The sequence below is a fragment of the Occultella glacieicola genome (assembly GCF_004353825.1).
GTDB classification, from domain to species: domain Bacteria; phylum Actinomycetota; class Actinomycetes; order Actinomycetales; family Beutenbergiaceae; genus Occultella; species Occultella glacieicola.
Genome location: NZ_SMNA01000005.1, coordinates 167,883 through 283,225, shown reverse-complemented (window position 1 = coordinate 283,225; position 115,343 = coordinate 167,883). Strand labels below are relative to the sequence as shown.

The 115,343-nt window shown below is 70.2% G+C and carries 104 protein-coding genes, 1 tRNA gene, 2 pseudogenes and 1 riboswitch (2 of these 108 cut by a window edge); of the genes and pseudogenes, 64 read left to right on the top strand and 43 right to left on the bottom strand.

The features are described 5' to 3' along the window. Positions 1-35, top strand: the final stretch of a protein-coding gene (locus EXU48_RS11675; protein ID WP_133107825.1) for an MscL family protein. The gene continues 340 nt to the left of window position 1, outside the view; only the last 35 of its 375 coding nucleotides appear in the window; the start codon falls outside the window, past its left edge; it ends in the stop codon at positions 33-35. A 101-nt stretch (positions 36-136) separates the two neighbouring features. On the opposite strand, the gene EXU48_RS11670 is transcribed toward EXU48_RS11675, so the two are convergent. Further along, a complete protein-coding gene (locus EXU48_RS11670; RefSeq protein WP_133107824.1) occupies positions 137-823 on the bottom strand; it encodes an SAF domain-containing protein in 687 nt (228 codons plus the stop codon). 178 nt (positions 824-1,001) lie between these two features. On the opposite strand from EXU48_RS11670, the gene EXU48_RS25415 reads away from it, so the two are divergent. Further along, positions 1,002-1,196: a hypothetical protein gene (locus EXU48_RS25415; protein ID WP_328591646.1), complete on the top strand. Its 195-nt coding sequence runs from the start codon at positions 1,002-1,004 to the stop codon at positions 1,194-1,196. 62 nt (positions 1,197-1,258) lie between these two features. On the opposite strand, the pseudogene EXU48_RS25410 reads toward EXU48_RS25415, so the two are convergent. Further along, positions 1,259-1,414 (bottom strand): annotated as a pseudogene (locus tag EXU48_RS25410) (FmdB family zinc ribbon protein); the annotation flags it as partial. An 83-nt stretch (positions 1,415-1,497) separates the two neighbouring features. Between EXU48_RS25410 and EXU48_RS11660 the strand changes: the two are divergent. Further along, the gene (locus EXU48_RS11660) at positions 1,498-4,170 is read left to right on the top strand and encodes a penicillin acylase family protein (RefSeq protein ID WP_235856978.1); all 2,673 of its coding nucleotides are present in this window, start codon (positions 1,498-1,500) and stop codon (positions 4,168-4,170) included. A gap of 16 nt (positions 4,171-4,186) precedes the next feature. Here the strand turns inward: EXU48_RS11660 and EXU48_RS11655 are convergent, their stop codons facing one another. Beyond that, a complete protein-coding gene (locus EXU48_RS11655; RefSeq protein ID WP_133107822.1) occupies positions 4,187-4,807 on the bottom strand; it encodes a 5-formyltetrahydrofolate cyclo-ligase in 621 nt (206 codons plus the stop codon). A gap of 182 nt (positions 4,808-4,989) precedes the next feature. Between EXU48_RS11655 and EXU48_RS11650 the strand changes: the two genes are divergently transcribed. The 4 genes from EXU48_RS11650 (at position 4,990) to EXU48_RS11635 (ending at position 8,058) form a co-directional block, all read left to right on the top strand. Continuing rightward, positions 4,990-6,204 (top strand): molybdopterin molybdotransferase MoeA, encoded by a 1,215-nt coding sequence (locus EXU48_RS11650; protein WP_133107821.1) that lies wholly within the window; start codon positions 4,990-4,992, stop codon positions 6,202-6,204. After that, positions 6,204-6,767 carry a GNAT family N-acetyltransferase gene (locus EXU48_RS11645; RefSeq protein ID WP_133107820.1) on the top strand — a complete coding sequence of 188 codons (564 nt, stop codon included), beginning with the start codon at positions 6,204-6,206 and terminating at the stop codon, positions 6,765-6,767. The genes EXU48_RS11650 and EXU48_RS11645 overlap by 1 nt, the downstream gene beginning before the upstream one ends. A gap of 63 nt (positions 6,768-6,830) precedes the next feature. Further along, the gene (locus tag EXU48_RS11640; RefSeq protein ID WP_133107819.1) at positions 6,831-7,919 is read left to right on the top strand and encodes a hypothetical protein; all 1,089 of its coding nucleotides are present in this window, start codon (positions 6,831-6,833) and stop codon (positions 7,917-7,919) included. 63 nt (positions 7,920-7,982) lie between these two features. Then, positions 7,983-8,058: transfer RNA gene (locus EXU48_RS11635), tRNA-Ala, on the top strand. A 161-nt stretch (positions 8,059-8,219) separates the two neighbouring features. Here EXU48_RS11635 and EXU48_RS11630 read toward each other — a convergent pair. The 3 genes from EXU48_RS11630 to EXU48_RS11620 form a co-directional block, all read right to left on the bottom strand. After that, positions 8,220-8,660: an RES domain-containing protein gene (locus EXU48_RS11630; protein WP_207947706.1), complete on the bottom strand. Its 441-nt coding sequence runs from the start codon at positions 8,658-8,660 to the stop codon at positions 8,220-8,222. A gap of 200 nt (positions 8,661-8,860) precedes the next feature. Beyond that, the gene (locus tag EXU48_RS11625; RefSeq protein WP_133107818.1) at positions 8,861-9,436 is read right to left on the bottom strand and encodes a hypothetical protein; all 576 of its coding nucleotides are present in this window, start codon (positions 9,434-9,436) and stop codon (positions 8,861-8,863) included. Positions 9,437-9,515: 79 nt separating this feature from the next. Continuing rightward, the gene (locus EXU48_RS11620; RefSeq protein WP_133107817.1) at positions 9,516-10,175 is read right to left on the bottom strand and encodes a M15 family metallopeptidase; all 660 of its coding nucleotides are present in this window, start codon (positions 10,173-10,175) and stop codon (positions 9,516-9,518) included. 87 nt (positions 10,176-10,262) lie between these two features. On the opposite strand from EXU48_RS11620, the gene EXU48_RS11615 reads away from it, so the two are divergent. Next, entirely contained in the window at positions 10,263-10,958 is a 696-nt protein-coding gene (locus tag EXU48_RS11615) for a response regulator transcription factor (protein ID WP_133107816.1), read from the top strand. Then, positions 10,951-12,045 carry a sensor histidine kinase gene (locus tag EXU48_RS11610; RefSeq protein WP_207947705.1) on the top strand — a complete coding sequence of 365 codons (1,095 nt, stop codon included), beginning with the start codon at positions 10,951-10,953 and terminating at the stop codon, positions 12,043-12,045. Before EXU48_RS11615 ends, EXU48_RS11610 begins: the two co-directional genes overlap by 8 nt. A gap of 9 nt (positions 12,046-12,054) precedes the next feature. On the opposite strand, the gene EXU48_RS11605 is transcribed toward EXU48_RS11610, so the two are convergent. The 6 genes from EXU48_RS11605 to EXU48_RS11580 all read right to left on the bottom strand — a co-directional run bounded on the left by EXU48_RS11605 (position 12,055) and on the right by EXU48_RS11580 (position 16,115). Next, a complete protein-coding gene (locus EXU48_RS11605) occupies positions 12,055-12,414 on the bottom strand; it encodes a DoxX family protein (RefSeq protein ID WP_133107815.1) in 360 nt (119 codons plus the stop codon). 136 nt (positions 12,415-12,550) lie between these two features. Continuing rightward, entirely contained in the window at positions 12,551-12,982 is a 432-nt protein-coding gene (locus EXU48_RS11600) for an arsenate reductase ArsC (RefSeq protein ID WP_133107814.1), read from the bottom strand. Between the two features lie 18 nt (positions 12,983-13,000). Next, the gene (locus EXU48_RS11595; protein ID WP_407938730.1) at positions 13,001-14,023 is read right to left on the bottom strand and encodes a metalloregulator ArsR/SmtB family transcription factor; all 1,023 of its coding nucleotides are present in this window, start codon (positions 14,021-14,023) and stop codon (positions 13,001-13,003) included. After that, positions 14,020-15,132 carry an ACR3 family arsenite efflux transporter gene (arsB, locus tag EXU48_RS11590; RefSeq protein WP_133108037.1) on the bottom strand — a complete coding sequence of 371 codons (1,113 nt, stop codon included), beginning with the start codon at positions 15,130-15,132 and terminating at the stop codon, positions 14,020-14,022. Before arsB ends, EXU48_RS11595 begins: the two co-directional genes overlap by 4 nt. Before the next feature lie 8 nt (positions 15,133-15,140). Further along, entirely contained in the window at positions 15,141-15,470 is a 330-nt protein-coding gene (trxA, locus tag EXU48_RS11585; protein WP_133107813.1) for a thioredoxin, read from the bottom strand. A 219-nt stretch (positions 15,471-15,689) separates the two neighbouring features. After that, positions 15,690-16,115, bottom strand: coding sequence for a MerR family transcriptional regulator (locus tag EXU48_RS11580; protein ID WP_133107812.1), 426 nt, complete (start codon positions 16,113-16,115; stop codon positions 15,690-15,692). 247 nt (positions 16,116-16,362) lie between these two features. Here EXU48_RS11580 and EXU48_RS11575 point away from each other — a divergent pair, with 247 nt between their 5' ends. After that, entirely contained in the window at positions 16,363-17,859 is a 1,497-nt protein-coding gene (locus EXU48_RS11575) for a SulP family inorganic anion transporter (RefSeq protein WP_133107811.1), read from the top strand. A gap of 31 nt (positions 17,860-17,890) precedes the next feature. Here EXU48_RS11575 and EXU48_RS11570 read toward each other — a convergent pair whose 3' ends face one another. Beyond that, entirely contained in the window at positions 17,891-18,259 is a 369-nt protein-coding gene (locus tag EXU48_RS11570) for an ArsR/SmtB family transcription factor (protein WP_235856977.1), read from the bottom strand. Positions 18,260-18,343: 84 nt separating this feature from the next. Between EXU48_RS11570 and EXU48_RS11565 the strand changes: the two genes are divergently transcribed. From EXU48_RS11565 to ribH, 6 genes are all read left to right on the top strand, one after another. Next, entirely contained in the window at positions 18,344-19,747 is a 1,404-nt protein-coding gene (locus EXU48_RS11565) for an FAD-dependent oxidoreductase (RefSeq protein WP_133107809.1), read from the top strand. Between the two features lie 271 nt (positions 19,748-20,018). After that, positions 20,019-20,510 (top strand): DoxX family membrane protein, encoded by a 492-nt coding sequence (locus EXU48_RS11560; protein WP_133107808.1) that lies wholly within the window; start codon positions 20,019-20,021, stop codon positions 20,508-20,510. 160 nt (positions 20,511-20,670) lie between these two features. Further along, positions 20,671-20,801: riboswitch (FMN riboswitch) on the top strand. 118 nt (positions 20,802-20,919) lie between these two features. Beyond that, positions 20,920-21,990: a bifunctional diaminohydroxyphosphoribosylaminopyrimidine deaminase/5-amino-6-(5-phosphoribosylamino)uracil reductase RibD gene (gene ribD / locus EXU48_RS11555; RefSeq protein WP_133107807.1), complete on the top strand. Its 1,071-nt coding sequence runs from the start codon at positions 20,920-20,922 to the stop codon at positions 21,988-21,990. Positions 21,991-22,009: 19 nt separating this feature from the next. Further along, entirely contained in the window at positions 22,010-22,627 is a 618-nt protein-coding gene (locus tag EXU48_RS11550; protein ID WP_133107806.1) for a riboflavin synthase, read from the top strand. Further along, positions 22,624-23,880, top strand: coding sequence for a 3,4-dihydroxy-2-butanone-4-phosphate synthase (ribB, locus tag EXU48_RS11545; protein WP_133107805.1), 1,257 nt, complete (start codon positions 22,624-22,626; stop codon positions 23,878-23,880). Before EXU48_RS11550 ends, ribB begins: the two co-directional genes overlap by 4 nt. Next, positions 23,877-24,398 carry a 6,7-dimethyl-8-ribityllumazine synthase gene (ribH, locus tag EXU48_RS11540; RefSeq protein ID WP_133107804.1) on the top strand — a complete coding sequence of 174 codons (522 nt, stop codon included), beginning with the start codon at positions 23,877-23,879 and terminating at the stop codon, positions 24,396-24,398. Before ribB ends, ribH begins: the two co-directional genes overlap by 4 nt. A gap of 13 nt (positions 24,399-24,411) precedes the next feature. On the opposite strand, the gene EXU48_RS11535 is transcribed toward ribH, so the two are convergent. The 4 genes from EXU48_RS11535 to lhgO all read right to left on the bottom strand — a co-directional run bounded on the left by EXU48_RS11535 (position 24,412) and on the right by lhgO (position 27,430). Beyond that, positions 24,412-25,239 (bottom strand): phosphotransferase family protein, encoded by an 828-nt coding sequence (locus tag EXU48_RS11535; RefSeq protein WP_133107803.1) that lies wholly within the window; start codon positions 25,237-25,239, stop codon positions 24,412-24,414. 58 nt (positions 25,240-25,297) lie between these two features. Next, positions 25,298-25,675: a VOC family protein gene (locus EXU48_RS11530; protein ID WP_133107802.1), complete on the bottom strand. Its 378-nt coding sequence runs from the start codon at positions 25,673-25,675 to the stop codon at positions 25,298-25,300. 77 nt (positions 25,676-25,752) lie between these two features. Continuing rightward, the gene (locus EXU48_RS11525) at positions 25,753-26,193 is read right to left on the bottom strand and encodes a VOC family protein (protein WP_235856976.1); all 441 of its coding nucleotides are present in this window, start codon (positions 26,191-26,193) and stop codon (positions 25,753-25,755) included. Positions 26,194-26,197: 4 nt separating this feature from the next. Further along, on the bottom strand, positions 26,198-27,430 hold the full coding sequence (gene lhgO, locus EXU48_RS11520; protein ID WP_207947703.1) for an L-2-hydroxyglutarate oxidase: 1,233 nt from the start codon (positions 27,428-27,430) through the stop codon (positions 26,198-26,200). A gap of 243 nt (positions 27,431-27,673) precedes the next feature. Here lhgO and EXU48_RS11515 point away from each other — a divergent pair, with 243 nt between their 5' ends. The 11 genes from EXU48_RS11515 to EXU48_RS11465 all read left to right on the top strand — a co-directional run bounded on the left by EXU48_RS11515 (position 27,674) and on the right by EXU48_RS11465 (position 39,847). Then, entirely contained in the window at positions 27,674-27,913 is a 240-nt protein-coding gene (locus EXU48_RS11515; RefSeq protein WP_133107801.1) for a hypothetical protein, read from the top strand. A gap of 106 nt (positions 27,914-28,019) precedes the next feature. Then, complete coding sequence (locus EXU48_RS11510) at positions 28,020-30,038, top strand: AAA family ATPase (protein ID WP_133107800.1); 2,019 nt, start codon at positions 28,020-28,022, stop codon at positions 30,036-30,038. Continuing rightward, the gene (locus tag EXU48_RS11505) at positions 30,035-30,889 is read left to right on the top strand and encodes an HNH endonuclease family protein (protein WP_133107799.1); all 855 of its coding nucleotides are present in this window, start codon (positions 30,035-30,037) and stop codon (positions 30,887-30,889) included. The genes EXU48_RS11510 and EXU48_RS11505 overlap by 4 nt, the downstream gene beginning before the upstream one ends. A gap of 22 nt (positions 30,890-30,911) precedes the next feature. After that, on the top strand, positions 30,912-32,990 hold the full coding sequence (locus EXU48_RS11500) for a patatin-like phospholipase domain-containing protein (RefSeq protein WP_133107798.1): 2,079 nt from the start codon (positions 30,912-30,914) through the stop codon (positions 32,988-32,990). Between the two features lie 183 nt (positions 32,991-33,173). Further along, positions 33,174-34,160 (top strand): sugar-binding transcriptional regulator, encoded by a 987-nt coding sequence (locus tag EXU48_RS11495; protein ID WP_133107797.1) that lies wholly within the window; start codon positions 33,174-33,176, stop codon positions 34,158-34,160. 16 nt (positions 34,161-34,176) lie between these two features. Continuing rightward, the gene (locus EXU48_RS11490; RefSeq protein WP_133107796.1) at positions 34,177-35,037 is read left to right on the top strand and encodes a class II fructose-bisphosphate aldolase; all 861 of its coding nucleotides are present in this window, start codon (positions 34,177-34,179) and stop codon (positions 35,035-35,037) included. After that, positions 35,034-35,807, top strand: coding sequence for an HAD-IA family hydrolase (locus EXU48_RS11485; protein WP_235856975.1), 774 nt, complete (start codon positions 35,034-35,036; stop codon positions 35,805-35,807). Before EXU48_RS11490 ends, EXU48_RS11485 begins: the two co-directional genes overlap by 4 nt. Before the next feature lie 35 nt (positions 35,808-35,842). Continuing rightward, positions 35,843-36,502 carry a dihydroxyacetone kinase subunit DhaL gene (gene dhaL, locus EXU48_RS11480; RefSeq protein WP_133107795.1) on the top strand — a complete coding sequence of 220 codons (660 nt, stop codon included), beginning with the start codon at positions 35,843-35,845 and terminating at the stop codon, positions 36,500-36,502. After that, the gene (locus tag EXU48_RS11475) at positions 36,499-37,494 is read left to right on the top strand and encodes a dihydroxyacetone kinase subunit DhaK (RefSeq protein ID WP_133107794.1); all 996 of its coding nucleotides are present in this window, start codon (positions 36,499-36,501) and stop codon (positions 37,492-37,494) included. The genes dhaL and EXU48_RS11475 overlap by 4 nt, the downstream gene beginning before the upstream one ends. Before the next feature lie 303 nt (positions 37,495-37,797). Continuing rightward, positions 37,798-38,541 (top strand): class I SAM-dependent methyltransferase, encoded by a 744-nt coding sequence (locus EXU48_RS11470; protein ID WP_133107793.1) that lies wholly within the window; start codon positions 37,798-37,800, stop codon positions 38,539-38,541. Positions 38,542-38,644: 103 nt separating this feature from the next. After that, positions 38,645-39,847 carry a nucleotidyltransferase domain-containing protein gene (locus EXU48_RS11465; protein ID WP_133107792.1) on the top strand — a complete coding sequence of 401 codons (1,203 nt, stop codon included), beginning with the start codon at positions 38,645-38,647 and terminating at the stop codon, positions 39,845-39,847. Here the strand turns inward: EXU48_RS11465 and EXU48_RS11460 are convergent. From EXU48_RS11460 to EXU48_RS11435, 6 genes are all read right to left on the bottom strand, one after another. Further along, positions 39,811-40,776: a phosphoenolpyruvate carboxykinase (ATP) gene (locus EXU48_RS11460; RefSeq protein ID WP_133107791.1), complete on the bottom strand. Its 966-nt coding sequence runs from the start codon at positions 40,774-40,776 to the stop codon at positions 39,811-39,813. The two genes, EXU48_RS11465 and EXU48_RS11460, sit on opposite strands and share 37 nt — an antisense overlap. After that, complete coding sequence (locus EXU48_RS11455) at positions 40,773-41,225, bottom strand: lasso peptide biosynthesis B2 protein (RefSeq protein WP_165962776.1); 453 nt, start codon at positions 41,223-41,225, stop codon at positions 40,773-40,775. The genes EXU48_RS11460 and EXU48_RS11455 overlap by 4 nt, the downstream gene beginning before the upstream one ends. Next, positions 41,222-42,247, bottom strand: coding sequence for an asparagine synthase-related protein (locus EXU48_RS11450; RefSeq protein WP_165962775.1), 1,026 nt, complete (start codon positions 42,245-42,247; stop codon positions 41,222-41,224). The genes EXU48_RS11455 and EXU48_RS11450 overlap by 4 nt, the downstream gene beginning before the upstream one ends. Before the next feature lie 245 nt (positions 42,248-42,492). Continuing rightward, the gene (locus tag EXU48_RS11445) at positions 42,493-42,618 is read right to left on the bottom strand and encodes a lasso RiPP family leader peptide-containing protein (RefSeq protein ID WP_133107788.1); all 126 of its coding nucleotides are present in this window, start codon (positions 42,616-42,618) and stop codon (positions 42,493-42,495) included. 68 nt (positions 42,619-42,686) lie between these two features. Further along, a complete protein-coding gene (locus tag EXU48_RS11440; protein ID WP_133107787.1) occupies positions 42,687-42,950 on the bottom strand; it encodes a PqqD family protein in 264 nt (87 codons plus the stop codon). 282 nt (positions 42,951-43,232) lie between these two features. After that, entirely contained in the window at positions 43,233-44,060 is an 828-nt protein-coding gene (locus EXU48_RS11435; RefSeq protein WP_133107786.1) for a glycosyltransferase, read from the bottom strand. A gap of 351 nt (positions 44,061-44,411) precedes the next feature. Here EXU48_RS11435 and EXU48_RS11430 point away from each other — a divergent pair, with 351 nt between their 5' ends. The 11 genes from EXU48_RS11430 to EXU48_RS11380 all read left to right on the top strand — a co-directional run bounded on the left by EXU48_RS11430 (position 44,412) and on the right by EXU48_RS11380 (position 58,439). Beyond that, positions 44,412-45,644: a glycosyltransferase family 4 protein gene (locus EXU48_RS11430; RefSeq protein ID WP_235856974.1), complete on the top strand. Its 1,233-nt coding sequence runs from the start codon at positions 44,412-44,414 to the stop codon at positions 45,642-45,644. A gap of 50 nt (positions 45,645-45,694) precedes the next feature. Next, positions 45,695-46,819, top strand: a complete 1,125-nt coding sequence (locus tag EXU48_RS11425) for a class I SAM-dependent methyltransferase (RefSeq protein ID WP_207947702.1) — start codon at positions 45,695-45,697, stop codon at positions 46,817-46,819. Beyond that, positions 46,816-47,742, top strand: a complete 927-nt coding sequence (locus tag EXU48_RS11420; protein ID WP_133107784.1) for a glycosyltransferase family 2 protein — start codon at positions 46,816-46,818, stop codon at positions 47,740-47,742. Before EXU48_RS11425 ends, EXU48_RS11420 begins: the two co-directional genes overlap by 4 nt. Beyond that, positions 47,739-50,717, top strand: coding sequence for a fibronectin type III domain-containing protein (locus EXU48_RS11415; RefSeq protein ID WP_133107783.1), 2,979 nt, complete (start codon positions 47,739-47,741; stop codon positions 50,715-50,717). Before EXU48_RS11420 ends, EXU48_RS11415 begins: the two co-directional genes overlap by 4 nt. 146 nt (positions 50,718-50,863) lie before the next feature. Then, positions 50,864-51,700, top strand: a complete 837-nt coding sequence (locus EXU48_RS11410) for a YveK family protein (protein WP_133107782.1) — start codon at positions 50,864-50,866, stop codon at positions 51,698-51,700. 12 nt (positions 51,701-51,712) lie between these two features. Next, positions 51,713-53,350 carry an O-antigen ligase family protein gene (locus EXU48_RS11405; protein WP_133107781.1) on the top strand — a complete coding sequence of 546 codons (1,638 nt, stop codon included), beginning with the start codon at positions 51,713-51,715 and terminating at the stop codon, positions 53,348-53,350. Positions 53,351-53,489: 139 nt separating this feature from the next. Then, positions 53,490-54,674 (top strand): class I SAM-dependent methyltransferase, encoded by a 1,185-nt coding sequence (locus EXU48_RS11400; RefSeq protein WP_133107780.1) that lies wholly within the window; start codon positions 53,490-53,492, stop codon positions 54,672-54,674. A 13-nt stretch (positions 54,675-54,687) separates the two neighbouring features. Beyond that, positions 54,688-55,947 carry a class I SAM-dependent methyltransferase gene (locus tag EXU48_RS11395; protein ID WP_133107779.1) on the top strand — a complete coding sequence of 420 codons (1,260 nt, stop codon included), beginning with the start codon at positions 54,688-54,690 and terminating at the stop codon, positions 55,945-55,947. A gap of 10 nt (positions 55,948-55,957) precedes the next feature. Further along, on the top strand, positions 55,958-56,752 hold the full coding sequence (locus EXU48_RS11390) for a glucose-1-phosphate cytidylyltransferase (RefSeq protein ID WP_133107778.1): 795 nt from the start codon (positions 55,958-55,960) through the stop codon (positions 56,750-56,752). Further along, complete coding sequence (locus EXU48_RS11385) at positions 56,749-57,420, top strand: PIG-L deacetylase family protein (RefSeq protein ID WP_133107777.1); 672 nt, start codon at positions 56,749-56,751, stop codon at positions 57,418-57,420. Before EXU48_RS11390 ends, EXU48_RS11385 begins: the two co-directional genes overlap by 4 nt. Further along, positions 57,417-58,439 (top strand): NAD-dependent epimerase/dehydratase family protein, encoded by a 1,023-nt coding sequence (locus tag EXU48_RS11380; RefSeq protein ID WP_133107776.1) that lies wholly within the window; start codon positions 57,417-57,419, stop codon positions 58,437-58,439. Before EXU48_RS11385 ends, EXU48_RS11380 begins: the two co-directional genes overlap by 4 nt. A gap of 57 nt (positions 58,440-58,496) precedes the next feature. Here EXU48_RS11380 and EXU48_RS11375 read toward each other — a convergent pair whose 3' ends face one another. Next, entirely contained in the window at positions 58,497-60,362 is a 1,866-nt protein-coding gene (locus EXU48_RS11375; RefSeq protein WP_133107775.1) for an ABC transporter ATP-binding protein, read from the bottom strand. A gap of 81 nt (positions 60,363-60,443) precedes the next feature. After that, on the bottom strand, positions 60,444-61,307 hold the full coding sequence (fdhD, locus tag EXU48_RS11370; protein ID WP_133107774.1) for a formate dehydrogenase accessory sulfurtransferase FdhD: 864 nt from the start codon (positions 61,305-61,307) through the stop codon (positions 60,444-60,446). A gap of 109 nt (positions 61,308-61,416) precedes the next feature. Between fdhD and EXU48_RS11365 the strand changes: the two genes are divergently transcribed. From EXU48_RS11365 to EXU48_RS11340, 6 genes are all read left to right on the top strand, one after another. Further along, on the top strand, positions 61,417-63,909 hold the full coding sequence (locus EXU48_RS11365) for an FdhF/YdeP family oxidoreductase (protein WP_133107773.1): 2,493 nt from the start codon (positions 61,417-61,419) through the stop codon (positions 63,907-63,909). A gap of 543 nt (positions 63,910-64,452) precedes the next feature. Further along, entirely contained in the window at positions 64,453-65,907 is a 1,455-nt protein-coding gene (locus EXU48_RS24760; protein ID WP_207947701.1) for a hypothetical protein, read from the top strand. 534 nt (positions 65,908-66,441) lie between these two features. Then, positions 66,442-67,977, top strand: a complete 1,536-nt coding sequence (locus tag EXU48_RS11355) for an oligosaccharide flippase family protein (RefSeq protein WP_133107772.1) — start codon at positions 66,442-66,444, stop codon at positions 67,975-67,977. A 92-nt stretch (positions 67,978-68,069) separates the two neighbouring features. Next, positions 68,070-68,930: a right-handed parallel beta-helix repeat-containing protein gene (locus EXU48_RS11350; RefSeq protein ID WP_165962772.1), complete on the top strand. Its 861-nt coding sequence runs from the start codon at positions 68,070-68,072 to the stop codon at positions 68,928-68,930. Between the two features lie 27 nt (positions 68,931-68,957). Next, positions 68,958-69,689 carry a cysteate racemase gene (gene cuyB / locus EXU48_RS11345; protein WP_133107770.1) on the top strand — a complete coding sequence of 244 codons (732 nt, stop codon included), beginning with the start codon at positions 68,958-68,960 and terminating at the stop codon, positions 69,687-69,689. Continuing rightward, positions 69,679-71,544 carry an asparagine synthase-related protein gene (locus EXU48_RS11340; protein ID WP_165962771.1) on the top strand — a complete coding sequence of 622 codons (1,866 nt, stop codon included), beginning with the start codon at positions 69,679-69,681 and terminating at the stop codon, positions 71,542-71,544. Before cuyB ends, EXU48_RS11340 begins: the two co-directional genes overlap by 11 nt. Here EXU48_RS11340 and EXU48_RS11335 read toward each other — a convergent pair. From EXU48_RS11335 to EXU48_RS11315, 5 genes are all read right to left on the bottom strand, one after another. Beyond that, a complete protein-coding gene (locus EXU48_RS11335; protein WP_165962770.1) occupies positions 71,541-72,536 on the bottom strand; it encodes a glycosyltransferase family 2 protein in 996 nt (331 codons plus the stop codon). The genes EXU48_RS11340 and EXU48_RS11335 overlap by 4 nt on opposite strands. Then, complete coding sequence (locus tag EXU48_RS11330; RefSeq protein ID WP_207947700.1) at positions 72,530-73,375, bottom strand: glycosyltransferase family 2 protein; 846 nt, start codon at positions 73,373-73,375, stop codon at positions 72,530-72,532. Before EXU48_RS11330 ends, EXU48_RS11335 begins: the two co-directional genes overlap by 7 nt. A 1-nt stretch (position 73,376) precedes the next feature. Next, positions 73,377-74,612, bottom strand: a complete 1,236-nt coding sequence (locus EXU48_RS11325) for a Coenzyme F420 hydrogenase/dehydrogenase, beta subunit C-terminal domain (protein WP_207947699.1) — start codon at positions 74,610-74,612, stop codon at positions 73,377-73,379. Next, entirely contained in the window at positions 74,609-75,892 is a 1,284-nt protein-coding gene (locus EXU48_RS24755; protein WP_207947698.1) for a polysaccharide pyruvyl transferase family protein, read from the bottom strand. The genes EXU48_RS11325 and EXU48_RS24755 overlap by 4 nt, the downstream gene beginning before the upstream one ends. A gap of 69 nt (positions 75,893-75,961) precedes the next feature. Then, positions 75,962-76,969, bottom strand: coding sequence for a YeiH family protein (locus EXU48_RS11315; RefSeq protein ID WP_235856973.1), 1,008 nt, complete (start codon positions 76,967-76,969; stop codon positions 75,962-75,964). Between the two features lie 140 nt (positions 76,970-77,109). Between EXU48_RS11315 and EXU48_RS11310 the strand changes: the two genes are divergently transcribed. The 3 genes from EXU48_RS11310 to EXU48_RS11300 are packed head-to-tail and all read left to right on the top strand — an operon-like array spanning position 77,110 to position 79,937. Beyond that, positions 77,110-78,012 (top strand): LysR substrate-binding domain-containing protein, encoded by a 903-nt coding sequence (locus tag EXU48_RS11310; RefSeq protein WP_133107764.1) that lies wholly within the window; start codon positions 77,110-77,112, stop codon positions 78,010-78,012. Between the two features lie 54 nt (positions 78,013-78,066). Continuing rightward, positions 78,067-78,651 (top strand): ArsR/SmtB family transcription factor, encoded by a 585-nt coding sequence (locus EXU48_RS11305; protein WP_133107763.1) that lies wholly within the window; start codon positions 78,067-78,069, stop codon positions 78,649-78,651. Beyond that, positions 78,648-79,937, top strand: coding sequence for an MFS transporter (locus tag EXU48_RS11300; protein ID WP_133107762.1), 1,290 nt, complete (start codon positions 78,648-78,650; stop codon positions 79,935-79,937). Before EXU48_RS11305 ends, EXU48_RS11300 begins: the two co-directional genes overlap by 4 nt. 181 nt (positions 79,938-80,118) lie before the next feature. On the opposite strand, the gene EXU48_RS11295 is transcribed toward EXU48_RS11300, so the two are convergent. Beyond that, a complete protein-coding gene (locus EXU48_RS11295; RefSeq protein WP_207947697.1) occupies positions 80,119-80,790 on the bottom strand; it encodes a response regulator in 672 nt (223 codons plus the stop codon). Further along, complete coding sequence (locus EXU48_RS11290; RefSeq protein WP_133107761.1) at positions 80,787-82,697, bottom strand: sensor histidine kinase; 1,911 nt, start codon at positions 82,695-82,697, stop codon at positions 80,787-80,789. The genes EXU48_RS11295 and EXU48_RS11290 overlap by 4 nt, the downstream gene beginning before the upstream one ends. Positions 82,698-82,865: 168 nt before the next feature. On the opposite strand from EXU48_RS11290, the gene EXU48_RS11285 reads away from it, so the two are divergent. Then, complete coding sequence (locus EXU48_RS11285; protein ID WP_133107760.1) at positions 82,866-83,627, top strand: hypothetical protein; 762 nt, start codon at positions 82,866-82,868, stop codon at positions 83,625-83,627. Between the two features lie 143 nt (positions 83,628-83,770). Beyond that, positions 83,771-84,973 carry an MFS transporter gene (locus EXU48_RS11280; protein ID WP_328591642.1) on the top strand — a complete coding sequence of 401 codons (1,203 nt, stop codon included), beginning with the start codon at positions 83,771-83,773 and terminating at the stop codon, positions 84,971-84,973. A gap of 233 nt (positions 84,974-85,206) precedes the next feature. On the opposite strand, the gene EXU48_RS11275 is transcribed toward EXU48_RS11280, so the two are convergent. The 5 genes from EXU48_RS11275 to EXU48_RS24485 form a co-directional block, all read right to left on the bottom strand. Beyond that, positions 85,207-86,874, bottom strand: coding sequence for an ABC-F family ATP-binding cassette domain-containing protein (locus EXU48_RS11275; RefSeq protein WP_133107758.1), 1,668 nt, complete (start codon positions 86,872-86,874; stop codon positions 85,207-85,209). A gap of 181 nt (positions 86,875-87,055) precedes the next feature. Next, entirely contained in the window at positions 87,056-88,090 is a 1,035-nt protein-coding gene (locus tag EXU48_RS11270; RefSeq protein ID WP_133107757.1) for a glutathione S-transferase family protein, read from the bottom strand. Positions 88,091-88,161: 71 nt separating this feature from the next. Continuing rightward, entirely contained in the window at positions 88,162-88,740 is a 579-nt protein-coding gene (locus tag EXU48_RS11265) for a hypothetical protein (protein ID WP_133107756.1), read from the bottom strand. 76 nt (positions 88,741-88,816) lie between these two features. Then, complete coding sequence (locus EXU48_RS11260; protein WP_133107755.1) at positions 88,817-89,881, bottom strand: LacI family DNA-binding transcriptional regulator; 1,065 nt, start codon at positions 89,879-89,881, stop codon at positions 88,817-88,819. A gap of 59 nt (positions 89,882-89,940) precedes the next feature. Then, on the bottom strand, positions 89,941-93,417 hold the full coding sequence (locus tag EXU48_RS24485) for a hypothetical protein (RefSeq protein ID WP_165962769.1): 3,477 nt from the start codon (positions 93,415-93,417) through the stop codon (positions 89,941-89,943). A 155-nt stretch (positions 93,418-93,572) separates the two neighbouring features. Between EXU48_RS24485 and EXU48_RS11250 the strand changes: the two genes are divergently transcribed. After that, complete coding sequence (locus EXU48_RS11250) at positions 93,573-94,973, top strand: family 20 glycosylhydrolase (RefSeq protein WP_133107754.1); 1,401 nt, start codon at positions 93,573-93,575, stop codon at positions 94,971-94,973. Positions 94,974-95,045: 72 nt separating this feature from the next. Here the strand turns inward: EXU48_RS11250 and EXU48_RS11245 are convergent, their stop codons facing one another. Then, positions 95,046-96,155: an epoxide hydrolase family protein gene (locus tag EXU48_RS11245; RefSeq protein ID WP_133107753.1), complete on the bottom strand. Its 1,110-nt coding sequence runs from the start codon at positions 96,153-96,155 to the stop codon at positions 95,046-95,048. A gap of 95 nt (positions 96,156-96,250) precedes the next feature. Between EXU48_RS11245 and EXU48_RS11240 the strand changes: the two genes are divergently transcribed. Beyond that, complete coding sequence (locus tag EXU48_RS11240; protein WP_133107752.1) at positions 96,251-96,928, top strand: TetR/AcrR family transcriptional regulator; 678 nt, start codon at positions 96,251-96,253, stop codon at positions 96,926-96,928. Between the two features lie 134 nt (positions 96,929-97,062). Then, positions 97,063-97,926, top strand: a complete 864-nt coding sequence (locus EXU48_RS11235) for an aldo/keto reductase (protein WP_133107751.1) — start codon at positions 97,063-97,065, stop codon at positions 97,924-97,926. 117 nt (positions 97,927-98,043) lie between these two features. Here EXU48_RS11235 and EXU48_RS11230 read toward each other — a convergent pair whose 3' ends face one another. Further along, positions 98,044-100,857, bottom strand: coding sequence for a family 78 glycoside hydrolase catalytic domain (locus tag EXU48_RS11230; protein ID WP_133107750.1), 2,814 nt, complete (start codon positions 100,855-100,857; stop codon positions 98,044-98,046). 332 nt (positions 100,858-101,189) lie between these two features. Here EXU48_RS11230 and EXU48_RS11225 point away from each other — a divergent pair, with 332 nt between their 5' ends. The 4 genes from EXU48_RS11225 (at position 101,190) to EXU48_RS11210 (ending at position 105,144) form a co-directional block, all read left to right on the top strand. Beyond that, positions 101,190-102,509: an ABC transporter substrate-binding protein gene (locus EXU48_RS11225; protein WP_133107749.1), complete on the top strand. Its 1,320-nt coding sequence runs from the start codon at positions 101,190-101,192 to the stop codon at positions 102,507-102,509. A gap of 89 nt (positions 102,510-102,598) precedes the next feature. Further along, complete coding sequence (locus tag EXU48_RS11220) at positions 102,599-103,519, top strand: carbohydrate ABC transporter permease (RefSeq protein WP_133107748.1); 921 nt, start codon at positions 102,599-102,601, stop codon at positions 103,517-103,519. Beyond that, a complete protein-coding gene (locus tag EXU48_RS11215) occupies positions 103,516-104,349 on the top strand; it encodes a carbohydrate ABC transporter permease (protein WP_133107747.1) in 834 nt (277 codons plus the stop codon). Before EXU48_RS11220 ends, EXU48_RS11215 begins: the two co-directional genes overlap by 4 nt. 9 nt (positions 104,350-104,358) lie before the next feature. After that, on the top strand, positions 104,359-105,144 hold the full coding sequence (locus EXU48_RS11210; RefSeq protein ID WP_133107746.1) for a nucleotidyltransferase domain-containing protein: 786 nt from the start codon (positions 104,359-104,361) through the stop codon (positions 105,142-105,144). A gap of 22 nt (positions 105,145-105,166) precedes the next feature. Here the strand turns inward: EXU48_RS11210 and EXU48_RS11205 are convergent, their stop codons facing one another. Then, positions 105,167-107,059 (bottom strand): dolichyl-phosphate-mannose--protein mannosyltransferase, encoded by a 1,893-nt coding sequence (locus tag EXU48_RS11205; RefSeq protein ID WP_133107745.1) that lies wholly within the window; start codon positions 107,057-107,059, stop codon positions 105,167-105,169. A gap of 33 nt (positions 107,060-107,092) precedes the next feature. Here EXU48_RS11205 and rsmI point away from each other — a divergent pair, with 33 nt between their 5' ends. From rsmI to EXU48_RS11190, 3 genes are read left to right on the top strand one after another with little or no spacing between them, the layout of a single operon-like run. Beyond that, positions 107,093-107,962, top strand: coding sequence for a 16S rRNA (cytidine(1402)-2'-O)-methyltransferase (gene rsmI / locus EXU48_RS11200; protein ID WP_207947696.1), 870 nt, complete (start codon positions 107,093-107,095; stop codon positions 107,960-107,962). 60 nt (positions 107,963-108,022) lie between these two features. Next, positions 108,023-108,484 carry a hypothetical protein gene (locus EXU48_RS11195; protein WP_133107744.1) on the top strand — a complete coding sequence of 154 codons (462 nt, stop codon included), beginning with the start codon at positions 108,023-108,025 and terminating at the stop codon, positions 108,482-108,484. Between the two features lie 32 nt (positions 108,485-108,516). Then, the gene (locus EXU48_RS11190; protein ID WP_133107743.1) at positions 108,517-108,924 is read left to right on the top strand and encodes a GNAT family N-acetyltransferase; all 408 of its coding nucleotides are present in this window, start codon (positions 108,517-108,519) and stop codon (positions 108,922-108,924) included. A 76-nt stretch (positions 108,925-109,000) separates the two neighbouring features. Here EXU48_RS11190 and EXU48_RS11185 read toward each other — a convergent pair whose 3' ends face one another. Continuing rightward, positions 109,001-109,582, bottom strand: a complete 582-nt coding sequence (locus EXU48_RS11185; RefSeq protein ID WP_133107742.1) for an isochorismatase family protein — start codon at positions 109,580-109,582, stop codon at positions 109,001-109,003. A 59-nt stretch (positions 109,583-109,641) separates the two neighbouring features. On the opposite strand from EXU48_RS11185, the gene EXU48_RS11180 reads away from it, so the two are divergent. The 4 genes from EXU48_RS11180 (at position 109,642) to EXU48_RS11165 (ending at position 112,531) form a co-directional block, all read left to right on the top strand. Further along, the gene (locus EXU48_RS11180) at positions 109,642-110,832 is read left to right on the top strand and encodes an aminotransferase class I/II-fold pyridoxal phosphate-dependent enzyme (protein WP_133107741.1); all 1,191 of its coding nucleotides are present in this window, start codon (positions 109,642-109,644) and stop codon (positions 110,830-110,832) included. A 216-nt stretch (positions 110,833-111,048) separates the two neighbouring features. Then, the gene (locus EXU48_RS11175; protein WP_133107740.1) at positions 111,049-111,819 is read left to right on the top strand and encodes an SDR family NAD(P)-dependent oxidoreductase; all 771 of its coding nucleotides are present in this window, start codon (positions 111,049-111,051) and stop codon (positions 111,817-111,819) included. 74 nt (positions 111,820-111,893) lie between these two features. Then, positions 111,894-112,139 (top strand): type II toxin-antitoxin system VapB family antitoxin, encoded by a 246-nt coding sequence (locus EXU48_RS11170; RefSeq protein WP_133107739.1) that lies wholly within the window; start codon positions 111,894-111,896, stop codon positions 112,137-112,139. Beyond that, positions 112,136-112,531, top strand: coding sequence for a type II toxin-antitoxin system VapC family toxin (locus EXU48_RS11165; protein WP_235856972.1), 396 nt, complete (start codon positions 112,136-112,138; stop codon positions 112,529-112,531). The genes EXU48_RS11170 and EXU48_RS11165 overlap by 4 nt, the downstream gene beginning before the upstream one ends. A 139-nt stretch (positions 112,532-112,670) precedes the next feature. Here EXU48_RS11165 and EXU48_RS11160 read toward each other — a convergent pair whose 3' ends face one another. Together EXU48_RS11160 and EXU48_RS11155 are read right to left on the bottom strand one after the other, a co-directional pair. Then, positions 112,671-113,276, bottom strand: coding sequence for a hypothetical protein (locus EXU48_RS11160; protein WP_133107738.1), 606 nt, complete (start codon positions 113,274-113,276; stop codon positions 112,671-112,673). Continuing rightward, on the bottom strand, positions 113,273-113,911 hold the full coding sequence (locus EXU48_RS11155) for a hypothetical protein (protein WP_133107737.1): 639 nt from the start codon (positions 113,909-113,911) through the stop codon (positions 113,273-113,275). Before EXU48_RS11155 ends, EXU48_RS11160 begins: the two co-directional genes overlap by 4 nt. A gap of 408 nt (positions 113,912-114,319) precedes the next feature. Between EXU48_RS11155 and EXU48_RS25405 the strand changes: the two are divergent. After that, positions 114,320-115,343, top strand: a pseudogene (locus EXU48_RS25405) (sensor histidine kinase) (its annotated part continues 767 nt past the right edge of the window); the annotation flags it as partial.

Here is a 115,343-nt window from a genome sequence, read left to right as displayed (position 1 = left end):
TCCGCGACTCGCTGCGCTCGGGCACCCAGGGCTGATCCCGACCGGCCGATGGGGGCGAGCCCGCACCCGTCGCGCGGGGTGCGGGCGCGTCGGCCCCACCCTGCGGTCCGGCGGCCCACGGGCGGGCGCAGCGCACTCAGCCCTCGTCGATGAGGACGGCTCGAAACGGCGCCACCGCGCTGGCACCGCTCACCCGGGCGGCGTCGGAGGCGGCGACGGCGGCGATCACCACCCCCGTCGGGCCGCCGGCCGGGTCGGTGGCCCCGAACAGCGACGGATCGGCCGCCGGTTCGTCGACCCGGCTCAGGATCAGGGCACCGGCCGTGATCAGTTCGGACTCGAGCACCTGCCCACCGGAGTCCACCGGGGCCAGGTACAGGTCCAGCCGGTCGCCGACGCGCACCAACTGGGCCAGGGCGGGGTCGGCGAGCCGGATCGGCAGCACCACGGTCCCGGCCGGAGCCGACCCGGTCAGGCCCGGCCCGACCAGCAGGGTCGGCACCACCGGCGTGCCGGGGCCGACTCCGATCGCGAGCGGCGATCCCACCGCCTCCTCGAATGACACCGTCGACGGTGGCGGGTCCCGGACCTGCCGGACCTCCACGTCCGTCTCGGTCAGGACCGACCCGGCCGGCAGGGTGCCGGTGACCACGAGCACCGGAGTGGTCGCGGCCGCCGGTGGGCGCAGGTCGGCGAGCACCAGGACCAGGGCCCAGCCCAGGCAGGCGGCGGCGAGCACGAACCGGTAGCGCCACAGGACGGCCCGCCAGCGGCGCGCGCGTGAGCCGGGGCGCTCGGGGTGGGATCTCCGGTCGGCTCTCATCGCGCCGACGGTAGTCAGGTCACGTGCGGGGTGTGCCCGGGCCACGTCGGGCCTGTGCACGAGGCGACGCCCGACCGGCCCTGTGGACCGTTGACCGATTGGCCGAGCACGGCGCTGGGCCTCGAGGGTCCCGCGCCGGCAGCTCGGGTACGGCTACTTCGCGGCAGGTGCCGGGGACTTGCTGCCGCTGCTGGAGGAGTCCTTCGAGGAGGAGCCGCTCGACGAGGTGCCGTTCGACGACCCGCCCGAGGACGACCCGCTCGAGGACGACCCGCTCGAGGAGTCCGACGACGCGGGCTTCGAGGACGAGCCGGACTCGGACTTGCCGGCGCCCGTGGTGGAGGAGGAGGACCCGCGCGAGTCCGTGCGGTAGAAGCCCGAACCCTTGAAGACCACGCCGACCGGGGAGAACACCTTACGCAGCCGTGGCTCGTGACAGTTGGGGCACTCGGTGAGCGCGTCGTCGCTGAAGGACTGATAGATGTCGAACGCGTGGCCGCAGTTCTGGCAGGCGTAGGCGTAGGTCGGCACAGGGTCCTCCGGGTAACCAACAGGCGATCGGGCCGGCGTGCGTCGCTGGCCCGATCGCATATTCTACGCGCCGTCGGCGATACCTCTCACGCGAGCGCGATGCGGTGCCTCACCCGCACTCCCGCGGCGGCTACTCTCGGAGCGTGGCTGGGATCTCCGTTGCTCGACGCATTGCTCTGGCCGTGGCCGTCTTCCTCGTCGTGGTCCTCGTCGCCGGGGTGATCACCACGGTGATCTTCGTGCGCCGCCCCCTGCCGAGCCACAGCGGCACCCAGCAGGTCGACGGGCTCAGCGCCGAGGTGGAGATCATCCGCGACCGGCTCGGGATCCCGCAGATCTACGCGGACGACGCCGAGGACCTGTTCATGGCTCAGGGTTACGTGCACGCCCAGGACCGGTTCTTCGAGATGGACTACCGCCGCCACGTCACGGCCGGGCGGCTGTCCGAGCTGGTGGGCCCCGTCGACGCGGCGCTCGCCGCCGACACCGTGACCCGGACGCTCGGCTGGCGCCAGGTCGCCGAGCAGGAGTTCGACCTGCTCGACCCCGCGAGCCGTTCCTACCTGACCGCCTACGCCGACGGGGTGAATGCCTACCTCGAGTCGCGCCAGCCCAGCCAACTGGGGCTGGAGTACACCGTGCTCGGGATGTCCGTGGACGTCGGCACGATCGAACCCTGGGACCCGGTCGACTCGCTGGCCTGGCTGAAGGCGATGTCCTGGGACCTCCTCTCGAACTACGGTGACGAGCTCGGACGAGCCGCCGTGTTCGGCCAGGTCGGAGACCTGGACATGGTCGACGCGCTCTATCCCGCCTACGACAGCTCCCGGAACCTGCCGATCCTGCCCACCGCGGCCGAGGTCACGGCGCAGGAGGAGGCTGCCGCGGCGGAGGAGACGCAGGCCCAGGGCATGGACCTGACCGGCGGTGACTCCGACCGGGCCGAGGCGGGGTCCGGGGTCGCCTCGGACCCGTATCCCACCGCCCTGGCCGCGGACGCCGGCGAGGCGGTGCGAACCGCCCTGGATGCGATCCCCGCGCTGCTCGGCACGGGTGAGGGCCTGGGCTCGAACTCGTGGGTGGTCTCGGGCGAGCACACGGTGTCCGGCCGGCCGCTGCTGGCGAACGACCCGCACCTCGGCCTCGGTGCACCGGGGATCTGGTACCAGGTCGGCCTGCACTGCCGCACCGTCTCGGAGCAGTGCCCGTTCGACGTGGCCGGGTTCAGCTTCTCGGGGCTGCCCGGCGTGGTGATCGGACAGAACGCCGACCTCGCCTGGGGGCTGACGAACCTGACGTCCGACGCGAGCGACTTCTTCCTCGAGCGCGTCTACTCCGACGGCACGTACCTGCGGGCCGGTGACCGGCTCCCGCTGACCGAGCGGACCGAGGTGATCGAGGTCAACGGCGGCGACGACGTGACGATCACGGTGCAGTCCACCCCGCACGGCCCGATCATCTCGGACGCGATCCTCGGCAGCCGCGCCGCCGGGGACGCCCCGCTGCCCGACGGAGCCCCGCCGACCGGCCTGTCCGGGTACGCGATCGCGCTGAGCTGGACGGCGCTGACCCCGGGTCGGACGGCGGACGCCCTGTTCGCGATGAACCGCGCCGTGGACGCCGACGACGTGGCCGCCGCGGCCGCGCTCTTCGACTCGCCGTCGCAGAGTTTCGTGTTCGCGACGGCGGACGGCCAGATCGGCTACCAGGCCGCGGGTGCGATGCCGATCCGTGCCGACGTGCCCGGCGCCGTGGTGCCCTCGGACGGGCGATGGCCGCGTCTGGGCTGGGACCCGGCCTACGACTGGCAGGGCCTCGTGGCCCCGGAGCAGATGCCGTCGGTCGTCGACCCGGCGGAGGGTTTCATCGTGACGGCCAACCAGGCCGTGACCTCACCCGGGAACACCCCGGACCTCGCGACCGATGTGGACCGGGGCTACCGGGCCCAGCGGATCCGGGACCTGATCACCGAGCAGATCGCGGCCGGCGAGCCGTTCACCGCGGCGGACATGACCCGGATCCAGCTCGACGAGGTCAATCCCTACGCGCAGATGCTCGTCCCGGTGCTGCAACGGATCCGGGTCCCGAACGACTTCGTGGCCGAGGCCGTCGACCTCTTCGACGACTGGGACCGCGTCAACGACGCCGACTCGCCCGCCGCCGCCTACTTCGCCGCGGTGTGGACGAACCTGCTCCGGCTCACGTTCTGGGACCAGGTGCCCGAGGCTCAGCGGCCGAGCGGCGGCAGCGTCTCGCTCGACGTGATCCGGAACCTGCTCGAGGACGAGGCGAGCCCATGGTGGGACGACCGGGCCACCCTGACCGTGGTCGAGCAGCGCGACGAGATCCTCGGGCTCGCCCTCGTGGACGCCCGGGCCCAGCTGACCGTCTCGCAGGGCAAGGATCCCGCGGACTGGCGGTGGGGCCGGTCCCATCAGATCGCGCCCACGCACGCCCTGCTCGGCGGCGACGGGGTACCCGGTGTGGTCTCGAACTACTTCAACCCCGATCCCTTCGCGATCGGCGGCGGCAGCTCATCGGTGAACGCGACCAGTTGGGACGCGAGCGCCTGGGCCGGTGGCTACCCGGACCTGTCGGTGACCTCCGGGCCGTCCATGCGAATGGTCGTCGACCTCGCCGACCGGGACGCCTCCACGTGGCAGAACTTCCTGGGCAGCTCCGGGCACCCGACGTCCGGCAACTACGACGACCAGTTCGACCGGTGGGCGTCGGGTGAGCCCTACCCGTGGGCCTTCACCCGGGCCGCCGTCGAGGAGTCCGAGGACCGGACCCTGACCCTCGCCCCGCCGGGCTGACCGGGGTCACCCGCGCTCAGCGGGTGGCGCGGACGATCCCCCGTGGCGTCAGCACGCCGTCGACCCTGCGGTCATGCGGGGCGACCGGCAGCGGTTCGGTGGAGACCTCGTCGTCGAACAGGATCGCGATCACCCGGGCGTCCGGGCGGGCGTGCGCGAGCGCGCGGTCGTACCACCCGCCGCCCTGACCGAGACGGTTACCGGCGGCGTCCACGCTCAGCGCGGGGGTGAGGATGAGGTCCGCCTCGGCCAGGGCCTCGGCGCCGAGACCTGGGCCCTCGGGGTCGGGCGGCCGACCGGGTGCCCGGACCTCCAGGGGGTCACCGGGCCGGTACCGCGCCCAGTCCCGGCTGAGGCCCGGCCCGAGCATCGGCAGCAGGATCGAGATCCCGGCCCGGTCGAGGGTCTCCAGCAACGGGGCCGTGTCCGGCTCGGTCCGGCGGGCGGCGTAGGTGGCGACGCAGCGCACGTCCTCGAGGAGTTCCGCGGCGTGCACGGCGATCGCCTCGGCGGCCTCGCGGCGCTCCCGGTCGGACCGCTCGGTGCGGTGCGCCCGCACGGAGTCACGCATGATCTGCTTGGCGTCCTCCATCTCCAGATGAGCATCACGGGGGAGGGTGTTCGCCACTGACCACATGCCTCCACCTTGTCAGGGCGGACAGACATTCCGCCACCGATTCGCTGATGGCGAAGCGCACGGTGTGGCATCTACTAGCCTGCCTTCATGTTCGTCGCACCGTTCTCCTCGGCCCTCGGGGCCCGGCAGGGCCGGCAGTGCCGCCAGTGCCGGCTGGGCCGCGCGCAGCCAGGCCCCCGCAGATGAAGGCGGTCTCCGAGCACCTCGCCGCGGTCCTCGAGCTCCTTCGCCCGCTGCCGCCGCTCGAGGTGGTGCTGCACGACGCCGTCGGGTGTGTCCTCGCGGCCGACGTGACCGCACCCGCGGACCTGCCCCGGCGCGACCTGGCCGCCCTCGACGGGTACGCGGTCCGGTTCGCCGACATCGACGGCGCCGCCCCGGACCGGCCGGTCGTGCTGCGCGTGCTGGACGAGGTCCGGGCCGGGCACACCGACCCGACCCGGCTCGTCGCGCACGCCTGCGTGCGGATCGCCTCCGGTGCCCCGGTACCGGCCGAGGCGGACTGCGTGGTGCCGCTCGACGCGACCGACTCCGGGACCGCCTCCGTGACGATCACGGCGACCTGCGCCGTCGGCGACAACATCCGCCGCGCCGGCGAGGACCTGCGCGAGACCGAGATCGCGCTGGCCTCGGGGGTGCGCGTCGGTGCCCGGCAGATCGCCCTGCTGGCCGCGCTCGGCCGCTCCCGGGTACCGGTGCACCCGCGGCCGCGGGTGGTGCTGATCTCGGTCGGCGACGAACTCGTCGAGCCGGGCCGCCGCGCCACCGAGGGTCAGGTGTTCGACGCCAACGGGCATGCCCTCGCCACCGCCGTCCAGGACGCCGGTGGGACCACGTTCCGCGTCGCCGCGGTGCCGGACGAGCGGGGTGCGCTGCGGGAGACGCTCGAGGACCAGCTCGTCCGCGCGGACCTGATCATCACCACCGGCGGACTCAGCTACGGCGCGAACGACACCGTCAAGGAGGTCCTCAGCCCGCTGGGCACCGTCCGCTTCGACAACGTCGCGATCACACCCGGGCGACAGTTCGGCGTCGGAGTGGTGGGGGAGGAGACTCCGATCCTGTGCCTGCCCGGGGACCCGGTCAGTGCGCAGGTCGCCTACGAGGTGTTCGTACGGCCCGCGTTGCTGGCGATGGCCGGCCACGCCGAGTTCTACCGGCCCACCGTGTCGGCGCGGATGACGACGGCGTGGACGTCGCCGAGGGGTCGGCGCCAGTTCGTGCCGGTGACCCTCGTGGGATCCCCGGACCACGGCTACCGGGCCACCCCTGTCGGCCCGCCGGGTGGGCTGCTGCTGACCGCGATGGCGCGGGCGAACGCGCTCGCGGTGGTCGCCGAGGACACCACGGCCGTCGGCGTCGACGACGAACTGCACTGCCTGGTCCTGGAGAGTTGATGGACCTCGTCCACGGTGGCATCCGGCTGCGCCCGCTGCGGTTGCGCGACCGGGTCGCCTGGGACGACCTGAGGATGCGCAACGCCGGCTGGCTGCGGCCCTGGGAGGCGACCTCACCGGAGGCGAACGCGTTCCGGCCCACCTTCGCCCAGTACGTGCGGGGCCAGAACCGGGCAGCCCGGCGCGGTGAGGGCTACGCCGCCGTGATCGAGGTGGACCGGCGGATGGTCGGGCAGCTGACGGTCTCGTCGGTGACCCGGGGCTCGTTGCAATCGGCGACCATCGGCTACTGGATCGCCGAGGAGATGGCCGGCCGTGGGATCGTGCCCGTCTGTGTGGCCCTCGCGACCGACTACTGCTTCCTCGAGCTCGGGCTGCACCGCGTGGAGATCAACATCCGGCCGGAGAACGCGGCGAGCCTGCGGGTCGTCGCCAAGCTCGGATTCCGGGACGAGGGCATCCGGGAGCGCTACCTGCACATCAACGGGACGTGGGCGGACCACCGCACGTTCGCGCTGACGGTCGAGGAGGCTCGGGGCGGTCTGACGGCGCGCCTGCCCTGATCTTCGCCCGACACGCCGGGGCCGGTCGGCAGTAGCGGGACCTGCGCGTTCTACCGTCGGGATGTGAGTTTCGGCGGCTATGCGGTGACGGCGATCCTCGTCATGTTCTTCGCCTTCCTGCTGCCGTCCGTGATCCGGTCCCGGCAGGTGGTTCTCGACTCCCGGGTCGAGGACCGGTTCTCCGAGGACCTCCGAGTGGTGGCGAGGGCGGGCGACCCGCCCGAGCCCAAGGCCGAGCGCAGTAACCGCGGATACGTCCACCCGCGGATCGAACAACCGGAGGCACCCATGCACACGCCCGTGGCCCGCGGCGACCGGCTCGCCGCTGCCGATGCCCGCCGTGCCGCCGCCTCCCGGGCCGCACGCGCCGCCGCCGCGAGCCGCCGGGCCGCGGCCGCCCGCCGTCGGCTCGCCCTGACCCTGCTGCTGCTCGGTGCCACCGCCGTGACCTGGACCCTGTTCGCCGTCGCGTCGCTGCCGGTCGCCGCCGCGATCGTGCCCTCCGTGCTCCTGCTCGCCGTGGTCGTCGCCGGCCGTCGTGCCTCGGCCCGGGCGGCGGTCGCCGACGCACGCTGGCGCGCCGAGGTGGCCCGCGACACCCGTGACCCGTTCGCCCCGGTCGGCACGATCGACCGCGCCGAGGCCCCCGTGCGGCACTCCAAGGGAACCCGCCGGGACGGTGCCGCCGAGCGCCCGGGCACGGGCTCGACGACCCCCGGCCCCGAACGGACCGAGCGCACGGAGCGGACCGAGCGGCGGGCCCGCCCGGCCGCGGCCACCGGCACCCGGCCCAGCCTGCGCATCGACGTCGACCCGGCGTCCCTGCTGCCGGAGGAGCCGGTCGCGCATCGTGCCGGTCCGGAGCTGCCCGAGGGTGAGGGCTGGACCCCGGTGCCCGTGCCCGCCCCCACCTACACGCTCAAGCCGGCCGTGCGCCGTCGGGAGGTCGCTCCGTTCGAGACGGACGAGCAGACCACGGCCGCGAGCGCGACCGACGAGGCTGACACCGAGGTGCCCGCGCCGTCCGAGACCAGCCTGGACGCGACCGCCGAGGCCACGGAGCACGACCCGGCCGACGCACCGGCAGAACCCGCCGCTCCGGCGATGAACCTGCAGGCCGTGCTGGCCCGCCGCCGCGCCTCCGGGCAGTGATCCCGGCCACGTCCGCGGCGTCGCAACGGGCCTGCGCGAGGTGGTAATCTGAACGTCGATCTTGGGGCTATGGCGCAGTTGGTAGCGCGTCTCGTTCGCAATGAGAAGGTCGGGGGTTCGAATCCCCCTAGCTCCACCAGATGGAGGACCCCGCTGAACCGCTGGTTTGGCGGGGCTTCCTCGTGTCTGTGGCCATGCGATGGTTCGAACCACCGCCGGCCCGAGCGAGGGTTGCGGCGCCGCGCGGCAAGGGTCTGGATCGTTGAGATTCCGGGCTTGCTGCCGTCATGCGGAGTGTGGTCAGCCTCTGACCGGTGGGGTCCAGTTGAGGGCGATGGCGACATGGACGGCGATGGCGGCGACCGCAGAGTCATCGAGCCGGCGGGAGTAGGCCGGGTCAACGGGGTAGGTGGTGGCGGCGGGTGCGAACAGCGTGACCATGGGCTGTCCGGTGACGGGCGAACGCACGTGGATACCGTCGAGATCAGGCCAGGTCTCTGCGATCGACCGCGCCCACGCACGGCACGTCGATTTCGGGGCGGAGTCCAGCGATGCTGACGCACCGTTGCGCAGCGCCCAGGGCGTCCCGGTCGGGGTCGTCGGGGGCAGCAGACTCAGCAGCCGAAGCGGGCGGGAAGGCACCCATGAGACGAGCGACTGGTGCTCGGACAGCACGATCCGGCGCCGCGTCTGGAACGCCTCCCCGAACGCTGTGAGCACATCGGTGGCGGTGTACGTCACCGCCCGCACCGGCCCTGGACCAGCTGGGTGGTGTGGGTCCCATCGCATCTGGACGAGGGGGCCGACGGTGCGCATCTCGTCCCAGCGTTGCCGATACGCGCCGGTGGTGCGGTGGATCCTCCACAGCGGGTCGGTGTGGGTGGTGAAATCGGCGGGGTCTGCGGTGAGCGGCGCAGGTGGGGTCTGTGGGTTCTTGCCAGTCATGCGATCGCGAGCTCGGCGACGAGGCTCGCGACCCGTGCCGGGTCTCCGCCGGTGGCGAGCCAGCCCCGCGGCGTCCGGCCTTCGAGACCGTCGGTGGGGGTGGTCATGAACGCGGCGATGTCGAGGGGGTGGTAGTCGTCTGGGAACTCGGGCAGGACGTGCCGCAGCCCTGGCAGTGGCCCGGTGTCGGTGAACTGCCAGGACGGGAACACCGATCCAGCGCCTCGGGCCTGCTTGAGTGCGTAGAGGTCGCGGTTGGCGACCATGCGGCTGATGTTCGACTTCTGGTAGCTGTACCGGGCAGCTACGTCTGCCGTGCTGATCCCTTGTTCGGTGGCGTCGCGGTCGGCGGCTTCGGTGGCGACCTCGATGACGCGCAGTGCGTGCGCTTGCGCGTGTGGGGTGAGTGTCTCGGGCCCGATCCCGCCGTGGGTGAGGAGGTAGTCCTTCTCGGTCTGTGTGGCGGTGGCGGTGGAGTTGACGAGGTCGTCGAGCGCGGCGAGGAACGCGTCGGTGTCGAGTCCGTGCCGGTCGGCAGCGGCCTCGATCTCGGGGGAGTGGAACGCTGTCATGCAACGTACGATACCTCTTATCACGTCTTGCCGGAATGGCGCATCTGGGCGCACAGCCTCCCCGACCTCCCGGAACGGGTCATGGGGCCATCCGGGGATCCTCCGTCGGGTCGGCGTACATCCGCGGGCACCGGCCGTCGACCGCCTCCGGGCGCAGCTCGTAGTGCCAGGGCTCGTTCCCGTAGATCTGGCACAGCCCGTACTCGTCGCCGTGCTGGGCCAACCAGTCCATCGCCGCGTACGGCCCGACGTCGACGGCGTCCCCGGAGACGTGCGGCGACGTGTCCGCGGTGGCGACCCATCGGGCCGCCTCCGCTCGTGACCCGTACTCGGTGACCGCCTCCTCCAGGAGCTGATCCTGGTACTCGGGGGAGCGCCAGCCGCTGTTCAGCTCGAACGCGATGTCGCGCTCGGCGGCATCCGCCGCCGCGTCGCGCAAGGCCTGCAGCAGCGCCGGGTCGACGTTGACGACACCGGCGAACCGGTCGTCGAAGACGGACGTGCCCTCGGGCAGGACGCCGTCCTCGGGACCGATCGTTCCGTCGTCGGGCGCCTCGGCCGCCTCGCCCTCGCCGACGATGCCCTCGAGCGACCACGACGTCGACGGCGGGGCCGCCGCCGTCGGCCCGGACCGGTGTCCGAGCAGGCCGGCGATCGCCGCGAGGACGACCAGGAGCCCGACGGCGGTGGTCCAGAAGGTCGTGTGGGTCCGTGCTGGTGGTGGGTTCCGTCGACGCATGGCGTCAGTCAAGCGAGCGGGATGTTGCCGCCCCGTATGCGGTTTCCGATATGCCCACGATAGGTACGGGCTCGTAGCATCGGACGCATGCGTGTCTTGGTCGTCGAGGACGAGCCCCTGATGGCGCAGGCCGTGCGCGACGGGCTCCGGCTGGCGGCGATCGCCGCCGACATCGCCGGCGACGGCGACGCCGCGCTGGAACTTCTGAGCGTCAACACCTACGACATCGCCGTGCTCGACCGGGACATCCCCGGACCCTCCGGCGACGCTGTCGCCGCACACATCGTCTCCTCGGGTGCCGGCACCCCGATCCTGATGCTGACCGCGGCCGACCGGCTCGACGACAAGGCCTCCGGCTTCGAGCTCGGCGCGGACGACTACCTCACGAAGCCGTTCGAGATGCGTGAGCTCGTACTCCGGCTCCGCGCCCTCGACCGCCGGCGGGCGCACAGCCGACCACCGGTGCGGGAGATCGCCGGCCTGCGGCTGGACCCGTTCCGCCGCGAGGTCTACCGGGACGGCCGGCACGTCGCGCTCACCAGGAAGCAGTTCGCCGTCCTCGAGGTGCTGGTCGCGGCCGAGGGCGGGGTCATCAGCGCCGAGGAACTCCTGGAACGGGCCTGGGACGAGAACGCCGATCCCTTCACGAACGCCGTACGGATCACGGTGTCCGCGCTTCGCAAACGACTCGGCGAACCCTGGCTGATCGCCACCGTGCCCGGTGTCGGCTACCGCATCGACGCCGGCCCGGAGTCCGGTGCCCCGCGGAGCGACCGTGGCTAGGGCACCCGGCCCGAGCGTTCGTCTCAAGCTCACCCTGAGCTACGCCGGGTTCCTCATGGTGGCGGGTGCGCTGTTGCTCGCGGTCGTGTGGGCGTTCCTCCTGCGCTACGTGCCCGAGGAGGCGATCCCGACCCGCGGCGGGTTCGTACCCGGCCGCGGCGACCTGATCCGGGCATTCGCCCCCCGGGTGGCCTGGGCGCTGGCGTTCCTGCTGGTCTTCGGCCTGGTCGGAGGATGGTTCCTGGCCGGCCGGATGCTGGCACCCCTGCGACGGATCACCCGCGCTACCCGCAAGGCCTCGACCGGATCGCTCTCCCACCGGATCGACCTGGAGGGACGCCGGGACGAGTTCCGCGAGCTCGCCGACAGCTTCGACGACATGCTCGCCCGGCTCGAGGCGCACGTCGACGAGCAGCGCAGGTTCGCGGCGAACGCGTCCCATGAACTGCGCACCCCATTGGCGATCACGCAGGCGCTCCTGGACGTCGCCCGCGACGACCCCGACCGCAGCGGCGGCGAACTCGAGGAACACCTGCGCGCCGTGAACACCCGCGCGATCGAGCTGACCGAGGCGCTGCTCCTGCTCAGCCGGGCCGACCAGCGCTCCTTCACCCGCGAACGCGTCGACCTGTCGCTGCTCGTGGAGGACGCCACCGAGACCCTCTTGCCGCTCGCGGAGGCACGTGGCGTCAGCATCGAGGCCGGCGGGGCCACCGCCGCCACGACCGGCTCGCCTGCGCTCCTGCTGCAGCTGACCACGAACCTCGTGCACAACGCGATCGTCCACAACCTGCCCGACCACGGCACCGTGCACGTCGGTACCGACGCCCGGCCGGACACCGTGCTGCTCACGGTCGAGAACACCGGCGCCGTGCTGACCCCGGCCCAGGTCACCACGCTCACCGAGCCGTTCCAGCGTGGCACCCAACGCATCCGCCACGACCACGGCGGAGTCGGACTCGGCCTCGCGATCGTGAAGAGCATCGCGTCGGCGCACGACGGGACGCTCGCGCTCACCGCCCTCGCCGAGGGTGGACTTCGGGTGACGGTGCGCCTGCCCGCGGCCGCACCGGACGACGGTGCCTGACGGCGGCGCTCAGAGCACGAAGCAGAAGAGGCCGGTGGCGACGCAGACCACGAGCATGCCGGTGGCGTTGACGAAGAGGTTCCGGCCGAAGTCCCTCGCCCGCAGGTGCGCCGAGATGGCGACCACGAAGTACAGGACCAGCGCGCCGCAGGTGAGGGCGCCGAGATAGGGGATCCAGATGCCTGCGACCAGCCCGGCCGCGGCGGCGAACTTGATCGGCGGGGTCACCCACCAGAACCGCCGGGGGAAGTGCACGTCCTCGAAACACTCGGCGATGAACCTTGCCGGCTTGAGGCATAGTGCCCCGTCGACCAGTTGGATGAGGGCGAGCAGCACCATCGGCCAGACGGGCTCGGGCAGCGAGGTCATGACCGGGCCCGGGTCGGAGGACGCGGGGTCGTCACAGCCATGCCGGGACCGTACCAGCCGGTCCGGTGCGACCCATTGAAGCCCGGGAGAGATGCTGGTTCGATCGCCCTCCTGCTGATCGGGTCAGAGCACGGGGCTACTGACGGCCGGGAGCGTCAGGGTTGACTCCCAGTTCGTCGAGCAGTGTCAGCACTCGCGCTCGGATCTCATCGCGGATCTCGCGGACGGATTCGATGCCCTGCCCGGCCGGGTCCTCGAGGGTCCAGTCCTCGTAGCGCTTGCCAGGGAAGATGGGGCAGGCGTCGCCGCAGCCCATGGTGATGACGACGTCCGAGGCCCGCACGGCGTCGGTCGTCAGGACCTTGGGCTGTTCGGCGCCGATGTCGATGCCGACCTCGGCCATCGCCTGGACGGCGACCGGGTTGACCTGGTCGGCGGGCGTGGACCCGGCGGAGCGGACGTCGACTCGCCCGCCGGAGAGGGTGCGCAGGAACCCGGCGGCCATCTGCGAGCGGCCGGCGTTGTGGACACACACGAACAGTGCGGACGCCTGGGGGGTGGTGGTCATGACGTTGGCTCCAATGGCTCAGGTGGTGGGCAGCGTGAGGTCGGGCAGCAGGTCGGCGAGGAGACCCCGGACGCGGGTGTCGAGGTCGGCGCGGATCGCGGCGATGCCGGCGGGTGAGGCCAGCGCGGGGTCGCCCACCAGCCAGTCCTCATAGCGGATGCCGGGCAGGATCGGGCAGACATCACCGCAGCCCATCGTGATCACGACATCGGCCGCGCGGACGGCGTCATCGGTGAGGGGCTTGGGGTAGGCGTCGGTGGTGCCGAGGTTGGCCAGGGCCTCACGGACCCCGGTGTGGACGTCGGCGGCGGGGGTGGAACCGGCAGAACGGACGGTGACGCGGTCGCCCGCGTAGCGGTGCATCAGGGCCGCGGCGAGTTGGGAGCGACCGGCGTTCGCGACACAGACGAACAGCACCTGCGGGACCGAGGTTGTGGCCTCCCGGGTGGTGTCGGTGAGCCGCTGCCGAGCGAACCGCTCGGCGAGCGAGATCAGGTGCGCAGACACCTTCGCGGTGCGGGCGAGGCCGGTGTAGGACTCGCGGACGATCCGCTGCACCACGTCGACGTGAACGCCGGGGAAGGAGGGCGCAAGTTCGGTGGCCATGCGATCGAGCACCGGATCGACGGCCTGCAGGCCACCGAGTGCCTGCCGACGGTGTGGTGCCTCGAGGGCGGCCGGTGCGAAGGAGTCCAGCAGTGTCGCGACCGCGCCGCGGTAGCCGGGTTCGATGCGATACCAGACCCAGGTGCCGCGCCGTTCGGAGGTGAGGATCCCCACCTCACGTAGGACTTTCAGGTGGTGGGAGACGGTCGGCTGGGAGACGTCGGTCAGGGCGGCGAGGTCGCACACGCAGGCCTCGCCGGTCGGGGCGGTGGCGATGAAGGACAGCATCCGCAACCGGAGCGGTTCGGCAAGTGCCTTCAGCGTGGTGGCCACCGTGGTGGCGGCCTCGGTGGCAATCGCATGGGACTCGGTCTGCGGGGTGCAATCCGGGTCGGTCACGTCGGACATGGGCCGCACGTCGTCGGAGGTGGTCATGGTTGTGCCCCTTCCATAGGTGGCGTGCTGCCGCGCAGACCGTCGGGGTCGGTGTGGAACAGGCGGCGAGAGAGCCAGAGCGAGACGTAGACGAGGCCGACCAGGACCGGGACCTCGATCAGGGGGCCGACCACCCCGGCGAGTGCCTGTCCGGACGCTGCCCCGAAGGTGCCGATCGCCACGGCGATCGCGAGCTCGAAGTTGTTGCCGGCCGCGGTGAACGCGAGCGTGCTGGAGCGGGCATAGCCCAGGCCCAGTGCCTTCCCGAGCACGATCCCGATGCCCCACATGAGCGCGAAGTAGACCAGCAGGGGCAGCGCGATGCGGGCCACGTCCAGCGGGTTGGAGGTCACGGCCTCGCCCTGGAGGGCGAACAGCAGCACGATCGTGAACAGTAGGCCGTACAGAGCCCACGGACCGATCCGGGGGACGAACCGGGCTTCGTACCAATGGCGTCCCCTCGTGCGTTCACCGAGCCAGCGGGACGCGAACCCGGCCAGGAGCGGTAGCCCGAGGAAGACCAGGACGTTGAGCGCGATCTGTCCCACGGACACGTCCAAGCCCTGGGTGTCCAGGCCGAGCCAGCCGGGTAGCACCGTCAGGTAGAAGTAGCCGAGGAGGGAGAACGCGATGACCTGGAACACGGAGTTGATCGCCACGAGAACGGCGGCCGCCTCCCTGTCACCGCAGGCGAGGTCGTTCCAGATCACGACCATCGCGATGCACCGGGCCAGACCCACGATGATCAGCCCGGTCCGGTACTCCGGCAGATCCGGCAACAGCGTCCAGGCCAGGGCGAACATCAGCGCGGGGCCGAGCAGCCAGTTCAGCGCCAGCGAACTGACCAGCAGCCTCGTGTCACCGGTGACTGCGCCGACCTTGTCATAGCGGACCTTGGCCAGTACCGGGTACATCATGACCAGCAGGCCAAGCCCGATCGGGACGGACATCCCACCGACCTCCAGCGCCGTCAGCACGTCGGCAAGGCCCGGCACGAACCGGCCCAGGACCAGGCCGGCGACCATGGCCAGCCCGATCCACGCGGGCAGCCACCGGTCGAGCGTGGAGAGCCGGCGGGCCTGCGTGCGTTGCGTGACCGGAGCCAGCATGGTCTCGCTCACGCCAGGATCTCCTCGATCTCGGTGATCAGCGCATTCTTGGGGCGTGCTCCCACCACCGACTTCATCAACTGACCGTCGGCGTAGAAGTTCAGGGTCGGAATGGACACCACCCCTGCGTCGGCCAGGGACTTGGGGTTCGCGTCGGCGTCAAGCTTGGCGATGACCAGCCGACCGGCGTACTCGGCGCCAAGCGACTCCAGGATCGGAGCGACCTGCCGGCACGGGCCGCACCACGCCGCCCAGAAGTCCACGAGCACAGGCACCTGGGAGCCCAGGACGACCTCCGCGAAGGTCTCATCGGTCACCGAGACGGTGTTCGTGCTCATCGGATCTCCTCCACAGCCGGGCACGTGAGGTGCCACCGGGCTTATATCGGCATGTGTCTATGTTGACATACGTCGATATGACCTGCAAGCGGTTGTCGGGAAGCGGCCGCAAGGCGCCTCGGGGCTCCCGGTTCCGCGGTCGGTCGACGATCCTCCCGGTCCGTCGATCGTTGCGGGATGTTCCGCCTGTGGAACGACCGCTCAGCGACCCGACGGAACTCAGGTGGCGCGGAGCAGGGCGATGAACTCGTCCGCCATGTCCAGGGTGCGTGCAAGCTTGTGCCGTCGCTCTTCCGCGGAACGGGTGTAGTCCGCGACCTTGGCTCTGGCCGTGGCGTCCTCGGCATCGATGTCCAAGGTGGCGACGGCGTCGAGCAGGTCGGCCATCTCGTCAAGGGTGAAGCCGAGCGGCTTCATGCGTTTGATCAGCAGGATCCGCTCAACATCGCTGTCGGTGTAGAGGCGGTACCCGCCCTCGGATCGTGCCGAGGGTCGCAGGAGCCCGACGTCGTCGTAGTGGCGAAGCGTTCGCAGGGACAGACCGGTACGTTCGGCCACGGCTCCGATGTGCTGCGTAGCCTCAGCATCAGCCGGCGGCGCGCCGACGCCCACGCCGTGCGGCGTCGGCTGCTGCGGAGTGCGCATGGTCCAGTCTCTCAGACAGTCAGAAACTCTACCCTTACGTTAGGGTAGGGTTTCATCCGTCGCGCTATTGCTCCCCTGTCCGCTCCCAGCGACGTCAGCACAGGCCGACGATTCGAACTCCGATGGCGGGTCCGATGTCACGGCTGAGTCCCCCACGCCCCACCGCACACCTGATCGGATTCCCCGCATGTCGAACGAGTCGCGACCCGCTGGATCTGGGCCACGTCGCTTGAGTCGCGCCGCCGTCATGACACCGGAAGCGGGCGAGACGTTCTCCGTCCGCGCTGCGCTGCGCTCGCCACGGCGCCTCAGGACCGAGGTGTTGGCCGGCCTCGTGGTCGCCCTGGCGCTGATCCCGGAGGCCATCGCGTTCTCGATCATCGCCGGTGTGGACCCTCGGGTGGGACTGTTCGCCGCGTTCACCATGGCCGTCTCGATCTCGTTCCTGGGCGGTCGCCCGGCGATGATCTCCGCGGCCACCGGTGCCATCGCTCTGGTCATCGCGCCCGTGATGCAGCGGTACGGCCTCGACTACCTCATCGCCACCGTGATCCTGGGCGGAGTGTTCCAGGTGGCCTTGGGCGTGCTCGGTGTCGCCAAACTCATGCGGTTCATCCCGCGCATGGTGATGGTCGGCTTCGTCAACGCCCTCGCCATTCTGATCTTCTTGTCACAGATTCCGCACCTGACCGGCGTGCCGTGGCTCGTGTATCCACTGGTGGCCGTCGGCATCGTGATCATGGTGCTGCTGCCCCGTTGGACCAAGGTGGTCCCGGCCCCGCTGGTGGCGATCGTGCTGCTGACGGCGGCCGTCGTGCTGGCCGGCTTGAACGACATCCCGACCGTCGGCGACGAGGGCGCGTTGCCCGACTCTCTCCCGTCACTGTTGTTCCCGAACGTGCCGCTGACGCTGGAGACCCTGCAGATCATCGCCCCGTTCGCGCTGGCGATGGCACTGGTCGGGATCCTCGAGTCGCTGCTCACCGCCAAACTGGTGGACGACATCACGGACACCCACTCGAACAAGACGCGGGAAGCGTGGGGCCAAGGGGCAGCCAACATCATCACCGGCTTCCTCGGCGGCATGGGCGGTTGCGCGATGATCGGCCAGACGATGATCAATGTGAAGGCCTCCGGCGCGCGCACCCGGATCTCCACCTTCCTGGCCGGAGCGTTCCTGCTGGTCCTTGTGGTGGGTTTGGGCGACGTCGTCGCGACCATTCCCATGGCCGCGCTCGTCGCGGTGATGATCATGGTCTCGGTCGGCACCTTCGACTGGCACTCGATCCACCCTGCGACCCTTCGCCGGATGCCCAAGTCCGAACTGGCCGTGATGCTCGCGACCGTCGTCATCACCGTCGCGACCCATAACCTCGCCTACGGCGTGCTTGCCGGGGTTCTCGTCGCCATGGTGCTCTTCGCCAGGCGCGTCGCGCACGTCACCTCGGTCACCCGCCTGGACGCCAGCGACCAGGACAATGAACGGGTCTACGCCGTCGAGGGCGAGTTGTTCTTCGCCTCGTCCAACGACCTCGTCTACCAGTTCGACTACACCGGGGACCCGCAGAACATCGTCATCGACATGACCCGCGCGCACATCTGGGACGCCTCGACCGTAGCGTCCCTCGACGCCATCACCCACAAGTACGAGACCAAGGGCAAGAGCGTCACCATCGTGGGCATGAATCCCGACAGTGCCAGCCGCCACACCAGGCTCTCCGGCAACCTCGGCGCGGGACACTGACCCGCCCCGCTCGCCGTCACGGTCGCCACGGCTATGGCGCCGCGGTGCTCCCGGTGCCCGCGAGGCCGGCGGCCAACCGGGTCAGGGCGGTGGGCTGGATCGTGTAGTAGGCCCAGCGGCCCCGCTGTTCCCGGGCCAGAAGTCCCGCCTCGACGAGGATCTTGAGGTGATGACTGACGGTCGGCTGGGTGAGTGCCACCGGTTCGGTGAGGTCGCACACGCAAGCCTCGCCGTCGGGCTGTGCGGCGATGATCGCCAGGAGTTGCACGCGAGCCGGATCGGACAGGGCCTTGAACGCCCGCGCAACGCCACGGGCGACCTCAGGGGCGAGGGCCTGTGCGACCGCAGGCGTGCAGCAGTCGGCGCCGGTCGTTGCCGGTGTGGTGTCGGTCGTCGTCACGGCATCATCGTCCCACAGATTGACATTCTTCGATGTATGGGTGCAGGCTCGACTCATTGATGTTTCTCGATATGAGGAGTAGTGATGAGGCACGTTGCGCGCGAGGACCTGCCGGTCGTGGTGATCGGGGCAGGGCCGGTAGGTCTGGCGGCCGCGGCCCACCTGCTCGAACGCGGGCTCGAGCCGCTCGTGCTCGAGGCGGGGGCCGGGCCCGGTGCCGCGATCTCGTCGTGGGGGCAGGTTCGGCTGTTCTCGCCGTGGCGCTACGACATCGACGACGCGGCGGCGCGACTCCTGGAGCCGACCGGATGGATCCGCCCAGATCTGGATGCGCTGCCGACCGGCACCGAGCTCGTGACGCACTACCTGGTGCCGCTGGCGCAGACCGAGGCGATCGCTACCCGGCTGCGGACCGGGACCCGGGTGGTGGCCGTGGCTCGCGATGGCGCCGACAAGACGCACAGCCTTGGCCGGGAGCGGCGGGCCTACCGCGTGCGCACCGTGGACGCCGGCGGCGCCGTGGCGGACCTGCTGGCCCGGGCCGTGATCGACGCCTCGGGCACGTACGGACAGTCGAACCCCTTGGGTGTGAGCGGCCTTCCCGCAGCCGGGGAGGACGACGCGGCACAGTTCCTCACCGGGCCACTTCCGGAGGTGCTCGGCACGGACCGGGCCCGGTTCGCGGGTCGGCACACGTTGGTCGTGGGCATGGGCCACTCGGCCGCGAACACTCTGCTGAGCCTGGTCGAACTGGCGGCATCCGAACCGGCCACGACGATCACCTGGGCGATCCGCGGCGGATCGGCTCGTCGCCTGTTCGGAGGTGGGACCGACGACGAACTGCCCGCGCGTGGACTGCTCGGTACCCGGCTCAAGGGCGCCGTCGAGGCAGGGCAGCTGCGACTGCTCACCCGGGTGTCGATCGAGAAGGTCGTGCCGGGTCCCGAGTCCGTCCGCGTGCTCGGCGCGGCCCGTGAGGACACCCTCGAGTTGGACGTGCATTCCATCGTCAACGCGACCGGCTTCCGGCCCGACCTGGACATGCTGCGCGAGGTGCGGCTGGACCTCGACCCGGTCGTGGAGGCGCCGACCGCTCTGGCCCCGCTGATCGACCCGAACCAGCACTCCTGCGGCACCGTCCCCCCGCACGGGGAGCGCGTCCTGGCTCACCCCGACGAGGGCTTCTACCTGGCCGGCATGAAGTCCTACGGGCGAGCCCCCACGTTCCTCCTGGCGACGGGCTACGAACAGGTCCGGTCCATTGCCGCAGCCCTCGCCGGAGACCGGGCCGGCGCCGACGCCGTCGAACTGGCCCTTCCCGCGACGGGTGTCTGTTCGAGCGACCTCGCCCTCGAGGCCGACGACTCCGGCGTGGCGGGCTCGTGCTGCGGCAGTGCACCCACCGGACCCCAACCCGTCACTCTCGGGGCGGGCGTCGGCGTGGGCTTCGCGACCGGGATGGCGCACGGCCGGTCCGGGGACCTCTGAGCGGAAGTCGGCCGCACAGCGCCGCGGACACCCGAGTGTGGTACGGCTGTCGGCGGGCCGTCTGAGATGCCGTTGATCGGGGTCATCACCCACGCACGCGTCAGGGTCGGCTGCGCCTGCTGACGTACCCGGGGCGGCCTCCGCGTCGACCGGGTGCGATCCTCGGTTCGACCGATGACGCAGTGCCGAACCCGCTCGTCGGCGGATGTCCCGGGAGCCCGCCGCGGCGACGCTGAGAACGTCCGAAAACGCACGCATCCCGGAGGTTCCCATGTCCACCCAGACCGCTCTTCGCCCGCCGCCGGTTGCGCCGCCGGCCACCTTCTCGACCCGGTTCGCCGACTGGGCCGACCGTCACGGCGTCACGCTGCTGCGCGTGGCCGTCGGCCTGATCTTCCTCGTGTTCGGCATCCCGAAGTTCTTCCCGGGCGCGAGCCCGGTCGAGACCCTGGTGATGGACACCGTCGAAGCCCTGTCCCTCGGGCTCGTCTCCGGCCAGGGCGCCATGGTGGCCGTCGCGCTGCTCGAGACGTTCATCGGGCTCACCCTCGTCACCGGCACGTTCCTGCGCCTCGGGCTGCTCGCCATGGGCGGCGCCACGGTCGGCTTCTTCGCCCCGGTCGTGCTCTTCGCCGGCGACCTGTTCGGCGGGGGGCTCACCCTGGAGGCGCAGTACATCATCAAGGACATCGTCCTGGTCGCGGCGGCCGTGGTGATCGCGGCCCGGGCGTTGCGGGGCCGGGTCGCGTCGCTGGCTCGTTGACGCCGATCCCGATCGTCTCCAGGAGGCCGCCGCCCCCGCCGATCCCGGTGGGCGCGGCGGCGTTCGGAGTGCGGTCCGTCTCACGGATCGGTCGTCGGACAGCGCCGCGTCCAGCGTTGCGGAGGACGCTGTTAGCCTGGCGACTGACGAGCTGACAAGTTCGCGTGCACTGGGGTCGGTGAAATTCCGAGCCGGCGGTCATAGTCCGCGACCCGATGACCGCAAGGTCACCGGTTGACCAGGTGGAACTCCTGGACCGACGGTCAGAGTCCGGATGGGAAGCGCACGCGAGGAGTCTCCGGACGGACCCCAGGGCGCACCCGTGCACCGTGGATTCCCCTGGTGGACGACGCCTCCGTGACCCCTCCCTCACTCCGGACCGCGAGCATCGCGGACCTCAGGAGCGGGCATGATCCACCAGGCGGAACACGACGCACTGCGCCGTGCCCTCGAGATCGCGGCGCACCCTGCCGTTGCCCTCGGACCGAACCCGCGCGTCGGCTGCGTCCTGCTCGGCACGGACGGCCGGGTCATCGCCGAGGGCTACCACCGCGGCGCCGGAACGGCCCACGCCGAGGTCGACGCGCTGGCCCGGGCGGGCGCTGCGGGCGCGGCGGGCCCGACGAGCACGGCGAGCACAGTCGGCGCCACGGCGGTCGTCACCCTCGAACCGTGCGCCCACACCGGCCGCACCGGCCCCTGCACCCAGGCCCTGATCGACGCCGGGGTCCGCCGGGTGGTGATCGGCCGCCGCGACCCGAACGCCGTCGCCGCCGGCGGGGTCGAGGTCCTGCGCGCGGCCGGCGTCGAGGTGGAGACCGACGTGCCCGCCGAACTCGCAGTCGAGGCCGCGGCGCTGAACCGCGGCTGGGAGCACGGCCTGCGGCACGCGCGGCCCCTGGTCACCGCGAAGCTGGCGCTCACCCTGGACGGGCGGGTGGCGGCGACCGATGGCTCGAGCCGGTGGATCACCGGGAGCGCCGCCCGCGAGCAGGTGCACTGCCTTCGGGCCCGCTGCGACGTGGTCCTGGTCGGCGCCGGGACCGCCCGGGCGGACCGGCCCGCGCTCACCGCGCGCCGCACCGATGGCACGCTGCACCCGAGGCAACCGCTCCGGGCCGTGATGGGTCTGCGCCGGATCCCGGATCTGCCCACCCAGGCGCCTGCGGTGCCCGCCGTGCACCTGCGCACCCACGACCCGGCCGAGGCCCTGGCGGACCTGCATGCTCGCGGCCGGCGCCACGTGCTGCTCGAGGGCGGCCCGACCCTGATCGCGGCGTTCCTCGCCGCGGGAGGAGTCGACGAGCTGATCGTCCACCTCGCTCCGAAACTCCTCGGCGCCGGACCGTCGGCGGTCGGGTCGCTCGGCATCGGCACCATCGCCGACGCCCTCGCCTTCGACCTGGTCGAGACCACCCTGCTCACCTCACCGGATGGGCGCACCGACGTCCAACTGACCCTGCGGCCACCTCACGCCTGACCCAACCGAAAGGACCACCATGTTCACCGGAATCATCGAGGAACTCGGCACCGTCGAGGGCATCGACTCCTCGGCCGAGGCCGTCCGCCTGCACATCCGCTCGCCGCTCGTCCTCTCCGACGCCGCACCCGGCGACTCGATCACCGTCAACGGCTGCTGTCTGACCGTCACCGAGCACGACGGCCAGATGTGGAGCGCCGACGTCATCGGCACCACCCTCGCGGCCACCTCGCTCGGCGGCCTCGCGGCAGGCGACCGGGTGAACCTCGAGCGGTCCCTGCGCGCGGACGCCCGCCTCGGCGGACACATCGTGCAGGGCCACGTCGACGGTGTCGGCGAGGTTCTCGCCGTCGAGGCCGACACCGGCGGCGGAGGTGGGCACCTGGTCCGAATCGCACTGCCCGACGGCGTCACTCGCTACGTGGTCGACCGTGGGTCGATCGCCGTCGACGGCGTGAGCCTGACCGTCGTGTCGGTGACGGACGCCGTGGTGACCATCGGCCTGATCCCCGAGACGCTGACGCGCACCACCCTCGGTCGGCGCGGCGCCGGATCCCGCGTGAACATCGAGGTGGACGTCCTGGCCAAGTACGTCGAGAACCTCCTCCCCGGGCTCGAAGCCCTGGTGCCACGATGAACACGCTCCGACTGGACACCGTCACCCGCGCCGCCGCCGAGATCGCCGCCGGCCGGCCCGTGGTCGTGGTCGATGACGAGGACCGCGAGAACGAGGGCGACCTGATCTTCGCCGCGGCCGCCGCCACCCCCGAACTGCTGGCCATGACGGTGCGGCACTCCAGCGGCATCATCTGCGCCCCGATGCCCGCCGCCCACGCCGACCGGCTCGGTCTGCCGCTGATGGTCGAACGCACCGAGGACCCGCTGCGCACGGCCTTCACCGTCAGCGTTGACGCCCGCGCCGGCGTCAGCACCGGCATCAGCGCCGCCGACCGCGCCCGCACCCTGCGACTGCTCGCCGGAACCGACACCACAGCCGCCGACCTCACCCGTCCCGGACACGTCTTCCCACTGCGCGCCCGCCCCGGCGGCGTGCTCGAGCGGCGCGGGCACACCGAGGCCGCCGTCGACCTGATGGCGCTGGCCGGCCAACCGGAGGTGGGCGTGCTCGTCGAGCTTGTCCACGACGACGGCACCATGATGCGCGGCCCGGCCCTGCGGGCGTTCGCCGATGCCCGTGGCCTCGCGATGATCTCCATCGAGGCCCTCGCCGCTCACCGCCTTGCCACGACGCCTCCGCTGGAGATCACCGAGCCGGTGCGGCTGCCCACCAGACACGGGGAGTTCACCGCGCTCGCGGTGCGGGAGTCGGACCCAGTGATCGGTCCGGTCCCGGGGGCCGAGCATCTGGTGCTGGTCCGCGGCGACGTCACCGGGCCCGATCCCGTCCTCGTCCGAGTGCACTCCGAATGCGTCACCGGGGACGTCCTGGGCAGCCGGCGCTGCGATTGCGGCCCCCAGCTCGAGGAGTCCCTGGCCCGGATCGACCGGGAGGGGCACGGCGTGCTGGTCCTACTCCGTGGGCACGAGGGCCGTGGCATCGGCCTGACCGAGAAGTTGCGGGCCTACGCCCTCCAGGAGGCCGGCCGCGACACCGTCGACGCCAATCTCGACCTGGGGTTGCCGGTGGATGCGCGCTCGTTCGCCGTGGTCCCGCGCATCCTCGCGCACCTGGGCGTGCGCTCGGTCCGACTGCTCACCCACAACCCGGCCAAGGCGCAGGCGCTACGGGCCGGCGGCGTTGTCGTGCGGGGCACCGTCGACCTGACCACCCACCCCACGCCGGAAAACCTGGCCTACCTGACCACGAAACGGGACCGGCTGGGACACCACCTCGTCGGCCTTCCCCACGAGAACGGAGCGAGCGCATGAGCGGATACGGAAGTCCAAACCAGGAGATTCCCCACCTGCCACGGGCGAGGGTCGCCGTCGTTGCCGCGTCCTGGCACGAGCAGGTCATGGACGGACTGCTCGACGGCGCCCTGCGCGCCTGCCGGGTGGCCGGGGTCACCGATCCGACGGTGCTGCGCGTGCCCGGTTCGTTCGAGCTGCCGGTGGCCGCGGACCGCCTGGCCCGAGCCCATGACGCCGTGATCGCCCTCGGCGTGGTCATCCGCGGCGGCACGCCGCACTTCGACTACGTGTGCTCGGCCGCCACCGACGGACTCTCCCGGGTGGCCCTCGACCATGGCGTCCCCGTGGGCTTCGGGCTGTTGACCTGCGACGACGAGGCCCAGGCGTTGGACCGGGCCGGCCTGCCCGGCTCCCGCGAGGACAAGGGCTACGAGGCTGCGGCGGCGGCACTCGTGACCTTCCACGCACTCGCGACCGTATCGGCCGAGGCGAGCCCCGGTTCGATCGCGGGTTCGTTGCCGCCGCCGGCCCGCTGACCTGAGGTCGTCCTCAGGCGTGGCCGAAGACGTGCCCGAACACGCGCTCGGCGTTCGCCAGGTACGCCGACCGCCCGGCCGGATCCGCGAGGCCGTAGGCGAGGTCCTCGAGCCAGGTGCACCGCGCGTGGAAGGTCATCCGCAGGCGTTCCTCCGCGGTCGACTGGCCGTCGAGCCCGGCCGCGACCGCGAGGGCGATGGCGGGGCCGAGGTCCCGCAGGAGCCGCCCGATGTCACGGGCCGGCTCGGTGCGCGCGGCGTCGCTCCAGTCGATGACGCCACTGACCCGTCCGCGATCGTCGACCAGGATGTGCTCGGCCCCGAGGTCGTTGTGCTGGGGGACCAGCACCGGTCCGGCCGGTGGCGGCGGTTGGTCCAGGAACTGCGCCACGGCCGCCGCCCGTTCGGGACCGAGGTGGGACCGCGCGGTCTCGAAGTCCTGGCGGGCCCCGGCGAGCCACGCATCGTTCGGGTGGTCGTCCACGACCAACGGCGGATCCGGGCGGATCCTCCGCAACGCGCCGAGCACGTCGACGAGGGGCCCTTCCACAGCGGGGCCGATCAGGTCCGGCCGACCCAGCAACGGCTCGCCGCCCAGGGCCCGGTACACGAGGACGCCGAGGTCGCTCCGGTGCACCAGCGGGACCGGCACCGGGATCGAGGTCTCGCCGGCGAGCGCCTCCAGCAGCGCCACCTCCCGGGTCAGGGCGTCGACGTCGACCGTGCGCCGGACGATGAAGCCGCCGACGGCGAACGTGGTGTTCTCGCTGCCCCGAGCCACGGTCGTGGGCTGGGTACGGTCGGTCCACAGGCCGGAGCGGCTGCCGAGGTCAGCCAGCATCGCGTGCTCCGACGGGTCCACCGTGGGGTCCGGGCCTCCTATGGTCACTGCTGTAGCCCTACCGTGGGCCCCAGACTCCGAGCTCGTTACCGCTCGGGTCGGTGAAATGGAATCGTCGCCCGCCGGGAAACTCGTAGGGCCCGTTCACGACCCGGCCGCCGGCGCCCGTCACCGCGCGCACGGTGGCGTCGAGGTCGCCGCTGTAGAGCAGCACGAGAGGTCCGCCGGCCGGTCTCGGCTCAGCGACCAGGGCGAGGCCGCCGGCCTCCTCCCCGTCGGTCTCGGCAGGGGTGCGGATGCCCGCGTACTCGTCCCCGTAGGACGTGAAGGTCCAGCCGAACGCCCCGCCGTAGAAGTCCTTGGCGGCCTGCAGGTCGGTGACCGAGATCTCGATGTAGTCGATCGAGAGCGGAATGGTGTGGGTGTGGGTGGTCATGGCTCACGATGGCACGCGCCACCGACAACGGCCACGAGCGCCGGCGGACCGGGTCCCGGGCCCGGCCTGCCGGGGACCTACCCGAACCGCACCGTGCCGTCGGCGTCGACCGTCCAGCCCGGGTTGTGCGCGATCTCCCAGATCACCCCGTTGGGATCCTGCACGTGCGCGTGGAAGACCCCACCGAACGCGCCCGGCTGCGGGGCCTTGAGCACGGTGCCCCCGGCGTCGGTCATGGCCTCGACCACGGCGCGCACCTCGTCCGGTCCGGCCACGTTGTGGGCCAGTGTCACCCCGGAGACCGAGGCCGGCCCGGCCGGAGCGCCGAGGTCCTCGTTGAACTTCACCGCGTCGAAGAGCCCGAGCATCTGGCCGGGCGCGACCTGGAAGAACAGGATCTCGCCGGGGACGTCCAGGGCGGGCGTCCAGCCGAGGCCGTCGGCGTAGAACCGGCGGGCACCGTCCAGGTCCGCGGTGGCGAGGGTGACGAAATGCACCTGCTGATCCATGTGGCTCATCCGGTCAGCGTGCCTCGGCGGCGAGCATCGCGTCCAGTTCCGACTCGAGGTGGGCCGCGATCTCCAGGGACGCCGTCGCCGCCGGCGAAGGAGCGTTCAGCACGTGGAGCTGGCGGTCGGACCGCTGGATCAGGAAGTCGTCCACGAGGGACCCGTCCCGGCGCAGCGCCTGGGCCCGCACCCCGGCCGGAGCCGGCACTAGGTCCGCGGCCGTGATGCCCGGGACCAGCCGGGACAGGCTGGCCGCGAACCGGGTCCGGGACAGGGACCGGATGACCTCGTTCGCCCCGGGCACGAGGTTGCGGCGCCCGAGGTGCCACAGGCCGGGCCAGGACAGCGAGCCGCGCAGGTCGGCCAGATTCACGTCCCGCCAGGTGTAACCCTCCCGGGCCAGGGCCAGCACCGCGTTCGGGCCGGCGTGCACGCCGCCGCCGATCATCGTGGTCAGGTGCACGCCCAGGAACGGGAACCGGGGGTCTGGCACCGGATAGATCAGGGTGCGGACCAGGTCCGTCTTGGCCGGGGCCAGCTCGAAGTACTCACCGCGGAACGGCACGATCCGGGCCTGCGGCACCACATCGCAGGCGTCGGCGAGCCGGTCGGCGTGCAGTCCGCCGCAGACCACCAGCGCATCGGCGACGACGTCCTCGCGGCCCGTGTCCGTCGCGGCGCCGTCGGCGCCCAGCACGTCCACCCGGGCGCGCACGCGCCCGCCCACGGTGCGGGCACCGCGGAAAGTGCGGCCGAAACGGACCTGCCCTCCGCCGTCGGCGATCTGCCCGGCCAGCACCTCGCACACGCCCACGTAGTCCACGATGCCGGTGCTCTCCACCCGCAGCGCCCGCACGCAGGAGACGTTCGGCTCGTACTCACGGGCCTCGGCGGCGTCGATCAGCCGCGCCGGCACCCCGTTCGCCTCGGCCCGCCGGGCCAGTTCGGCCAGGGCGGGCAGCTCGGCGTCATCGACGGCGACCACCAGCTTCCCGCAGGTCCGCACCGGCACGCCGTGGTCCTGCGCGAACGCCGTCATGCTGGCCGCGCCCGCGGTCCCCAGCCGCGCCTTCAGGCTGCCCGGCGCGTAGTACAGACCGGAATGGATCACCCCGGAGTTGTGGCCGGTCTGGTGGTGCGCCACCCCGGGCTCCTTGTCCACGACCACCACCTCGTCGCCGCGACGGGCCAGGCGCGCCGCCGTCGCCAGCCCGAGGATCCCCGCACCCACCACCAGCACCTTCACGATCGAGTGCTCCCGTCCTCGTCCGTCGCCTCGGCCACCAGTGATCGTGCCAGGGAAGGGGCCCGCCGGTGGCGAGTCCGCCGATCCGGTTGGAGGAGGGTGAGACCTCACCCCGAGCTCACCCCGGGGTGAGGAGCGTCCAGCCCCAAGATCACCCGATCCCACTAGTGCTCTGTATCACATCCCGGACTAGCGTGAAGAGCGCTCAAGGGAACGAATTGGATCGAATCGGGGAGTGGGCACATGGGTGAGACAGCGTGTGCGTGGGTGTGCGATCTCGACCACGTGATGAAGCTGGGGGATGTCGCCGACGCCGTGGTGACCGAATGGCGACGATCCGACTGGACCACCCCAGATGACGAGTCCGCCCACGTCACCGGGCCCGGTGGCGCCGGACCCGGCTGGGTGATCGTGCCGATGCTGCACCGCGACGCCGCCGGGGACACCGCGCTCGCCGCACTGCCGAACATCAGCCGGTCCTGACCCGCCTGCCGTATCACGGCCCTCGCGGCCGCCTCTTCGCTGGCAAACGCCCACCGGAGCCACCCGCCCGGTGGGATGATGTCGCCCACCGGTCGGCGGAGGTCCCATGCGACTCGTGCGCCCAGCAGAACCCGAGGAACTCGCCCGCGCCCGCTCGCAGAACGCGGGCCTGACATCGCGCGAGCACGAGGCGGCGGCCACCAAGATCGCCCCCGGGCCGGCGCCGCAGGCGATCATCGAGCGCCTCCTGGAGATGACCGGCGACCGCTGCGCCTACTGCGAGTCCCCGCTCGAGGTGACCACCGCGGTTGTGACGCACCACCGCCCGCCCGGCAACGCCGTCGGCGAGGACGGGTCGGTGAGCCCGGGCCACTACCGGTGGCTGGAATACACCTGGACGAACCTGCTGCCCGCCTGCGTGGACTGCGTGCGGGCCAAGGGCAGCCGGTTCCCGGTCCGCGGCGCCCGTTCCGACGCCGATGAACCGTGGGCGAGCGAGGACGCGCTGCTCCTGGACCCGGGCCGGGAGGACCTCGGCGCCCACCTCCTCTACCAGACCGACGGCACCGTGGCCGGCGCCAGCGAACGCGGGCGGGTCACCATCGAGGTGCTGGCGCTGAACCGGTCGGCCCTCGTGCAGCGGCGCGCCCGGCAGATCGGGGCCACTCCGACGCCGGCCGGCGCAGGCGCGCCGGGCGGACCGGCCCCGGCCGCAGCGGTGTTCCCGTCGATGACCGAACGCGGTGTCGGGCACACCCCCGCAGTCGCGTTGCCCCGGCCGAGCTACGACCTGAACCTCCCGCTCGCGCCCACCCAGGCGCCGAGCTACTACGGCGCGGCGAAGTGGATCGACCGGGTGGTCATCGAGAACTTCCGGCCGATCCGGGATCTGGACCTGGACTTCTCCAAGTCGACGAGCCAGGAGGGTCCGTGGACCGTGCTGCTCGGGGAGAACGGGTGCGGCAAGTCCTCGATCCTGCACGCGATCGCGCTCACCCTCATCGGCGGCGCCTACCGACGCGAGCTCGCCATGGACGCCGGCGCCTACCTGCGCCACCGCGCGCGGGTGGGCCGGGTGCAGGTCTACCTCACCGGGGAGGCGCGCCCGCTCGAACTCTCCTGGCGCACCGGGGACACCGAGTTCACCGGGCCCGAGGCCGCCCCGGTGCTGCTCCTCGGCTACGGCGCGACCCGGCTGCTGCCCCGGGAGCCGGTCCCCGAGCGCACCGACCACGCGAGCGCCTGGGTGGACAACCTGTTCGACCCGTTCCGCCCGCTCACCGACCCCACCCACTGGCTGTTGTCCCTGACGGAACCGGTGTTCGCCGACGTCACCGAGGGCCTCGTGGACCTGCTTGCGCTCTCCGAGACCGCCCGCATCGAGGCGGACCGCCGGCGCCGGGTGGTGCGGATCCACCAGCTGAACTCCGTCGCCGAGCTGACCGAGCTCAGCGACGGCTACCAGTCGATGCTGGTGCTGGCCTGCGACGTGCTGCGCACCGTCCTGACCCGCTGGGACCGGGTGGAGCTGGCGGAGGGGATCGTGCTCATCGACGAGCTCGGTGCGCACCTGCACCCACGCTGGCGGATGCGGATCGTGACCGCGCTGCGCGTCCTGATGCCGAGGGTCCAGTTCATCGTGTCCACCCACGACCCGCTGTGCCTGCGCGGCCTGCTCGACGGCGAGGTCACCGTGATCCGCCGCAACGCCGAGGCCGACGTCATCGCGATCACGGACCTGCCCTCGGTGCAGGGCATGCGGGTGGACCAGCTGCTCACCTCCGAACACTTCGGCCTGGGCAGCACCGACGACCCCGAGCTCGACGACCTGTGGGCGACCTACTACCGGCTCCAGGGACTGACCCGCCGGTCCGCCGACCAGCGGGCCGAGCTGGACCGGGTCCGTGCCCGCCTCGACGAGATCGGGGTGCTCGGCACCACCGAGCGGGACCGCCTGCTGCTCGCCGCCGCCGACGAGTTCATCGCCCGACGGCGTCAGGTCGGGGACGCCGTCGAGCGCACCTCCGCGGAAGTCACCGAGGACCTCGCGGCCCTGTGGACCGCGCGACTGCCCGGGGCCGCGGGGGCGGCTGCGACGTCTCGGGCGTCGGGGGCGAAGCGATGAGACGGGTGCCGCGCCCGCCCGAGCCGGCCACGTTGTCCTCCGACCGCGCCGTGCGCGAACGCACCCGCGCGGCCGCGTTCTATGCGACCTGGAACGGCGTGGACAAGTACAACAAGTACGCCATCTACAAGGCGCCGGACGTGAAGGACGCCCTCGAGGCGGCCTTCGGCTTCAAGTGCGCCTACTGCGAGTCCTCCTACCTCGCGACCCAGCCGGTCGCCGTCGAGCACTACCGGCCCAAGGGTGAGGTGACCATCGACGGTGTGCGCACCCCGCCCGGCTACTACTGGCTCGCGTCGCAGTGGGACAACCTGCTGCCCTCCTGCACGGACTGCAACAGCCCCCGGGGGCAGGACCTGCCCGGCGTCCGGGCGACCGCGGGCAAGGCGAACGCGTTCCCGATCGGTGACGAGGCCGACCGGGCCACCGCACCGGGGCAGGAGGCGCGGGAGGAGCGGCTGCTCCTGCATCCCTACCTCGACTTCCCCGAGAAGCACCTCGACTTCGTGTGGCAGACCACCGGCATCGACGAGGGGTGGGTGCTCCCGCACCGGTACGCCTCCGGGCGGACGAGCCGCAAGGGGGAGACCACCATCGCCGTGTGCGCGCTGCAGCGGCGTGGGCTGGTCGAGACCCGACGGCGGGTGGTGCGTGCGCTGCGCGGTCACCTGGAGAGCCTGGCCTTCCTGAAGGAGGCGATCGGGCGGCATCCGGACGATCAGGACCTGCGGGACCAGTTTGCGCGAGGCGTGGCCGACGTCGCCACGTTCGTCGCGGACGACGCGCCCTACACGGCGATGGCCAAGCAGGTGGTCGCCGCCTACTACGACCGGCTGTTCCCGCCGGACTGAGCCCCCACCCCAGGAGGTCGTCGTGAGTCAGGACTGGTCGGACCCGAAACTGGAGTGTGACCTCGTGATGAAGGGCGGGATCACCTCCGGGGTGATCTACCCGCGGGCGGTCACCGAACTGGCCCGCACCTACCGGCTGCGGTCGGTCGGTGGCGCCTCCGCCGGGGCGATTGCCGCCGCCGCGGCCGCCGCCGCCGAACTCGGTCGCGCGAGCGGCGGGTTCGCCGAGCTGGAGCGGATGCCGGACGACATCACCGCACCGTCGCCCGCCGGTGGGTCCACCCTGTTCCGGCTGTTCCAGCCGACCCGGGCGGCGGCCCCGCTGTTCGGGGTCGCCACCGCCGGGATGGGCTCGAAGGGGTCGACGGCGGTGCGTGCGAAGGTGTTCGCAACGTTGCGTTGGTTCTGGTGGGCGTTGGTGCTCGGCGCCCTGCCGGGCGCGGTGCTCGCGGTGGTCGCCGGCATCTCCGGCGGCGGCGGTGGCCGGTGGGCCGGGGTGCTCGCCGGGGTGGTCCTGGCCCTGCTCGGTGCCGTGTTCGGTCTCGTCATCGCCGCCGGCGGGCTGCTCGGCCGGCTGCAGGGGTGGGGGATGTGCACCGGGATGGCCGGGTACGGGGGCCGCAATGCGCCCGCGCTGACCCCGTGGCTGCACGAGCGGATCCAGACGATGGCCGGGCGCCGCGGGTCCGGCGCTGCCAGCGCTGCCGGTGGCTCCGGCGCTGCCGGTGGCTCCGGCGCGGGACCGGTGACGTTCGGGCAGCTCGCCGCCGCCGGGATCACGCTGCGGATGATGACCACGAACGTGACCCGGTACCAGCCGATGTCGATGCCGTGGGAGGCCCGCGGGTACTACCTGGACCCGGCGCTGTGGCGGCGCTACTTCCCGGACGATGTGGTCGCCTGGATCGAGGCGCACCCGCCCACCGTCACCGGCGGCACGGTCCGGGACCGGTACACCGAGCTCACCCACGCCTGTGCGCGGCGCCGCGGGCTGGTTCCGTTCCCGGCGCCGGCGGACGTCCCGATCGTGGTCGCGACCCGGATGAGCCTGAGCTTCCCGGTGCTGATCTCGGCGGTACCGCTGGAGGCGATCGACTTCAGCCGGGCCGAGAACGCCCGGTACCGCAAAGAGGCCGAGGCGTGGCTGGGTGGGCACCCGGACGCGGATGTCGAGGAGGCGCTCGCCGCGCTTGTCGCGCTGCCGCAGTTCGAACCGAACTGGTTCTCCGACGGCGGACTGTGCGCGAACCTGCCCGTGCACTTCTTCGACAGCCCGCTGCCGAAGCGGCCCACGTTCGCGATCAACCTCGGCCAGCTCGCCGAGGGCCGGGCCCCCGACCCGGACCCGGCCAAGAACACGTTCCTGCCCACCCACAACGCCGTCGGCGCGCTGCGCCACTGGCACTCGCTCACGCCGAGGGGCCTGCCCGGACTGCTCGGGTTCGCGCACGCCCTGGTGACCACCTCCCAGGTGTGGGTCGACAACGCCCAACTGGTCCTGCCCGGCTACCGGGACCGGGTGGTCACCATCTACCACTCCGGTGCCGAGGGCGGGATGAACCTGGCCATGCCCAAGGAGATCGTCGACGCCCTCGCCGCCCGCGGCCGGGCCGGCGCGGTGAAACTCGTGGACCAGTTCGCTGGCGAGGATCCCGGTGTCACGCCCGGCTACGGGTTCGAGAACCATCGGTGGATCCGGATGCGAACTTCGACCACCGGCCTGCACGGTTGGCTGGGCGCATGGGGGACCGGCTACCGGACGCCGGTTCCGGGCGCCACGGACTACGCCGACCTGGCCGGCTCCGGCGCCGAGGCGCCGCTGCCCTCCTACCAGCCGGGTGCCGGGCAGCGGAATCGGATCAACCACCTGGTCGATGAGCTGCTCACTCTAGTCGACGACTGGACCGCCGACGACGCCGTGGCGAAGGGGGCGCCGCGGCCGACCCCGCGGCTGCGGCTGGTCCCCGAGGAAGGGGTGGCGACGTTCGAAGCGCCGACCGTCGTGGACTCCGGTGCCGCGCTCGCCTCCGACCCGGCGGCCGCCCTACTGCCCGACGGCGGTACCGGGCTCGGCCAGGGCGGGGGTCGCTTCCCGTACTGATGCCTCCCGGCCAGATCGCCCGCTGCTCCGGCCAACACGGAGGGCCAGCGCGACACGGAGCGCATCGTCGATCTTCTGCATTGAGTTCAGCGTCAGTGCGCCCCTTCCGATCCGGTTCGCGCGCTGCTACCGTGGCGAGCATCCGCTCAGTGGTGAGCGGATGCTCAGGTTTCGGAGTCGGCCATGCCCGTGGGACTGAATCCTGACGAGCACGAACTGCTCGCCCGGATCGCGCACCGGTCCTATGTGGACGCCCGCACCCAGGAGCAGATCGCCGAGGAGTTCGCGCTGTCCCGGCCCAAGGTCGGCCGGCTGCTCGAGCGGGCCCGGGCCACCGGCGTCGTCGACATCCACATCGACACCCCGCGCGGGCTCGACCTCGGCCTCGAGGACCGCCTCGCCGAGGTCTTCGGGCTCCGCCACGCGATCGTGGCGCCCGCCGCCGCGGAGCCGGCCGAGCAGCGCGCGCTGGTGGGCCGCAGCGCGGCCCGGTACCTGGAGCGGCGCCTGGCGGACGGGCAGCGGGTGGCTGTCGGGCACGGGCGAGACCTGGCCGCGCTGGCCGCCGCGTTCCGGGAGCCCACCGCCACCGGGTGCGTGTTCGTCAGCGCGATGGGCGGATCGCCGTCGGTCGACGCTCCGACCAACCCGAACGAGATCGCCCGGGTGCTCGCGGACGCCGCCGACGGCACCGCGCACAGTCTCTATGCGCCCGCCTACGTGGCCGACGGCCAGGTGCGGGACCAACTGCGCCGGCAGGACGCCGTCGGGGGCGTCTTCGATCTCGCCGCGACGGCGGCGCTGGCCCTCGTGGGGATCGGCGGGACCGACGACGAGTGCACCATGGTGCGGTCCGGCTGCCTGTCCGCCGCCGAGATCGCGCGGCTGCGGGCGCGCGGTGCGGTCGGGGACGTGCTCGGGACCTACCTCGACGCCGCGGGTGCTGCGATCACCGCGCCTCACTCGGAACGGGTGATGGGGTTGTCGCTGACTGAACTGCGGAACATCCCCGCCGTCGTGGCCGTCGCGTGCGGACCGGAGAAGCCGCTGGCGATCCTCGGGGTGTTGCGCGCCGGCATCGTCGACGCGCTCGTGGTGGACGAGCCCAACGCCCGGGCCGTCCTCAACCTGCAGTCGGGGGCGCGGGCGGACCGGGCGCAGGAGTCATGAGAGCCGGAGGTGGATGATGCCGATCGTGCGAACGCAGGACATCGTGGACCGGGCGTTCGAGGAGCGCTACGGGGTCGCCGCGATCAACGTGGTCAACGACCTGACCATGGCGGCCGTGCTCGCCGCGGCTCAGGAGCTGCAGGCGCCGCTGATCGTGCAGACGTCGGTGAAGACGGTCGAGGCGATGGGCGTGAACGTGCTCTACGTGCTCTGGGCCGAGCTGGCCGAGGCGGTGAGCGTGCCCGTGGCGCTGCACCTGGACCACTGCCCGGACCGGGACCTGATCACCGCGTGCCTGCGGGCGGGGTGGAACTCGGTGCTCTTCGACGGTTCGAAGTTGAGCGTCGAGGAGAACCAGCGCCAGTGCGTCGAGGTGGTCGCTCAGGCTCGCGACTACGGCGCCCTGGTCGAGGGTGAGATCGAGCCGTTCGCCCGGGTGGAGGACCTGACCGGGAACGCCCCGCCGCCCGAGCTCAGCCTGGAGACCGCGCTGGCGTTCATCGAGGCCACCGGCGTGGACGTGTTCGCCCCCGCCATCGGCAACGCCCACGGCATGTACCGCGCCACCCCCACGCTGGACAACCAGCGGGTGACCGACATCGTCGAGCGGGCCGGGATCCCGGTGGCCCTGCACGGCGGCACCGGGATGAGCGAGGACCAGTTCGCCGACCTGATCGCCCGCGGCTGCGCGAAGGTGAACATCTCCACGGCGCTGAAGATCCGGTTCATGTCCTCCGGCTACGACTACATGAGCGCCAACCCCGGCACCTACGACCCGCCCTCGTTGTTCCGGGCGCAGCACGCGGCGGTGCAGGAGATGGCCGCCGAGCACATCCGGATGTTCGGCAGCGCCGGGAAGGCCTGGGAGGTCTTGTGAGCGCCACGCTGATCTTCGACTGCGACGGTGTGCTCGCGGACACCGAACGGGACGGGCATCGGGTCGCGTTCAACGCCACGTTCGAACACGTCGGGGTCGACCTGCATTGGAGCGAGGCCGACTACGCCACCAAGCTGCAGATCGCCGGAGGCAAGGAACGGATGGCCAGCGTCCTCACCCCGGAGTTCGTGGCGGAGAACCATCTGCCCACCGACCCCGGCGCGCAGGCCGAGATGATCGCCGACTGGCACCGGTACAAGACCGCCCGGTACACGCAGATGGTGGCCGACGGCGCGTTGCCGCCGAGGCCCGGCATCACCCGGATCATCACCGCCGCCCAGGACGCCGGGTGGCAACTCGCCGTCGCCTCCACCTCCGCAGAACCCTCCGTGCGGGCCATCCTGACCCAGGCGGTCGGGCCACGCCGGGCGGAGGCCTTCGACGCCGTCCTCGCCGGGGACGTGGTGCCCGCGAAGAAACCGGCCCCGGACATCTACCAGCTCGCGCTCGAACGGCTCGGCGCGGACCGGAGCCGGACCCTGGTGATCGAGGACTCCCGCAACGGACTGCTCGCCGCCACGGCCGCCGGTCTGCGCTGCGTGCTCACCGTGAACGGCTACACCCGGGACGAGCCGAACGACGAAGCCGTGCTGGTGGTCACCTCGCTCGGTGACCCCGGTGGGGAGACCACCCTCGTCCTGGCGAACCGGGGCCAGGCCCGGCCGGACGCCTTCGTCACCCTCGCCGACCTGCGCAACTGCTTGGAGTGAACCGCACAACGACCGAAGGGTTCCAGGAGGTAGGCATGACTGAGACGAACGGCGACGTCGACCTCGTCCTGCGCACGATGGCGCGGACCATCGTGGACAACGCGGAGGAGTTCGCGCAGTTGGACGCCGTGGCCGGTGACGGCGATTTCGGGTTCTCCTTGCGCAACGGCTTCGAGGTGGTCCAGGCCGACTACGACTCCTTCGACCACTCGAGTGTGGGCGCGGTGCTGAAGAAGGTCGGCTTCGTGATCGCCGGCAAGGTCGGCGGGGTCAGCGGCCCGATCTGGGGCACGGCGTTCATGCGGGCCGCAGCCGCCGCGGGGGACCGCACCAGCCTCACCGGGCCCGAACTGATCGAGGTCCTGCGGGCCGCCGTCACCGGCATCTCCCAGCGGGGACAGGCGGAACTGGGGGACAAGACCCTGCTCGACGCGCTGGTGCCGGCGGTGGACTCGCTGGAGGCCAGCATCGCCGAGGGGTTCGACGACGGCGGTGTCGCCGCCGTGCAGAAGGCAGCCGACGTCGCGGTCACGGCCGCGGAGGCGACGCTGGGCATGCTCGCGAAACGTGGCCGTGCCGCCTACACGGGCGAACGCAGCCGCGCATCGGTGGACGCGGGGGCGACCGCCATCGGGGTGATCCTGCAGGACATCAGCGCCGCGTGGCGCGACTCACGGCAAGGAGCCGGACAGTGAAGAAGTTCGTCAACGACCCACGTCAGTTCGTCCCCGAGATGCTGACCGGCATCCAGCTCGCCAGCGGGGGAGGGCTCAGCTACGACTCCCGCTACAACCTCATCTACCGGGCCGACGCACCCTTCGAGAACAAGGTCAGCATCATCCAGGGATCCGGCTCGGGTCACGAGCCCGCGCACACCATGATCGTCGGGAAGGGAATGCTCGACGGCGCGTGCCCCGGTGACGTGTTCGCGGGACCTCCCGTGGAGTTCGTCTACGAGACGTCCAAGTTGCTCTACTCGCCCAAGGGCATCCTGCACCTGGTCAACAACTACACCGGCGACCGCACCGCCTGGGAGATGGCCAAGGAGATGTGCGAGGCCGACGGCATGAAGGTCGGTGCCCTGCTCGTCGACGATGACGTCGCGGTCAAGGACTCCACCTGGACCGTCGGGCGTCGCGGGGTGGCCGGCAACTTCTTCGTCATCAAGGCCACCGGGGCCGCGTCGGAGAACGGCGCCGAGCTGGAGGAACTGGTCCGGATCGGGGAGAAGGTGATCGCGTCCGTGCGCAGCATGGGCATCGCGCTCACCTCCTGCACGCCGCCCGAGCGCGGCACCCCCCTGTTCGAGATCGGTGACGACGAGATGGAGGTCGGCATCGGCATCCACGGCGAACCGGGCCGGGAACGGGTCAAGCTCGCGACGGCCGACGAGATCGTCGACATCCTGCTCGACGCGGTGGTGCCGGACCTGCCGTACTCCTCCGGCGACGAGGTCGCCCTGATGATCAACGGACTCGGGGGCACCCCGATCAGCGAGCAGTACCTGCTCTACGGGATCGCCCACCGCAAGCTCGCGGACCAGGGCATCTCGGTGTTCCGCAGCTACGTGGGCGAGTACTGCACCTCCCTGGACATGGCCGGCGCCTCGCTGACCCTGCTCAAGGTCGACGACGAATTGAAGGAGTTGCTGCTGGCGCCCGCGGAGGTGTCGAACCGGATCTTCTGAGCGTTCTCTCACACGGTGCGCGCCGGGCGGCGGATCCGCGCGACAGGATCCAAATCTCCGGGGCTCATCATTCGGCCACGGACGGCGACCTCGAGTAATAGCCTTCGTCACGTCTGGAGTTCATCGCGGGGTGCCATCGTTTCGGCCTGTCCGCGAAGCGGCACGACCGACGTTTTCCGGGGAGTTCTCGTGGTGTTGTCTACGCTCAAGCGCTCGTTTCCACCGTCGCGTTCGGCCGGCTCACCGGTGTCCGACCGCATCTGGCTCGGCCCGCAGAGAGCCGCCGGCTCGGGTGTGCGTTCCGTGGGACGTCGCACGGCCTCCGCCGTGGTGGGTAGCCGTGTGGGGCTCGCCATCGTCCGCTCGGCGATGCGCAACCCACACGTGCGCGCCGAACTCCTGCTCTCCCTCTCGGACAAGATGGCGCGCACCGCGGACTGGGACACGGCGCAGGCGGAGCCCGCGTTCCGGGTGCCGGCGGAGCGCTTCGAGGACCTGGTCTGGCTGTTCTCCTCGAACTGGTTGAACCACCGGTTCACCCGCCTCGACTTCGACGAGGCCGCCTACCTCTACCGGATCCTGGCCGCGATCGATCGACCGCGCATGGCCGAACTCGGCCGCTTCCGCGGTGGCTCGACCGTGTTCTACGCCGCGAGCGGTGCCCGGGTGACCTCCATCGACGGCAACCCCAAGCAGGACGTCTGGGGTCCGGAACTGGAGCGCGTGCTCGACCGGATGGGGCTGCGCGAGCAGGTGGACCTGGTGGTCGGGGACACCCGGCTGCACGAGCCGGGCCCCGACCCCTACGACCTGGTCTTCTTCGACGCCTCGGTCTCGGGCGACGGGATCCGCGCCGAGATCGAGAACTGGTGGCCGGCGATCGCCGTCGGTGGACACGCCGTCTTCCGGGACGGGCGGGCCCAACTTCCGCACCTGCTACCGGTGCAGGAGGAGGTGGACCGGTTCGTTGGGGCAACTCCGGAGGCGGACCGGCGCCGTGACCGGGAGGTACCCGGCTGCTTCGTCCATGTGATCAAGACGGCCTGATCCGCCCGCGACCGGTGCCACGCCGGTCTCGGACCGGACCTGACTTCGCAGGCCATTTCGCCGCGTGCCGGATTGGCCGCCGCTAGCCTGCTGTCACCTGCCGATGCGCGCAGTGACACCGATCGCTGTCCCTGAGGGGATCGCCCAACGACGTCCGGGAGTTCCAGTGGTTCGTGCCATCCCGGGAAGGGCTTCACGGACGCAGCAAGCGGTCTCCGAACTGCTCGTCCACAGTGCCCGAGGGGAACGCAACCTGACCGCGCCGGGGTCGGAAGCGCGGTCGGACCTGGTCCAGGCCGCCCGATACCACCGGGTCGCACCGCTCGTGCACCTCGCGCTCCGGGATCGGTCTCCGGAGGACGCGGCGCTCCTGCGCGTCGACCGGGACCACGCCATGGGCATCCACATCCGAGCCACCATCATGCTCGAGCAGTTCGGCGCCGTCCTCGACGACATCCCTTGGGTGACGTTCAAGGGCCCGTTCCTGTCCGAGACGGCTCATCCGGCGCAAGGGCTGCGCACGTACCACGACATCGATACGCTCGTCGATCCCACGGACCTGCGGGAGGTCGCGCACCGACTCCTGGACGCCGGCTGGAAGATCGCCGACTTCGATGACATGCTCCGCAACCCGCAGACCCCGGGGGAGATGCACTGGGTCGGCCCGTCAGGGCTGCTGATGGACCTGCACTGGTCCATGATCAACATGGCGGTCCGGCGTGCGCGGTTCGCGGTGCCGACCCCTGAGCTCCTCGGCCGTCGCACCCCGGTGATGCTGGGTCTGAACCGCGCCTGGGCGCTGTCGCCGGCGGATGCCCTGGTGCACGTCTGCCTGCACGCGGCGCTGACCGGTGCGAACAGACTCCTCCTGCTCGTGGATGCCGACCGGCTGGCCGCCCAGATCGAGGACTGGGACGAAGTGGCCACTCGCGCCCGGGCCTGGCGCGCAGAGCCGCACGTCGCCCTGGTCCTCGCCCGGGCGAAGCGGGTGCTCGGCACGCCGCTACCGCAGGACCTGGACCACCGGCTGGGGCTGTCCGCGCCCTTCGGCGTCCTGACGGCGACGGTCGACCGGTTCGCGCCGGTTCCGCGGGCGCGTCAGGAGCCGGGCCTGGCACGGTTGGTGGCTCGGGCCGCGCAGCCGGGCGCGGCACGGACCCTCGTCGCGGCTGGGCGCAACGCCGCGGTCGGCGTGCGGGAACGGACTCGCCGGACTCCTCCGATCGCACGGTCCGCTCGGGTGAAGGCGGGCGAGGACGCCCTCAATGTCTACCTCGATGCGGTGGAATCGGCCGTGACCGCCTGATCCAGGCCGACGGCGGTCAGCACCTGCGCCGCGATGGCCGGCGGGAACGGCGGTCCCCACGGAAGGCGCGCGACGTACACCGGAACCTTCTCGACGACGTCGCTGAGGTGCTGGAACTGGAGGTCGACGGCGGCGGGATCCTGCCAGCCGACGATCCGGGGAAACATCAGCAGGTGCAGCAGGGCGTCCCGCGGGGAGAGCCGAAGGAACTCCGGCTCGCGATCCTGCTCCGAGTGGTCCGGGGCGGGGATCACGATCGCGTGCAGAGGCAACAGATCCGTGTCGGCCGACCGGATCGCGAGCGCGTCCCGGTCGTCGCCGGTCAGGCGACGCCCGGGGGCGACGGCGAACCGTGCCGCGAGGTCGCCGGCCGCCTTGCGCAGACGCAGTTCCGTCGCCCCGAGATGACACCGCGGCGGCACCGTGTCCAGATCGAGGTGGAGCACGTCGTCGGTGATCAGCCGGGCGCCGTCAGCGGCCATCAACGTCGCCATCGTCGACTTGCCCATGCCGGAACGGCCCACGAACGCGAGGGCGGCCTCCCCGACCTGCACCGCGCTGGCGTGCAGCACCGGACGTCGACGCAGGGCCAGCAGGAAGGAGAGCATGGTTCCGGCGGCGAGAACCCCCACCCGTTCGGGGTCGGCGCCATGCACCAGATGGGCGGTCACGGTGGTGAGTCCGGGATCGATCACGAAGTCGCAGGTCCGGTAGAACCGGAGCAGGTAACCGGAGTCGGTCTCGGTCGCGGAGTAGTACTGCTTGTCGCCGTCCAGATGCAGGAGCATCCGACCAGGGGGTGCGGCCTCGGTGGTCCCCATGGGTGCCCCGACCCGGATCGTCACGTCGGTCGGACCGTCGGCAGGCCGCGTCTGGTGCAGAGCGATCTCGGAGTCGAGGTTCAGGCCGTACAGCTTGGTCGTGTTCATTTCACGTCCAAGGCATCGGGTGAGAGCAGCGGTGTGTAGGACGCTGCCGCGCCCAGCGGGTCGAGGATGCCGCCATTGATCTCGAGCCAGGCGTGCGCGCGGACCTGGCCGTCGATCTTGGCGACTCCGACGAGCAACTCGGGCCCGAGCCGACGCAGAAGAGCACCGCTGATAAGTGCCTGACGCAGACACGTGTCACCGAATGGCCAGTGGCGCATCACCCTGCGACTCGACCGCACCTGGCGTCGTGCCCGGTCATCCAGGACCGGCGCGCCGGACGGGTGATCCGGCTGCGCGGGCGTGGAGTCGTCGGTCCGAAGCGGGGTCCCGAACATGCGGGCAAGGCGCGGCAGGCCCGCGGTGCGCAGCCCAAGTTCGGCCACGACTGCGAGGGCGAGAGCCGCGACGATCCACGGCCATTCGCCGAACGGGGGCCGACGGACGCTCACTGTGTCACCGGGGCAGCGAGCCAGGCCTGGTGGAGAAGCATCGCGGTCGACATCGTCGGTTCATCCGACAGCCAGACGTCCCGCAGGATCTCCGGGTCCACGAGCTCACCGTCGACGCCCGAGCCGTCCCAATGCCGTGCGAACTCACGGGTGTATCTCCCGGCGTAGGCCCGATTGAAGCTGGCCTTGGTCCGACGGGAGAGCAACGCCGACGGCAGCACGTCCGAGAAGAGCGCCTTCATCGTCGCGGTGCGGCCGTTGTATCCCCAGGTGGCCCCGGCATGTGCCAGCGCCGCGATGAAATCGTCGTCGAGGAGCGGGTTCGATGCGCGGACCTGGTAAGTCCCGGCGATCAGGGCCTGATTGGCGGCCATCGTCGCCCAGCTGCGACGTCTGGTGATCCACCAGGTGGCGGCTTCGTAACTCAGCGGCTCGGTGGCTTCGTCGGCGGCCATCAGTCGCAAGTGTTGGTTCTTGGCATCGGGGCGGAGCCAGTGTTGGAGCCGCGCCGACTCCAGTTCCCGGCGTATCTGACGTCGGCGAACCGAGGAGGGCGAGAGCGCATGAGCCGCTCCGCGCAGGAGAGCGCGAGTCGGGCGGCGACGCCGGCGAAGCAAGGTGAGTGGCGTGACCCTACGAGCGCCGAGGACCTCGTCGCCACCCTCTCCGGTCAACATCGCCCCGCCGGTGAGGTGCTGATAGACGAGGCCGTGACTGTGAACCGCAGGTGGCCAGAGCAGTCCATGACGTCGCACGCTCGCCTGGGCCGCGGGGCCGAGCAGATCGGTCTCGTCGTCGGTGAACTCCAGTCGGAGCCACTCGCTGAGGCCGAGGTGGTCGATGACAAGGTGTTGCCACTCGGACTCGTCCGAGTCCGGGACATTCGGGTAGAGGCGCGTCACGGGAACCGGGTCGGGTAGGCCCTCCCGCCGAGCCAGGTGGGTCGCAGTCGCGAGGATCGCCGAGGAGTCGCGGCCCCCGGAGAACGTGACATAACACGCACCCTCGACCAGCGCAGGCATGATCGCCGCTTCCAACGCACCTCGGGGAGACAGTTGCTGCGGTGGCAATGGCGTCGGCCTGCTCAGGCCGTACTTCCAGCACGTCGCCACCTCGAAGGGGTCGGATCGGACGTACCCCTCCATCGGGGGTGCTTCCGCCATGTCGGATTCCAATCAGATCGATGCTGAGTGCCTGCGCCGGACGCGTTGAAGCAAGGAGCGGGCCCGCTGACCGGCATCGGCCAGCGGGCCCGCTCCCATCGAGGTCAGGAGGACGGGTCGGTCCCGTACCGGATGAAGTACAGGAACGTGTCGTCACTCCCGGCCCAGCCTTCGCCCAGGGTGAGGTCGCGGACGGAGCCGACCTCCTGGATCATCGGAGATTCGTACATGTGGTGTCACCCCCTCACGTGGTGTCGTTGGTTGGCCCCGGCCTGATGTGCCGGAAACTTGGAACGCCTCAGCGAGCAGCGACCTGAAGCAGCCCTCGCTGCTCGAGCGAGCCCACGAAGGCGGCGACATCGCCGGCCGCTCGGTCGGCACTGATACCGAACTCGGTGACCAAGGCACTGGTGAGGTCGTCGGCGGTTCGGTCCTCGGCGAGCAGCTTGACCAGCGTCGTGCCCGCCCGGTTCGTGGTGAGGTACTTGGACGTCTTCAGATCGAGGAGGACCATCTCGCCGTCGATCTCGCGCCAGGTGACCCCGTCTTTACGCAACTGCACGTCGTCTCTCCCCTCGACCGCGGACTGCCGCTGCTCGGTGCCGCTCGAACACTCCGGAATCTAGGACAGCCCGTGAGGGAGCGTTGGGTGACTGGGGGGTGACCTTGGTTCGGATTTCGGCTCACCAGAGGGTGAGGGGTGTGAGGGTGTCCCGCGGTGGGTTCACGGACCTGTCGCTGGGCATCAGATCGTGCCGGTGTGTGCCACCTGCGGTGCCGTCCCGATCCGAGTGGCGTCATGACAAACGTGGTGGCACACCGCTTCGCGCAGCTGCACCGGTTCTCAGCGACGGCTGCTCTCGTCTCGGAGCCAGGTGGTGTCCCCGCGTCGGGCGGCTCTGCGGCCGAGGAGTTTCGAGATGGCGGCCGTGACGACGAAGACCGCGGCGCCGGGCAGCAGCCGGGGCTCGGCGGCCACCATCCGTCCGATGGCGGCCGGACTTGCCCCGGCACTGCGCACAGCCGGTGCCTCGGGTGTGCCCGCCATCCGCGCGTTTCCGGTCATGGCGCGAACCCGCCGGCGCAGCAGGTCGCGGTAGGTCTTCGGCGGCATGATCGTGACGCGGGCGGCCGCTACCACGGTGCGCTCGTCCGGGGCGAAACTCATCGCCAGGTGCAGGTCGTCGGACATGGTCTCCGGCCAGTCCCGGATCCGGGCGTGGCCGACCTCGCTCACCGCGACCACCCCGCGTCCGTACAGTTCGGTCCGCACGCCGTCCAGACGCTGCCAGACGTCGTAGTACCAGCGCACCGGTGCCGACACCCTGGCCATCGGGAAGCTCCTGATCGGCCCGGCGGCCTGCACGCCATCGGTGAGAGCGCCACACAGCGCTCGTGCGGAGTCGGCTCCGAGAACCACGTCACCGTCGACGTAGATGCGCGGGAAGGAGGTGGCCCTGGCGTCCCCGAGCGCGAGCGCCTTGATCTTCGACGGGATCGGCGTCTCGATCACGGTGACCCCGCGCGCCCGGGCGACCTGCGCCGTCCGGTCCGAGCAGCCGTTCGCGACCACAATGACCTCCTCCGGAGCCCACCGCGGGTCGTCGAGCGCGTCCAACAGCCGAGGCAAGGACCGCTCCTCGTTGTGCGCCGGAACGATGATGGAGACCACGCCGCGAGTATCCACGCCCGATGGGGTCGCTGTCAGTGGGATGTGGCTCCCATCCTCCTCACCCCGGGGTGAGGAAGAAGAGCCGGGTGTTTTCACCCTTGCCTCACCTATCTCACCCGTGCTTCCGCTACCGGGTGCCGGGTGTCCTCAGTACGTTGCCAGGAGTAGCACAGCGTTCGGGGGGCTCGAGCGAGGTGGCGTTGCGGACCGTCAGGTCGCAACCACCCGCATCGGCGAGTTCCCCGCCACCTGCAACGACGACGGGAGAGCGGACAGATGTGGAATCGCCGGAACGGACGGACGCCGGCCACGGCCGAGGCGGCCGCCGGGCGTAGGCCACGTGCGCTCATCGTGATTCAGAACCTGCCGCTGCGCATCGACCGCCGGGTCCGTACCGAATGCGCCGCCTTGGTGCGCGCGGGCTATGACGTGAGCGTCATCTGCCCGAAGGAGACCGCCGGCGAGCCGGATCGTCACATCCTCGACGACATCCACGTGTACTCCTACGCGGCGCCGCCGGAGAGCTCCGGGCTGGTCAGCTACGTCCGCGAGTTCGCGCTGTGCTGGCTCCAGACCGCGAGGCTGTCCTTCAAGGTGAACCGGGACCGCGGCTTCGACGTGCTCCAAGCCTGCAATCCACCGGACACCTATTGGCTGCTAGGTGCCCTCTGGAAGCTCCGTAGTCGTCGCTACGTCTTCGATCAGCACGATCTCTGTCCCGAGGTCTACGAGGCCCGCTTCGGCAAGCGTGGACTCGTTCACCGGGCGCTGCTGTTCCTCGAGTCGATGACCTACCGGGTCGCAGACCGCGTGATCTCACCGAACCCCGCCTACCGCGACATCGCGCTCCAACGGGGCCGGGTACCCGCCCGCCGGACGGCGGTGGTGATGAGCACCCCCGACGCGGACCGGATGCGCCGCGGCCGGGCGCATCCCGAACTTCGCGGCGGACGGGAACACCTGGTCTGCTACGTGGGCATCATGGGCCCGCAGGACGGCGTCGACGGACTTCTCGCGACCATCGATCACTACGTCCACGACCTCGGCCGCGAGGACACCCGCTTCGCACTCCTGGGATTCGGCGACAGCCTCGAGGCCTTGAAGGCGGACGCGACCGCCCGCGGTCTCGACCCCTGGGTCACCTTCACCGGGAGGGTGGACCATGAGGAACTGGGTCGCTGGCTGTCCACCGCGGACCTCGGCGTCACACCCGACCCCGAGAACGAGTTCAACCATCGGTCCACGATGAACAAGACCCTCGAGTACATGGCCCACGAGATCCCGGTCGTCGCCACGAACCTGCGCGAGACCAGGCGCTGCGCACAGGACGCCGCCGTGTACGTCTCCGGTGACGACCCGGCACATGCCGCGACGGAGATCGCGGCGCTGCTCGACGACCCACAGCGTCGCGTGGTGATGGGTCGGCTCGGGCGGAGCCGCATCGAGAACGAGTTGTCCTGGTCGATCCAGGCCCGCGCCTACGTGGGTGTCTTCGACAGTCTCGTCGGTCGTGCGCGACCCGCGGAACGTGCCCACGGCGCCGACACCCCGAGTCATAACATCGCCGAACGGGTTGCTCCGTGACCGCCGGCACCTGCCCCGCCTGCGGTGCCGCTGCACCGGAACCCTTCCACGTGGGTGAACCCGTCCCGGTCAACAGCTGCCTGCTCCTCGGGGACCGAGACGCCGCCGTCGACTTCCCCAAGGGAGCCCTGGCCCTCGCCCTGTGTCCCGCCTGCGGGCTCATCTGGAACTGCCGCTACGACCCGGAGCTGATGACCTACTCGCAGGACTACGAGGAGACCCAGGGCTTCTCGCCGACCTTCCAAGCCTTCATCCACCACCTCGCCGCCGACTGGGTCGAGCGCTACTCCTTGGGTGGCGGCACCGTCGTCGAGATCGGCTGCGGCAAGGGCGAGTTCCTGGTCGAGCTGGCGCGAGCCGGCATCGGCAGCGGCATCGGCATCGACCCAGGCGTGCAGCCCGCGCGGATCCCGGCAGGCCTACCCCTGACCTGGATCCAAGGACTCTTTCCGCAGGACCTTCCGGACCTGCGGGCGGACGCCATCGTCTGTCGGCACACCCTCGAGCACATCGCCCCCGTCCGTGAGTTCCTCGCCGCCATCCGGTCCGCGATCACCGAACCCGAACGCACCGTCCTGCTGTTCGAGGTTCCGGACGTGCGGCGCGTCCTCGACGAGGTCGCGTTCTGGGACGTGTACTACGAGCACAGTTCCTACTTCTCCGCCGGTTCGGTCGGCAGGCTGTTCCGCGCTGCCGGATTCGACGTGCTCGCCATCGAACGTGCCTACTCCGACCAGACCCTGCTCGTCGAAGCCCGCCCCGCGGTCGGCGGCGTCGCGACCGCAGCGATCCCGATCGAGGAAGATCCGGCGGAACTCGCGGAGGCGGCCGCCCGGTTCGCCCGCGGACACCAGGCGATGGTCGATCACTGGCGCGACCGGATCCGGACTGTGCACGCCGGCGGTGGCCGGACCGTCATCTGGGGTGGCGGGTCCAAGGGCGTGGCCTTCCTCGCCGCACTCGGCGCGGACTCCCGCTTGGTGGACGGGGTCGTGGACATCAACCCGTTCAAGCAGAACCAGTACATGGCCGGCACCGGACACCGGGTGCTCGCACCGAAGGACTTGACCGACGCCGAGCCGGCCCTGGTGATCGTGATGAACGGTGCCTACCGCACCGAGATCGGTGCGGAACTGACCGACCTCGGCCTCACCCCGACCGTGGAGGCGCTGTGAGTACCCCGAGGCTGACGATCGGCCTGCCCGTCTACAACGGAGAGGTGTACCTCGCGGAGACGCTGGAGAGCCTGCTGGCTCAGGACTTCAGCGATTTCGAGCTGGTGATCTCGGACAACGCCTCGACGGATCGCACGGTCGACATCGTCGAGTCGGTCGCTGAGCGGGACTCGCGGGTGCGCCTTGTCCGGAACGACCGGAACATGGGGGCGGCGTTCAACTACAACCGCCTCGTGAGGGACTCCCGAGCCGAACTGTTCAAGTGGGCCGGTTACGACGATCTCCTCGACCCCTCGTACGTGAGTTCCTGCGTTGCCGCCCTCGACGCCAATCGAGACGCGGTGCTCGCATTCACGCAGGCGACCATCATCGATGGCACCGGCCAAGACGTACGCGCCTATGACGAGAAGCTCGATGTCACGGCCCCAACGCCCTGGCGCCGAGTCGCGGCGTTCGCCTGGCGATTCAACCTGTGCAACGCCGCGTTCGGGGTGATGCGTCGCGAGCCGATGGCCAGGACCGACTTGATTCGTTCCTACATCTCTTCCGACGTTACTTTCCTGGCCCAGATGGCTGCCCTCGGTGGATTTGATCTGGTCGATCGTCGACTGTTCCGGCGCCGGATTCACGAGAGTTCATCACGGCAGGGCCGAACCACAGCTTCGGAGATCGCCAGCTGGTTCGATCCCGCAGCAACGAGAGCGCCGACGTTTGTGCGCCTGAGACTCCTCGGTCGAACGACGGGAGCTCTCGCACGCACCACGGGGTCGACGCCAGACGACCTGGCCTCCGGGGCTGCGTTCGCCGTTGCCTACTCCACCCGTAGGGCTCGCATCAGTGCGGGCCGCCTCAGGGCACGCGTCAGAGGCCGGCTACTCGCACCTCCCGAACTCATCCACCAAGTCGACGGAAGCTCCTCATGAACGCGAAGAACGCAACTGCGATCCACCCAATCCGGATGGCGTTGGCGATCGCCGGTGCCGCAGCAGTGGCGCTCGCCGGTATGGCACCACCGGCCACGGCCGCTTCCGTGCTGGTCTCTGATGATTTCTCGGGTTCTGTGCTCGGGTCTGGGTGGTCTGTGACGGATCATGTGGGTGATGGTTCGGTTGAGTTGGTCGGTGAGGGGACCGGGGATGCGCAGCTGTCGCTGACGGTGGGTGCGGGGGAGTCTCACGATGCGTGGGGTGTGAACCGGTCGCTGCGGGTGATGCAGGCGGTCTCGAACACGGACTTCGCGGTGGACGCTGGTTTCGATTCGGTGCCGGTGACGACGAACCACGATCAGGGTTTGATCGTGGAGCAGGATGCGTCGAACTGGTTGCGGTTCGATGTGTTCGCCAGCGGTGGGGTGGTCCGGGCGTTTGCTGCCGCGACGACCAGTGGTTCGTCGAAGACCAAGTTCAACAAGGTGTTAGCGGTGCAGCCGACGGATTCGGTGGTGGTCGGGGTCGGCCGGGTCGGCAACTCGTGGACGATGACGGTGGCCGTTGATGGTGGCTCGCCGCAGGTGATCGGCACGTTCTCGCAGGCGTTGACGGTTGGTTCGGTGGGGCCGTTCGCGGCTAATGCGGGCTCGAACCCCGCTGCCTACACGGCTCTGGTGGACTACGTGTTCGACCGGGCGAACCCGATCGTGCCCGAGGACGGCGGTGCTGACCCGGGTCCCGATCCCGATCCCGATCCGGAACCGGAGCCGGATGTGACGGCGCCGGCGGTCAGTGGTGTGAGTGCGACACCGACGGCGTCCTCTGCGGTCGTCTCGTGGACGACGAACGAGGCGGCCACGGGTGCGGTCGCGTTCGGGACGACCACGTCCTACGGCAGTACCGCGAGTTCGTCCGGGTCGGGGACGTCCCACGCCGCGACGCTGACCGGGTTGGCGCCCGCGACGACGTATCACTACCGGATCACCGCCACCGACACCAGCGGCAACGCCGGCAGCTCAGCCGATCTCACCTTCACCACGACCGCGAGCAGCACCCCGAACGCTGTGTTCTCGTCTGATGATTTCTCGGGTTCTGTGCTCGGGTCTGGGTGGTCTGTGACGGATCATGTGGGTGATGGTTCGGTTGAGTTGGTCGGTGAGGGGACCGGGGATGCGCAGCTGTCGCTGACGGTGGGTGCGGGGGAGTCTCACGATGCGTGGGGTGTGAACCGGTCGCTGCGGGTGATGCAGGCGGTCTCGAACACGGACTTCGCGGTGGACGCTGGTTTCGATTCGGTGCCGGTGACGACGAACCACGATCAGGGTTTGATCGTGGAGCAGGATGCGTCGAACTGGTTGCGGTTCGATGTGTTCGCCAGCGGTGGGGTGGTCCGGGCGTTTGCTGCCGCGACGACCAGTGGTTCGTCGAAGACCAAGTTCAACAAGGTGTTAGCGGTGCAGCCGACGGATTCGGTGGTGGTCGGGGTCGGCCGGGTCGGCAACTCGTGGACGATGACGGTGGCCGTTGATGGTGGCTCGCCGCAGGTGATCGGCACGTTCTCGCAGGCGTTGACGGTTGGTTCGGTGGGGCCGTTCGCGGCTAATGCGGGCTCGAACCCCGCTGCCTACACGGCTCTGGTGGACTACGTGTTCGACCGGGCGAACCCGATCGTGCCCGAGGACGGCGGTGCTGACCCGGGTCCCGATCCCGATCCCGATCCGGAACCGGAGCCGGATGTGACGGCGCCGGCGGTCAGTGGTGTGAGTGCGACACCGACGGCGTCCTCTGCGGTCGTCTCGTGGACGACGAACGAGGCGGCCACGGGTGCGGTCGCGTTCGGGACGACCACGTCCTACGGCAGTACCGCGAGTTCGTCCGGGTCGGGGACGTCCCACGCCGCGACGCTGACCGGGTTGGCGCCCGCGACGACGTATCACTACCGGATCACCGCCACCGACACCAGCGGCAACGCCACTGTCACCCAGGACCGGACATTCACGACGCTGGAGCAGACGGCTGGCCCCGCGATCGACATCTGGTACGGCTCGGACCAGAGCTTCGGAGCCCCAGCCCGGACTCAACCGCGGATCAACATCGTCGGTTCCGTGTCGAACCCGGACGGAGTGAGTTCGCTGACCTATCGCGTCAACGGCGGAACGGCGAGGGCTCTCTCCCTCGGCCCTGACAACCGTCGCCTCGCTATGCCGGGTGATTTCAACGCCGATATTCCCTACGCCGATCTCAACACGGGGTCGAACGTGGTCACGATCACGGCGCTCGGTACCAATGGTTCCTCGGTGACCGAGACGGTGAATGTGACGATCCAGAACGGCTCGTTGAGCCTGCCCTACACGACCGCCTGGTCAGGCAGTGCCGCACTCCAGACCCAGGCGCAATCGGTCGATGGGCTGTGGCGGGTCGACAACGGTTCGGTGAGCACCGTGCAGGTCGGCTACGACCGGATACTCGCGGTCGGTGACTCCGCCTGGACCGACTACGAGGTGACGGTGCCGATGACGTTGCACAGCTTCGGGCCAGGCGCAGGGCAGTACCTCTCGGGTGACCCCATGATCGGCATCGGGCTCAGATGGCAGGGCCACACGCAGGTCCAGGGAGAGCCGCTCGCCTACGGCTGGTATCCAGCGGGTGCCTACTCCTGGTACCGCTTCTACGAGAACGGCCCGCGATGGGAACTCTTCGGCAACCACAACAGCCCGGTAGTCCGGGGTGCGCGCAACGCGATTGACTTCAGCCCGGGTGACACCTACATGATGCGCGTACGCGTGGAAGGCCTGCCTTCGGGCGGTGCCACCTACTCGATGCGGATGTGGGAACAGGGCACCTCCGAGCCGACCACTTGGTCAGGGACCATCACTGATGTCGACACGGTGTCGAACGGATCTGTCGTTCTCATCGCACACCATGTAGACGCAACGTTCGGAAACGTCACGGTGACGCCGTTGCCGTAATTGACATATGAACACTTCGCGAGAGTGTGAGGCGAAGTGCAGTAGGGAATGTGTTGGGCTTGTGGTCTGCCTGCGGCCCCGACACGCCACTCATAGCATGAAGGACACGGCTCGCAACAGGTGGAGCCTCGGAGGGAGTCCTCGTCATGGACGTCTGGTCAATCACAGTTGCGGCACTGCGCCGCTGGTACATCTTGCTGCCCTTGCTCGCCCTCAGTGGCGCGGCCGCGTATGCGGTCGGAGAGCGGGTTCAGCCCGAGTACAACATTGCAGCTTCGGCGATCGTCGTGCCGGGCCGGGCCGTCGCGGAGATTGCGAATCCCTACGGCGGATTGGACGACGCGAACTCGGTCCTCGGAATCGTCCTGAACGGCACGGAGACGCAAGCTGAGGTTGCAGCGGCGGGCCTCGTTCCCACGTACACCGTTGCTCCGACGACTCGCAGTACTGTCTTGAACTTCGAAGTGCGCGCGGACACGCCAGAGGCTGGAGTCGCCACGGGCGAGATGGTCTTCGAGCTCGCGCGTGAAGAACTCACTACACGGCAGACGAACGCGGGACTGCCACCCGCCACCCAGTACGGACTCGATGTGCTCCAGGAACCAGCTGTGACGGCCGTCGTCGCTGATGGAAAGACCCGGAACATGGCGATCGTCGGTGTCCTCGGAGCCGCACTCTCGTTGCTCATCGCGGTCCTGTTCGACGACCTCATCGGACTCATCAAGCGGGCACGAGCGCATCGTCAGGAGCGTCGCGCGGCGTCGGAATCGGAGGCTGTCGAGCCCGGGCTCGATCCGGACGATGGTCGGCCCGATGACCTCGCCCCGGACGAGGGTCGAGGCGAGCACGTGGACATGCTGTTCGGGAGCCGGAACGACGGGACGCCGCCGGTTCAGGATGACGCGAACCAAAGTGAGTCACCCATGATCAATAGTTCCGGTAGGCGAGCCGAGATGGTCGCCGGCTCGTCCAGACCTCGCTGACGGCTCACGGCGATGACCTTCCACCGCGGTGCGGCGGTACGGGCGAACTCATCAGAGCAAGAGGCATGGCGACCCATCCTTCTCAGAGTTCCGGATGGGTACAAGCGAGTCCGGGAGGAATGGATTCCTGCACTGATCCATCGCTGGACGCTGACCACCCTCGGGCTCCTGGTGCTGTTCCTGTGTCTGCAGTTCCTGATCCCGGCCCGTCTCGTGATCGGTGGTCTCGGCGCCGTCGGACGACCATCCGTCGCAATCGGGATCATGTTGGCATTCCTCTGGGTCCTTTCCGCGATCCGATCTCATCACCTCCCGGACGGTCGGCAACCGATTCGTTGGGTGATCGGTATGTACGTCGGGCTGCAATTGCTGGGCAACGTGATCGGATTCGACCGGCTCCCCACTGCGGGCGAGGCGAGTAGCGCAGACCGGTGGCTGATCTTCACCGCGTCCATCGCGGGTGTCGCCCTCGTCACCGCGGACGGCGTCCGCACGCGCCGCGAACTCGACAGACTCCTCCAAGTGGTCATCGCATTGGCAGCGGTTATGTCCGTCATCGGCGCCTTGCAGTTCGCTGGCGTGATCGATATCACGCAGTACATCAAGATCCCGGGCCTGCACGCTAATGCCGAACTGATCGGGATCAGTGCACGCGGCGACGGTGGCTTCCCGAGGGTGGCCTCGACGGCCAACCACTACATCGAGTTCGGGGTCGTTCTCGCACTGGTTCTTCCGGTAGCGCTCCATTTCGCCCTATTCTCGCCACCTGGCCGAACGCGCGTATGGCGCTGGATCGGGGCTGGGCTGGTCGCGATGGGGATCCCGCTCTCAATCTCGCGATCGGCGATCCTTACGGTGCTCGTCACCATGGGTTTGCTTGCCCTGATCTGGCCGTGGCGACAGCGCTACAACGCCCTCGTCATTGGCATCATGGCGACCGCAGTCTTCCACCTGGTGAACCGCGGCGTCCTCGGCACGATCAAGTCCCTCTTCACCAACGCTGAGAACGACACGAGCGTGACGGACCGGATTGCTCGCACCGGTTACGTCATGGACCTCTGGTCGTTGCGTCCGGTGTTCGGCCGCGGCGCGGGGATGGTGACGCCAGAGGAGTACATCCTGCTGGACAACCAGATCTACATGACCCTCCTCGCAGGTGGAGTCATAGGAGTGATCGGGTTGGTTCTGTTCTTCTTGGTGCCGTATCTGATGGGGCGAAGCATTCGGCTCCGCGGCAAGAATCAGGAGACCCGGCACCTGGGCCAGGCACTTGCCGTGACGATGCCCGCGGCCCTGATGGCGAGCGGGACCTTTGACTCGTTCTCTTTCGCGACGTTCGTCGGTGTCGTCTGCATCTTCATGGGTGCCATCGGTGCCCTGTGGCGTCTCGACGGCACCTCTCCAACCAATGCAATACAACTTGCCGTTCCCGGGGACAAGTTTGTCTCGACGCCAGTGGGCGCGAACTTCCGGAAGCGGATCGCGGCGGCATGGGTCGCTGCTCGTCCCCAGCACTTCGTCCGGGCGGGCGCGGACGCGGACGGCCGCGCGCAGAGCACCCATGACGGCAGTGGGAAAGGACGTCAGCCTGATTCGGGGATCGAGTCCGAGGAGATCCCCGTGGAAAGCCGTGGGCGGCACGTCCGATGAGAGAAACCGCGACGGCCAAAGGTACGCCCTACCTCACCCGGGGTGAGATCAAGGTGACACCCGATGACGGCGGCAGTTCACCCAGAGGGGCCCGTCATTTGCCCAACGGCCGAAGGGCTCCTTCACTAGTGTCTCCAGAGTGACAGCAACGGGGAACTCGGGCGCGCGCTGCCCGGTGTGCGACACGGCGGAACTCCGCCCGTTCTATGCGCAGGCGGGCGTCCCGACCCACGTCGGGATCCTCTGGCCCAGCCGCCAGGAGGCGGTCGACTGCCCCCGTGGGGACCTGGACCTCGGCTACTGCCCGGAGTGCGCCTTCGTCTACAACACCGGCTTCGATGCGAGCCTGAACGCCTACGGGCACAGTTACGACAACGCCCTGCACTTCTCGGCGGTGTTCCAGAGCTACGAGCGCGACCTTGCGCGGCGGCTCATCGACACCTACGACGTCCGGGACGCCGACGTGGTCGAGATCGGCAGCGGAAGCGGTCACTTCCTCGGCCTCATCTGTGACCTGGGTGAGAACCGGGGCATGGGCTTCGACCCGAGTTACGACGCGGAGCACGCAGAGCCCCTGCCGGAGCGGGTGCGCGTGGTGAACGAGTACTTCTCACGTGAGCACGTCGATACTAAGGCGGACTTGGTGATCTGCCGTCACGTGCTGGAACACGTCGACGACCCGGCTGGGATGCTGCGCTCCTTGCGCGAGGGTATCGGCGACCGGCCGGACACGGTGCTCTACCTCGAGGTCCCGAACGGTCTCCTCGCGCTTCGGCGGCTGTCCATCGGCGACCTCATCTACGAGCACGTGTCCTACTTCCTCGCGTCCTCGCTGCGCACGGCGGTGGAGTCCGCAGGCTTCGAGATCCTGGATCTGCGGGAGTCCTACGACGGCCAATTCCTCTCCGTCGAGGCGCGGCCGACGTCGGTGCCGGCGCGGCCGTCGCCGGCGCGGCCCGCGCCAGAGGTCCTGGCGGACATCCAAGCCTTCGCCGACCGCGCCCGGGAACGGGTGACGGCGTGGACCGAGTTGTTGGAGCGCCTCGCCGCAGCCGAAGAACCGGTGGTCGCGTGGGGAGCCGGCGCCAAAGCCGTCGGGTTCTTCAACGTGCTCGAGGTGACCACCGCCGTCGATCGGGTGGTCGACGTCAACCCCCGCAAGCAGGGCACCTACCTCGCCGGGACCGGGCAGGCCGTGGTGGCGCCGGACGCCCTCGTGTCCGACCCGCCGGGAACCGTCCTGGTCATGAACCCGTACTACGCCACCGAGATCGGGCAGACGCTCATAGACCTCGGTGTCGACGCCAACGTCCAGACCGTCTGATCCGGAGCCACGAATGTCCGATGAACTGACCGGCGGCCCGTGCCGCTTCTGCGGGGCCACGCTGACCCGCACCTTCGCCGACCTGGGCATGTCCCCGCTGTGCGAGAGTTTCGTACCGGCTGACCAGGTGAACGCGATGGAGCCGTTCTACCCGCTGCACACGTGGGTGTGCGACGAGTGCTTCCTGGTCCAGCTCCAGGAGTACGTGTCCCGGGAGGACATCTTCACCGAGTACGCGTACTTCTCCTCCTACTCCGATGCCTGGCTGGAGCACGCGCGTACCTACGTCGAGGCCATGATCGCCGAGCGGAACCTGGGCGCGGACAGTCTGGTCGTCGAACTCGCCAGCAACGACGGATATCTCCTCCAGTACTTCGTGCAGGCGGACGTGCCGGTCCTCGGCATCGAGCCGGCCGCGAACGTCGCCAAGGTCGCGGTGGACGAACGCAACGTGCCGACCCTGGTGGAGTTCTTCGACGAAGAACTGGCCCGGCGTCTGGTGGCTGAGGGCACCAGGGCGGACCTGATCGCGGGCAACAACGTCCTCGCGCAGGTGCCGGATCTCAACACGTTCGTGGCGGGAATGAAGCTCCTCCTCGCCCCCGGCGGGCTGATCACCATCGAGTTCCCGCACCTGCTGCGGCTGATCGAGGAGAACCAGTTCGACACCATCTACCACGAGCACTTCTCCTACTTCTCGTTGGTGACCTCCGAGCGGATCTTCGCCGCGCACGGCCTGGTGATCCACGACGTCGAAGAGCTCTGGACCCACGGCGGATCGCTGCGGATCCACGCCACCCACGCCGGACCCGACGCGCCCGCGCTGAGCGAGCGTCTCCTCGACCTGCGGCAACGTGAACTGGATGCCGGGCTGGAGCGGCCCGAGACCTACGAACTGTTCGCCGAGCAGGTCCGCGAGACCAAGCGCAAACTCCTCGAGTTCCTCATCGGCGTCAAGCGCCAGGGGGCACAGGTGGTCGGCTACGGCGCCCCCGGCAAGGGGAACACCCTGCTCAACTACTGCGGGATCGGCCCGGACTTCCTCGATTACACAGTCGACCGCAACCCCTACAAGCACGGCCGCTACACGCCGGGTACGCACATCCCGATCCACGAGCCGGGCCGGATCGCCGAGACGAAGCCCGATTACGTCCTGATCCTGCCGTGGAACCTCAAGGACGAGATCGTGGCCCAACTGGCCTACATCAAGGAGTGGGGCGGCAAATGCGTCGTGCCGATCCCGCAGGCAGCGATCGTCGACTGGTCGGAGTGAGAGGTCTGCGATGAAGGTCGTGTTGTTCGCCGGCGGCATGGGTATGCGCATGCGCGAGTTCTCCGAGTCGGTGCCCAAGCCGATGGTGCCGATCGGCTCCCGCCCGATCATCTGGCATCTCATGAAGTACTACGCCCACTACGGGCACACGGAGTTCATCGTGTGCCTCGGGTACAAGGGCGAGGTCATCAAGGAGTACTTCCTCAACTACAAGGAGTGGCTCAGCAACGACTTCGTGCTCTCCGGCGGTGGCCGTGAGATCACGATGCTGCACACGGACGCCCAGGACTGGAAGATCACGTTCGTGGACACCGGGCTGGCGACGAACATCGGTCAGCGGATGGTGAAGGTCAAGGACTTCCTCGGCGACGACGAGGAGTTCCTCGCCAACTACAGCGACGGCCTGTCCAGTGTCCCGCTCACCACCCTGATCGACCACGCGCACGAACATGATGCGATCGCGACGTTCCTCTGCACGAAGCCGAGCCAGACCTTCCACATCGTCAACCTCGACGACAACTCGCACGTCACCGGGATCACCGAGTCCAGCGGCGCCGGGATGTGGGTCAACGCCGGGTTCTTCGTGCTGCGGCGCGAGGTGTTCGACTACATCCAGCCCGGCGAGGAACTCGTCTATGAGCCGTTCGGAAGACTCCTCGAGGCCGGCAAGCTGGTCGGCTACAGATACGACGGGTTCTGGGCCGGGATGGACACGTTCAAGGACCGCCAGGTCATGGACGAGATGAACGCACGCGGCCAGGCGCCGTGGAAGGTCTGGGAACAGGACCCGGTGGCGCCGGCATGATTGCGCTCAACCTCGGCGTGAGCGAAGAAGACCCCCTCCGGGTGCTCGCACTCGGTGCCCATTGCGACGACATCGAGATCGGCTGCGGCGGGACCCTCGGTCGACTGGCCAAGCGACCGGGAGGGCTTGAGGTCCGGTATGAGGTGTTCTCGTCCAACGCCCAGCGCGCCGCCGAAGCCCGGGCGGCCGCAACGGACCTTCTGCACGACGCCCGGCACTTCAGCATCTGGGTCGGGGAGTACCGCGAGTCCTACTTCCCCTACATCGGGGACGCGATCAAAGACCGTTTCGAGCTCATCAGATCCGAGTTCGACCCGCATCTCGTCCTGACGCACCAGCGTCACGACCGGCACCAGGACCACCGGACCATCTCCGACCTGACCTGGAACACGTTCCGGGACCACCTGGTCCTGGAGTACGAGATCCCGAAGTGGGACGGCGACATGGGCACGCCCAACGTGTTCGTGCCGCTCTCGGAGGAGGACGTGGCCACCAAGCTGCGAGTACTCGGCGAGCACTATGCCTCGCAGTTCGCGAAGCCCTGGTACGACGACGACACCTTCCGCGGGCTCATGCGCCTGCGTGGGATGGAATGCCACGCCCCCGGCCGTCATGCGGAGGCGTTCTACAGCCGCAAGGCGGTACTACTCGGAGGAGACGCATCGTGAAGGTCCTGGTCACCGGCCACAACGGCTACATCGGGCAGGTGATGGTGCCGCTGCTGCGCGCGGCCGGTCACGAGGTCGTCGGGCTCGACACCTTCTACTACGAAGGCTGCCAGTTCGACGACGAGGTGCGCCCGACCGAGGTCATCCGCAAGGACCTTCGAGACGTCAAGCCGACTGATCTCGAGAGCTTCGAGGCGGTGATCGCCCTGGCCGCGTTGTCCAACGACGCGCTCGGCGACCTGCGGCCGCAGCTGACCTACGACATCAACCACCTGGGGACCGTGCAGCTTGCCGAGTCCGCGAAGCAGGCCGGCGTCGGAAGGTTCCTGTTCTCCTCCTCGTGCAGCCTGTACGGCGCCGCCGGCGACGAGCACCTCACCGAGGAGGCGGGGTTCAACCCCCTGACCCCGTACGGTGATTCGAAGATCAAGGTGGAGCAGGACCTGACGCACCTGGCGGACGAGACGTTCAGCCCGGTCTACCTCCGCAATGCGACGGCGTACGGGGTGTCGCCGAGCCTGCGGGCGGACCTGATGGTGAACAACCTCGTCGGCTACGCGATCACGACGGGCAAGGTCCTCATCAAGTCCGACGGCATGCCGTGGCGGCCGCTGATCCACATCGAGGACATCTCCCGCGCGTTCCTCGCGGCCCTCGAGGCACCTCGTGATGTGGTGCACGACCGCGCCTTCAACGTGGGTGTCACGTCGGAGAACTACCGGGTCAAGGAGGTCGCCGAGATCGTCGCGCAGGTGGTGCCCGGGTCCGAGGTGGAGTACGCCCCCGGGGCCAGCCCCGATGCCCGTAACTACCGGGTGGACTTCTCCAGGATCGCAGCCGAGTTGCCGGCCTTCCAGGCGAAGTGGACGGTGCCGGCGGGGGTCGAGGAGCTCTACCGCGCCTACCGGGACCACGGGCTCACCGCCGAGGAGTTCACGTCGGCCAAGTACCTACGCATCCGGACGGTTCTCAACCACAAGGAGGCCGGGCGTCTCGATGGGGAGCTGCGCTGGCGCTGACACCGAACGTGACCAGTGCTTGCGGCGGCCGAGCGCCTTGGCCCGCCGCGGCCTGGTTCAGGCCTGCTCGGCGTTGAGGTACGCGGCGGCCTGGAGGCTGAAGAGTTCGGCGTACTGCCCGTCGGCCGCCATCAGTTCGTCGTGGGTGCCGTGCTCGACCACCCGCCCTTCGGCCATCACGTAGATCCGGTCGGCGCTGCGCACCGTCGAGAACCGGTGTGAGATGAACAAGGCGGTTCGGCCCTCGAGCGTGTGTCGAAGGCTCGCGAACAGGTCGTACTCGGCTCGTGGGTCGAGGGCCGCCGACGGCTCGTCCAGGATCACGAACGGTGCGTCGCGGTAGTACCCGCGGGCGATCGCCACCCGCTGCCATTGTCCGCCGGAGAGGTCGCGCCCGCCCGCGAACAACCGGGAGAGCGGGGTCGCGTACCCGTCGGGCAGGGACTCGATGGCGCCGGTGGCACCGGCCGCCCGTGTCGAGGCGCGCAGCCTCGCCGGGTCGGGCGGCCGGGACACGTCACCGATCGCGATGTTGTCCTCGGCGCTGAGCGCGTATCGCACGAAGTCCTGGAAGATGACGGCGATCCGGCTGCGCACGCTGGCGAGGGACCAGGCGCGGATGTCGGTACCGTCCCAACGCACCGCGCCCTCGTCCGGGGTGTACAGGCCGGCGAGGATCTTGGCGAGGGTGGTCTTGCCGGAGCCGTTCTCGCCGACGATGGCGACGACTTCCCCCGCCCGGAGTTCCACGGTCGCACCGCGTACCGCGGGCAACTCCGAGCCCGGGTAGGTGAAGTGGACATCGTCGGCGGTCACCGCACCGAACCCAGTGGGGGCCTCGGGACCGTGCGCGTCCTCCTTCGCGGGCTCTGCCAGCCGAAGGAATCCCTGCAGGTCCTCGAGGAACAACCCGGACTCGAAGATCCGCTGGACGCCGGCGAACAAGGTCTGGACCTGGCTCGCGAGCATCCGGATCGCGACGATGGCCGCGCCCGCGCCGGCGACCGTGACCTGGCCGTCAAGGATCAGCCAGACCAGTGCGCCGAGGGTGAGCACGAGAACGACAGCGCTACCCAGGTTGCCGATGGCGGAGAGGGTCGCGCGGCGCCGCAGGTGGTGGGCGAGGGCTCCCAGGTAAGTCCCGTAGGCGGTGTCGAACCGGCCGTGAAGCCAGTCCGCCAGGTTGAACGCGCGGATCTCCTTGGCCTCATCGCGTCCCGTCTGAACGAGCGTCAAGTACTGGCGCATCCGTAGCACCGGGGTCTGCGCAACCGAGAAGTCGAACTCGAGCCGGCTCTCTCGCCGGCTGGTCAGGAGCACCGGCAGTCCGCCCACCACGAGGAGCGGGAGCAGCAGGGGACTGATGCTTACCAGCGCGGCCCCGACCCCAATACTGGCGGCGAGAGCGCCGCCCATGGCGATCAGACCCTGCGTCACCTGATACGGACGGGAGAGAGCGTTCGACTGCACCCGCTGCAGACGATTGAAGAAGTCGGGCGACTCGAAGCTGCTGAGTCCGACACCGGTCGAAACGTCGAGCACCTGGTCCCACATGGATCGGGCGACCAACTCGCCCAGCAACCGTTGCATGTGCCCCTGCACGGCGCCGATGATCGAGGTCACCGCAGTCAGCCCCGCCAGCACCAGGACAGAGGTCCAGAGCGCAGCGGTGGCGCCCGACCCGTCCAGGTCGAGGATGGCAGCCAGGACCGCCTGGACCGCGAGCACCTGACCAGCGAGGGCCAGTGCCGCGGCGATCTGGAGCGCGAGCAACCCGACGAAGAGCCCGCGCCCGGAGGCCCACACCAGGCGCACACTCTGGCGGATCAGGATCGACAGACGGCCGAGCGACTTTCGCTGCGAGCGCGCCTGCGCCCGCAACGTCACCGGGTCGACGTAGTCCTCACCCTCGGCAGCCGCCATCCACGTTCTCCTCGCCCGATTCCACCGACTCTCATTGAATCAACAGAACCTGTGGCACGTGCGACGTATGGGTGACCGGAGTCAGGCGGATGTCGGCTGAGTCCTCTGCTCTGTCGACGAACGGATCCGCTCGGCGTGGCTGTAGACGTTGAGCCGGTCCGTCCGGGAGAAACCGATCAGGGTCAGACCGGCTTCTTCGGCCAGTTCGACCGCGAGCGAGGACGGGGCACTGACGGCAGCCAGCGCCGGGATGCCGGCCATCTGCGCCTTCTGGACCAGTTCGAAGGAAGCCCGCCCGGAGACCTGCAGGATCGTGTTGCGAAGCGGCAGCCGGTTCTCACGCCAGGCCCACCCGACCACCTTGTCCACGGCATTGTGCCGGCCGACATCCTCGCGCAGGCAGAGCAGGTCACCTGAGACGCTGAACAGACCGGCCGCGTGCGTGCCACCGGTCCTCGCGAACATCGCCTGCTCGGCGCGCAGCCGAGCCGGAAGGTCGAGCAGCACGGTCAGGTCGAAGACCGCGCTCGCATGCGCGGCGCCCTCGAAATGCGACACCCGCCCAAGAGCCTCGATGGAGTTCGTGCCGCAGATGCCGCAGGACGACGAGGTGTACACCCGGCGTTCGGCCCTGGCGGCGGGACGAGGCACGCCCGGCGCGAGGGTGACATCGACGATGTTGTAGGTCGCGGCGCCACCGGCGTCCACGCCGGGGCCGTACCCGATCCGGGTCACCTGCTGAGGATGGTGAAGCACCCCTTCGGAGACCAGGAATCCCGCGGCCAGGTCGAAGTCGTGGCCGGGGGTGCGCATCGTCACGGACAGCGAGTGGCCATCCACCCGCAACTCCATCGGCTCCTCGCCGGCGAGGGTGTCGGTGCGGACACGCGTCGTGCCGTCGGCGAGCAGGGTGCGCACCCGCGAGCGCTTGGTTGCCCGGGTCATCGCCGTCTCCGCAGTGCCGCCGTCACGACCTCCACCGTACGCCGCGTCGACCGCGGCGCCCGCCGTGACTCATGGCTACCATCGTTGGATATCCAGGAGGTGGAAGCCGATGGCGAAGGCGCCGACCACGGGGATCGACGAGACGCAGTTGCGGGTACGAGAGCCGAAGGAGACCTCCGCAGGTCTACCGGGTATCACGCACGCGATCGGCATGGCCCTGGACCAGATGGGTCCGGTCCGATCCGCGCAGACGCTGCTCCGGGTCAATCAGACCGACGGCTTCGACTGTCCCGGTTGCGCCTGGCCGGAGAAGAAGGAACGGCACGCCGCCGAGTTCTGCGAGAACGGGGCCAAGGCGGTGGCCGAGGAGGCCACCCGGCGCCGGATCCCGCCGACGTTCTTCGTCGAGCACTCCGTCGCCGACCTGCGCAGGAAGGACGACTACTGGCTCGGGCAGCAGGGCCGGCTTGCGCACCCGATGATCCTTGACGCGGGTGGTACCCACTACCGCCCTGTCAGCTGGGACGACGCGTTCGGTGTGATCGTCGAGGAGTTGAACGCCTGCGAACCGGACGAGGCGATCTTCTACACGTCCGGGCGCACCTCCAACGAGGCGGCGTTCCTCTACCAACTGATGGTCCGGGGCTACGGCACCAACAATCTCCCGGACTGCTCGAACATGTGCCACGAGTCCTCCGGGTCCGCCCTGGGGGAGACGATCGGGATCGGTAAGGGGTCGGTCTCCCTTGCGGATGTGGAGCGGGCGTCGCTGCTGATCATCGCCGGCCAGAACCCTGGCACGAACCACCCTCGGATGCTCAGTTCGCTGGAACGGGCGAAGCGCAACGGGGCGATCATCGTCGCGGTCAACCCGCTGCCCGAGGCGGGGCTGCTCGGCTTCCACAACCCGCAGACCGCCCTGGGTTTGACGAAAGGGATCGAGCTCGCCGACGACTTCCTGCAGATCCGGCTGGGTGGGGACCAGGCGCTGTTCCAGGCGCTCGGCAAGTTGCTACTCGAGGCCGAGGCGGCTGGGCTCGCCACCGCCGGCCGGGATAGCGTGCTCGACCATGACTTCCTGCGCACGAGTGTGCGTGGGTTCGAGGAGTACGCCGCCCATGTCGGCGCGCTCGAGTGGGCCGAGGTGGAGACCGCGACCGGGCTCGCCCGCGCCCAGATCGACGGCCTGGCGCGGCGGCTGCTCGACTCTCCGGCAACGGTGGTCTGCTGGGCAATGGGCCTGACGCAGCATCGGCATTCGGTGGCGATGCTGCGCGACATCGTGAACGTGCTGCTGCTGCAGGGCAACATCGGCCGGCCCGGGGCCGGCGTGTGCCCGGTGCGTGGCCACTCGAATGTGCAGGGCGATCGCACGATGGGCATCTTCGAGCGGATGCCGGCCACGTTCCATGACGCACTGGACAGGGAGTTCGACTTCGCTTCGCCGCGCGAGCCCGGCACGGACACGGTTGCCGCGATCGAGGCGATGCGTGACGACCACGCCAAGGTGTTCATGGCAATGGGCGGCAACTTCATCCGGGCCACACCCGACTCCATCGTGACGGAGGCGGCGATGTCCCGGATGCGGCTCACGGTTCAGGTCTCGACGAAACTGAACCGCTCGCACACGGTAACGGGCCGCCGGGCCCTGATCCTGCCAGCCCTCGGGCGTACCGATCGGGACACCCAAACCGGCGGTGACCAGCGGCTCACCGTCGAGGACTCGATGGGCATGGTGCACGCCTCCCGGGGACGGCTGGGCCCACCGAGCCGGCACGTGCTGTCGGAGGTCTCGATCATCTGCCGCCTGGCGCAACGGCTGTTCGCCGCTACGACGGGAGAAACGGGTGCGGCCCGTTCGCCCTTGGCCACCGGCGAGCACCGGTCCGGGGTCGACGGCGAAGCAACGGGCCCGGTTGGCGGCGCCGCTCCGGACGCGTGGCGCCCCGACTCCGCCGCCACCCCGAGCACCGGTGGCAGCGCGCGGCCGCACGCGCCTCGAGTGGATTGGGCCGCGCTGGAGGGTGACTACCGGCTGATCCGACGCCACATCGAGGCCGTCGTGCCCGGCTTCACCGAATACGAGGCCCGGATCGACGAGCCGGGCGGGTTCGCCCTGCCCCATCCGCCGCGGGACTCGCGAACCTTCTCGACCCCGTCGGGCCGTGCCGAGATGACGGCGAACAGACTCGACTACCCGCGGGTGCCGCCCGGCCGCCTCATCCTGCAGACGATCCGTTCCCATGACCAGTTCAACACCACCATCTACGGCAAGGACGACCGCTACCGGGGCGTGCACGGAGGCCGCCGGGTGGTGTTCGTGCACACCGACGACCTGGCCGCGGCCGGTGTCTCCGACGGCGACCTGGTCGACCTGATCTCCGAGTTCGAGGGCGTCGAGCGGCGGGCGGAGGCATTCCGCGCGGTCGCGTATCCGACCGCGCGCGGGTGCGCAGCGGCGTACTTCCCGGAGACGAATGTGCTGGTGCCGCTCGGGTCGTTCGCCGAGACGTCGCGGACGCCGACATCCAAGTCGGTGATCATCCGGATTGAGCGGGCGGGTCGCCGCGCAGGTCAGCTCGAGACCGGATCCACCGGGTGATGCCGTCGGAGGGCCGGGTGAGCGGGCCAGGCGGTTTTCACCTGCTGAGGGTGAGGGCTCGAGTGAACCTGGTCACGGTGCGGAACGTCCCGGTTCGCCACGGTTGATTCCGCTCAGGATCGTTTCGGCTCCCCGATCCTGAGCGTGTGGTCCGTTGGAGGGTGAGGCTCCACTTTCGCCATCGGGCTGGCCCTGTTACGTTGCTGTTATCAAATGGTGATCCGGTAGTTGGATGGCTTCGGCTCTCGGCATCGCCATGGGTACGGGTGTCACCCGCATCGCAGAGCCTTGCGATGCTGAGGATGCTCGGGGTCGGGGGACCCACCTGCTCCACGGCAAGGTGTGCAGCCGGTCCCAGGATCCAAGGTGTTCGGGCGGTGACGATGCCGAGTCGTGGTGCGGAAAGGTCCGGCCACGAGGGTTGGCAGGACCTCGACGTCCGAGGTCGGTCTCAATGGAGATCGGTCTGAACACCGAGGGAGAGCCCTAACTGTGATCAGCAGTAGAACCAGGGAGCGCCGCAAGAGCGGCGCTCGTATCGCGATGGCAGCCGTCCTGCTCACCGCAGTCGGAGGGATGGCCTCCGCTAACGCCAACACGGTCGACACCGCTCTCCGCGACCGGCCGGACGACCTTACGGAGTCCGGGAGCATCACGGTGCGTGAGGACGGGGCCGTGATCGACGCGCTGCACGTTCGCGGCTCCATCGCGATCCAAGCCGACAATGTCACGATTCGGAATACGACCGTGACCTACGGCGGGTATCACAGCATCCGGATCTATCCGGGAGCGACGGGGACCGTCATTGAAGACTCCACTGTCGATTGTCTCAACGGTGACCAGACGAACGGGATCGTGTTCGGCGGCTACACCGCCGAGCGCGTCGCCCTGGAGGGCTGCCGGAACGGTTTCATGAGTTCCGAGCGGAACCCAGCGACGGTGATCGACAGCACGGTCGATGGCGTGCCATTCGAGCTGGCACCCGGTGATGGCGGCGCCGGCCCGGTCGATCCGGAGCCCACGCCCGATCCGGAGCCCACTCCTGACCCGGAGCCGACTCCTGACCCGGAGCCGACTCCTGACCCGGAGCCGACTCCTGAGCCGGAGCCGACTCCTGACCCGGAGCCGACTCCTGACCCGGAGCCCACTCCTGACCCGGAGCCCACTCCTGACCCGGAGCCCACTCCTGACCCGGAGCCCACCACACCGCCTGTGATCGATGGTGACTGGCCCACGCCCGAGACGACCGGGCCACGGTACGCGTCGCAATCCACGACCGGGTCCCTCGCGTCCTCAAGTGACGGACAGGTGATTGAGCGACTCACCGTCAACGGCCGATTGACTGTTCGCCATGACAACGTGGTGGTGCGCGATGTCCTTGTCAACGGCAGCGGCACCTATATGGTCCAGGTTCTGCCGACAGACGACGGCTCGTGCCCGACCAACGTTCGGTTCGAATACGTGGAGGTCAACGGTGCGAACGCGGCCGAGAACGACATTCCGCTCTACTCACCTGAGTGTGGCTACACCTTCGATCACGGCCACGTGCACAACGTGGGCCGAGCGTCGAGGGTGGTTCACGACACGACGATCAGCAACTCCTTCATCTTTTCGAACCGCACTGGGGACTCCGGCGCCCATCGTGGCGGTATCGGAAACAACGGAGGCTCCGGCAACGCCTTGATCAACAACGTGATCATGTGTGAGGGGGGCGGCTGCTCGGCGGCACTGCCGATGTACGGCGACTTCGCGCCAGTGACGGACTACCTGATCCAGCACAACCTGCTCGCTACGACGGGCTCGTACTGCGCCTACGGTGGGAGCCTCGACAGCAAGCCCTTCCCGGACGGTTCCAATATCCGTTTCATCGATAACCACTTCTCGACGACCTACGGACCGAACTGCGGGCGGTATGGACCGATCAGTGGCTTTGAGAGCGGAGTCCGCGGAAACGTCTGGAGCGGCAACGTCTGGCATGAGACAGGCCGGCCGCTCTAGGTGCCTCGACCGTAGCGCAGAGAAGTAGACCACAGATCCGTGGCCCGACTCGGGCCACGGATCTGTGTCGTTCGTGTCCGGACCGCTCACCAGAAGAGGTGAGGGGTCGACCCGGGGGCACCACCGCCCTGGTGGGTCCGTCAAGCACCGCACGGTTGGACGATCGTGTTCACACAGCCCCAGCTGGGTCGGTCGTCGCATCGTACCGGCCTCCTTCGGATCACCCCGGGGTGACCCCTGGTGCCAACTGCGAATCACCCTCCGTTCACCAGACGCTGCCTAGCGCCGTGGCCTACTTTCGAGGAAGCCAAGGCCCGCCTCCGGAGGTGGGGTGCCCCGCACTCTCTGGAGTTGCACCGCATCCCTACTTCCATCGAGAGATTGAGGCACTGGACGATCTGGTGGCGGCTGGCAGGGACGGGGAGTGATGAAGCAGGACGTGATGAGAGCGGACTTTTCGTTTCGTTCCGATGCCAATGTCCTTGCCTTCGATGGCGCCCCGATGCCCCGCACGCGTTGTCGGGAGGGTCGCCGATGACAGGCAAGTCAGCACCTGCTGCGTCGCTGCGCACGGCAACCAGTTGGTCATACGCGCTGTCCTTGGGAAAGATGGGAATCAGCCTGGGGCTGGCCTTCGTGTTGGCCGCGATGCTGGGACCGCGGGCATTCGGCGTGATCGCCATGGCGCTCGTGTTCGTCAACTTCATTGAGATGCTGCAGCAGCAGGGACTCATGCCGGCAATCGTGTCCCGGAAGACTCTGACCGACCGGCATGCCGACACCGCATTCTGGATCGTGATCGCCGTCGGCGCCGTGTGCACGATCGCCGGCATCGCCTCGGCGTCCTGGTGGGCGGAAGTCAACGGACTCCCCGAGTTGGCCCCGGTCATCCGGGTTCTGGCGCTCACAGTGCCGCTGACCTCCACCGTGGTGATTCACGAAGCTCTTCTTCGTCGTCAGCTCGCCTTCAAGCAGTTGACAATCCGAACCTGGGTGTCGCTCGTTTCCGGTGGAGTAGCGGGTCTGTTGGGCGCTCTCCTTGGGCTGGGAGTATGGGCATTGGTGCTCCAGCAGGTCGTGACGGCGACCGTGGCCGTCGTCGTGCTCTGGACGGTGTCGCCTTGGCGCCCGAAGTTCAGGGTCGACCGTAAGGCAGCACGGGAACTCTGGTCCTACTCGACGCGCGCGGCGAGTTCAAGTCTCGGATTATTCATCGGTGGCCGAGTGGACGTACTGCTCACCGGTCTCCTATTCGGGCCCGTAGTTGTGGGCCTATATAGGCTCGGTCAGAGATTGGCTTCGACAGCCGTTGACGTCACAGCGCGCGGGATGCAGGCGGTGGCATTGCCAGGGCTCGCTGGAGTTCAAGGCGACTCGATCGCCTTCGGTAGTCGGCTGGTGCGTATGCAACGGATAACGGCGGCGCTGGCACTCCCGTTGCTTGGCCTCCTCGCCGGTGCAGCCGGGCCGATCGAAAAGATCCTGGGCCCCGAGTGGGATGGCACAGCCACAGCGATCAGACTGCTCGCCATCATGCAGGCTTTCGCGGCCATCTCGCTTCTCCTGGGGCCGGCATTACAGGCCTGGAATCGACCCGGCACGCTGTCGATCGTCATTTGGGCCAGCAGTGCGCTGAAGATCGCCGCGCTCGTCCTAGCAGCTTGGGCTACGCCGGATGATTCGATGGCATTGGTTCTGCTCTGTCTCGCAATGATCGTCGCCACCGGAGTCAGTACGGTCGTTATAGTGTGGGTCTCGTCCAGGGTCTTGCATCTGCGTGTCAGGGAAATGCTGCGAGCTTGGGCACCAGGAGCGATTGCGGGATTCGTCGCCGTTTCGATCTCCGGTGGAATAGTGCGATTCGCCGTGCTTCCCGCCCTGTTTGAATTGCTCCTGGCGGGGGTGGCCGGCGCCATCGGGGCGGGCCTGTGCCTGTGGGCGTCGGCACCCGAGTTCAGGAGCATGGTTGGGACTCTGCGGGCGCGGTCAGTTCGCGGGCCGAAGGTCGCCATCGCTCAGAAGTCTGTATCGGACGCGGCTGCGCACGGACCGGTGTCGGAGCGGGCATGAGTTCCCGGAGTCCGCACCAGCGGGTCAGCGTTCGGAGCGCAGTGCTGCTCGTCGCCTGTGCGGCGTTCCTCGGCTCATGTAGCCCTGGAGAGGTGAGCAAGGATGCACCAACCTCCTCAGACATCGGCGTCCCTACGGTGTCGGCCTTTCCCACGGCGGAGAGCACCGGACCACTTATTCCTGAGTCTTTACTGGTGCCTTCCGGCTCGGTCTCATCGGAGGAGAGCGGGCAAGTCATCGAGGGCCTGGAAGTGGATGGGCGCGTGCGGGTTCAGCACGACGGCGTCACCGTGCGGAACGTGCGAATCAACCACATCGCCACAGGACCCGGGCAGTATGCCTTGCTCATCGAGGAGGGTCCGGACGGCACCTGCCCGACCGGTGTCGTTATCGAGAGCATCGAGATCGTAGGAGATCCTGCGGTCCTCGTCGATGATGCGAAGGCCGTCTACGGATCGTGCCCGTTCACGCTGGAAGGCTCACGAATCATCGGCGTGGGCACGGGTATCCGGCTGACTTCGGACTCCGTGATTCGGGGGAACTTCGTCCGCGCTGACTTCAGCACGGAAGGGTCTGACACACATCGGTCGGCCATCGGGATCAATGGAGGATCTGGCAATGTGATCGAGGGGAACACGGTGATCTGTAGTGGTCCGGGGTGTTCGGGCGCTCTCGTGATGTATGGAGACTTCCAGCAGATCAGCGACATTCTGGTCACGGGGAACCTGTTCAACAGCACAGGCTCGTACTGCACCTATGCAGGATCGTTGGATTCGAAGGAGTTTCCGGTCGCGAGCGACGTCCGATACATCGACAACACGTTCGGACGAATGTTCTTCGATACGTGCGGCAGGTACGGTCCAGTCGCGGGTCGTGACAGCAACGGTGGCCCAGGGTTCGTCTGGGACGGCAACACCTGGGAGGGGACTGGTGAAGATGTACCGATCTCGTGAGGACGGACTAGACCTAGAGGTGCTCCCATGAGCGCGACGATTGGAATCCTCGGGGGCATGGGCCCGATGGCGACGGTGGAGACCTTCCGTCGCATCACCGTGGAGACCCGAGCCGACACGGATCAGGAGCACTTCCACGTCATCGTCGACTCCGACCCGTCCGTCCCTGACCGCACTCGCGCTCTACTCGAAGGTGGACAGGATCCACGTCCGCACCTCCTGCGGAGCGCGGATCGGCTTGTCGTGGCCGGTGCCGACGTGATCTGCATGCCCTGCAATACGGCTCATGCGTACTACGACTGGCTACAGGCTCGCGTGCCTGTGCCGATCGTCAACATGATCGCTGAGACGGTCCGGGTCGCGTCCGCATCGGGTCCGAGTTCATTTGGGCTGCTTGCCACCGCCGGAACCTGTCGGACGAACGTCTACGGATCGGCATTCAGTGCGGCCGGCCTCAACCTGGTGCATCCACACGTCGATGATCAGTCCGTTGTGAGCCACGGGATCGCACGGATCAAGGCGGGTGATCTTGCAGTGCGAGATCACTTCATTGCTGTCGCCGACCAGTTGCTCGCGCAAGGTGCGACGGCGTTGGTGCTGGGGTGCACGGAGATCTCGCTCGTGGCCGATGAACTGGCGCGGCGGTTTCCCGTCATCGACGCTCTGGGTGTCCTGGTTGCCGCCACGCTCTCAAGAGCAAGGAGCCTGACGTCGGTGGCACTACTTCAGGATGCAGAGGGGACAAGCAGTGTCGCATGAGGCGCTGCTCGTAGCCGGCCCGCCCGGCCAGGCAGAGGCAGATCGTCGGCGTGCGTTGGTGACCGCCGCCGCTGGCAGACTGCCGGGAGCGGGCACATTCCGAGTACTCGAGTCCGACACCTATTGCGTAGCCCTTGCCGAAACCGATCCGGTCGGCGGCACGTTTGCTCGTCTGCAGGAACTGCCGGGAGGTGCAGCCACGCTCGACATCGGCACGGCCCGTTCGGGCGTCGGCGCCGCGCATAGTGAGAAGGTCTCCGGCGCCGGTTCGGAAGCGGGGCGCATCGTCGTTGATCTTGCTCCGGCCGGCGCAGCTACGATCAGTGCTGACGGCGCCGCATACCTGCCGGGCTATTGGGCGGAGATTGGTGCGAGCTTCCTCTTCTCAACCCACCTTGCCTCTCTCGTCAGCCTTGGGCTCCCTGCGGATATGGATGAACAGGGCTTGGCCGAGTACTTGGTGGCGCTTCACCCATTCGGCGAGCGCACACTGCTCAGGAACGCTCGGATCCTCGGTGCCGGCGCGGTTGTCCGATGGCACCTCGGATCGGGAACGCGGGTGACCACCGATCCGCTCTTCGCTCCAAGCGACGATGCACTGAATGACTCTGAAGCGATCGAGGAGTTCGGCCGCGTCTGGCGAGCGGTCATCGGAGACATCGCCACGCGCACGACGGATGAACGGCCTCTACTCGGGCTCAGCGGCGGTCTGGACAGCCGGGCGATCGCGGTCCAGGCGGCCGACCTGGGCTTCCGACCGATGTCGTACACCTACGGGTCGACCGTCACCTACGAGGGTCGAGTCGCGGCACGACTGGCCGCTGACCTGGAACTGCCGCACACGATGATTCCAGTTTCCGACACCGATGTGCTCCGCGATGCCCCCGACGCGTTCTTTCTCCTCGACGGCGCCCATAGCCCGGCTGAGATGTACGAGCTCTGGTTCCGGAACCGGCTGACCAACCTCACAAGCACCGTCATCAACGGACTCGCCGGTGGTCCGCTTTGGGGTGACGACAAGGGCTTGGGCGTGCGAGGCGCAGACCAGGCTCTCGACCGACAGTGGCATCGATACGCGGGAGAAGCCCGCGTGATCGGACGGCTACTGGATCCGGGTTTCGGTACGGATCTGCCGACGATGGTGAGATCGGGTCTGGCGGACTCGATGTCGGCCTGGGATATGGATGCGCGTGGCGACATGGTGATCTTCTGGAAGTTCGCCAACCGGCAGACCAGATGGGGAGGGATGCTGATCAACTCACTCCGGCGTATCGGAATCCGAACCGAGGCGCCATTCCTCGATGCACGGTTCCTGAAGTTCGCGGCTCGCTTGAGCATGGATCAGCGCCGCAATGGAAACCTGTATCTCCGCGCGCATCGCGAACTATTTTCAAGGGCGGCTGGCATCCCTCGCAGCGACGACGGAAACTCCCCGAATGGACTCGATCACGTCTATTGGTCCGGAGACAGTTCCTTCCTCAGCCAGTTGGCCGGCTTGACCCGCACTCATCCGGTTTCCGGTGCTCGTCGGGCGCTGAGGCGAGCCCAACAGGTAGGAGCCGAATGGGTGAGCAGTCGAACGCCTTTCGACGCCCCCGCACGTGCCGTCGAGGTGCGCCGCTCGGTATTCCCGGCGGATCTCTGGCTGCGGACCCGCCCGGCCTACTCCGAGAGACTTCTGGCGATCCTTGAGGGAGCGGCGGCGAATCCGATCTTCTCGGCACCCGCTCTGGAATCGGCGATCAGGAGTGTCCAGCATGGACGACCCGAAGTAGGCGCGCTGACTCTTGCCAAGATCGCGACGGCACACGCCTGGTCGGTCGATTACGGGGACCGCGCAGCGGCTCGCTCCTAGGCGTCGCTCACGGTCTGAACCCGAGGGTCCGGCCGGTCCTCACGCGGGTCTCCGCCAATCCCCATCAGCGCGCGGAACGCCGCGCGATGGGTAGGCCTGCCGAGAGAGGCGCGTGCTCCTTCGTTGATGACCTGAACTAGCCAGTAACTCGCTGACCGGAGCGGATCATGTCTCTTCCGGTACAGGCGCATCCTGCTGGTCGCAACGAGGCTCCACAGGTAGGGGGATCTACTCATGTCCCCGCCGGGGTGCTGGACTGTTGCTCTCGGTGTGAAGTGGAGGTGGTAGCCGAGATCCCGCATCCGGAGCGCGTAGTCGGTCTCCTCCGAATAGAGGAAGAACTGCTCGTCCCAGAGCCCGACCTCGTCGATGGCCCGCCGGGAGAGGAACATGGCGGCGCCGGTCGCCCAATCGGCCGTGGCGCCTTCGTGGTAGGCGGCCGGGTCGCGGATCATGTCGCCCAGGGGAGCGAAGCGGGCCGCGCGATGTCCGCCCAGAACGGTCTCGCCCACGGCGCGCAGCAGGGTGGGTTCGCGCCGGAGTGAGAACTTGAGTCCTCCTTGGGCGTTCTGAATCCTCGGGACGACGACGCCGACGGTGGGGTCGGCCTCGATCACATCGAGCAGGACCCGAACACTGCCCACCGCGGGGACCGCGTCAGGATTCAGGATGTACGTGCCTCGCGTGCCAAGTCCTCGGGCGTAGCCGAGGTTGATCCCACCCGCGTAACCCAGGTTGGCATCCGACCTGACCAGCCGGACCCAGGGAGCGATCGCCTCCACCAGCTCGGCCGTGCCGTCGATCGAGGCGTTGTCGACGATGGTGACGGCCGTGGAGTCGATGCCACGGAGGGCGTCGGGAAGTGCGCGGAGGAAGGCCTCGATGATGTCCGCTGCGTTGTAGGTCACCGCGATGACGACAACGTCAGGTTCAGAGCCATCCCCGCCGGGCTCGTTCGACGGCGGCGCGGGCACCCGCTCCGGGGTCACCACTGGGCCGGCCTGCCCGTCATCGTCCGTAACCGCTTCTGCGCCGACTTCACCTTCTTCCGCCAGCCGCCGTAGACCCTCGGATCGAGCGAGGCGCTCTGCAACACGGCGGCGCTCTGCACGAGCTGCGCCGTCCAGTCGGCGACGGTGTTGACGCCGTTGGCCTGAGCGGAGAGGGGCATTCGTTGCCGAAGGTCTTCGTCGGTGTGGATGAGCGTGTGCTCGGACCGCGGGTCGTCCATGTGATCCTCGGGGACGAACGGGTAGTAGAAGCCATTCACGGCGCCCCCGCGGGCCAGCCGGATGCAGTAGCCGGTGAACGACTCCTGCGGGCCGAGGTAACCGTGCGTGTCGACCAGATCTCGCGACAGGAGATAGCCACTGCCCTGCACCCACAGGTTGCGCATCAACCGATGGCCACCATGGAAGGTCTCGATCTTCTTCTCGGCCAGTTCGGGACGGAAGTCCTCATCCGGGTGTCGCCAGCTCCCGACGACGCCGAACTGCGGGTTGGCCTCGTGCGCGTCCGCGAATGTGTCGATCCAGCCCGGAGCCACGCGGCAGTCGTCGTCCACCTTCGACACGAACCGGGCGGACGACTCCTGCCACAACCACGTCGTGGGCTCGCGGAGCTTCACGTTCTCGCGGCTGTGATGGTAGCGGTGCACGCGGGAGTCTGTGGTGAACGGCCGCAGTGCCTCGATCGTGGCCTCGTCGTCGCCGTTGTGCCAGAGCCAGACCCGGTCCCGCTCACCGAGCGTCTCCAGCAGTCTCGGCAGGCTGAGGTGCAGGTAGCCCGCGCTCTTGTAGGTGATCATCAGGATGTCTGCCCGATGTGACACGTCAGCGCTCCTCTCGCATGAACTCGGGGCGGCGCAGGCCGCGGACCTTGATCCGGCGCACGGTGCCCGCGAACGACGAGAACTTCTCGCTCAGACCGAGCTTGAGCCACAGGCGGAAGGTCGGGAGCCCGCGATAGCGGGGAGTGCCCACTCGGGCCAGCCGTAAGGTGAGCAGCCGTCCCCACAAGGCTCCTCGGGTCGTCTCGAGGCTCGGCTGTGACGCCGGCAACTTCTCGAGCGGGAGGGGGCCGCCCTCGACTGCTCCATCGGCGAGCGCTCGCAGCAGCGCCGCCCGGCCGCGCTCGGTCCGCACGACGACGAGCGAACGGCCGTCCTGACCCTCGGTTCGCCGGTACCAGGGGTCACCAACAGAGAGGTCGGCGAACTCGCCGGTGTGATCGGGGCAGATCATGCATCGCCACTGGCGCCGTTTGGTCAGCGATCCCCATGACTCCGCGTAACTGAGCGAACGGGTCTCGCCCGAGCGGGTCCGGAGCCGGAACTCGCCGGGCCAACCCTCACCTCGGTAGTCGAGTCGCTCGACCTCCGTCGGGTCGATGCCGAGGCCACGGACGAGGTCAGCCGTGCCGGCCGTCGAAGGGGTCCCGGCGCAGAAGATCCCGATGGTCAGGCCCACCTTCTCGGCCAGTTCCGGGCGTCGCTGTGCCGCTGCGCGGGTCGCTGCGATGTCGCATGGCTTGCCGACCACCACACTGGGGCCCTCGGCGGATTCGACCAGATCGAGGCGCTCGCACGGGTTCGCCGGCGAGTATCGGGACCCTGCGGCCGAGACGATATCGGCGTAGGTGCGGTTCAGACGGGTCTCGTTCAACAGTGGCGCATCCGCTCGTGCCTGCACCTGCAGAGCCCCGACGGCGGCACCCGATGTCACGGCGTGGGCCGCCAGAGCGCTGACGACGCCACCGGAGGACCCTCGGTGCCGGACCTCAGGATCCGTTGCCCAGCACTCGTATAGGTCGAGGATCGGCCCCCATTCGCCGCCGAACGGGGCGTCCGCGAGGGCCTCCTCGTCGTGCTGGAGTGCGCGCCCAGGGCAGGCGGCGAGCGCGTCTCCTGCAACCCCGGACGTGATGCCGACGATCGGCAGCGGGCGGACCCCGACGCCGTCGACGTCCGTCATCCGCAAGGCGTCCGGACGCAGGTACGCACAGACGCCGCACCCCGTGCACAGGTGCGCGTCGACCACGGCATCGATGCTGTCGAGACGGGAGTTCACGCGATCACGTTCACGGCGTCGGACCTGGACCAGCCCGCCACGGCGGTCAGGACATCGCGCAGTTGACCCTGCGACTCCTCGACGACCGCGGGCATGTCCCGCGCCAACTGGTCCCGCAGCCGGGAGCGGGCGGCGAAGGATGCCGTCATCTCGGCGACGGCCTCCTCGCCCGCGATCCTGCGGGCATCGGCCACCTGCGACCCCATGCCGCAACTCTCGAAGACACCCTGGGTCTTGTCGCTGTAGGCGTAGCCGAATGTCGGGGTTCCGGTCGAGAGGGAACCGATCGTGGAGTGCATCCGGCTGCCGACGAACCAGTCCATCCGGGAGATGCACCATTTCAGTTCGGCCGCGTCGAGGGCCGCCGGCACCATGGTCGTGCGGGCAACCTCTGCTTCGGTGAGTCGGGAGCGGACCGCCTCAATGCCGGCGACGTCGCTCTCGCCGGCGCCACCGGGCAGGTGGACATGCGGCACGAACACCACGCGCGCGCCGTCGCCGACGAGGCGCTGGACCAAGCGCGTCATCGTCTCGATGTAGTCCCCGGCGAGACCGAAGCGTTCATGACCGACCCGGTCGCGCAGGAGGCCGCTCACGTTGACGCCGGCGACGACCTCGCCGTCCAGGGCGGCTAAGGATCGCACCGTCTCACCGCCGGGTTCCCGCGGTTCGAGTGCGAATGCCACGTCGACGCCCCGACGGAGCCGGGACGTGTCGGCGTCCGGTCCAGCGAGGTCGAGCAGTTGGGCGTAGCTCCACTCGTCGCGCGCGTAGGCGAGCGTCGACGCGCGGACGAGTCGTTCGGCCTTCTTTCGCCCGTCCGTGGTCGTGAACGGGCCGTACGTCTGAGGCAAAAGGATGAGTGGCCGGCCCGCTCGGAGCGCGGCCTCCTTGGGTTCTGAGACGGAGGCAAGCCTGGTTGGACCGTAGAGGTCGGTGAAACTGTCGCCTGCCGAGATGTCAAGGATCGCATCAGCCTCGGCGAATCGACGGGCCGCTGGGTTCAGCCGCGGCGCCACGCGTTGGGCGAGGCGGATCTGTGCCCAGCTCTCGGGCCGATGCCAACGTCGCGAGAGCCGGACGCCGAGGTACTCCACGGTCGCCCCCGGGTAGCGGCTCGTGGCATCGGTGCGGATCCCCCAACCGTCATCGAGGATCGTGAGCCGGCTTCCCGGCGCGTCGCGTTCGATGGCGTCGGCAACGGATCGGCCGAGTGCCTCGACCCCCCGGTTGCCATTACCGATCGCGGCGCCGGCCAGGACAACTCGTAGACTCCTCACCCGGTCAAGTATGGAGGCGGGGGTGGCCCCGCGAGGGTGGTTCGGGCACTGATTCCAACTGGCTCCGGCTCAGGCGGGCGCGACCAGGGCAATCTGCAGGGCGAGGCTCGTGCCCATCACGATGAGCCACAGGAGGCCGCCGAGGAGCAGCGGGCTGGCCCCGGCTCGGCGCAGTGCAGGCAGGTCGGTTCCCAGGCCGATGGCCGCCATGGCCATCGTGATCAGGAAGGTGGCGATGGTCGCGATCGGCGGTTGCGCGGCCGCCGGGATCACGCCCAGTCCATTGAGTCCTGCGATGGCCAGGAAGCCCACCAGGAACCACGGCACCAGGCGCCACAGCGAAGGCGGCGCCGGATCGCGCGGGTCTTTCGAAGCGGCGTGACGGCGGTCCCGTCTGGCGACCAGCGCGGCCACGCCCGCCACGATGGGGATGATCGCGAGGGTTCGGGTCAGTTTGACCACCACGGCGGTGTCCGCGGCGTCGTCGCCGAAGCTCGTGGCCGCGGCTACCACCGACGACATGTCGTTCACCGCAGTGCCGGCGAGCAGCCCGAAGTCCGCCGGACTCATGCCCAGGAGGTGCCCGAGCGGCGGGAGAACCAGCACCGCGGCGATGTTGAACACGAACACGGTGGACAGCGCATAGGCGACCTTCGTGCCTGCCGGTCGCAGCACCGGGGTCACCGCGGCGATCGCGGACGCGCCGCAGATCGCGGTGCCGACTCCGATGAGGGTGCGCAGGTCGGAATCGACGCGCAGTAGCCGGCCGAGGAACGCCGCGCCGACGAGCGCGGCGACGAGGGTACCGATCATCACCGGCAGCGCTTCCACCCCGACCTCGAGGACCTGTCGGATGGAGAGTTGTGCGCCGAGGAGCACTACCGCGCACTGCAGGAGGACTCGACCCGCCGTCGTCAGTCCCGGCCCGACCGCCGGATGGTGGGCGACCCGCGGTACACATGCGCCCACGAACCCGCCGATCAGAACCGCGACCACAGGGCCGCCGAGCAGCGGCGCGAACTGCCCGACGGCGGTCGCGGCCGTCGCGATCGTCGCGCTCAGGACCAGGCCCGGCACACGGGAGCGTTGCCATCGGCGAGGAGGCGACGACGTGGGGGAGGGCGGCACCGCACCAGCCTGCTGCGCTCCACCGTGATGCGGTAGCTACCGGCTCTGGAGATATCTATAGTCATAGGCTATGGCCGAGGAAAGGAGTCATGATGCTCGCGACCGCGCCCGTCGGCGTCACCCTCGATGCATTGCGGCTCCTGGTGCTCGTCGCCGACCACGGCAGCATCTCCGCTGCCGCCCGCGTCGAGCGGATCTCCCAGCCCTCGGCGAGCAACCGGATCAGGCACCTCGAGCGTCGGCTCGGCCTGGAACTACTCGACCGGCGCAGCCGGGGAGCCGAGCTCACCGAGCACGGCCGGATGGTGACCGGCTGGGCGCGAGGCGTCGTGGAGGCAGCGGGTGTGCTCATCACCGGGGCGCGGGCGCTGGCGGCCGAGACCGAGGGCGACGTGAGCATCGCGGCCAGCCAGACCGTCGCTGAATACCTGGTGCCGACCTGGTTGGCGCGGTTCCGGGCGCTGGAGCCCGACGCCCGGGTGCGCCTGCGGGTGGCGAACTCCCGGGATGTGATCGCGGCGCTCCGCGGGCGAGAGATCGACCTCGGATTCGTCGAGGGGCCTACGGTGCCGACGGACCTGGTCCGACGACGAGTGGGTGCCGACCGACTGGTGCTGGTCGTCGCGCCCGGCCACCCGCTCACACGGCGACGCCGGCCGGTCGACGCCGAGGAACTGGCGGAGCTTCGCCTGGCCTCGCGCGAGGCCGGCTCAGGCACGCGGGATGCACTCGGCTGGGCGCTCGGTCGCGAACTCGACCCCGGCGTGGAACTCGACTCCAACGCCGCGGTCAAGGTGATGGTCGCATCCGGTGCGTACCCGGCCGTGATCAGTGAACTCGCGGTGGCCGCGGAGTTGCGCGACCGACGACTCGTCTCGGTCCCGGTGGTCGGTGTGGACCTGACCCGGACGCTGCACGCGGTCTGGCGCCGAGGATGGCGCCCGTCGGCCGTGATCGACGATCTTCTCGCCGTCGTTCTCGGACGACGCTGATCCGATCTGAAAGGACTCTTGCGAAAGAACACTTTCAAGTCTAGAGTCCTCGGCATGAAGATCGAGGATCCCCGGGCGATGCGAGCCCTCGCGCACCCGCTGCGTTTCGCGCTGCTCGAACGGCTCGCCATCGAGGGCGAGGCCACCGCGACCGAGCTCGCGGCGTTCACCGGCTCGACGCCGTCGAACTGCTCGTTCCACCTGCGCACCCTGGCGGAGTTCGGCTATATCGAGCGGGCGCCGGGGCACACCGGCCGGAACCGCCCGTGGCGGGTGCTCGACATCGAGCAGAGCTGGGACGACTACGGGCCGGACGAGGAGGCCGAGGCCGCAAGCCGCGCCCTCGGGGCCACGTTCGTGGAGTGGGAGACCTCCCGGATCAAGGCCGCGCAGCACGCGACCGCCCCGGAGGCCTGGCGCGGCAAGCTCTTCCAGTCCGGCGCCACCATCTACGTCACCGCGGAGGAGGCCCGGGCGATCGGTGACGAGATCGGCGAGATCATCATGCGCTACGTGCCCCGCTGGGAGAACCCGGAGACACGCCCCGAGGGCGGTGAACTCGTCCGGGTCTTCGCCACGAGTTACCTGGTGCCCGAGCCCGGGCAGCCGACCGAGACCGACGACGGAGAAGCATCATGAAGGACGTTCTGCGCATCGCCACGTTCCGCCGTCTGCTCGGAGCCTGGACCATCGGCAACCTCGCCGACAGTGCACTCTTCCTCACCCTCGCCGTCTGGGCGAAGGACATCTCGGGAAGCTCCGGAGCGGCCGGACTGGTGTTCCTGGCGCTCGGGGCACCGGCCCTCGCGGCGCCCCTGCTCGGCCTGCTCGCCGACCGGGTCCGACGGCGTTCGCTCCTGATCGTGGCTAACCTTGCCGGTGCTGTGGTCGCCGCGTCTCTCGTGCTCGTCAACGGTCCGGGTGACCTCTGGATGCTGTACCTGGTCGCGTTCGCGTACGGCGCGCTCGGGATCCTGAACGGGTCCGCCCAGTCGGGGCTGCTGCGCGACCTGCTCCCGGATGAACACCTCGACAACGCGAACGCGCTGCTGTCCACGATCGACCAGGGCCTGCGGATCATCACCCCGGCGATCGGCGCCGGGCTCTATGTCCTCTGGGGCGGCGGAGCGCTCGGACTGGGGGTGGCCGCGATCCTGGTGCTGACCGCGCTCGCCCTGCTCACCGTCCGCGTCGTCGAGTCCACGCCGGAACCGGCCGAGGACCGCGCCGGGTTCTGGGCGGAGGCCGCCGCCGGCTTCCGGCATGTGGCGAGCGTCCCGTTGCTCGCTCGGATCGTGCTCGTCACCGCCGTCGCCTTCGGGGTGCTCGGCGTGTTCGAGAGCGCCCTGTTCGAGGTGGTGGAGAAGGGCCTGGGCATGGAGGCCGCATTCTTCGGCGTGCTGATGAGCATCCAGGGCGGCGCCGCGATCGTGGGTGGCCTGACCTCGGCGACGGCGTTGCGCCGGCTCGGCCCGGCCCGCACCGTGGGCGTGGCCCTGCTCGGGCTCGGCCTGGCCGCCTGCGGGCTCGCCGCGGACCTGCTGCCGGTCCCGCTGCTGCCGGTCGCGGTCGTCGCGATCGCGATCTCCGGGATTTGTGTGCCCTGGCTGGTCGTCGCGCTCATCACCACCCGGCAGCGGCTCACCCCGCCGCGGCTGCAGGGCCGCACCGCGGCCGCGACCAACCTGGCCATGACGCTGCCGCAGTTGGCGTCGATCGCGGCCGGGGCCGCGCTGATCACCGTGGTGGACTACCGCCTCGTGATGGTCAGCGCCGGCGTGGTGCTGCTCGGCTGCGCAGCGGTACTGGTGCTGGGGCGCACCTCCGGCCCGACCGAGATCGCCACCACGGACGCGACCACCGACCCCTCCGACCCGAGCCCCGAGCCGGCTGGCCCGGACGAGCTGCCCGGGCTCGCCGCGTAGGATCGGCACGGATTCGTCCCCGAACTGGAGTTCACCCGATGTGCTACCGCGTACCCTGCGCCACCTGTCAGAAGACCACCTGGGCCGGGTGCGGTGACCACGTCGAGGAGGCCCTGAACGGAGTCCCCGACGACCAGAGGTGCACCTGCCCCCGACGCTGAGCCTCCAGTGCTCCTGCTTCTCACCTCGGTCCGGCGCCCAGGCCCGCGTCGCGCGCGTGCGCCACGGCGGCGGCCCGATCCCGCAGGTGGAGCTTGGCCAGCACGGTGGCGAGGTTGTTGCGGACGGTCTTCTCCGACAGGCCGAGCCGGCGGGCGATCTCGTGGTTGCCGAGTCCCTGGGCCACGAGCGTCAGGACGCTCTCCTCGCGTGGGGTGAGGCCCGGGAAGGCCCGGGCGGCTGAGTCCGCCGGGTCGGCCGGGCCGGCGGCGAGGAGTTCGGCGACCCGCCGGGCCACCCGGCCGCCGTAGACCGCCCCGCCGTCGGCGACGGTCAGGATCGCCCGCACGATCTCGTCCCGCTCGGCGCCCTTGAGGAGGTACCCGGCGGCTCCGGCGCGCAGCGCGGCGAGCACGGAGTCGTCATCATCGTGCATGGTCAGCACGAGCACGGCCGTGGCCGGCGCGGCGGCGCGCAGCGCCCCGATCATCGCGGGCCCGCCGGGGCCGGGCATGCTCAGGTCGGTCAGGGCCACCTGCGGTCGGAGCCGCCTGACGGCGGAGAGCAGCTCGGCCGCGTCGCTCGCCTGCTCGAGGAGGTCGATCCCGGCGACGTCGGTCAGGGCCGCGGTGAGGCCGAACCGGAACATCGGGTGGTCGTCGGCGAGGACCACCCGCACCGGGGCGGCGGTCACGGCGTCGCCGGCCCGACGGCGGTCGGCGCCAGTTCGGCGGCGGTCGTCGCCGTGCCCGAACCCGCCCGACGCCCGAGCGGCACCGACATCGTGACGGTGGTTCCCGCCGTCGAGGACTCGATCGCGAACCGCGCGCCGACGGCGTCGGCGCGCCGGCGCATCGAGCCGAGCCCGACGCCCGGTGCGGCGTCGGCGGCCAGGCCGCGACCGTCGTCGCCGACCATGAGGTGCACATCCCCGGCCTCGGCCCACACCGCCAGCGAGGCCGACCGGGCCGCGGAGTGTCGCTCCAGGTTCGTCACGGCCTCGAGGGCGACCCGGAACACGGCGTCCTCGACCGGCGCCGGCAGGGCTGGGAGGTCGCCGACCTCGACCCGGATCGGCACGGTGCGGGCGAGCGCCGCGACCGCGCCCGGGAGGGCACCGGCGAGGCCGTCGGTCGACAGCGCCGCGGGGCGCAGGTCCTCGATGATCCGCCGGACCTCCACCACGGTGTTCGCCGTCTGCCCGCGCAGCACGTCGGTGAGCTCGTCGGCGCGGGTCACGTCGCCACGGGCCAGCGCGCCCTGCACCGCCTGCAGACCCAGCCCGATCCCGGTCAGCGCCGGCCCGAGGCCGTCGTGGAGGTCGTGCCGCAGCCGCTCCCGCTCCTCCCGACGGGCCTCGACGACGGCGTCGCGCTGGTGCTGCAGGTCCTCACCGAGTTCGACGGCGCGCACGGCCACCGCGAGCTGCGGGGCCAGGGCGCCGGCCAGCCGGCGCCGGCGCCGGGACCAGGACCCGCCCGGGTAGGTGGCCACGCGCAGGTGCCCCACGTCCTCCCCGCTGACGACCAGCGGGACCGCCAGCCACGCGGGATCGGGGGCATCAGTGGGATCGGCGGCGCCCGGTGCGGTCCCGGCCGGGGAACCGACGCTCGCGATGACGGTGCCCGCCCGGTCGGTGAGCCGCAGCTCGCTCGGCCGCAGCGAGCGGTGGATGCTGCCGACGGCGGCGTCGAGCAGGTGGGCGGGGTCGCTGTTCGCGAGCACGCTGCCCAGGTGCGAGACCGCCGCAACCGGGTCCGCGGGTCGCGTCACCTCGATGTCCAGCAGCCGGTAGCGCAGGATCCCGACGGCCACCGCGACCGGCAGCAGGTACAGCCCGACCACCTGCCCCCAGGGGCCTGCGAACGGCGTGGTCACGAGCGCCACCACGACCGCCGTGAGCAGCAGGGTCAGTTGCTGGCGCTCCGGTGCCGGCGAGCGGACCAGCCGCACCACGGCGCTGACCCAGCCCGCCGCGCACGCGAGGGCGAACACGACCAGCGGGACCCAGACCACGAGCGCCGACCCGGCCGACGCGTTCGGGGCGTCGTCGCCGAACGCCCGGGCCAGCGACGGGTCGAGCTCGGCGGCCAGCACCTGCACCTCGAACGCCGCGGCACCGGCGACCACGAGGGCGGCGAGCACCCGGTCGGTCCGGCCCGCCAGCCGCCCGGACGGATACAGCAGCGGCAGCAGGCCGAGCATCGCCAGGATGAGCAGCCCGCCGATCACGCTGATCGTGAGGTCGAGCGGCCGCCCCGCCAGCGTCGGGTCCTCGATCTGCTGAGCCAGCCGCGCCTCGCCGTTGTTGCCGACGCTGACCTGGGTGAGCGTGCCGACCACGAGCATCAGCCAACCGACCACATTCGTGGGCCGCAGCCACGCGAGCACGGCTCCGGCCAGCGCCCAGGCCAGTCCGGCCAGCGCCATCAGCACCAGCGCCACGCCCGTCGGCTCGTCGGCGTACCAGCGCCACTCAGCCAGGCCGGCCCGCACCGACGCGGCGACCGCGGCGGCCACCAGTGCCCCCGCCAGGCCGCGGTGCCACCCAGTGCCGACCTGTCCGCCGAGGCGGCGCTCGACCCACCTGCCCACCACCATGGCGACATTGTCCCGAAGGGGCGGCGGGCCCGCCCAGGTTTCGATGTCCCGGGTGGCCGGGCAATGTGCCCGGGTCGGCGGGACGGGGGGCCCTACCCGGCGCCCACGCGGGCGCCCGAGGGTATCGGCACCGGTCCCGACCCGGGGCCCACCGAGAGGAGAACCACGATGGCCGCGACCTCGTCCGCCACCGCCCCCACGTCCCCGACCACGACCAGGACGAGCCGAGCGATCCCGTTCCGGATCGTCGCCGTGCTCGTCGCGGCGACCTACCTGGTCCTCTTCGGCACCTACCGGTGGTTGCTCACCCCGTGGCTGCTGCTGCCCGACGACGTCGATCACGGCTGGACCCGCACCCCCGAGCTGCACGCCTGGGCGGACACCGCGGCGGCGGCGACCCTGGCCGCGATCGGCATCGGCGCCCTGGTCGCGGCGTGGAAGCCGCTCCGGCGCTCCGCCCTGGTCGCCTGGGTCGGGGTCCTGCTCACCGTCGTCGGCGTCTCCAGCATCGCCTCGGTCCTGCTGCAGCAGCACACCGGGTTCGGCGGCGCCCTGCTCCAGGGGGCGCTCACCGTCGCGCTCACCGCGGTCCCGTTCGTGTTCCTGCACCCGCAGCGCCGGGACGTGCTCCGCGGCGGCCATGCGGGCGCACCGGACTCGTGGCCGCACGGCGCGCTCCGGGCCGGGCTGTTCGCGCTCGCCGTCGCCGGCGCCGCGCTGGCGATCGGGGCGATCGTCTGGAGGGTCACCGGCAGCCTCGTCGAGAATCCCCTCGAGGACGACGTGGTCAGCTTCTCCAACCTCGGGCTGACACTCGCCTCCGGTGCCGCGATCGCGGCCACAGGGCGGCAGGGGTGGCGCTCGGTGGCCGTGATCACCGGTGCGGTCGCGGCGTACGCGGTGGTGGCCGCGGTGTCGCTGGCCCTGTGAGAATGCCCTTCCGTACCCGACCGGGGGCGGGGTACTGTCGCACGATGCGCTATCCCGCCGCCCAGCCGTAACTCACCGTCCGCTCCCTGACGATCCGGGCGGTCGCCTTCCTGGCCACCCGGGAGGCGATCCCGTTCTACGCGGTGTACGCCCTGGCGATGTCCGACGGCGGACTGTCGGCCGCGCAGATCTCGTCGCTGTTCGTCGTGTGGTCGCTGACGGCGTTCGTCGCCGAGGTGCCCTCCGGCGCCTGGGCGGACACGATCGACCGACGCGCCCTGCTGGTGCTCAGCGGGCTGCTGTACGCGCTCGCGTTCGGTATGTGGTTGCTCTGGCCCGCCTACCCGGGCTACCTGATCGGCTTCGTGTGCTGGGGCGTGTCCTCGGCGCTGATGTCCGGCACCTTCGAGGCGCTGCTGTTCGACCACCTGAGCACGGCTGGGGCGGCGCACCGCTACGCCGCGGTCAAGGGCCGGGCGCAGACCGTCGCCATGCTCGCCATGCTCGCGGCGACGGCGTCCGCCGGGCTCCTGATGACGGCCGGCGGGTTCCCGATGGTCGGCACCGTGAGCGTCGCGATGGCCCTCCTGCACACGGCCGTGGCGGCGGCCCTGCCGTCCTCGCGAGCGGCCGCGGCCGACCCGGCCACAGCGGGCGGTGACGCCGACCCGGCCGACGCCGACGGTGACGCCGATCACGCGAGCGAGCAACCGCCGTCGGGCACCGCCGCCTTCGGCGAGTACCTGAGCATGCTCCGGTCCGGGCTGCGGGAGGCCGCCGGGGTGCCACGGGTGCGCCGGGTCGCGATCCTCGCGGCCGCGATGCTCGGCCTGACCGCCTACGACGAGTACTTCCCGCTGGTGCTCGCCGAGCACGGCGTCGCCGCGGACCGGATCCCGATGCTGCTCGCGGTCATCGTGGCCGGCCAGGCGCTCGGCACCGCGCTCGCCGGGCGGACCTCCCGGTGGAGCCCACGCCGGATAGCCTGGCTGTACGGGGTCGGCGCGGCCCTGGTCGGGGTCGGCGCCATCGTCGGCGCCCCGGCCGGATTCGTGGCGATCGCCCTCGGCATCGGCGCCGTCAACAACGCGTTCCTGATCGGGGAGGCCCGCCTGCAGGAGTCGATCTCAGGTGCGGCTCGCGCCACGGTGACCTCGGTCAGCGGCCTCGGCAGCGAGGTGTTCTCGCTTGCCGTGTTCGCGCTCGTGGCGCTCGGGTCGGCGTGGTGGTCGATCGTGACCGTGATGGCCCTGCTGGCGATCCCCGGCGTGATCACGGCCGTAGTGGCCGCCCGGTGGCTGCCGCCGGCTCAGGGACCAGAAATACCTCCACCTGCGCGGGAGTGACGTCGAGAACCCATGTTCACCCGTCCGGGCGCCACTGCGGGCGCGGTGGCACGGGCCCGTGGGCGCGGAGCAGCCCCGCCCCCGCTTTCGCCGTGAACTCGTACTCGGCGCCGAGACGGCGCGCGTACAGGCCGACCGGCCGCGTCGATGGCGCCTCCCACGCCGACGCCGTCGGGGCGACGGCAGCCGCCGGACCGGCCTCGGTGACCGTGTCACCGCACGATCCTGGCAGGTCAGTCGACCTCGGTCAGCCGACCCGCGTCCAACCGCCAGCGCCGGGTCGCCCGCACCTGGGCCAGCATCCGCCGGTCGTGGGTGACCAGCAGCACGGTCCCGCCGAACGACTCCACGGCCTGCTCGAGCTGCTCGATCGCGGGCAGGTCCAGGTGGTTCGTCGGTTCGTCCAGGACCAGCAGGTTCACCCCGCGCGCCTGCAGGAGCGCCAGCGCGGCCCGGGTGCGTTCACCGGGGGACAGGGACGCGGCCGGGCGTCGCACGTGCTCCCCGCCCAGGCCGAACTTCGCGAGCAGGGTGCGCACCTCCGCCTCCGGCCAGTCCGGCACCAGCCGACCGAACACCACCGGCACCGGGTCGGGCTCGTCGAACAGGGCACGGGCCTGGTCCACCTCGCCGATCTCCACCCCGGAACCCAGGGCCGCGCGCCCCTGCTCGGGCGGGATCCGCCCGAGCAGCAGGCCGAGCAGCGTGGTCTTGCCGGAGCCGTTCGCGCCGGTGATCACGATCCGGTCGCCGGCATCGACCTGCGCGGTGACCGGGCCCAGGGTGAAGTCACCCCGGCGTACGACGGCCCCATCGAGGGTGGCCACGACGCTCCCGGAGCGGGTCGCCGCGGCGATGGACATCTGCAGCTGCCACTCCTTGCGGGGTTCCTCGACGGCTTCGAGACGCTCGATCGCCCGCTCGGTCTGACTCACCTTCGCGGCCTGCTTCTCCGTCCGGGCGACGGCTGCGTTGATGATGTGCTTGTCCCCGTCCTTGGCCTTCTTGCGGGCGTTCCGGACGCCCTTGTCCACCCAGGTCTTCTGGGTCTGGGCGCGGGACCTGAGCGAGCCGAGGGTGTCGGCGTACTCCTCGTAGGCCTCCCGCGCCCGTACCCGGGCCACCTCCCGCTCGTGCAGGAACGCCTCGTAGCCGCCCTCGTACACGCTGACCTGCCGCTGGGCCAGGTCGAGCTCGATGATCCCGGTCACCGTGCGGGCCAGGAACTCACGGTCGTGGGAGACGATCACCATCGGCGCGCGGGCACCCCGCACGAACTGCTCCAGCCGGTCCAGGCCGGCCAGATCCAGGTCGTTGGTCGGCTCGTCCAGCAGCAGGATGTCGTAGCGCTGGAGCAGCAGTGCGGCCAGGCCCACCCGGGCCGCCTCGCCGCCGGAGAGCGAGGTCATCGGCGCGTCGAGGCCGACCGCCAGACCGATGTCCGCGGCGACGCCGGGCACCCGTTCGTCCAGGTCCGCGCCGCCCAGACCCAGCCACCGCTCCAGGGCGAGGCTATAGGCCTCGGCCGCGGCGCCGTCGTCGGGCCGGTCCGCCATCGACTGCGCCGCGGCGTCCATGACCACCCCGGCCCGGTCCACGCCGGTGCGCCGGCGCAGGAAGGCCAGCACGTCCTCACCGGGCAGCCGCTCCGGTTCCTGCGCGAGGTACCCGACGGTCGCATGCGGGGGAGCGAGCACGGCCCGCCCGGTCAGCTCCGCACCGCCGTCGGCGGCTCCTTCGGACCGGGCCGCGAGCGCGGCGAGCAGCGTCGACTTGCCCGCCCCGTTCGCCCCGACCAGCCCCCACACGTCACCGGGTGCGATCGCGAACGTGAGGTCGGTGAACAGTTGGCGGGCGCCGTGGGCGGCGCCGAACCCGAGCACCTGGAGCGTGGCAGACATGAGCGCCAGGGTATGCGGACGGGACGGTACCGGCCGAACGGATATCTGCTGTTGGCCACTCGGTCGACCCAGGACGCCAGGACAGGGCTGTCGGTCCAGTGCCCAGCCACCACCTACGACTACGACGAAGACACGATCGTTCACTCTTGTACGCGATCGTGGCTGATTGTGCAGGGTGCGTTCAGTGGCCGACCCGTAGCGGCGTCGCGCCCTCCGGGACGACCTCGCCCGGTCGCGGGGGCGGCGGCGGGGTGCCGTCGCCGAACGGCCGGCCACCGAGCTCCTCGCGGTGGTGCGGTGTGAGCCAGTTCGCCAGGTCCGGGCCCTTGGGCACGATCCGGCTCGGGTTCACGTCCTTGTGCACCACGTAGTAGTGCTCCTTGATCTGGGCGAAGTCGATGGTGTCGCCGAACCCTGGGGTCTGGAACAGGTCCCGGGCGTAGGCCCACAGCACCGGCATCTCGGACAGCTTGGACCGGTTCGTCTTGAAGTGACCGTGGTAGACGGGGTCGAACCGGGCCAGGGTGGTGAACAGCCGCACGTCCGCCTCGGTGATCGTGTCGCCCACCAAGTAGCGCTGGCCGGCGAGCCGCTCGCTGAGCCAGTCCAGCCGTGCGAACAGGCGGTCGAAGGCGAACTCGTAGGAGCGTTGCGACCCGGCGAACCCGCACCGGTACACCCCGTTGTTCACGTCCTTGTAGACGGCCAGGGCGACCTCGTCGATCTCCTCCCGCAGCTGCTCGGGGTAGAGGTCCGGGGCGCCCTCGCGGTGGAACGCGGACCATTCGGTGGAAAGGTCCAGGGTCATCTGCGCGAAGTCGTTCGTGACCACCGCGCCGGTCGGGATGTCCACGATCGCGGGCACGGTGATGCCGCGCGGGTAGTCCGGGGTGCGCCTGAAGTACGCCTCCTGCAACCGCTCGATGCCGAGCACCGGGTCCACCCCGCCGGGATCGAGGTCGAACGTCCAGGACCGGACATCGTGGGTGGGCCCGCACATGCCCATGGACAGCGCGTCCTCGAGGCCGAGCAGGCGGCGCACGATGATCGCCCGGTTCGCCCACGGACAGGCCCGGGCCACCACGAGCCGATACCGCCCGGCCTCGACCGGGTAGCCGTCGCGGCCGTCAGTGGTGATCCGGGTCTCGATGTAGGTGGTGTCGCGCGTGTACTCCTGGCCGGGCAGCACATAGGAGCCCTGCTGATGCTCGCTCATGGTGGTCACTCTAGGCTCGTCTAGGCGCGCGGAACTACGTGAGCCGGCGGTGCTGAACACTTCCCTCGGTGTCATGCCGTGACGAGGTCGTTCTCGGTGAGCATGATCCCCAGACGGCGCAGGTCAGCTGGCGCTTCGCGGTCCGCTCGGCGGCGCAGCGAGGCGAGCTCTGCCGGGTACCAAGGCTCAGGTAGTGGTTCTGTTCGTGCCCAGCCTGGCGCGGAGGGGTCGTGCTCGGCCAGCCCGCGTGCAGCCATCGCCCCGAGGAAGGCGTCGAACCGTGGGTCGGGGATCGGGAGCGGGGTGACTGCCCACTCGGCGATGTCGTCCGGGTCGGACAGACGGCGCAGGTCATCGCGGGCTTGCAGAATCACTCGCAGGGCGAAGTCCTCGTCGCCGTCGCGGAGCTCGCGGGTCGCGGCCTCGCGGGCGTCGCGGGCGGTCATCCATCGGCGCCGCTCACCGGTCGGCGTGCGGGCCGGGGACTCGCGTGCGAGGCGGTTGACCTCAGCCTGGGTGCGGCCCAGTTGCGCGGCAGCGGTCCGTTGGGTCATGCCGTCGCGGAGTGCCTGCGCCACGGCGGTGCGCAGGTCACGGTGTGCACGGGCGCGCTCAGCGTCGAGTCGCCGGGTGGTTGCGGCAAGTCCCATCACGCACCTCCTTGATCGGATAGTCATATCAACGTCGATCCGCGATGCGAAGGTGTGACCGCGGCAGGCTCGGAGATCAGCCTCTGGTGGTGGCGCGGATCCGCAGCTCGGGCGAGAGTGCGATCCGGGACCAGGCGCCCGGACGGCTCGCGCGCAGCCGGGACATCACGCGGTGCAGGCACAACCTCGCGCCCGAGTCCCCGACCTCGCGGCGCGGTGGGGCGATCGCCGTCAACGGGGTGGCGCAGAGGGCGGCGACCTCGTCGTCGTAGGCGACCACGGCGAGGTCCTGTGGGACCCGGAGCCCCGCGTCCTCGGCGGCGTCGACGAGCCCGATGGCGACCTCGTCGGGGATCACGATCACGCCGTCGACGCTCCCGGTGCGGCAGCGATCGACCACGCCCTGCAGGGCGTCCTGCAACGCGGCGGCGGGTGCCTGCGCCGGCGGCAGCACGAGCACCTCCGCCTGCAGGCCGGCCGAGGCGAGTGCCCGGGTGACCCCGGCACGGACCAGCGGTGCGGTCGCGCTGGACCGGGCCGCGACGAGCAGGCGCGTGCACCCGGTCGCGAGCAGGTGCTCGGCCGCGAGCACACCGCCGACTTCGTGGTCGCACCGGACGGTGTCCAGCGTCCCGTGCCACGGCGAGTCGTCCAGGCTCCGTTCCAGCACCACGACCGCCGGTGCTGCGGTTGCGAGGAGTTCATAGGTGGCCGGGTCGTCGGCCGCATGGACCGTGGGCGTGACCAGGAGGCCGTCCACGCGGCGCGAGAGCAGACGCGTGATCTGTTCACGCTCGCGCTCCGCCGAGTAGTCCGAGACGGCCAGGATCAGGCGCGCGCCCGCGGCGCCGAGGGCGGTGCGCGCACCGCTGATCACGTCGGGGAAATAGTAGTTCGCCGCCGGTACGACCATCCCGATCGTGGCGACCGGGGCACTGGATCGTGACATCTCGTCGGTCCCACCCGCCGCGATCGCGCCGCCGTGCACCCGGTGCAGGAGCCCGGCGCGTTCGAGGTCGACGAGATCGCGTCGGATCGTCATCCCCGAGGCGCCGACCCCCATCGCGAATTCCTCGGTGCGGACGGTGCCGTGGATCCGCAGCTCGCGCAGGAGTCGGGCGCGTCGATCGGCCGGGAGCATGCGCACATTCTGCGCCCCGGGGGTCCGCCGGCGCGTCCGTGTGACCTGCGAGTCGAACCTCAGCGGACTCTCACGGTGAGTGGTGCCGACTCGGTTGAGCCGGCCTCGTTGATCCACTCGACGCGGTAGGTGTACGTGCCCGGCGCCAGCGACTCCGCACCGTAGGTCATGCGCTGGTGCGCCGGTGTCGCCGCGACCAGCTCGCCCTCCGCCACCACGTCGGAGCCCTGGTAGAGCCGGTAGTGGGTGGCGTTGGTGCCCCACCACAGATCGGCCGTCACGGTGAAGGTCCCGTTCCCGTCCCAGTTGTCGTGGCTGAGCACCGGGGCGCCGGGGGCGGCGTCCGTGACCCTGACGGTCAGTGGTGCCGTCGTCGTCCGCCCGGCGCTGTTGACGAGTTCCGCCGTGTAGACGTAGCTGCCGTCGGTGCGTCCGGTGATCGGGAACGTGACCCGCTGGGCGGCGGGGGAGCCGGGCTGCACACGCTCCGACGCGATCAGCTCGCCGTTCTCGTACAGATGCACCCGGCTGGCGTTGCTGCCCCACCACAGGTTCATCGTGATCGTGTAGTCGCCGTCGTGCAGGCCGGTGTCCCAGCCGTTGTCGCTGCTCAGGATGCCGACGGCGGGGGGTTGCGTCGCGCCGTCGTCCGGTTCGGCAGGGAACCCGTTCCCGACCGAGCCGAGGTCGGCGAGGTCGATGACGCGGCCGTCGAGCAGCAGGTCGCCGTCGACGATCTCGGCCGTCAGCGGCCCGGCGCTCGAGGTGGCCAGCACGATCCCGAAGTCGGCCGCAGTGCCGGTGCGGGTCAGCCGGAGCGTGTGGTCGATCACCTGCACCGTCAGGCCGTCGCGGTCGGGTACGAAGCCGGACAGCGTGGCGCCGTCGGTGCTGGTGAAGGTGAACAACGGTTCGTGCGGTGCGCCCTCGGGGAAGGTGGCGATCGTGACCGAGGCCTCCGGTCGCAGCTGCCAGTCCCAGTCGTGGGACGTCGCGTCGCCGAAGGTGTCGTGGATCGCGACGATCGCGTCCGCGGCACCGCCCGGGGCGAGGTCGACGACCTGCTCACGCTCCGCCGTCGTGACCTCGAAGTTGGCCGACCCGTCGAGGTGGACGTACCCGCCGCCCTGACCGTCGAAGGACCGCGACTCGAGGCTGACGCCGTCGCCGCGCACGGTCTCGTACTGGTTCGCGTAAGGCTCCAGCTCGCCGTCCACCAGCGGCTTGCTCCACAGCAGCGGGTCCTGGACCTTGCCGCCCTGCAGCGCCCACGTGCTGTCGTCGCCGATCCACGACAACGCGAACGTCTCGGCCGCCGACCAGCCCTTGTGCTGCAGGTTGCGGTTGGACGTCGAGATCAGGGTGTCGTCGGCATCGGCGTAGTCGGAGCGGAAGGCGTAGAAGCCGGCCTCGTCGTCGAGCAGTGCCGTGCGCGCCGCCTCGGCGGTCAGGTCCGCCGGGTCGTCGCTGACGCCCGCCGGGTAGTACAGCACCGCGAACATGCTGTGCACGTCGTCGAAACGCGGGTCGGCGGCATCGACGCCCTGCAGCTCGTCGTACAGGTGCACCAGCCCCGGCAGCGCCTCCGCCGGCGCGGTCGGGAACAGCAGCGGGAAGGTGCCGCTGACCTGGTTGTTCGGGCCGGACACCCCGAACTGGACGACGTCGCCCGCGGTCCGTGAGGAGACCGCGTGCAGCGCGAGGTTCCAGAAGTCCACCGCCGCCAACGGGGCGTCGAGCGCGAGCACGCCGGCGTCACGGGCCATGAACAGCGACGGGAACAGGTACAGCTGGGCGTAGTGGAAGTAGTCCCAGCCTTCCTGCGTCCACCCGGTCCCGGTGTAACCGTCCTGCAGGTGCCGCGCCACCTGGTTGATCAGGTAGGTGATCCGTTCGTCGTGGGTCCCGAAGTCGCCGTCGCCACGGGCGGCCAGCAGCAGCGCCAGCTCGGTGCCGTTCGTGACGGCGACCCAGTTCGAGGCGCGGTCGGCGCCGTCGAGCGTGTCGTGGTGGTAGGTCGAGAGCAGGTCGGTGGTCCGGGTCATGACGTCGCGGACGTCGGCGCGCTGCTCCTCGGTCCAGCCGGCGTAGGCGAGATCGTAGGCGGGAGCCAGGTTGAGGGCGCCACGGCCGAGTTCGAGGCCCATGTTCGTCTCGCGCGCCACGATCCAGTCGGCGCCCGCCATCACGGCTTCGTAGGCCAGTTCTGCGTATTCGTGATCACCGGTGACGGCGTAGGCGAACGCCGCGTCGCGGGCCCGGTAGAGCTCGGTCGCCGAGCCCGGGTAGGCCGCTCCGGTGCCGTCGAGGCGGGCGGTCACGGCATCCCAGGCACCGCTGACGGTCGGCTCGCCGGCGGCGAGATCGGACCGGATCCGCGCGAGGGTGCCGGGGTCGACCAGCGTCCGCGGGTGCTGCTCGGCGCCGACCACCGCGCGAGCGAGCTCGGTCCCGCCGGAGCGCAGCACGACGTCCTCGCCCGGCTCACCGGCGGGTGCCTCGACGCTGCCCTGGTATCCGGTCACCGGCACCGGTGCGGCCCCGCCGACCTGGACGGTCAGGTCGGCGGTGGGGTCGTCGGCGCCGATCGCCCAGCTCACGTGCGTCGCATCGCCCTGCTGCAGCCCCGTGACGAGGCTGAGGACGGTGCGGTCGGCGAACGTGCCCGTGGTCGTGGTCGTGGTCGGTGGGCTGATCCCCAGCACCGAGCCGTCGACGGCGAGCGCCTGCACGAGGTAGCTGTAGGTCGTGCCCGGTGCGGCGGTGGCGTCCGCGGTCGTGGGTGCGAGCGCGCGCTTGAGGAAGGTGTCCGCGGACGCGACCGGGGGCGCGGACCCCTCGGTGCGGTAGATCGCGTAACGGTCGGCGTCGATGTCGTCGAAGTTCCACGTCAGCTCGACGGGCCCGCGTGCGGTGGGCGAGGCGGTGAGGCCGCCGCCGCCGACGGTCTCGGAGATGCTGAGGTCGGCGAACCACACGGTGCCGCCGGCGCGGTCGAGCATCGGCTCGATGGAGATCCGGGCGGCGTCCTCGGGAAGGACGATGTCGGTCGAATAGGTGCGCCAGTCGAAGGTGCCCGTGACGTAAGGGCCCGCCCTGACCGGGAGCACAACCTGCCCGGCGGCGTTGTAGGCCTGGATCCGGAGCATGCTGAAGCCGCCGGTCAGCCCGTCGCCCCGAACCCATCCGGTGAGGGTCAGCTCGCGACCGATCGTGGCATCGACGTCGATCCGCTGGGTCAGCGCGAGCCGGGCGTTGGCGCCGGAGACCGACGTGATCGCCACCGCCGGGCCACCGGAAGGGCCGGCGGTCGCCTCGACCGTCACGGTCGCGGTACCCGCGGGAGCCCAGGTGCCCCACCCGGTGGGGACCCCGTTCGCGCCGACCTCGGCGAAGGTCGGGTTCGTGATCACGGGCACTCCGGCAGCGTGGGCGGCCGGCGCCACCACCGCCGTCGCCGCGGTACCGATCAGAGCGGCGGCGAGCACGCCGCCCAATACGGAGCGCACAGCCGAACGCAGGGACCTCGACCTCACCACGGACCTCCTTGCCGGTGACGGGCTGGGCCCCCACAGTGACAGGCTCCCGTCGGCCGGCGCACGGATCTGCACAGAACTGAACATCGGAGGAGTTGCTACGCGGGCTAGTAGCGTGGGCCATATCCCCCACACGTTCCGCCTAGGAGTTCCGCGTGAGCCTTCCGCTCGTCCCGGCCCCCACCCACCTCGAGACCCGTCCCGGCAACGGGTTCGTCATCACAGAGAACACGGCGCTGGTCGCCCCGCCGGGGGTGGCGCGCTACGCCGCACGGCTGCTCGGCCTCGGCCTGGACGCCGACGGCGATGCCGCCGACACCGTCGAACTCGCCCTGGGTGCCCAGCCCGGTGAGGCGTACACACTCACCGTGGACGCTGACCGCGTGGTCATCGAAGGCAGCGTCGCCGGCCTGGTCCGCGGGCTGGCCACGCTCGTGCAGCTGCGCAACCTCGCCGACGGGGCGATCCCCGCGCTGCGGATCGAGGACGCGCCCCGGTTCACCCGGCGCGGCCTGATGATCGACGTGGTCCGGCACTTCCACGGGCCGGCGACCCTGCGCCGGGTGATCGACCTGATGGCCGCCTACAAGCTGAACGTGCTGCACCTGCACCTCACCGACGACCAGGGCTGGCGGTTCCACTCGGCCAGCCGCCCGGAGCTGACCGGCCTCTCCAGCGATACCGCCGTCGACGGCGCCGAGGGCGGTCACCTGAGCGCCGAGGACCTGACCGCCCTCGTGGAGTACGCGGCGCAGCGCGGCATCGAGGTGGTCGGCGAGATCGACATGCCCGGCCACTCCAACGCGGCCCTGCACGCCGTGCCCGAGCTCAACCGCGACGGTGTCGCACCCGAGGTGTACACCGGCACCGAGGTGGGCTTCTCCCAGTTCACCCTCGCCCTGCCCGCCACGGCCGGCTTCCTCACCGACGTGATCGGCGACCTCGCCGCGCTCACCCCGGGCCCGTACCTGCACGTCGGCGGCGACGAGGTGCACACCATGGAACGCGCCGAGTACGACGAGTTCATCGAGGCGGCCACGGCCCTCACGGTGGCCGCGGGCAAGACCCCGATCGTGTGGGGCGAGGGTGCCGTCGCGGACCTGCCCGCCGGCGCCCTGGTGCAGTTGTGGGACACGAACTCCGACCCGGCGCCGATTGTGGCCGCGGCCCAGCGTGGTATCGGTGTGATCCTCAGCCCCGCCAAGCACGTCTACCTGGACATGAAGTACCACGACGACTACCCGCTCGGGCTGGCCTGGGCCGGCACCGTGGGCGTGCGGGACAGCTACGACTGGGACCCCGAGCAGTACCTGCCCGGCGTGGACCCGAGTGCGATCGTCGGCGTCGAGGCGGCCCTGTGGACCGAGACCCTTGCCACCGAGGAGGACCTGTTCACCATGCTGCTGCCGCGCCTGGCGGCGGTCGCGGAGGTGGCCTGGTCCGCCCAGGTCGTCCGGGACTGGGAGACGTTCGCGCCCCGGCTGGCCGCCCACGAACCGCTGTGGGCGGCCGCCGGGTACCCGCACGAGGCGCAGACGGTCTCGCCGGCCGGCTGACACCGGCCCGCCCGGTCGACGCCGCGGCGGCCGCCCGCAGGTGGGAGCGGCCGCCGGGCTTCGGGTGGGCTCTCAGGCGGCCCCGCCCGCCCCCGAGGCGAGGTCGGCGAAGAACGCGGTGACGTCGTCGACGATCACCTGGGGCGCCTCGTACGCCGTGTAGTGACCGGGCACGTCGAACACGTTCCAGCGCGTGATCGTGGCGTGATCGCGCTCGGCGAACCGACGGATCGCGAGGAAGTCCTTCGCGCCCGCGGCCAGCGCCGTCGGCGCGGTGGTCTGCCCCTCGGGCTTGGGGTCGCCGGCCATCTCCCGGTACATCCGGATCGAGGAGCCGCTGGTGCCGGTGAGCCAGTACAGCGCCACGTTCGCGACCACGAACTCCGGGTCGAGCCCCACGAGCAGCTGCCCGTTCCAGCCGAGCAGGCCGACCGGGGAGTCGGCGAGGGCGTGCGCCAGCGTCTGTGGGGCCTGGGTCTGGATCAGGTTGAAGGCGCCCATGTTCTCCCAGAACCAGCTCAGCCGTTCCATGCCGGCCTGCTCCTGCGCCGTCAGGTCCGCCAGCTCGGCCGGGTCGCCGGAGGGGAACGAGAACAACTGGGTGACGTGCACCCCGATCACGGATTCCGGGGCGAGCCGGCCCACCTCGGGCGAGATCATCGAGCCGGCGTCGTTGCCCACCGCCCCGTACCGCTCGTAGCCGAGCCGGCGCATCAGCTCCACCCAGGCGGCGGCGGTGCGGTGCACGCCCCAGCCGCGCTCGGTGGTGGGCCCGGAGAAGCCGAATCCGGGCAGCGACGGGATGACCAGGTCGAACCCGGCGGCGACGAGCGGATCGATCACGTCCAGGTATTCCAGGACCGAGCCCGGCCACCCGTGCGTCAGGATCAGCGCGGTCGCGTCCGGGCGGGGAGAGCGCACGTGCAGGAAGTGGATGCGCTGCCCGTCGATCTCGGTGGTGAACTGCGGGTAGGCGTTCAGCCGCGCCTCGACCGCACGCCAGTCGAAGGAGGTGCGCCAGTACTCGGCCCACTCGCGCACCTGGGCCAGGCTGGTGCCGTACTCGGAGCCGGAGCCCTCGATCTCGTCCACCCAGCGGGTCCGGGCCAGTCGGTCCGCCAGATCGTCGAGGTCCGCCTGCGGGATGTCGATCGTGGCGGGGGTGATCTCGGATGCGGTCATCGGACTCTCCTCAAAGTTGGAACGGAACGATTTGTTCCGCTGAGATCGAGTGTAACGGAATGATCCGTTCCGCACAAGGCGTTAGGGTGGCAACCATGGATCCGATCGAGACCCCCACGCCCGCGTTGAGCGGCCGGCGTGCCCAGGCCGCCCGCAACGACCGCCTGATCCTGGCCGCAGCGCGCACGGTGTTCCTCAGGGACGCGGCCGCTCCCATGTCGGCGGTCGCGAAGGAGGCGGGGGTCGGGATCAGCGCCCTGTACCACCGCTACGAGGGCAAGGAGGACCTGGTGCGCCGGCTCTGTGCGGACGGTCTCGAACGCTTCGCGCGGATCGCGCAGGAGTGCCTCGACGCCGGCGCGGACCCGTGGACCACCCTCACCGAGTTCGTCACCGGCATCATCGATGCGGACGTGCACGCGCTCACCGTGAACCTGGCGGGCACGTTCACACCCTCGGAGGACCTGGGGCGGCTCGCCGGCGATGCCTCCGCGCTCGGCGTGCGGATCTTCGAGGCAGCCCGCACGGCCGGAGTGCTCCGAGCGGGCCTCGTGGCCGAGGACCTCACCCTGCTCTTCGACCAGGTCACCGCGGTGCTCGGGCCGGACGACGAGCGCACCCGGCAGTTGCGGCACCGGTACCTGACCATCTGGTTCGACGGAGTTGCCGGCGATGGCGCCCCGCCGGGGGCGACCGGCCGCGGCGCGGCCGACCTCCCGGGGCCGGGGCCGACGTCCGAGGAGATGGGTCGTCGCTGGATCCCGCGGAGCTGAACCCCCCCGGCGTCACCTCGCACCCGCCGCACTGAGATCGGACGTGCGCAGGGGCGATCTCAGAGCCGCGGGTCCGATCGCCCGGGGTGGCCCGCGATGCAGCCCACGGACACCCGGCGCTAGGCTGGTGGACCGTGACCAGTTACCCCGCGAACGTCCCAGCCCACAGCCTCTCCGACGGATCGACCATCCCCCAGCTCGGGTTCGGCGTCTGGCAGGTGCCCGACGACGAGGCGACCACCGCCGTCGCCGAGGCCCTGCGCGTCGGCTACCGCCTGATCGACACCGCCGCCGCCTACGGCAACGAGGCCGGCGTGGGCCGCGCGATCGCCGAGTCCGGGCTCGCCCGCGACGAGGTGTACGTGACCACGAAGCTGAACAACCCGGACCAGGGCTACGACTCCACCCTGCGCGCCTACGACGAGAGCCTGGCCAAGCTCGGCCTCGAGACCGTGGACCTGTACCTGATCCACTGGGCCGCGCCGGCCTGGGACCAGTACTCGGCCACCTGGAAGGCGTTCGTCACCCTGCTGAACGAGGGCCGGGTCCGCTCGATCGGTGTCTCGAACTTCCAGGTCCCGCACCTGGAGCGGATCATCGGCGAGACCGGTGTCACCCCGGTGCTGAACCAGGTCGAGTCGCACCCCTACCTGCAGCAGAACGAGCTCAAGGCGTTCCACGCCGAGCACCACATCGCCACCGAGGCCTGGTCCCCGCTCGGTTCCGGCCGCGGACTGCTCGAGGACCCGGTGTTCGCCGAGATCGCCGCCGCGCACCAGGCCACCCCAGCCCAGGTGGTGCTCGCCTGGCACCTGGCCGTCGGCAACGTGGTGATCCCGAAGTCCGTCACGCCGTCGCGGATCGCGGAGAACCTCGCGGCCGCGGACGTGCGGCTCACCGACGACGACCTCGCCCGGATCGCGGGTCTCGACCGGGGCCACCGCTACGGCGGCGACCCGGACAACGTGACCTGGGGCAAGCCCGCCCACCTCGCCTGAGCAGCCCCGCCGTCGCAGCCGCGACCGCCGTACGCACCGACCGCCGTCGGCCCGCCTTTCAAGCCGGGCCGACGGCGGTCGTTGCATGGGGCGGGGAGGTCGCCGCCGGTCGTCGGCTCAGTGGCCGCGGGCCGCGCTCAGTTGCGCGTAGGCCTCGGCGAGCCGGTCCTTCGTGGCCCCGCCGGCGGCCATCTCCAGGCGTTCGCCGAGGGTCCGGCCCGGCACCCAGGCGGTATGGGTGCGGACCGCCTCGGCGGCCTCCGGGCTGTCCTCGCCGAGCACTCGGAGCAGCGTCGCGTACGCCTCCTCGTCGTCGATGACGGCCGCCAGACTCGTGTCCAGGTCCACCGGCCCCGGTGTCCGCGCCGGCGCCGGCGCGGGCACCGACCAGGAGTGGGTGCCGGAGCCGACCGTCAGTTCCTCGTCCGTGCCCGGCAGGACCACCCGGGCCCGGGTGTTCGGCGGCACGGTTGCCGTCACGGTCAGCGTTTCGCCCTCGCGTGACCACCCGACGGCGGCCGTTCCGTGGGGCGTTCGGTGCTCGGCCCGGGCGTGGGTGAAGCCGGGCAGCGGCCGCGGCCGCACGTCCAGGGTGCGGTAGCCCGGCTCGGCGGGCGCCAGGCCGGCCACGGTGCGGTGGAGCCAGTCGGCGATGGCCCCGAGCGCGTAGTGGTTGAACGACGTCATCTGGCCGGGGTTGATGGAGCCGTCCGGGAGCATGCTGTCCCAGCGCTCCCAGACCGTGGTGGCGCCCATCGTGACCGGGTACAGCCAGGACGGGCACTCGGTCTGGGTGAGCAGCCGCGCGGCCACGTCCAGGTGGCCGGTCCGGGTCAGGGCGTCGGCGATGATCGGGGTGCCGACGAACCCGGTGCCGATCCGGTAGCCGTTCTCCCGGACCAGGTCGGCCAGGCGGGCGCCCAGGGCGGCGTGCTGGTCCGGCGGCGCGATGTCGAACACCAGGGCCAGCGCATAGGAGGTCTGCGCGTCCGACATCATCCGCCCGGCCGGGGTGACGTACTCGGCCAGGAACGCGGCCTGGACCTGCTCGGCGTGCTCCCGATAGGCGACGGCGTCCGCCTCGCGGCCCAACTCGGCGGCGGCCCGGGCGGTCAGGTCCGCGGACCGGAACACGTGCGCGGTCGCGACGAGGTCGGGGTGGGCCTTGGCCTCGGCGGGCCGGTCCGGCGGGGCGCTCGGGTCCAGCCAGTCCCCGAACTGGAACCGCCCCTCCCAGAGGTGGCGTTCGCCGGCGAGGCCGAGCAGCAGGTCGGTCCACGCCGTCATCGAGGAGTACTGGGCCTCGAGGGTGCGCCGGTCGGCGAACCGCTCCAACAGCACCGTCGGGACCACGGTCGCGGCGTCGCCCCAGGCCGCGGCCGGGCGGGCCGGGCCGAGCACGTTCGGCACGATGAACGGCACCACGCCGTCCGCGCCACGCTGCTCGAGGGCGAGGTCGGTGAGCCAGGAGGACAGGAACGTCCGGGAGTCGAACAGGAAGCTCGCGGTCGGGGCGAACACCTGGATGTCCCCGGTCCAGCCGAGCCGCTCGTCCCGCTGCGGGCAGTCGGTGGGCACGTAGAGGAAGTTGCCGCGCTGGCCCCAGACCACGTTCTCGTGCAGCCGGTCGACCAGGTCGTGCGAGCTCGTGAACCAGCCGGTGCGCTCCATGTCGCTGTGGATCACCACGGCCACGACCGCCGCTGGGTCGAACTCGCCCGGCCAGCCGTCCACCTCGGCGTACCGGAACCCGTGGAAACTGAACTCGGGCTCCCAGACCTGCTCGCCGACCCCGGCGAGGATCAGGGTGTCCGTGGCGGCCGCCGCGCGCAGCGGGCGCACCCCGAGTTCGCCGTCCTCGAGGACCTCCGCGTGCCGCAGGGTGATCGTGTGCCCGGCCGGGCCGCTCACCGTGAGCCGTAGCCGCCCGACCAGGTTCTGCCCGAAGTCCAGCACGGTCCGCCCGGACGGGGTGGTGATCACCTCGACGACGGCGAGCTGTTCGATCCGTCGCACCGGCGGCGACGTGCGCGGCTCGGGGACGAGCGTCGGTTCCGCCGGGTGCGCCGGCGACCATCCGCCGTCGTCGAAGCCGACGGCGGACCAGCCCGGCAGGTCCAGCCGCGCGTCGTGGGACTCGCCCGCGTAGATCCCGCTCGCGGTGATCGGTCCGTGGCCGGCCCGCCAAGTGCCGTCAGTGCCGTTGGTGACGATCTCGGTGGTGGTCCCGTCGGTGTGCTCGACGATCAGTTGGAGCGCGACCGACGGCTGCTCGGCGTAGACGCGGCGGGCGTTCGCGCGGAAGCCGAACAGCTCGGTGGCCCAGGCGCCGGCGAACCGGATCCCGACGGCGTTGCGGCCCTGGGCGAGGAGGGCGGTCACGTCGGTCGTCTCGTGGATGAGCCGGTACTGGTAGGGCGTCCAGCCCGGCTTGAGCACCTGGTCGTCGACGTCGGTGCCGTTCACGGCGACCTGGTAGGCGCCGGTGGCGGTGGCGAACAGGGTGGCGCGGCGGACCGGTGCGGGCAGGTCGAACTCGGTCCGGACCAGGCCCGGCTCGGCCGGCCTGGTCGGCGAGGTGAGCCCGATCGGCTCGGCGCGCCAGCCGCCCTCGGGGAGGAAGCCGGCGCGCACGGTCAGGGGCTCGCTCCAGTCGGAGGTGACCCCGTCCGAGCCGGTGACCCGCACCCGCACCGCGGCGTCCTGGCCGGGCGCCAACGCCTCGAACGGCCACGGCACGAGCACCGAGTCGCTCGAGTCGACCGTGGCCGTGCGGGTCTGACCCGCCGAACTGAGCTCGACCTCCGCGGCGGTCTGGGTCCAGTCAGGTGTCTCGGTCTCGGTCCGCCAGCTCAGCCGGGGCGTCGGCGTGGCGACGAAGGACGTGCCACGTGGTGCCTCGGCATCGAGTGCCACCGGGCGTGCGGTCATGGGTCACTGCTCCTTTGCGGTGGGGTTCGAGGGCCGAAGCGGGCGGCTCGCCACGCCATCCTGAATCGTTCCAAGCGTGCTTGTCAATGGGCGCGTCAGTCGCCGGGGTCTCGAGGCAGTCGGGTCGTGACGACTGACTCGACGGAGCCGGAACTGAGTCGACGGATCGCCACGGACCACGAGGGGCAGTGGCGGGGCGTCGTTGTCGAATTGTTGTTCCGTGCCGTTGACGGCGCTGCGGAACGCACGTAGAGTGACTACACGTTTGAACCGATTCAATCGGTTCGTGCTGAGCCGTCATCGAGGTCGGCGACTTTACGAGGAGGTAAAGGATGAGCATGCGTCAACGCACCCGCAAGGCTTCGGTCGTCCTCGGGGCGGCAGCACTGGTGGTCGGCATGGCTGCCTGTAGTTCCGATGGCGGCGGCGGTGGGGACGGCGACACGGTCGAGATCACGTTCCTGAGCCAGAACGGGGAGCCCGGCGCCACCGCGGCGCAGGAACTGGTCGACGCCTTCAACGCCGCGAACGAGGACGTCGTGGTGACCCTCGAGGTCCAGCCCGGTGGTACCGAGGGTGACAACCTGATGAAGACGAAGCTCGCGACCGGCGAGATGGCCGACGTCTTCCACTACAACTCCGGCTCCCTGCTCCAGGCGCTGAACCCGGACCAGAACCTGGTGGACCTCTCGGACCAGGAGTGGGCCGACTCCCTGGTCGAGGACATGCGCACCGTGGTCTCCACCGACAACGGGTTCTACGGGGCGCCGTGGGGCACCACCCAGGCCGGCGCCATCATGTACAACAAGCCCATCTACGAGGAGTTGGGCCTCGAGGTGCCCACGGACTGGGCGTCCTTCATGGCCAACAATCAGGCGATCCTCGACTCCGGCATCGCGGCCCCGATCATCCAGACCTACGGCGACACCTGGACCAGCCAACTGTTCGTGCTCGGCGACTTCGCGAACGTCGCCGCGCAGGACCCGGACTGGGCGCAGGAGTACACCGCGCACAACCGCTTCTACGTGGATGAGCCGGCGCTGCAGGGCTTCGCGAACCAGCAGGAGGCGCACGAGGCCGGTTACTTCAACGAGGACTTCGCCTCCGCGCTCTATGACGACGGCGTCCGGATGCTCGCCACCGGCGAGGGGGCGCACTACCCGATCCTGACGTCCGCCATCGGGGCTGTGAGGCAGAACTATGCGGACAATATCGAGGACGTCGGTGTCTTCGCCCTGCCGGCGCAGGATGCTGCCGACACTCGGCTGACGGTGTGGCTGCCCAATGCCATGTACATCCCGAACACCACCGAGGGCGATGAACTCGAGGCAGCGAAGCGCTTCATCGCGTTCGCGCTGTCCGAGGAAGGCTGCCGTATCCAGACCGACACCCTCGGCCCGAGCGGTCCGTTCGCCACGGATGCCTGCACCCTGCCCGACGATGCGCCGCCCACCCTGACCGAGGTTCAGGCCTACTTCGACGCCGGCCAGACGGGGCCGGCGCTGGAGTTCCTCTCGCCGATCAAGGGGCCGAACCTGGAGCAGCTGACGGTCGAGGTCGGCTCCGGGATCCGCCCGGCCGCCGACGCGGCCGCCCTGTACGACCAGGACGTCGAGAAGCAGGCCCAGCAACTGGGCCTGGAAGGGTGGTAGCCGCCACGGAGTCCTGATAACCGAACCCTCCCGCGCGGCCGCCTCACCGCCACCGGCTGAGGCGGCCGCCGGAGATCACTGGAGATCACATGACGACCCTGGTTGCCAACCGCCCGAGCGCGGATGACGCGGTCGAGCCGCGCAAGCGCCGACCGATCAAGAGTTCGTACCCGACCTGGTTCTACATCCCGGCCGGGGTGTTCTACCTGGTCCTGTTCGCGGTGCCGACGTTCGCCTCGCTGTACTTCAGCCTGACCAGGTGGACCCTGTTCGAGGCCGAGTTCATCGGCCTGGACAACTTCGTCCAGTTCTTCAGCGAGCCGATGCTGCTGCGCGGGTTCACGAACACGTTCATCTTCGGGTTCCTGACGTCGGCCTCGAAGGTGGTGCTGGGGCTGCTGCTCGGGGTGTTCCTCACCTCCCAGCTCGCTGCTCGCGGGTACCTGCGCTCGGTGGTGTTCTTCCCAGTGCTGGTCTCCACGATCGGCGTCGGCATCACGTTCAAGATGCTCATGGATCCGTTCGACGGCGTGATCAACGAAGCCCTCGCGTTGGTCGGGATCACCGGTCCCGGGTGGCTGACCGACCCGTCGCTGGCGCTGTTCTCGATCGCCCTCGTGGACGTCTGGAAGGGCGTCGGCATCGCGACCCTGATCTACATCGCCGGGATCGCCGCCATCCCGCAGGAGTACTACGAGGCGGCCCGGGTGGACGGCGCGAACGCGTGGCACCGGTTCTGGCGGATCACGGTGCCGCTGGTCCGGCCGGCCACCACCACCGTGGTGCTGCTCTCGCTGATCGGCGGGCTGCGCGCGTTCGACCTGATCTGGGCGATGACCCGCGGCGGCCCGGGCTTCACCAGCGACGTGATCGGGTCCGTGATCTACAAGCAGTACCAGGCCGGATTCTTCGGACTGTCGACCGCGGGCAACGTGGTGCTGTTCGTGGTGGTGACCGCGATCGTCGTACCGATCTCGATCTGGTTCAACAGGCGGGAGGTGGAGCGATGAGGACCAGGGCCCTCCAACGCAACCTGGTCGGTGCCGCCGCGGTGCTCGTCTCGATCGTGGTGTTCCTGATCCCGTTCGCGTTCATCTTCCTGACCGCAGCGAAGTCGGCGTCGGAGGCCTCCCTGCTGGACATGTCGCTGCCGAGCCAGTGGCTGCTCTGGGAGAACTTCGTCCAGGTCATGCAGACCCGCGACTACATGCTCGTGCGGGCGTTCGTGAACAGCACCGTGCTCACCGTGGTCTCGGTGACGCTGATGGTGGTGATGGCGGCGATGGTCGGCTACGTGCTGCAGCGGCGCTCCTCGCGCTGGAACCCGTTGGTGAACGTCCTCGTGCTGGCCGGGCTGATCGTGCCGCCGGCCGTGGTGCCGACGATCTGGGTGCTGCAGACCATCGGGCTGTTCAAGACCATGCCGGGGATGATCTTCATCGAGGCCACGTTCGGGCTCTCGTTCTGCATCCTGCTGTTCCGCGCATTCGTCTCGACGATCCCGAGGGAACTGGACGAGGCCGCGATCATCGACGGGGCGGGACCGGTGCGGCTCTTCTTCCAGGTGGTGCTGCCGCTGCTGCGGCCCGTGGTGATCACGGTCATCGTGGTGCAGGCCGTGAACGTCTTCAACGACTTCACCGGACCGCTGTACTTCCTGCCGGGCAGCGACAACCCCACGGTCCAGCTCACGCTGTACAACTTCCAGAGCCAGACGATGAGCCAGTGGAACCTGCTGTTCATGAACATCTTCCTGATCACGATCCCGCCGCTGGTGATGTACATCTTCTTCAACCGGCAGATCGTCTCCGGGATGACGTCCGGCGCGGTCAAGGGCTGAGCGGCACCGGTGCGCCACCACGAGGACGCCCTGGCCCGCTACGCCGCCGACGCCGCCACGCAGGAGGCGACCCTCGCCGTCGTGCTCGTCGGCTCCGTTGCCCGCGGTACCGAACGCCCGGGCAGCGACGTCGACGTCTACCTCGTCGTCGACGACGACGCCTGGCAGGCGGCGGCGCAGGTGAACCGGCTGGCCTGGAGCGAGCGCCACGACGAGGACTACCCGGGTGGCTACGTGGACGTGAAGCTCGCCTGCCCGCGGTACCTCGCGGTGGCGGCGGAGCGCGCCGACGATCCCACCCGGGCCTCGTTCGCCGGTGCCCGGGTGGTGATCAGCCGACTGCCCGAGATCGAGGAGACCATCGCCGCGCTCGCGATCCTGCCCGAGCAGGAGTGGGACCGTCGCGTGGACGCCCACCTCGCCCAGGCCCGGCTGCACGGCCGCTATTTCCTCGCCCAGGCCAACGCCTCCGGTGACGAGTTCCTCCGCCGCCACGCCGCCCTGCACCTGGCGCTGGCCGCCGCCCGGTGCGTGCTCGCAGTGAACCGCACCCTGTTCCGCGGGCAGAAGTACGTCACCGCGACGCTCGCCGGCCTGCCGGACGTCCCGGACGGGTTCACCGAGACCTGGCAGCGGATCCTCACCGGGGCGGATCCCGGCGACGCGGCCATGCTGATCGACCGGCTCGAGGCCTGGCTGCCGCGGGTCCTGCCCCGCGATCAGACCCTGTCCGCGTTCATCCGCGACAACGAACTGCCCTGGCTGACCGGCGCGCTCCCCGCGGAGTACTACTGAACCGGGCGCTCCCGGACTGTCGCTAGACCCAGGTGGGCAGCAGCATGTGCAGTCGCCAGAACGTGTACGGCACCCACTGGTTGCTCCAGATCGGCCAGTAGAACGCGGAGACGGCGAGCGCGAGCACCACGATGACGGCGGCCGTCCAGATCCCGGGGCGGCGCTCGGACAGGGGAAGGTCCCGCGGGCCGATCAGCTCCCCGATCACGTAGGCCAGCGCGAGCGCCACGAACGGCACGAACGCGACGGTGTAGAACGTGAAGATGGTGCGGGCCGAGTAGGCGAACCAGGGCAGGTACATCGCGAGGTAGCCGGCCAGGATCGCCCAGGCCCGCCAGTCCCGGCGGCGCACGGCGGCCCAGATCACGAGGATCAGCGCCAGTGCCCCGCCCCACCAGATCACCGGGTTGCCGACGGCCAGGATGGCGCCAGCGCACCGTTCGGCGCCGCACACGTCCATGGCACCGGCGTCCGCCTTGATGTCGCGCCACGCGAATGAGGTTGGCCGCCACTGGAGCAGCCACCCCCACGGCTTCGACATGTAGGTGTGCTCGGAGACCAGGTTGTTGTGGAACTCCCACATCTTCAGGTGGTACTCCCACCAGGAGTTCAGCCAGTCCGGCATCCAGGTGCGCTCGGGCACCTCCGCGACCGCGTTCACCTCGGTGGCCCAGTGCCGGTTGTAGGAGTTCGGGCTCAGCCACCACGGCAGCCAGGTCAGGACGTAGGTGAGCGCCGCCGTCGGGACCATCGCGACGAAGGCGGGCACGCCGTCACGCAGCGCGCCGGCCCCCACCCACAGCCGTACCCCGATCGCCCGGCGGGCGCTGATCGTCCACGCGACGGCGAACAACCCGAACACGGCCACGGCGTAGATGCCCGACCACTTCACGCCGCACGCCAGGCCCAGGCACACCCCGGCCACCACCAGCCACCAGCGCACGCCGACCCTCGGACCCCAGGGATCCCGGATCGATCCGCGTTCGGCGATCTCGGCGGCGGCGGCGCTAGCGAGTCGGCGCCGATGTCGCTCCCGGTCCAGGAGCAGCGCCCCGAACGCGGCGAGCACCCAGAAGGACAGGAAGATGTCCAGGATCGAGATCCTGGACATCACGATGTGGATGCCGTCGATCGCCAGGAACAGCGCGGCGGTGCAGCCGAGCAGGGTCGAGCCGAACAGCCGCCGGGCGATCCTGGCGAGCAGGAACACGCTGATCGTGCCGATCACGGCGGCGCTGATCCGCCAGCCCCACGGGCTGTCCACGCCGAGCAGCCGGATCCCGGCGGCGATCATCCACTTGCCCACGCCGGGGTGCACCACGTAGTCGGCGGTGGTCTGCAGGTCGGAGTAGTCGCCGGCGGCGAAGTTCTCGTCGGGCTCCTCGTTCCAGTCGCCCTCGTAGCCGAGCACGAGCAGCGAGTAGGCCTGCTTGACGTAGTAGGTCTCGTCGAACACGAGCCGGGCCGGCCGGTCGAGATAGGCCAGGCGGAGCACCGCGGCGAACGCGGTCACGAGTGCGGGCCCGAGCCACGCCCAGAGCTGCGACCCCGGGATCGAAGCCATGTGCAGTCGGGTCAGCAGGCTCTGCTCGATCTGCTCGCGGGTACGGCCCGCGTAGGTCAGTTTCGGTGCGCGCATCGCCTCGCGGAGCCGGGTGACGCGCCCGACGGCGGGGGCGGCGTGCTGCGCGCGAGGTTGCGTCGAGTGGTCGCGGCCCTGGGCGGGTGCGGCCGGTCCGGTTGGACCGGCCGGGCTGGATAGGCCCGTCGAGGCCGTCGCGTCGGCCGGGCCGGCCTGGACCGTCGAGCCCGTCGCGTCGGGCGTGCCGGATGGGGCCGGCGAGTCCGTCGGGCCGGATCCTGCGGCGTCGCCGGAGGCCTCGACGTCGGGCGCCCCCTCTGCTGACCGGCTCACCCGCACGAGTGTAAGTGGGGCACACTGGCAGACGTGGCAAACGATCGCGCGGGCACCGATCCCGACCCCGACGGCGGATCCGGTGTGATCGTGCTCGCCGCCACCCCGATCGGGGACACCGGTGACGCCCCGCCCCGCCTCGTGGAACTGCTCCGTCGGGCGGACCTGATCGCCGCCGAGGACACCCGCCGGCTGCGCGCCCTCGCCGCGCGACTCGACGTCACCCTCACCTCGAAGGTGATCAGTTACCACGAGCACAACGAGTCCGAGCGGGCCCAGGTGCTCGTCGCCGCCGCACAGGAGGGGGACACGGTCCTGGTGGTCTCCGACGCCGGCATGCCGGGCGTCTCCGACCCGGGTTTCCGGGTGGTGCGGGCAGCCGCGGACGCGGGGGTGCGGGTCACCGCCGTGCCCGGCCCGAGCGCGGTGCTCACCGCGATCGCCCTCTCCGGGCTGGCGAGCGACCGTTTCACGTTCGAGGGGTTCGTGGCCCGCAGACCGGGTGAGCGGGCCCGCGCCCTCGCCGCCCTGGCCGACGAGCCACGCACGATGGTGTTCTTCGAGTCACCGCACCGGATCGCCGACACCCTCGCCGCGATGGCCGACGCGTTCGGCGCCGACCGGGCCGCCGCCGTCTGCCGGGAACTGACGAAGACCTACGAGCAGGTGCGCCGCGGACCGCTGACCGACCTGGCCAGGTGGGCCGCGGACGGAGTGCGCGGCGAGATCACCGTCGTGGTCGCCGGTGCGACGCCGTCGGCCTCCGAGCCCGCCGACCATGTGGACGAGGTGCTCGCCCGGATCGAGGCGGGGGAACGGCTCAAGGAGGCGGCCGCGACCGTGGCCGCCGCGCACGGGGTGAGCCGGCGGGAACTGTACGAGGCGGCGCTGCGGGCCCGCTAGCGGCCAAGTAGCCTGGGCGCAGTCGGGTGCGAGGCACCCCGGAGACAAGGGGGCGCGCCCGTGGCCGTGAACCGCAAGGCGATCGTCGACACGATCAAGTGGATCGGCCCGTTCCTGCCGAAGGCGGTCGAGCTGATCAAGGCGAACCCGGAGATCTGGCAGAGCATCCAGGACCAGGCGAACCGGCTTGCCCGGCGCAAGGGCACGGCCGTCCAGGACGTGCTCGCCACGATCGAGGTGCTCCGCGACCAGGTCGCCTACCTCGCCGCCTCCGCCGACGACGCCGACGAGTCCCGCCGCGCGGAGGCGTGGTCGAAGCGGCTGTCCCACTGCGAGCACGCGGCCCAGCTGCTGACCGCGCCCGGCACCACGAAGGCCGAGCGCGCGGCGCTCGCCGATCGGGTGGCCGCGCTGCGCACGGAGATCTTCACCGCGTTCATCGAGGAACACGGCGATGACGCCCAGGGGATCGGACGGGTGCCCGACCTCGACGAGCCGCCACGGCTTCCTGGCGAGGCGTAGGTGGCGAAGGACCATCCGACACGGAGGTGACCATGCCGTACACCGTCACGGACCGGGTGCCCACGACGCAGGAGCACCGGGTCCTCGCCGAGGCCGTCGGCTGGGGTGAGGCGTTCTGGTGGGAGTCCATGCCCGCCTCCCTGGCCGGCTCGACCTGCGGTGTCGTGGTCCACGACGACGACGGTCTCATCGGGATGGGCCGAGTGGTCGGCGACGGCGCCTTCTACTTCTACATCGAGGACGTCGCGGTTCATCCCGACCACCGGCGCCGTGGAGTCGGCCGGGCCATCGTCGACGCCCTGGTGCGGCAGGTCCGCGACCATGCCCCGGGCCACCGTTTCATCGGGCTGTTCGCGACGCCGGAGGCCGAGGTGCTCTACCGCTCGCTCGGCTGGGAGGCGAAGGAGATGCTGGGGATGTGGCAGGTGCTGCGCGACTGAGTCGGTGCGAGGCGGCCGCGCGGTCAGGCCCGGTTCCGCTCGAGCGAGCGGTCGAGCCCCGCCCGCCGGACGCGGACTACGCGATCTCGTCCGAGCGAGCCAGCACCACCCCGGCGGCGGCCAGTTCGGCGCGGGCCGCCTCGCCCTGCTGGGCGCTCACCGGCACGGTCAGGTCCGTGAGCACGCGCGTGTTCAGGTGCAGGTCGAGGGCGTCCAGGGCGGTCTCGCGGACGCAGTGGGACTCGGCGATGCCGACGACGTCCACGTCCGCGATGTCCGCGGCGGTCAGGATCTCGGTGAGGGAGCGCCCGTCCGCGTCGACCCCCTCGAACCCGGAGTAGGCGGCCGCGTACTGGCCCTTCTTCACCGAGGCGTCGGGGGCCAGGTCCGCCAGTGCCGGGTGCAGTTCCGCCTCGGGGGTGCCGGCCACGCCGTGCGGTGGCCAGGAGTCCACGAAGTCGGGGGTGTCCGAGAAGTGCGGGCCCGGGTCGATGTGCCAGTCCTGGGTGGTGACCACCAGGTCGTAGTCGCCCCGACGACCACGCGCGAACTCGGCGACGCGCTCGGCAACCGCATTGCCGCCGTCGACCGCGAGGGCGCCGCCCTCGCAGAAGGTGGGTTGGACGTCCACGACGAGGAGTGCTCGGCCGGTGCTCATGACCCCACTGTGCCACTCCTGCGCGGCCGCTGAGGAGCACGCGGCGGTAACGTTTCGGCATGGACTTCCGCCGCATCGAGGGACTGCCCCCGTACGTGTTCACGATCATCGACGGACTCAAGCTGGAGGCCCGTCGCGCCGGCCGGGACGTCATCGACCTCGGCTTCGGCAACCCGGACCTGCCGTCCCCGCCGATCGCCGTCGAGAAGCTCGCCGAGGCCGCCCACAATGCCCGCAACCACCGGTACTCCTCCTCCCGCGGCATCCCGAACCTGCGCCTGGCGGTGGCGAACCTGTACCAGCGGCGGTTCGGCGTGACCCTCGATCCGGACGCCGAGGTGCTCTCCACGATCGGGGCGAAGGAGGGCTTCAGCCACCTGATGTGGGTGCTGCTGGCCCCCGGTGACGCCGCGATCGTGCCGACGCCGAGCTACCCGATCCACATCTGGGGCCCCTACTTCGCCGGCGCCGACACCCGGCAGGTCCCGATCGGCGACGGCACCGACGGCGCCGGCTACATCGACCGGGTGATGGAGGCCTGGGAGCTGGGCTGGCCCAAGCCACGGGTGGTGGTGCTGTCCTTCCCGCACAACCCGACCACCTCCACCGTGGAACTGGCCGACCTGCAGCGCCTGGTCGACTGGGCCCGGGACCGCGACGTCGCCCTGGTGCACGACCTCGCCTACGCGGACATGTGCTTCGACGGGTGGACGCCGCCGTCGATCATGCAGTGCGACGGGGCCACCGAGGTCGCCGTCGAGCTCTACTCGATGACGAAGTCGTACTCGATGGCCGGCTGGCGGGTCGCGTTCATGGTGGGCCGGCGGGACGTTATCAAGGCGCTGTCCCAGCTGAAGAGCTACCTCGACTACGGCACGTTCCAGCCGATCCAGATCGCGGCCACGGTCACGCTCAACGAGGCGACCGAGTACCCGGCCGAGCTGAGCGGCATCTACGAGTCACGCCGCAACGCCCTCTACGACGGCCTGGCCCGCGTGGGCTGGGACATCCTCAAACCCAAGGGCACCATGTTCGCGTGGGCCCGGATCCCGGAGCCGTACCGGGACCTGGACTCCATCCAGTTCGCCACCCACTTGGTCAACGAGTGCGACGTCGCCGTCTCGCCCGGCGTCGGCTTCGGCCCGGGCGGGGAGGGCTTCGTGCGGTTTGCTCTCATCGAGAACGAGCAGCGGATCGGGCAGGCGGTCCGCGGCATCAAGCGCGGCCTGACCCGGCTCACCACCGGCTGAGCCCGAACCCGCGCCCTTCGGCCCGCCCCGTGGCGCCCCGGCCCTCGCCCGCCCTCCTGGCCCTCGCCCGTTCGGTGACCTAGGACCTGCCGTGCTGACTTCGTACATCGGCGGGTACGAGGTCGACGCGTCAGGTCCTATCTCGGCGCGCTTCCGCGGAAGCGCACGGCGCCTACCTGAAAGGCCCGACGGCGGTACCCGGCTTAGGCTTCCTGCATGCCAACCGCTCTCATCACCGGCGCCTCGTCCGGCATCGGCCTCGCGTTCGCCCGGCACCTCGCGCGGCGCGGCAACACCCTCGTGCTGGTCGCCCGCAATACCGACCGGCTCGAGGAGATCGCGGCGGAGTGCCGGGCCGCGGGTTCCCCGCGCGTGGAGGTGCTCGGCGCCGACCTGGCCACCGACGCCGGCATGGACGCCGTCGCCACTCGGCTCGGCCGGCCCGATATCCGCACCCTCGTGAACAACGCGGGCCTCGCCGTCGGCACCCCGTTCCTGGATGCCGACGAGCCGGACCTGCGCCGGCAGTTGGCGGTGAACGTCGAGGCCGTACTGCGGCTGAGCCACGCCGCGCTGCCCGGGATGGTCGACCGTGGCACCGGCGCCATCATCAACGTCTCCTCGATCTCCGCCCTGCTGCCCGGGCGGGGCAGCACCTACTCGGCCTCGAAGGCGTGGGTGCTGGCGTTCTCCGAGGGGCTCGCGACCGACGTCGCCGCCCATGGCGTTCGGATCCAGGCGCTGTGCCCGGGATTCGTGCGGACCGAGTTCCACGAACGCGCCGAGATCGACATGTCGAGGATGCCGGGCTGGATGTACGTCGACGTCGACCACCTCGTGGAGACCTCGCTGCGGGACCTCGAGCGCGGCGTCGTGCTGAGCGTGCCGGGCGCTCTCTACCGAACGATCGCGTTCCTGTCCCGGGTGGCGCCGCGGTCGCTGGTGCGTCGGCTCGCGTCGTCGATCAACTCCGAGGACCGGGACTGAGATAACCCGCAGACCGCGCGACCCAGCACCCGAGGAAGATTGTCAGGAGGAATTCTTCCTGCCAGTATGGATGGATGGCATTGAACATCAAGGATCCTGAGACGGATCGCCTGGCTCGTGAACTGTCCGCAACGACCGGCGAGTCGATCACGGTGGCCACGCGGCAAGCCATCCAGGAGCGGCTCGACAGGCTCCGCCGGTCTCCGACCAAGGACCAGGATCTTTCCGACATCATTCGCCGAGGTCGGACCCGGCGGACCCTCGACAGGCGTGGCGAGGACGACATCCTCGGCTACGACGCGGATGGGCTGCCCACGTGATCGCTGTCGACTCCTCGGCGCTCGTCGCGATCGTCCTCGGAGAGCCAGAGGCTGAGGCGATGCTGCGTGCGTTGCAGAGCCAGCCGGCGATCGTCGGCGCAGTCACCCTGGTGGAGACCTCGATCGTCGTCGAAGCCCGGCAGGGGCCCGACGCGACCCGCGACCTCGACCTGCTCGTGGCCGGCGCGGTCGACGAGGTTGTCGCGTTCGAACGAAGGCACGCCAGGGAAGCGCTCGAAGCCTGGCGGCGCTTCGGAAAGGGCCGTCATCAGGCCGGCCTGAACTACGGTGACTGCCTCGCCTACGCCGTCGCCCGCGTCCACGACGCACCACTTCTCTTCAAGAGCGAGGGCTTCACCAAGACGGACGTCCCCGCGGTGCGCCACGCTTGAAGTGACGGTGCCGTCAGGGCGCGTCGCCGGGATCGGGCGGCTGCCAGGCCCGCCGAACGGTCTCGGGATGCCCCACCATCCGAGCGCGGTCAGACCCGCGCGTGGCGACGGTCGGTGGTGCGCCGACTCGCACCGGCCATCAACTCCGAGGACCGGGACCGACGCTCGGCCGGGAGGCGTACCGGAACGGGATCGCTTCGGCGACCATGATCAGGATCGTCAGCGATGCGCCGAGAACGGCCAGCCAGGCGCCACGGGGCTCGGTGAGGGCGTAACTCGCGCCGCCGACCAGCGGCAGCGAGACGACCAGGGCGATCAGGAAGGCGGCACCGAGGATCGCGCAGGCGATCCGGAGCCAGCCCCGGCCATGGGCACCAAGGGCGTAGCCGCCGGCGATGGTGAGTGCCGCGAACGCCAACTGGCCGGGGCCGAGCGTGATCGCGAACGCCAGCGGGGCGAGCGCGAACCAGCCGATCCGGTTGGCCCGGCCCGCGGCACCGCGGGCCCAGGCGCTTGCGAGCAAGGCACCGACTGCCGCGCCCGGTAGGAGGATTCCGCCGAACGTGCCGAACCAGTCCATCCGTGACGGCGCGGCGAGTTCGGCCATCAACGCCCGGAGAGAGGCCGCCCAGGCGAGGCCGCACACGGCTCCCAGGAGCGCGGCGTGGGCCGTCCGCACGGCCTGGGTGGCGCCGGACCCTGCGACTGCACGACCGCCGTCGCCCCGGCGGTCCCGAACGGTCATGACCGTTCGGTCCGGCCGGCGGCGGACCGCGCGGCGAGCGTCCGGAGACCGAGACCGACGAACGCGGCCAGGAACACGACGTCCGTGGCGACGGCGATGGCGCCGATCTGGGCCGGGCGGCCGGTCACGAACAACGCGCCGGCGAGGATGAACAGGACGCCGTGCCACCAGGGGAGCAGGCGCGCCCGCCAGAGCAGCGCACCGACCAGGATGCAGGTCAACGGCATGAACCACCCCCAGGGCAGCAGGGCCAGGATCGCGAACGGGTGGGCGTCCACAGCCGCGACGCCGTCGATCGCGTGGTCCTCGCGCAACAGTTGGACGTAGATGGCGGAGATGCCGAAGCCGGCACCACCGGCACCGACGGCCGCGGCACCGAAGGCCAACAGCTGTGCGCCCTTGGGCATCCGGGATTCGAGGATGCGTGCGCACCCGACGAAGGCGAGGACGAACGCCATGACCGCCCAGACGGTGAGGACGCCGCCGACGATGCCGTCGTTGATGCCGCCGCCCACGCTGAGGAAGGCGAACGTGCTGGCCATGAGCAGGATCGGCGCCACGATCATGGCGACCGGGAACAACAAAGGCATCGTGACCGTCGTGGGTGCCGCGACGGTGCGGGTCGTGGTGGCCATGGTTTCTCCTACAGGTCGGTGCGGGTGAGCAACGGGCAAGGTGTGGCCGGCACCTTCGAGCGTGCTCCGAAGCCACGAGCCGAGCCAGCCTGCTGGCTCCGAACCTGTGGTGCGGTGGGCCGCACCACGGTCGTGTGGCTGGCCGCACTTCCACTGGGCGAAGGCTGGGCAGATACTCAAAGGGTGTCGGCCTCAGCCCGCACCAGCCCACTGCTCGCCGTCGCGTGGCTCGGCACCGCGACGGTGCTCGGGTGTGTGCTGCTGCTCGCGGCGCGAGGGCGACGTCCGGAGGTCTTCTATGGGCTCTGGATCGTACTGAACGGGCCGGCCGGGGTGCTGTCGCTGTGGTTCGGCTACGTCGTCCTGCGGCGCTTCCCCGGCCACGGCGCCGGGCGGATCCTGTTCGCGATGGGGGTGCTCCAGTCAGCGCACGTGCTCACGGCGACGGTGGCCGATCTCCAGCTGTTCGCGGCCGGCCACACGCTAGCCCTGGTCGGTGACCACGGGCTCGTCCCGGCGGACCTTCCGCTGTCCGCGGCGGTGCCGTTGCTGCTGATGAACGCGTTGTGGGTGCCTCCCGCCATCCTGGCGGTGCTGCTGATCGCGTACTTCCCGGACGGTGAGTTGCGCATGCCGCGCCTGCGGTGGGTGCCCGCCGTCGCGGCCGCGGCCGCCGCGCTGCTGATGACCGGGGCCGCAGTCGACGCATGGCCGACGGCGGACTGGGCCCCTGCCGACCCGCCGGCCGCCGTCGGGGTGCTGTTCGTGACGGGTGGGGTACTCACGCTGTCCGTCGCGGTCGCGGGCGTGGCCTCGTTCGTGCTCCGCTGGCGTGCCAGCGGGCTGCAGCGGCGCCGGTTCGAGGCCGTGGGCGGCGTCCTCATCGCCGTCGCACTGCTGGCGATCGTGACCTACCCGTGGCCGCAGGTGTGGATCCCGCTGGTGCACGTCGGGATCGGTGCGTTCCTGGTCACCTATGGTGTCGCGATCGCCAGGTTCCGGTTGCACGACCTGGAGCCGGTCGTGGGCAAGCGTGGCGTGGTCACGGTGCTGTCGGCGCTGGTGGCGCTCGCCTACCTGCTGGTCGTGGTCTGGATCGGCCGGCTCGTCGGATCCCGCACCAGCGACCCGGTGCTGCCGCTGCTGGCCGTCGCCGCGCTCGCGCTGCTGGTCGAGCCGACCCGGCGGCTGCTGGGCCGCGGCGTCGACCGGCTGCTCTACGGCGACCGGACCGACCGAGCCGAGGTCCTGTCCCGACTGGCCGACCACGGTGGGACGGTGGACGCGGCGACCGCGACCGATGTCGCCGAGATGGTGCTGAGTGCCACCGGCGCCGCGCGGGTCGAGATCGAACTCGCGGTGGCCGGGGGCCCGGCGACCGTCGTGGGGGTCGGCGCGGTCGACGGCGGGCCGTCGAGGTGCCGTGCCGGCG

Bases quoted from the DNA above. Each gene is read 5' to 3' on its own strand.
- EXU48_RS11670 (WP_133107824.1), bottom strand. From the start codon at position 823: ATGAGAGCCGACCGGAGATCCCACCCCGAGCGCCCCGGCTCACGCGCG.
- EXU48_RS11655 (WP_133107822.1), bottom strand. From the start codon at position 4,807: ATGTGGTCAGTGGCGAACACCCTCCCCCGTGATGCTCATCTGGAGATG.
- EXU48_RS11650 (WP_133107821.1), top strand. From the start codon at position 4,990: ATGAAGGCGGTCTCCGAGCACCTCGCCGCGGTCCTCGAGCTCCTTCGC.
- EXU48_RS11645 (WP_133107820.1), top strand. From the start codon at position 6,204: ATGGACCTCGTCCACGGTGGCATCCGGCTGCGCCCGCTGCGGTTGCGC.
- EXU48_RS11625 (WP_133107818.1), bottom strand. From the start codon at position 9,436: ATGACAGCGTTCCACTCCCCCGAGATCGAGGCCGCTGCCGACCGGCAC.
- EXU48_RS11620 (WP_133107817.1), bottom strand. From the start codon at position 10,175: ATGCGTCGACGGAACCCACCACCAGCACGGACCCACACGACCTTCTGG.
- EXU48_RS11615 (WP_133107816.1), top strand. From the start codon at position 10,263: ATGCGTGTCTTGGTCGTCGAGGACGAGCCCCTGATGGCGCAGGCCGTG.
- EXU48_RS11605 (WP_133107815.1), bottom strand. From the start codon at position 12,414: ATGACCTCGCTGCCCGAGCCCGTCTGGCCGATGGTGCTGCTCGCCCTC.
- EXU48_RS11600 (WP_133107814.1), bottom strand. From the start codon at position 12,982: ATGACCACCACCCCCCAGGCGTCCGCACTGTTCGTGTGTGTCCACAAC.
- EXU48_RS11595 (WP_407938730.1), bottom strand. From the start codon at position 14,023: ATGACCACCTCCGACGACGTGCGGCCCATGTCCGACGTGACCGACCCG.
- arsB (WP_133108037.1), bottom strand. From the start codon at position 15,132: ATGCTGGCTCCGGTCACGCAACGCACGCAGGCCCGCCGGCTCTCCACG.
- trxA (WP_133107813.1), bottom strand. From the start codon at position 15,470: ATGAGCACGAACACCGTCTCGGTGACCGATGAGACCTTCGCGGAGGTC.
- EXU48_RS11580 (WP_133107812.1), bottom strand. From the start codon at position 16,115: ATGCGCACTCCGCAGCAGCCGACGCCGCACGGCGTGGGCGTCGGCGCG.
- EXU48_RS11575 (WP_133107811.1), top strand. From the start codon at position 16,363: ATGACACCGGAAGCGGGCGAGACGTTCTCCGTCCGCGCTGCGCTGCGC.
- EXU48_RS11565 (WP_133107809.1), top strand. From the start codon at position 18,344: ATGAGGCACGTTGCGCGCGAGGACCTGCCGGTCGTGGTGATCGGGGCA.
- EXU48_RS11560 (WP_133107808.1), top strand. From the start codon at position 20,019: ATGTCCACCCAGACCGCTCTTCGCCCGCCGCCGGTTGCGCCGCCGGCC.
- ribD (WP_133107807.1), top strand. From the start codon at position 20,920: ATGATCCACCAGGCGGAACACGACGCACTGCGCCGTGCCCTCGAGATC.
- EXU48_RS11550 (WP_133107806.1), top strand. From the start codon at position 22,010: ATGTTCACCGGAATCATCGAGGAACTCGGCACCGTCGAGGGCATCGAC.
- ribB (WP_133107805.1), top strand. From the start codon at position 22,624: ATGAACACGCTCCGACTGGACACCGTCACCCGCGCCGCCGCCGAGATC.
- ribH (WP_133107804.1), top strand. From the start codon at position 23,877: ATGAGCGGATACGGAAGTCCAAACCAGGAGATTCCCCACCTGCCACGG.
- EXU48_RS11535 (WP_133107803.1), bottom strand. From the start codon at position 25,239: ATGCTGGCTGACCTCGGCAGCCGCTCCGGCCTGTGGACCGACCGTACC.
- EXU48_RS11530 (WP_133107802.1), bottom strand. From the start codon at position 25,675: ATGACCACCCACACCCACACCATTCCGCTCTCGATCGACTACATCGAG.
- EXU48_RS11525 (WP_235856976.1), bottom strand. From the start codon at position 26,193: ATGAGCCACATGGATCAGCAGGTGCATTTCGTCACCCTCGCCACCGCG.
- EXU48_RS11515 (WP_133107801.1), top strand. From the start codon at position 27,674: ATGGGTGAGACAGCGTGTGCGTGGGTGTGCGATCTCGACCACGTGATG.
- EXU48_RS11510 (WP_133107800.1), top strand. From the start codon at position 28,020: ATGCGACTCGTGCGCCCAGCAGAACCCGAGGAACTCGCCCGCGCCCGC.
- EXU48_RS11505 (WP_133107799.1), top strand. From the start codon at position 30,035: ATGAGACGGGTGCCGCGCCCGCCCGAGCCGGCCACGTTGTCCTCCGAC.
- EXU48_RS11495 (WP_133107797.1), top strand. From the start codon at position 33,174: ATGCCCGTGGGACTGAATCCTGACGAGCACGAACTGCTCGCCCGGATC.
- EXU48_RS11490 (WP_133107796.1), top strand. From the start codon at position 34,177: ATGCCGATCGTGCGAACGCAGGACATCGTGGACCGGGCGTTCGAGGAG.
- dhaL (WP_133107795.1), top strand. From the start codon at position 35,843: ATGACTGAGACGAACGGCGACGTCGACCTCGTCCTGCGCACGATGGCG.
- EXU48_RS11465 (WP_133107792.1), top strand. From the start codon at position 38,645: ATGCGCGCAGTGACACCGATCGCTGTCCCTGAGGGGATCGCCCAACGA.
- EXU48_RS11460 (WP_133107791.1), bottom strand. From the start codon at position 40,776: ATGAACACGACCAAGCTGTACGGCCTGAACCTCGACTCCGAGATCGCT.
- EXU48_RS11450 (WP_165962775.1), bottom strand. From the start codon at position 42,247: ATGCCTGCGCTGGTCGAGGGTGCGTGTTATGTCACGTTCTCCGGGGGC.
- EXU48_RS11445 (WP_133107788.1), bottom strand. From the start codon at position 42,618: ATGTACGAATCTCCGATGATCCAGGAGGTCGGCTCCGTCCGCGACCTC.
- EXU48_RS11415 (WP_133107783.1), top strand. From the start codon at position 47,739: ATGAACGCGAAGAACGCAACTGCGATCCACCCAATCCGGATGGCGTTG.
- EXU48_RS11410 (WP_133107782.1), top strand. From the start codon at position 50,864: ATGGACGTCTGGTCAATCACAGTTGCGGCACTGCGCCGCTGGTACATC.
- EXU48_RS11405 (WP_133107781.1), top strand. From the start codon at position 51,713: ATGACCTTCCACCGCGGTGCGGCGGTACGGGCGAACTCATCAGAGCAA.
- EXU48_RS11395 (WP_133107779.1), top strand. From the start codon at position 54,688: ATGTCCGATGAACTGACCGGCGGCCCGTGCCGCTTCTGCGGGGCCACG.
- EXU48_RS11390 (WP_133107778.1), top strand. From the start codon at position 55,958: ATGAAGGTCGTGTTGTTCGCCGGCGGCATGGGTATGCGCATGCGCGAG.
- EXU48_RS11385 (WP_133107777.1), top strand. From the start codon at position 56,749: ATGATTGCGCTCAACCTCGGCGTGAGCGAAGAAGACCCCCTCCGGGTG.
- EXU48_RS11375 (WP_133107775.1), bottom strand. From the start codon at position 60,362: ATGGCGGCTGCCGAGGGTGAGGACTACGTCGACCCGGTGACGTTGCGG.
- fdhD (WP_133107774.1), bottom strand. From the start codon at position 61,307: ATGACCCGGGCAACCAAGCGCTCGCGGGTGCGCACCCTGCTCGCCGAC.
- EXU48_RS11365 (WP_133107773.1), top strand. From the start codon at position 61,417: ATGGCGAAGGCGCCGACCACGGGGATCGACGAGACGCAGTTGCGGGTA.
- EXU48_RS24760 (WP_207947701.1), top strand. From the start codon at position 64,453: ATGGCAGCCGTCCTGCTCACCGCAGTCGGAGGGATGGCCTCCGCTAAC.
- EXU48_RS11355 (WP_133107772.1), top strand. From the start codon at position 66,442: ATGACAGGCAAGTCAGCACCTGCTGCGTCGCTGCGCACGGCAACCAGT.
- cuyB (WP_133107770.1), top strand. From the start codon at position 68,958: ATGAGCGCGACGATTGGAATCCTCGGGGGCATGGGCCCGATGGCGACG.
- EXU48_RS11310 (WP_133107764.1), top strand. From the start codon at position 77,110: ATGATGCTCGCGACCGCGCCCGTCGGCGTCACCCTCGATGCATTGCGG.
- EXU48_RS11305 (WP_133107763.1), top strand. From the start codon at position 78,067: ATGAAGATCGAGGATCCCCGGGCGATGCGAGCCCTCGCGCACCCGCTG.
- EXU48_RS11300 (WP_133107762.1), top strand. From the start codon at position 78,648: ATGAAGGACGTTCTGCGCATCGCCACGTTCCGCCGTCTGCTCGGAGCC.
- EXU48_RS11290 (WP_133107761.1), bottom strand. From the start codon at position 82,697: ATGGTGGTGGGCAGGTGGGTCGAGCGCCGCCTCGGCGGACAGGTCGGC.
- EXU48_RS11285 (WP_133107760.1), top strand. From the start codon at position 82,866: ATGGCCGCGACCTCGTCCGCCACCGCCCCCACGTCCCCGACCACGACC.
- EXU48_RS11275 (WP_133107758.1), bottom strand. From the start codon at position 86,874: ATGTCTGCCACGCTCCAGGTGCTCGGGTTCGGCGCCGCCCACGGCGCC.
- EXU48_RS11270 (WP_133107757.1), bottom strand. From the start codon at position 88,090: ATGAGCGAGCATCAGCAGGGCTCCTATGTGCTGCCCGGCCAGGAGTAC.
- EXU48_RS11265 (WP_133107756.1), bottom strand. From the start codon at position 88,740: ATGGGACTTGCCGCAACCACCCGGCGACTCGACGCTGAGCGCGCCCGT.
- EXU48_RS11260 (WP_133107755.1), bottom strand. From the start codon at position 89,881: ATGCTCCCGGCCGATCGACGCGCCCGACTCCTGCGCGAGCTGCGGATC.
- EXU48_RS11245 (WP_133107753.1), bottom strand. From the start codon at position 96,155: ATGACCGCATCCGAGATCACCCCCGCCACGATCGACATCCCGCAGGCG.
- EXU48_RS11240 (WP_133107752.1), top strand. From the start codon at position 96,251: ATGGATCCGATCGAGACCCCCACGCCCGCGTTGAGCGGCCGGCGTGCC.
- EXU48_RS11230 (WP_133107750.1), bottom strand. From the start codon at position 100,857: ATGACCGCACGCCCGGTGGCACTCGATGCCGAGGCACCACGTGGCACG.
- EXU48_RS11225 (WP_133107749.1), top strand. From the start codon at position 101,190: ATGAGCATGCGTCAACGCACCCGCAAGGCTTCGGTCGTCCTCGGGGCG.
- EXU48_RS11220 (WP_133107748.1), top strand. From the start codon at position 102,599: ATGACGACCCTGGTTGCCAACCGCCCGAGCGCGGATGACGCGGTCGAG.
- EXU48_RS11215 (WP_133107747.1), top strand. From the start codon at position 103,516: ATGAGGACCAGGGCCCTCCAACGCAACCTGGTCGGTGCCGCCGCGGTG.
- EXU48_RS11190 (WP_133107743.1), top strand. From the start codon at position 108,517: ATGCCGTACACCGTCACGGACCGGGTGCCCACGACGCAGGAGCACCGG.
- EXU48_RS11185 (WP_133107742.1), bottom strand. From the start codon at position 109,582: ATGAGCACCGGCCGAGCACTCCTCGTCGTGGACGTCCAACCCACCTTC.
- EXU48_RS11180 (WP_133107741.1), top strand. From the start codon at position 109,642: ATGGACTTCCGCCGCATCGAGGGACTGCCCCCGTACGTGTTCACGATC.
- EXU48_RS11175 (WP_133107740.1), top strand. From the start codon at position 111,049: ATGCCAACCGCTCTCATCACCGGCGCCTCGTCCGGCATCGGCCTCGCG.
- EXU48_RS11170 (WP_133107739.1), top strand. From the start codon at position 111,894: ATGGCATTGAACATCAAGGATCCTGAGACGGATCGCCTGGCTCGTGAA.
- EXU48_RS11160 (WP_133107738.1), bottom strand. From the start codon at position 113,276: ATGACCGTTCGGGACCGCCGGGGCGACGGCGGTCGTGCAGTCGCAGGG.
- EXU48_RS11155 (WP_133107737.1), bottom strand. From the start codon at position 113,911: ATGGCCACCACGACCCGCACCGTCGCGGCACCCACGACGGTCACGATG.